Origin of the sequence: Actinomadura kijaniata, assembly GCF_014138665.1 — a bacterium.
Classification (GTDB): Bacteria; Actinomycetota; Actinomycetes; order Streptosporangiales; family Streptosporangiaceae; genus Spirillospora; species Spirillospora kijaniata.
In genome coordinates, this window is sequence record NZ_JACJIA010000002.1 from 731576 (window position 1) to 842488 (window position 110913).

The following is a 110913-nucleotide window of genomic DNA, read 5'->3' on the forward strand; positions in this document are numbered from 1 at the left end:
GTCTCCAGCGAGGCCGCCCGCTTCCCCGACACGCCCCTGGTCGACTACGCCGCCGCCAAGACCGCCCTGCTGTCGGTGTCCAAGACCCTGGCGGGCGAGTTCGGGCCGCACGGCATCCGCTCGAACGTCGTCGCGCCCGGCCCGACCCGCACCCGCCTGTGGGACGCCCCCGGCGGCCTCGCCGAACAGCTCGCCGCCCAGTACGACCTGCCGGTGGAGCGGGCGGTGGACCGCTTCGTGAAGCGGGAGCGCCGCCTGCCCACCGGCCGCCTCGGCACCCCCGAGGACGTGGCCCGGGTGATCGCCTACCTGCTGTCCCCGCTGGCGGCCCAGGTCACCGGGGCCGAGTGGGCGGTGGACGGCGGAGCGCTCCGCCAGCTGTGACCGTGACCGCCGGTCCCGGCCGTCAGCCCGGCACCCTGTCCAGGAACCCGTAGACCCTGCTGATCCGCCCGTCGCCGTCGAACACCGCGACGTCGGACCCGACCACCGGGGCCTCCCCGCCCTCGGGCCCGAGCTCCCAGGTGAACCGCGCCTGCCCGTGGTGCGCGTCCACCTCTCCCACGAGCCGGAACACCCATCCCGGGAACCGCTCCCGCACGGCCCCGATGGTCGCGTCCACGGCGTCCCGCCCCTCGGCGGCGCCGAGCGGGTCGACATAGCGGGCGTCCTCGGCCCACACCTCGTCGATCCCGGCCCGGCGGGCGGCGGCGTCGGTCTCGTTCCACAGCTCCAGGTACCGCTCGACGGCCTCGCGCGCGTCCCTCATGTCCTTCTCCGTTCTCTCGGCGCCCCCACGCCGCCGGGCCGCCGACATAAGATCGATTACGCGGGAGGTCAGGAACGCCGCCCGCCCGGACGACGCCGGACGGTGATGTCGCTTTTCCGCTAGTGAGCGCTGGTGAGCATCGGTGATGCTGGAGCCATGCATGAGGACGTGGAGCGTTGCGTCCGGGCCGTCCGGTCGAAGGACGCCCGGTTCGACGGGTGGTTCTTCACCGGGGTCGTGACGACCGGGATCTACTGCCGCCCGAGCTGCCCGGTGGTGCCGCCCAAACCCGAGAACATGCGCTTCTACCCGAGCGCCGCCGCCGCCCAGCAGGCCGGGTTCCGGGCGTGCAAGCGCTGCCGCCCCGACACCAGCCCCGGTTCGCCGGAGTGGAACCACCGCGCCGACGTCGTCGCCCGCGCCATGCGGCTCATCGCCGACGGCGTCGTGGACCGGGAGGGCGTCCCCGGCCTGGCGAGCCGCCTCGGCTACAGCACCCGCCAGATCGAACGCCAGCTCCGCGCCGAACTCGGCGCGGGCCCCCTCGCCCTGGCCCGCGCGCAGCGCGCCCAGACCGCGCGCCTGCTGATCGAGACGACGGCGCTGCCGATGGGCGACGTGGCGTTCGCGGCCGGGTTCGCCAGCATCCGCGCGTTCAACGACACCGTCCGCGAGGTCTTCGCGCTCACCCCGACCCAGCTGCGGGACCGCGTCGCCAGGGGGCACCCGGCCGCGACGTCGGGCTCGCTGTCGCTGCGGCTGCCGTTCCGCGAGCCGCTCTGCCCCGACAACCTGTTCGGCCACCTCGCGGCGACCGCCGTGCCCGGCGTGGAGGAGTGGCGCGACGGCGCGTTCCGCCGCGCGCTGCGGCTGCCGAACGGCCACGGCATCGCCGCGCTGAGCCCGCGCCCCGACCATGTGGCCTGCACGCTCACCCTCACCGACCTCCGCGACCTCACGATCGCGATCAGCCGGTGCCGGTGGATGCTGGACCTGGACGCCGACCCGGTCGCCGTGGACGACCTGCTGCGCGCCGACCCGGCCCTGGCCCCGCTGGTCGGCAAGGCCCCCGGACGGCGCGTGCCCAAGACCGCCGACGCCGAGGAGTTCGCCGTCCGGGCCGTGCTGGGCCAGCAGGTGTCGACGGCCGCCGCCCGCACCCATGCGGCCCGCCTCGTCACCGCCCACGGCGACCCGGTCGACGACCCGGCGGGCGGCCTGACGCACCTATTCCCGACGCCGGAGGCCCTGGCCGGCCTCGACCCCGACGCGCTCGCCATGCCCCGGACCCGTCGCACGACGCTCACCACCCTGATCGGCGCGCTGGCGTCCGGGGCCGTCGACCTCGGCGTCGGCGCCGACTGGGACCGGGCCCGCGCCGGGCTCGCCGCGCTCCCCGGCGTCGGCCCGTGGACGATCGAGACGATCGCCATGCGCGCCCTGGGCGACCCCGACGCGTTCCTGCCCACCGACCTCGGCGTCAAGGTCGCCGCGCGGGCGCTCGACCTGCCCGCCACCCCCGCCGCGCTGACCCGCCGCGCCGCCGCCTGGCGGCCCTGGCGGGCCTACGCCGTCCAGTACCTCTGGGCCACCGGCGACCACGCCATCAACCACCTGCCCGCCGCCTGAAAGGCCCCCGATGCCCCTCCACACCGTCATCGACAGTCCCTGCGGCCCGCTGACCCTCGTCGCCGAAGACGGGCGGCTGTCGGCGCTCTACATGGAAGACCAGCGCCACCGCCCCGCCGGCGAGACGTTCGGGGAGTACGCCGACCCGGCGACCGGGCCGTTCCCGGCGGTCGCCGAGCAGCTCGCCGCCTACTTCGCGGGGGAGCTCACCGAGTTCGACCTGCCGCTGGACCCGCGCGGCACCCCGTTCCGGCGCCGCGTCTGGGACGTCCTGCGGACCATCCCCTACGGCGAGACCGTCACCTACGGCCAGATCGCCGAGGAGCTGGGCAACCCCAACGCCTCCCGCGCCGTCGGCCTCGCCAACGGCCGCAACCCCATCGGCGTGATCATCCCCTGCCACCGCGTCATCGGCTCCACCGGGGGCCTCACCGGCTACGGCGGCGGCCTGGAGCGCAAGCGTTTCCTGCTCGACCTCGAACTCCGCCACCGGTTCGAACTCCGTTCCCAGCTCGCCTGACCCGGATGACCGCCGCCGGCCCCCGCCCGGCGGCGGTCACCTCCGCGCCCGGTGGAACCCGAACGCCGCCAGCCCGAACAGCACCCCGCCCGCCATGAACCACGGCTCGTACAGGAACGTCACGAACCGCTCGTTCCCGGTGAAGTCGCCCGTCGTCCTCGTCCCGGTCGCCAGCGCCGCCCAGTCCGGCACCGTCGGCAGCGCGTGCACGGTCATCAGCGCCGCCGCGCCCCACGCGCCCAGCGCCCGGAGCCGCGCCGGGACCCACCGCCCCCACGCGTTGACCAGCGACAGCGCCAGTGCCGTCGCCCCCAGCGACACCGGAACGGCGATGATGTCGATGACCAGCAGGGCCGTGTTGGAGAACAGGTCCATCCCCGCGGGCAGCCCCCACCGCCCGCCGAGCACCCAGTAGACGTGGACGGCCGCGAACAGCAGTCCCCACGCGGCGGCCCCGTAGGCCGCCCACCCCCGCACTCCCCGCCCGATTCCGTCGTGGAGGCGGGCCGTTCCAGTCGCGTTCATGAGTCAAGGCTCGCCCCCGGCACCCCCGCGGGCCTTCCCCCTCACGGGCTTTTCACCTCCCCCGGACGGGGGAGAACCCGGATGTCAGGTTCTGTCAGACCCGGCCCGTAATGTGCTCCTCGTGGCCGCCCCGCCCGCGCGGGGCGGTCGCGCGCCGAGCCTGGAGATGGGGGCAGTTCATGGAGTTCCGCGTCGAACGTCACGCGTTGGCCGACGCCGTCGCCTGGGCGGCGCGCACCCTTCCGTCGCGTCCGGCCCTGCCCGTCCTGGCGGGCATGCTCGTCGAGACGACCGCCGAGGGGGCCCTGACCCTGGCCGGGTTCGACTACGAGGTGTCCACCAAGGTCCGCACCGAGGCCGACGTCGCCGAGCCCGGCCGCGTGCTGGTCCCCGGCCGCCTCCTGTCGGAGATCGTGCGGAACCTGCCCGCCGAGCCCGTCGACGTCGCCCTCAAGGGCAGCGAGGTCGTCGTGCGCTGCGGCAGCGCCGAGTTCGGCCTCCAGGTGATGCCGGTCGAGGACTACCCGACCCTGCCCGACGTCCCCGACCGCGCCGGAACGGTCTCCGGTGACGTGTTCGCCGAGGCCGTCGGCCAGGTCACCCCCGCCGCCGGACGCGACGACACCCTCCCGATGCTGACCGGCGTGCGCGTCGACTTCGACGGCGACGTCCTGCGGATGGCCTGCACCGACCGCTACCGCATCGCCGCCCGCGAGCTGCCCTGGAGCCCCGACCAGGAGGGTTTCACCGCCGGGGTCGTCGTCCCCGCCCGCACCCTCGCCGACGTCGCCAAGGCGATCCGCCCCGGCGACGAGGTGTCGCTGTCGCTGACCGGCATCACCGACTCGCTGATCGGCATCTCCATGGGCGGCCGGAGCATGACGACCCGCCTGCTGGACGACCAGTTCATCAACTACCGCTCCCGCCTCACCGGCGACTGGACCTCCACCGCGAAGGTCCAGACCGCCCCGTTCGTCGAGGCGATCAAGCGCGTGGCCCTGGTCACCGAGCGCAGCACCCCGGTCCGGCTGGCGTTCGGCGGCGGCCAGGTGCAGATCCGCGCCGCCGCCGGGGACGCCGCCCGCGCCAACGAGACCATGCCCGCCGAGCTGGTCGGCCCGGAGATCGACATCGCGTTCAGCCCGCAGTACCTGCTGGACGGCCTGAACGGCGTCCACTCCCGGTACGCCCGGCTGGAGTGCACGGGCCCCACCAAGGCGGCCCTGCTGACCGGCATCCCCGACCCGGAGAACGAGGACGAGGCCCTCGACGAGAACGGCGACACCGGCTTCCGCTACCTGGCCATGCCCGTCCGCCTGAGCGGCTGAGCCCGAGCGGCGGGTCAGCTCTCGCGGGTCTGGACGGGGATGGTCCGCGCGTCGTCGGGCGCGCCCGCGCGGGTCACCTGGCGGGTGCCCACCAGCCAGGCGCCCGGCCCGGAGGCCGCCGACGCCAGCCACACCGCCGCCGTGCCGAACGGCTGCGGGGCCGCCATCGTCTCCCAGCGGCGGCCGTCGAAGCGGGCCAGCTCGCCCCGGCCGCCCGCCACCCAGACCTCCTCGGGGGACAGCGCGGTGACCGTGTTGGCGGCGGCCACCGGGGCCTTGACGCGCCGCCACCGGCGGCCGTCCCAGCGCAGCACGTGGTCGCGGCCCACCGCCCACGCCTCGCCCGAGGGGCACACCGCGACGTCGGTCAGCGGGAACCGCGTCGCCGGGCTCGCCGCGCGCCGCCACTCCGCCCCGTCGTACCGCAGGATCAGCCCGCTGCGGTCGTCGGCCCCGACCGCCCACACCTCGTCCGGGCCGTGCGCGGCGACCGCCAGCAGCTTCCCCTTGGCGATCTTCGGCAGCGGCGCGGGGCGCCAGTCGCCGTCCGCCCAGCGCAGCGCGACCGGACCGGCCGGCGTCCCCCACGGGAAGCCGTGCCCGACCGCCCACGCCTCGTCCGCGCCGACCGCCGTGACGTCCGTCAGCACGTAGCCGCTGTCGAGGCCGGGCCCGCCCCAGGAGCCCCACGCCGTCCACGCGCGCCCGTCCCAGTGCCGGATGATCGGCACCTCGGTCCCGGCGACCCGGTCGTAGCCGCCGCCGACCGCCACCGCGCGCGGACCGGCCGGCTCCGTCCCCGGCACCACCCGCAACGCGGGCCGCCGCGTCCGCTCCGCGCCGCCGTTGAACCGGTCGTCCCGGCCGTCCGCGGGGGAGGGGATAACCCGCAGACCGGGAGGAGGACCGGCAGGGGAGGTCGTGTCGGCGGACGGTGTTCCGGCGCCGGGCCGGGACGCGTCCGGCGCGGGCCGCGCGTCGCCGGGGAACAGCGTCACGCCCTGCAACCCCGCCCCCACCAGCGCCGGGTCCTCGGGGGGACCGGGCGGCAGGGTCCACGCCGAGCCGTCCCACCGCGCGGCGAGGGGCTGCTGGCCGACGTTGCCCACCACCCAGATCTCACCGGACGCCGCGACCGCGACCCCGGTCAGCAGGTGCGGGGACTCCACGACCGCGGCGGGGACCGCGTGCCACGCCGTGTCCGGGGACAGCGACATCACCGCGCCGGTGACCGCGGTCCGGCCCTGGCTGCGTGGTGCTCCGTTCACCGTTTCCGACCCCTCAGCTCGGCGACGAGTCTTGTCGGGGGATCATCGACGGTGACGGTGGGTCCTGACAAGCGTTCGCACGTCCGATCAGCGCATCGTTCAGAGTGGCTCCCCCCATAGTGGCCCGGCGAGCCCGGAATGCGTAGCTCAACGGTCCAGAACGGCCATGACGAACCGGAGTTCGCGATCGGTGTCGTTGCGGTAGGAGTGCGGCCGGTCCCCGGCGAACACCGCCGCCGTGCCCGGTCCGAGCCGGTCGCTGCGGCCGTCCACGCGCAGCGTGAGCTCGCCGGACTCCACATAGATGATCTCCTGGGTGCCGGGCTGGTGGGCGTCGCTCGCGCGCTCCTCGCCCGGCAGCAGGTCCCAGTGCCACATCTCCAGCGCCGGACGCGGATCCCCGCCCGCCAGCAGCGTTCCGGTCCCGCCGCGCTCGCCCCGCCACAGCACCACCTGCCGGTCCGGCGGGAAGACCCGCACCGCGGGCTGCTCCTCGACCTGCACCAGCCGGGTCAACGGCACGCGCAGGGCGTCGGCGATGCGGATGAGGGTGCCGAGGTTGGGATTGCCCCGGCCCTGCTCCAGGCCGACCAGGACGCCCTTGCTCACCCCGGCGCGCCCGGCCAGCTCGTCCAGGCTCCAGCCGTGCTCGGCGCGCAGCGCGCGCACGGTGTGGGCGACGGCCTCGCCGACGGCTTCCTGATCGTTCACGTCATCCTCCCGACGGCAAGGGTAGGCCAGTCGCCGTCGGTCGTTAAGATGCTATATACAGTTCACTTAAATGACCGCCGTCGGAGGAGAACCCCCAGATGCTCGACCAGGTCACCGTGACCGGGGCCGTGCGTGAGCTGCGCCCGGATTTCGCGGTGCTCGTCATCACCGCCGAGGGCCTGCCGAACGGCCCCAGCGACACCCGTTCCACCGACTGGCTCACCGCCGCCGCCGAGCGCGCCGACCCCGCCGACCCGCACGTCGCGGCCTGGCACGAGGCGTACCGGGCGTTCGGCGCCAAGCCCAAGCGCACCCGCCCCTCCGTGGACGCCCTGCTGCGCCGCGCCGGCTCCCTGCCCGCCATCAACCGGGTCGTGGACGCCTACAACGCCGTCAGCGTCGAGCACGCCCTCCCGGTCGGCGGCGAGGACCTCGACGCCTACGCCGGGCCCGCCCGCCTGGTGCGCGCGGCGGGCGACGAGCCGTTCGACATCACGGCCGGCGGCGAGCCCGCCGTCGAGCACCCCGACCCCGGCGAGGTCGTCTGGCGCGACGACAGGGGCGTCACCTGCCGCCGCTGGAACTGGCGGCAGTGCGTGCGCACCCGCATCACCGAGACCACCGAGAACCACCTGTTCCTGCTGGAACGCCTGGAGCCCTACCCCCTCGACCGCCTGCGCGCCGCCGGCGACGACCTGACCGGCCGCCTGCGCGCCCTCTCCCCGGACGTCCGGATCGGGTCCCGCCTGATCGGCGGCCCCGAATGGTGATCACCCTGGCGCTCGCGGCCGCGATGACCTACGGCGTCGCCGACTTCCTCGGCGGCGCGGCGGCCCGGCACGCCTCGGCCCTGAAGGCGCTGGTGTGGGCCGTCCCGGCGGGCATGGCGCTGATCCTGGCCAGCGCGCTGGCGGTCGGCGGCACGCCCGCCGCCCCCGCCCTGGCCTGGGGGGCCGGCGCGGGCCTGGCGGGCGGCGCCGGGCTCATCACGTTCTACCGGGCGCTGGCGCAGGGCCCGATGAGCGTCGTCGCGCCGGTGTCGGCGCTGGCGGCGTCCCTGCTGCCGATCGCGGTCGGCGTGGCGCGCGGCGAGCGCCTGGAACCCGGCGTCCTGGCCGGGGTCCTCCTCTGCCTGGTCGCGATCGTCCTGGTCAGCATGGAGGAGAACGAGGAGGCCGACGCCCCCGCCGGGCGCGGCCCGCTCGCCAACGGCCCCCTCATGGCCGGGGTCTCCGGCGTGCTGTTCGGGATCTTCTTCATCCTGCTCAAGCAGGCCGGGGACGGCGCGGGCCTGTGGCCCCTGGTCGGCGCCCGGCTGGGCAACCTCGCCGCCGTCGCCGCGGCCCTGCTCGCCCTGGCCCTGCTGCGCCCCGGCACGGCCGGCCCCCGCCTGCGGGGCCGCCTCCCGATCGGCCTGGCCCTGCTGTCGGGCGCCCTGGACGCGACCGCGAACATCCTGTACTTCCTGGCCGTCAACGCCGGGATGCTCAGCCTCGCCGCCGTCCTGACCTCGCTCTACCCGGCGATCACGGTCCTGCTGGCCCGGATCGCCTACAGCGAGCGGCTGCGCACCGTCCAGCGCCTCGGCCTGGTCGTCGCCGCCGCGGGGGTGACCCTCGTGACCGTCGGCTGAACCCGTCGCCCGGCGTCACGGGACCCGGGCGACACCGCACCACATGGAGACGTCCTCGACGCTGGGGCGGCGCCGCGCGCCGTCCGGCCGCCAGTCGAGGACCGAGGTGATCCCCGGCTCCAGCAGCTCCAGCCCCTCGAAGAAGCGCGCGAACTCCGCGCGCGAGCGGAGCCGGAACGGTACGCCGCTGCGTTCGTTGGCCTCGACGTTGGCGGCGTACCGCTCGGGGGTGAGATGGTCGCGGGCCGCGTGGGTGATCACCAGGTGGCTGCCGGGGGCGAGCCGCTCGCGCAGCCGCCGGACGATCTCGTACGGCCCCTCCTCGTCGGTGATGAAGTGCAGGATCGCCACCAGCAGCAGGGTGACCGGCCGGTCCAGGTCCAGGGTGCGCAGCAGGGCGGGATCATTCATGATCTTGTCGGGGTCGCGCAGGTCGGCGTCGATGTAGGCGAGCGAGTCCGGCCGGACGCCGGTCAGCAGCGCGCGTGCGTGCACCAGCACGACCGGGTCGTTGTCGACGTAGACGACCCGCGCCTCCGGCGCGATCTCCTGCACGATCTCATGCACGTTGCCCGCCGAGGGCAGGCCGGTGCCGATGTCGAGGAACTGCCGCATGCCGACGTCCCGGGCCAGGTACGTCACCGCCCGCTGCATGAAGCGGCGGTTCTCGATCGCCGACAGGTGCACGGTCGGGAAGGCCTCGGCGACCGTCGCGGCCGAGGCCCGGTCGGCCGCGAAGTTGTCCTTTCCGCCGAGCCAGTAGTTGTACCGGCGTGCTGGATGCGCCTGCGACGGGTCGATCCCGCGCGGAACCGGCTCAGTGTCCACGGCCACCTCGCAACCAATAGATCTTCGCCATTGTGCACCCCGGACGGCCCGGCCGCCTCTCCGACCGTCTCGAACAGACCATGGCGTATCACCGCGAAGCACGACATGATCACCGTGGTGCGGCAACCGACGATCCGGAGAGGCCTCCATGGACCTGCGTTACAGCCCCTTCGACCCCGGCATCCAGCGCGACCCCTACCCGGTCTACGCGCGGCTGCTGGAGGAGGCGCCGGTCTACCACAATCCCGACGACGACTTCTGGGCGCTGTCGCGGCACGCCGACGTGGTCGCCGCGCTGCGCGACTCCGACCGGTTCTCCAACGTCAACGGGCTCCGCCTCGAACCGGCCTTCTGGGGTCCGGACGCCGAGCGCTTCTTCTCCTTCGTCGCCATGGACCCGCCCAAGCACACCCGCATGCGCGGGCTGGTGTCGCGCGCCTTCACCCAGCACCGCGTCCAGGGCCTGGAGCCGCGGCTGCGCGAGATCGCCCGCGCCCACCTGCGGCCGCTGCTGGAGGGCGACGCGTTCGACATGATGCACTTCGCCGGCGCGTTCCCCACGGACGTGATCTCCGAGCTGGTCGGCGTCCCCGAGGCCGACCGCGCCCGGGTCCGCGAGCTCGGCAAGGCCGTCATGTACCGCCCCGACGACGACGCCGACCCCGCCGACCTGCCGCCGGAGGCGCTGCAGGCCATCGGCGCGCTGGTCGGCTACTACACCGAGCTGACGATCGAGCGGGCCCGCGAGCGCCGCGACGACCTGCTGTCGGGCCTGCTGGACGCCGCCGAGGGCGACGACCGGCTCACCCCCGAGGAGATCGTCGGGGTGCTGATCCTGCTGGTCGGCGCGGGCATCGAGACCACGATGCTGCTGCTGGGCAACGCCTGGTACGCCGCGTGGCGGCACCCGGACGAGCGGGCCGGGGCGTTCGGCGGGCGCGTCGACGACTGGGTGGCCGAGACGCTGCGGCACAGCCCGCCGACCCAGACCATCGCCCGCACCGCCACCCGTGACGTCGCGCTGCACGACACCGTCGTTCCCGCCGGGGCCCGCGTCGTGCTGCTGGCGGCGGCGGCCAACCGCGACCCGCGCGTGTTCCCCGACCCCGAGCGCTTCGACCTGGACCGCGACACCGGCGCGGCGATCACCTTCGGCAGCGGCCGCCACCACTGCCTGGGCGCGAACCTGGGACGGCTGGAGGCGCGCGTCGCGCTCCAGGAGCTCACCTCCGTGGTGGCCGACTACGAGATCGACGAGTCCGCGGCCCAGCGCATCCGCTCCTCCAACAACCACGGCTTCGCGACCCTCCCCACCAGGATCACGGCCCGCCGCTGACCCGCCGCCCGCGGGGACGGGCCCCGGCCACCACGCCACGAACATCCAGAAAAAGGCCTTCTGGGTCGGAATTAGTGCCCTGGTGCCTAAACAACGCAAGGGGCGCGCTTATACGCTGCCTGCCTTGCTCACCACGGGTGTGCGCCCCGCTGCACACCGGAGAGGGGTTCGATGATGTCGAGCACCAGGATCAGCGTGATCGCGGCGGCGTCGGCGACCGCGCTGGCGACGCTCACCGCCCCGGCGGCGGCCCAGGCGCCCGCCCCGGCGTCCGCGTCCGCCCAGGCGCCCCAGGTGGGCGCCAAGAAGGTCCACCGCGGGCACGGCAAGTGCATCAACTGGTCGTGGGGCGACGGGAACGTCAGCACCACGATCTACTTCAACAACCACTGCAAGCAGGCCAGGTGGCTCAAGGTCTGGCGCACCGGTCAGTACTGGCCCAAGTGCATCAAGGTCAACGGCAAGACCAAGGGCCGCAAGAAGCTCTGGGACTCCAAGCCCACCAAGATCCGCGAACTCTCCAAGTGCGTCCAGCAGCGCGGCTGACACCACCCCCGACGGAGAAGGGGCGCCGCGTCCGCGAGGCCGACGCACCGGGGCCCCGCGGTGGGCCTGGCCTCTTGGCGCTAATCCGGACGGACCAAATTGGTGCCAAGGGCACATGACGTCGCCTGTCCGAAATCGGCACCCTCGGTAGGGAAGCAGGTGCCGACGAAAGGAAAACGGGGATGTCGAAGGTGATCCGCACGGCGGCCGTACTCGGCATGGGGGCCGCGCTCGCGCTGCCCCTCGCGGGGACCGCGCAGGCCGCGCCGGTGGCGCGTCCCGCCGCCACGGGCGAGGCGAAGGTGCAGGCCAAGGCCTGCTACGTCTCCTTCTATGACAAGAAGAACTTCGGCGGCCGGGGGGTGTGCATGCCGGTGGGCGACTACATCAACCTGCGCCACTACAAGTGGCCGGGCACCAACATCCCGATGGACAACAAGTACAGCTCGGCCAAGATCGACAAGGTGTGCAAGGTGCAGCTCTTCCGCGACTTCAAGTACAAGGGCAAGTCCTCCACCTGGAAGCGCATCGGCGGCGTTCCGGGGAACCTGCGCAAGGTCCCCGACCTGAGCAAGGTGAAGGTCGGGGACAACAAGGTCACCTCGATGAAGATCTTCTGCGCCGCCGACGTCTGAGCCGACCCCGGCGCCTCCACGTCTTGACGGTCGACAAGACGCCCGACGGGGGCGCCGTGGGGCGGGGCGAACGGGACCGGGCCGGGTTCATGACGACGCGACCCGGTCCCGACCATCCGCCTCGCCTGCCCGGCAGGCTCGACGGCGAGGCCGTCACGACCGGCCGGTAATCCGTCCTCGACGTCGCCGGGGCGTGGGACCTGCAATCCATGCTGGAGATCACCGCCCCCGAAACAGGGCACCGTTGCGCACGGCACGACGACGGTCGACGAACCGCGTGGATGCTGCACGCGGGCGGGCGACATGGCACCAGGTGAGGTGGGTCTGCGGGAGATCTCCGGAACGCTGCCACGAACCTCCGCCGCTTCACCCGGCGTGAGTTCGGGGTCCGCCCTGGGTCCTCAGGCCCTGGGGAGGGGCAGCGGTGATCTCTAGGTTTGGTTCGTTCCAAGCCAAGCTGGGAGATACGGAATGCGCGGTCCCCGGACGGTCCGGGTCCTTTTGGGCGTGGTGGCCTTCCTCACCCTCATGGCGGCCGTTGAGGCGTGGCGTCTGGACGGGGGCGCCGCCGGTTTCGGGACGGCCCTCGTGCTCGCCGTACCGGCCGCCGCCGCCCTGCTGGCCGCCCGGTCGCTCGCCGTCCCTCGGGCCCGCACCTGGTGGCTGGTCGTGGCGCTCCAGGCGGGATACGTCCTCTGGCAGCTCGCACGGGTGGCCGACGGCGACCCGTGGGGGCTGGTCGGCCTGGCCCTCCCGCTGACGATCATCGTCCTGGCCGCCGGGCGCCTGCGGCCCGCCGCCCGTCCGGCGCCCGATCGGGGCGAGGGCGCGGTCGGGTACGCCGCGCTGCTCCTGCTCGTCGCGGCGATCGTGGCCGCGCTGCTGAGCACGGGACTGCCGGGGCAGGTCTCCGACCACGTGCAGGCGGCGGTGTGCCGGGTCACCGCCGATGAGGACTGCGGCGACGACCGCCCGGCGCCCGCCCGGCCGCTCGCGGAACCGGCCGAGGCCAGGCCCGCACCCGACGACGGCAACTGCGTCGACTGGCTCGACTGGGCCTGCGGCCTCACCGACGGCGTCCGCCGGGGCGTCGTGAGCGCCGTGACGGACGTCAAGGACGGCGTCGTCTTCGCCGTCTGCCTGGTGCCGGTGTGCGACAGCTCCGGCGACAACTGGAAGGGCCTTGAGCAGCTGGTCACCAATCCCGTCGACAGCGGCAAGGCGATGTGGGACGACGCGACCCAGCCGATTCGCGACGACTGGAACAACGGCCACAAGATGCGGGCCGTCGGCTTCGCCGTGCCGTCCTTCCTCGGCAGGATCTTCGGCTCGAAGGGCCTCGGCACTCTCGGCAAGCTGCCGAACAAGCCCAAGGCCCCCGACTTCGACCGCACGTCGTTCGCCGCCTTCACCGACGGCATCACCGGCCGCGTCTACCAGGGCGACGACGCCACCCTGCGCGGCGACATCCCCGCCGCCGAAGAGCACCTGCGCGCAGCGGAGAAAGACCTTGAGACGGCGCGCGAAGCCGCCAAGAAGGGCGACCTGCAGGAGGAGTCGCACCGCGTCATGAACGCCGAGTGGTTCGTACACCGCCTCAAGTCAGACATCTTGCTGCGCAAGGCCCTTCTCGACACCCCGGGCGGCAAGGAGGCCACGGACCTCCTCATCAAGCACAAGATCAGCTTGGAGGCGACCCACCTGCGCGACAACGCGGTGACCTACCAGGGCCCGTACAACGGCCTCGATCACCCTTACCTCCGGATCGACAACCACCACGGCCGCCAGGGCCCCCTCACCGAGGCCCGCGCCCGGCAGCTCGCCCCCGAGATCGTCCGTGTCCTCAAAGACCTGGACGAGCGTCGGGAACTTCCCGGTCAGGACTAGGGCGTGTTTCCAAGCCCTGGCCCACGGCGCTCGCCTGGCGGCTCGCACCTCACCAGGGCTTGGCGAGCGCGACATCGCTTCGCGATCTGACCTGCGGGCCCTCGCCTTCGGCGTCGGGCCCGCAGGTCAGGTAACGCGCTCGCGTGCGTGGCTGAGGCCCACTTTGAAACAGGCCCTAGCCGCCAGCCTCGGGTACCCGACCATGTCGACCAGCCGACGAGCGGCGGGCCAGACCCATGCGGACCGTGGCGCACCCCGTAGACCACCGCCTTCCCTACCAGGGCCACGGTCGCCAGCGAGCGGGGCAGCGCGATACCGCCGGTCTCCCAGACCGCCGCCAGCGGCATTGCCTCCTGAGCCGTGATCGTTGAATGATCTCGTCTCTCGCGTGCGGCCTCTTGGATGGCGCCGACGGCGTCCCACTCCCATCGGTGCCCGCGCGCGGCCACCGGCTCGGCCGCCTTCAGGTCGGGGCGATCCGCGTCCCGTGCCGCGACGGTGCCGCAATGATCACTAACGCAAAAGGGCCGCTGAGCTGTTTCCGCAGCTCAGTGGCCCTTTTCGGTGGCGGTGGTGGTGGGATTCGAACCCACGGAAGCTTGCACTTCACACGCTTTCGAGGCGTGCGCCCTCGTCCACTAGGCGACACCACCGCGAAAGAGCCTACCGGACTCTGCGAGTGCTGAAGAACTCGATTAGCGGGGCGGCGCACTCGTCGGCCATGACCTCGGCGACGACCTCGGGCCGGTGGTTCAGGCGGCGGTCCCGGACGACGTCCCACAGCGACCCCACCGCGCCGCCCTTCAGGTCGACCGCGCCGTACACGATGCGGTCGATCCGCGCCTGCACGGCCGCGCCCGCGCACATCGTGCACGGCTCCAGCGTCACCACCAGCGTGCAGCCCGAGAGCCGCCACTCGCCCCGGACGGCGGCGGCGGCGCGCATCGCGACGATCTCGGCGTGGCCGGTGGGGTCGCCGGTGCGCTCCCGGTCGTTGTGGCCGGCGCCGATGACCGTTCCGGCCTCGTCCAGCACCACCGCGCCCACCGGGACGTCCCCGGCCTCGCCCGCCGCCCGTGCCTCGGCCAGCGCCGCGCGCATCGCGTCGTGGTACGCCAGTGTGAGATCGGTCACCGTGTCAGTCACGCAGCCGGTCGAACTCCTCGCCGAAGCCCGCGATCTCGGCGAGCAGCAGCAGCGCGTCGCCGGGCAGCGCCTTGTCGGCCAGGTCCGTCATCTGCGGCGCGGGCACGCCCAGGTCCTCCAGCAGCCCGGGATCCCCGGCCGCGTCCCCTTCCGGCACGTCCCCGACCAGCTGGTGGAACAGTCCGCCCAGCCCGTCGTCGCGCACCGTGGACACGAACGCCCTCGGCTCGTCCTCGCCGTCCAGCCGCACCACGGCGAACCAGTCGTCGTCCTGCTCGATCAGCAGCACCACGGGGTCGCCGTAGGACTCGACGGCCGCCTCGCGCATCAGATCGGCGACATCGTCGACGTGCTCGGCCTCGGCGAGCACGGCCTCGGCGCCGACCCACCCCTGCGGAGTCCGCGCGAAGACGGCGGCGAAGTAGGACACCCGCTCATTGTTACTCACCAGACAGGCCCGGTCACACCCTCGGGAGGGTCCCAATCGGGGCCGCCCCCGGTCAGACGACGGCGTCCAGCGCGCGTTCGAACGCGGGCGCGAACCCGATCCGGGAGGCGACGCTCAGCAGCATCTCGTCCGGGTACAGCTCCAGGTCCCCGGAGATCGCGCCGAGCTCCATCTCGTCCAGCCCCAGGTCCGCGAAGATCGACATGTCGCCGACCGGCAGCACCTGGTCCAGCTCCTCGTCCTCGGGGACCGGGATGTCGAGGTACTCCAGCACCTGCTGGGCCAGCGGCCAGTCCACCGAGGCGGTGACGTCGGACAGGAAGACCATCTCCTCGTCGCCCAGCAGCCGGATCGCCACGAAGAAGTCGTCGCCGACCGACACCAGGCCGATGGTGCCGCCCAGGCTCGGCTGCTGACGCAACGCGTGGATCAATCCCGCCAGATCCTCGGTCAGCGCGACCGGAAGGACCTCCGCCTCCCAGCGGTCGTCTTCCCGGTACACCACGACGGCGAAATCCGTCGCGTCCATATCCGTCATTTCCACCCCACCGGCGCCGTTCCTGCCCTGGGCATGGTCGCAGATACGGCGCGTGTTCGCGTACCTCACCGCCGAAATGCACGCGCACTTCACGGCGGCGGCCCGGCCCGCCGCGGGCCCGGGACTCCTCGCGCGGAATCTACTGGATCCCCGCTCACAGGCTCCGGAACGTCCGGCGGCGCAGGGCGGCGTGGATGCGGGCCCGGCGCGAACGGTGCGGGGTGACGCGTTCCCGCAGTTCGCGGGCCTCGGCGAGTTCCCGCAGGAAGGCCGCGCGGCGGCGCAGCCGCTCGCGGATCTGCTCCGGCGTGAGGTCGGTCACCGCGTCGTCGTCCCGGCCGTCGTCCCGGCCGTCGTTCCGCCGCCCGGAGCCGGAGGCGGGCGGGTCGGGGGCGCTCTCCTGCACCCGTACGGCCCGGTGCCGCGTGTTGCCATGATCTCCGTTCATAACGGGATGGTGCCCAGCTCAGCGCCCCCCAATCGGAACGTCCCGCGCCCCTCCCCCGGGGGGACGACCCGAGGCGCCCGCGAAGGTACGGTGAGGCCATGCAGACCCTCGCCGTCGACCACCCGCTCGTCGCGCACAAGCTGACCACCCTGCGGGACGTGAACACCGACTCGCCCACGTTCCGCCGGCTGGCCGACGAACTGGTCACCCTCCTGGCCTACGAGGCCACCCGCGACGTCCGGGTGACCGACGTCACCGTGCGGACCCCGCTGACCGACGCCGACGGCGTGCAGCTCACCAGCCCCAAGCCGCTGGTCGTGCCGATCCTGCGGGCCGGGCTGGGCATGCTCGACGGCATGACCCGGCTGCTGCCGACCGCCGAGGTCGGCTTCCTCGGGATGATCCGCAACGAGGACTCGCTCCAGGCGCAGACCTACGCCACCCGCCTGCCGGACGACCTGTCGGGCCGCCAGTGCTACGTGCTGGACCCGATGCTGGCGACCGGCGGCACCCTGGCCGCCGCGACCAAGCTGCTGCTGGAGCGCGGCGCGACCGACGTCACCGCCGTGGTGCTGCTGGCCGCGCCGGAGGGCCTCAAGCACCTGGAGCAGGAGCTGACGGGCGCGCCGGTCCGCGTGGTCACCGCCGCGATCGACTCCCGCCTCAACGAGCAGGGCTTCATCATGCCGGGCCTCGGCGACGCCGGGGACCGCCTGTACGGCGTGGTCTGACCCCTCGGCTTGACCGCACGCGACCGATCTTGGGGGTTCGGCCCGACGTCACCGTGGGTAGGACACCGCTACGGAACGTCAGATCGTTCCCCTCCGTCACCCCGGCACAGGGGACGGTTCAGGACCGGGGCGACGCGAGCGAGTCCGAGGATGCGTGATGGCACACCCAGGGGACGGCGCAGCGCCGCGTGACGAAGCAGAAGCGGGTTACCGGGCGGTCGGTGAACGCCTCACCGCGGAGTTCTCGGGAGTGCACCCGCCGGAGACGGTCGCCCGCTGTGTCGCCGCCGCGCGGCACGGCGCGCAGGAGGTCGCCGGCGGGGCGCCCGCCGATCTGGTCGAGAAGATCGCCCGCCGCCATCTGCAGGTGCTGGCGATGGTGGCCGCCGAGAAACGCCGCCGCGCGCCCCGCACCACGTTGGGCAACACTCCCTAGGAACGCGCGGCGGCCGTTCCTTTGCCGGGCGTTGGGCCTGTGGGAAACTGGCCTGGGGTCTGTGGCTCAACGCGCTCCGGGAGGCTGTCGTGCCCGCCAAGAAGTACCTCACGTGGGCCGCTGTGGCCTTTGTGGCCTTCTATGTGTTCAACCAACCAGAGGGTGCGGCACGGTCGGTGCAGACCGCCGCCGACGGGCTGGCGTCCGCCGCCGACTCCCTGACCACCTTCGTCACCTCCCTCGGCTGAGGCGTCATGCGGCTGGTCACTCCCGGCGACTCCGCGCCGGCCTCGGTCAACAAGTACCTCCTCCCGCACGAGACCCAGGTGATCACGGTGCGGCGGCACCCGGCCGTGCTCATGGTGCCGGTCGGCCTGGTGCTCGGCGGGCTCATCGTCGCGGGGGTGCTGTCCAACACCCTGGCCGGCGACGCGGGCGCGGTGATCAGCTGGATCTGGTGGGGCTGGCTGGCGGTGCTCGCCTGGTTCGTGTGGCGGGTCGCCGAATGGTCGGTGGACTACTTCGTCATCACCAACCAGCGCATGCTGCTGACGACGGGACTGCTCACCCGCAACGTCGCGATGATGCCGCTGGCCAAGGTCACCGACATGAGCTTCAAGCGCTCGATCACCGGCCGCATGCTCGGCTACGGCGAGTTCGTGCTGGAGTCCGCCGGCCAGGACCAGGCGTTGTCCACGGTGGACTACCTGCCCTACCCCGAGCAGCTGTACCTTGAGGTCTGCGAGATGATCTTCCCGAACAAGAACCCCAGCGACGACTAGCGGCCGGGGCGGGCACCCCCCGTTCGGGGGTACCGCCCGAACTATTTTCGGTACCCGCCCGGATCCCCTGGCGAGCAGGGCTTTCGCCGACAAAAAGAGGATCTTGTCGGTTAACGCTTCGTTGCTCTCGATGTGTGTCAACCGTCGATGTGCAATTATGTCGGCACCCCAGCCGCCTGAATACTTCCGCTAAGTGAGTCCACATGCCGGGTCCAGGCAACGTCGGCGAACGTGTCCGCAACCTGCGCCTGACCAGACGCTTGTCGCAGGCACAACTCGCCGGCCACGACCTTTCAGACAGTTACATCTCGTTGATCGAGTCCGGGAAGCGCACGCCCACGCCGACCGTGCTGCGGATGCTGGCCGAGCGACTCGGCTGCACACCCGAGTACCTCGCCGAGGGCGTCGAACCGGAACAGCGCGCCCATCTGGAGGTGCGCGAGCGACATGCCCACCTGGCGCTGCTGGGCGGGGACGCGGCGGCCGCCGAGCGCGGCTTCGCGGAGGTGATCGCTCGTAGCGACGACGCCGAGCTGACCGCCCGCGCCCGCTGGGGCCGGGCCCGCGCCCTGGCGGAGACCGACCGCCTGGAGGAGGCCATCGCCCTCTTCGAGGACCTGCGTGAGCAGGCCGAGCGCGATCCGGGCCGGGCCAGCCGCCTGCCGTTCGTGATCGCGCTGGCGCGCTGCTACCACGCGGTCGGCGACCTCGGCCAGGCCGTCTCCCTCGGCGAACGCGCCCTGGACCGCCTGCGCGCCCTCGACCTCACCGTCGGTGAGGAGTACAGCGAGGCCGGACGGGTCCTCCTCCTCACCTACGTGGACCGCTCCGATCCGGCCCGCGCGCACGCCCTGGCCCGCGAGCTGCTGGCCGCCCGGGAGGCCGAGGGGGACGTCCCGCTCAGCGTCGCCTACCAGCGCGCCAGTCTCCGGGCGCTGGAGGAGGGCGCGATCGGCGACTCGCTGTACTTCGCCGACCAGGCCCTGACCGTCCGGTCCGCCGGGACGCCCGAACACGTGCGCGCCCGCCTGCACCTGGCCGCCGCCAAGGCGCTGCTGCGCGGCGTCCCGGCGCTGTCGGCGACGTCGGACGCCGCGCAGGAGGCCCTCGACCTGCTGGACGGGACCGACGGCCTGGGCGAGGCCGAGGTCGCCGAGGCCACCATCGAGCGGTCCCGCGCGCTGGTCCTGCTCGGCCGCGCCGACGAGGCGATCGCGCCGCTGGAGGACTTCCTGCAGACCGGCCTGGCACTGGCCGCCCCGGAGTCGGAGGACGGGCTCCGGGCCGCGCCGCTGCCGGACGAGGATCTCGCCGGACGCCTCCAGAAGACCGCACAGGCACGGTTGGTGCTGGCCCGGGCCCGGCTGGCGCGGAACGACCGCACGGCCGCCCTCGTCGTCCTGCGCGCCGCGCGGGGCCGGCTGGCCGATCTCCCGCCGGGCCGCCCGGCCGCCCACATCCTGCGGGAGCTGGGCGAACTGCTGGAACAGGCGGGAGAGGTCACCGAGGCCGCCGACGCCTACCGGCGGGCGCTGGAGGCGGCGGGCCTGCGCCCCGCGCGCCCCATGACCACGAGCTGCGACCTGGGCCGCGTCTGACGGGCACCGCGCCGCCGCCCGCCACCCGGCGGGCGGCGGCGCGATGCCCGGGGTGAGCACCATCACGTAACGGACGGAACAAAATCAGGCGATTCGTGGTCCTAACATGGAGACATGGGATGACTGGGTGATCCGCCCGGTCCTCCCCGCCGTGACCGACCTCGAAGGAGCACCGTGACGCTGCGCACCGCCCGCCGTTCGTCCCTGGTGGACCAGGTGATCGATCAGCTCAGGGGCGAGATCGCCGCGGGTGCCTGGCCGGTCGGCGGCAAGATCCCGCCGGAGCCGGTGCTGTCGGAGACGCTCGGCGTCGGCCGCAACACCGTGCGCGAGGCGGTGCGCGCCCTCACCCACGCGGGCCTGCTGGAGTCCCGCCAGGGCGACGGCACCTACGTGCTCGCCACCAGCGAGATGTCGGGGGCGGTCCGCCGCCGCCTGGAGACCGCCGAGCTCATCGAGATCCTGGAGGTGCGGCGCGGGCTGGAGGTGGAGGCCGCCCGGCTGGCCGCCGCCCGCCGCACCGAGGCCGACATCGCCGCCATCGGCGCGGCCCTGGCCGAGCGCGACGCCGCCTGGGCCGCCGGGGAGCACGCCCGGTTCGTCGAGGCCGACCTGGCGTTCCACACCGCCGTCGTGGAGGCGACCCACAACCAGGTCCTCACCGACCTGTACCGCGACTTCGCCGCCACGCTGCGCGCCAGCATCGGCGCCGCGGGGAACATGCTGGAGCACGCCGACGTCCCGCACGGGCCGATCGCGTCGGCGATCGAGGCCGGCGACGCGCCCGCCGCCGCGCTGGCCACGCACTCGTGTCTGGACCAGATCCTGCGCTCCACCGAGAAACGCGACGCCGCGCCCGTCTGACGCCGCCGCCCGGGCCCGTCCCGAACCCTTCCCGGAGCGCTCCGGCACCGTCGCTCCCACCCGACTTCCGCACCCCGCAGGACGTATCGCATGACGACCATGACCTCTTCCGCCCGCCGCACCCCGGCCGTCTCCCGCGCCACCGCGCTGTGGACGCTCGCCGGACTCATCCTGCTGACCGTCAACCTGCGCGCCGCGATCACCGGCGTCTCGCCGATCCTGGGCGACCTGAAGGAGCAGTTCGCGCTGACGGGCTTCGAGGTCAGCGTGCTCACCACGCTGCCCGTGCTGTGCCTGGGGATCTTCGCCTCGGCGGCCCCGGTCCTGGGCCGCCGGCTGGGCACCGAGACCGCGATCACCGCCGCCCTCGCCATGATCACCGTGGGCATCGTGCTGCGGATCGTGCCGTCCCCGCTCGCGCTGTTCGCCGGGACGGTCCTGGCCGGCGCGGGCATCGCGATGGGCAACGTCCTCACGCCCGCCGTCATCAAGCGGGTCTTCCCCGGCCGGGTCGGCTCGCTGACCGGCCTGTCGATGATGCTGATGGCGGCCAGCGGCGCGATCGCCGCCGGGCTGGCCGTTCCGCTGGACGACTCCGCCGGGTGGCGCGTGGCGCTGGCGGTGTGGGCCGTCCCGTCGCTGGTCGCCGTCCTGGTCTGGGGCCCGCTGGCGCTGCGCGGCCGCCGCTCGGCGCGGCCCGAGCGGGCCGAGACCCCGGCGAGCGGGCCGCAGGGGACGCTCCTGCGCTCCCCGCTGGCCTGGTACGTGGCGACGTTCATGGGCATGGCGTCGCTGATGTTCTACGTGCTGATGTCGTGGCTGCCGGAGATCATGCAGGACTCCGGGTTCGCGCCGGCCGAGGCCGGGATGATGGTCTCGGTGATGATGCTGATCGGCATCCCGCTGGGCTACCTGGTCCCGGTGTTCGCCGCCCGCCTGCGCGACCAGCGCCTCATGGTCGGCGCGGTCGGCGTGAGCATGGTGGCCGGCATCGGCGGCATGCTGTTCGCGCCCGCCCTCGGCTGGGTCTGGGTGTCGGTGCTCGGCCTCGCGACCGGCAGCGCGTTCCCGCTGGCCTACACGCTGCTGAACCTGCGTTCGCTGACCCCGGCCGTCGCGGCCCGCCTGTCGGGCATGGCGCAGACCGCGGGCTACCTGCTGGCGGGCTTCGGCCCCCTCGCCGTCGGCACCCTGCACAGCCTCACCGGCGGCTGGGACGTCTCCCTGTGGCTGCTGCTCGTCCTGGTGGTCCCGGAGATCGTGTTCGGGCTGCTGGCGGCCCGTCCCGGCCATGTCCGCCCGAGCGGCGAGCAGGAGGAGGGCCCGCTGGAGAAGCTGCTGGAGCCCGAGGAGGCCGTGGCGGTCACGTCCCGCTGACGGCGTCCAGGTCGAGCACCCGGGCGTGCAGCACGAGCCGCTGGTGCAGCGCGGCCCGCAGCGCCCGGTGCAGGCCGTCCTCCAGGTACATCTCGCCCTTCCAGAGCACCACGTGCGGGAACAGGTCCCCGTAGAACGTGGAGTCCTTGGCCAGCAGCGACTGCAGGTCCAGCTCCCGCTTGGTGCTGATGAGCTGGTCGAGCCGCACCTGGCGCGGGGGGATCTTGGCCCAGTCCCGGGACGACAGCCCGTGGTCGGGATAGGGCCGTCCGTCTCCCACCGCCTTGAAGATCACCCTTGCGAGTGTACGTTCTCAGATGGACCCGGAGAAGGTGTCGCACCTGTCCGGATCACCTGTCTGGAAGCCCGTGGTGAACCAGCGCCGCCGCTGCTCAGAGGTCCCGTGCGTGAATCCGTCGGGATCCACGGACCCCTGGGTGCGCCGCTGGATGCTGTCGTCCCCGACGGCCTCGGCCGCGCTCAGCGCCTGCCGGATGTCCGTCTCGGTCAATCGGGTGAGGAAGCCGGTGCCGACGGCGTGTTCGGCCCAGACCCCCGCATAGCAGTCGGCCTGGAGCTCCAGCCGCACGGCCCCGCTCTCGGCGCCCTTGGCGTCGCCCCTCACCCGTCCCATGGCGCCCAGCAGGTTCTGCACGTGGTGCCCGTACTCGTGCCCCACCACGTACGCCTGGGCGAACGGTCCGCCCTCGGCCCCGAACTGCCGCTGCAACTCCCCGAAGAAGGTCAGGTCGAGATAGACCTTGCGGTCCCCCGGGCAGTAGAACGGCCCCACGGCGGCCGTGGCGTGCCCGCAGGCGGTCTGCGTGGCCTGGCTGAACAGCTGGGTCCTGGCGGGCCGGTAGGTCAGCCCGCTCCGCCGGAACTCCTCGTCCCAGTACTTCTGGATGCTGTTGACCGTCCCGACGATGCGGCAGTCCTCCGACTGGTCGGCGTCGGCCCCGGTCCGGCACCGCTCGGAGAGGTTGGTCCCGCTGCCGACCCGCCCGGCCTCCCGCTGCGGCGACCCGTCGCCCCCGGTCAGGTCGAGCCCGAAGACCAGCGCCACGACCGTCGCCACCAGCCCGAGGACGCCCCCGCCCACGACCATCCTCCCGGGCCCTCTCCGTCCCCGGGCATCCTCGACCTGCGAGGAATCCAGTTGAGCGTCATCCCTGAAGTCCATCCGGCGCCTCCGACCAGCCCTCGATCTCGCCCCGGACCTTCCCCGAGATCCGCCGATGCAACGTCCCTTCCTCCCCCAATCCCGACATCCGGACGGTTGACCCGGGGCGGGCGGAAGGCGATCCTCGTTTAATTAGGTTTGCCTTACCTAAGCCGAGGAGACGTGGTGACCCGGACCAACATGAACGCGATCCGCGTGAAGCCCGAGGACAGCGAGCTGCTGGAGTTGCGGGTCGTGCGCCGCGAGCGCCTCTCTCCCCACTTCATGCGGGTCACGCTCGGCGGGGGAGACATCGGGCGCTTCGCGTTCATGGGTTACGACCAGTGGTTCCGGCTGTTCATCCCCGTCTCCGACGACTCGCTGTCGCGGCTGCCCAGGAAACTCAACGCCCTCGCCTACGCCAGGTACCTCGCCATCTCCAGGACCTCCCGGCCGATCCTGCGCAACTACTCCGTGCGCGCCTTCCGCGAGGACGTCCAGGAGATGGACGTGGACTTCGTGCTGCACGGCCCGGACGACGGGACCGCGGGCCCCGCCGCGTCGTGGGCGCGGACCTGCGAGGCCGGCGACCCGGTGGCCGTCCTGGACGAGGGGATCTCGTTCAGCCCTCCGCCGGACGTGCGCCACGCGCTGCTGGTGGCCGACGAGAGCGGCCTTCCCGCCGCGGCCGGGATCCTCGCCTCGCTGCCGCGCGACCACCGGGGCAGGGCGCTGCTGGAGATCCCCTCGCCCGAGGACAAGCAGGACCTCGACGTCCCGCCCGGGGTCGAGATCGACTGGATCACCCGCGACGACCCGCACGCCGTTCCCGGACGCGCCGCGCTGGCCGCGGCGACCGCGCTCGACCTGCCCGACGAGCCGTTCTTCGGGTGGACGGTGGGGGAGCAGGCCCTGCCCGTGGCCGTGCGCCGCCACTGGGTGAAGGCGGGGGCGCCCAAGGAACGCATCATGTTCTGCGGCTACTGGCGCCACACCCCCTGACCGGGAAAAACACCAAGGGCGGCATCCTGGGATGCCGCCCTCGTGGAGTGCGGAGGATACGAGATTCGAACTCGTGAGGGGTTGCCCCCAACACGCTTTCCAAGCGTGCGCCCTAGGCCACTAGGCGAATCCTCCGTGGGCTAGCCTACCGGGTCTCGGGCACTGGTCTGACCTCGATTACGGCCGAGGTGGGGATCGGGCCGTAGACGTGGGGGAACAGGTCGCCGTCGGCGGGTTCGTAGCGGACCGGGGCGTCGAGTTCGGACACGTCGATGACCAGCAGGGCCAGGGTCGCCGGGTCGGTTCCGGCGTAGAAGCGCGACAGGACGCCCCGCGCCTGGTCCAGGTCGGCGGAGCAGTGGATGAAGCCCTCCTCGTCCAGGGTGCGGCCCAACGTGGACATGGTGTACGACACACCCGTGGCGCGGGCCTCTTCCCAGCGGGCGATCTCGGCTATGTGCAGGAGAGTTTCGGACATCGTGAGCGAGCCTACGGCGGGAGGGTGCTCAGGTGGACCGCGGATGTCATAGACTCTGGGCAGACCCCTCGCACGGCGTCATCCTGTGAACCTCCCCAGGGCCGGAAGGCAGCAAGGATAAGCAGGCTCTGTCGGGTGTGCGGGGGGTCCTTTTCGCTTCTGACGCTCTGCTTCTTCCAGGAGGGCGGGCCCCATGAGTCTGGCTCTGTACCGCAAGTACCGGCCAGCGACGTTCGCCGAGCTCAAGGGGCAGGAGCACGTCGCCGAGCCGTTGCAGCAGGCCCTGCGCAACGGGCGCATCAACCACGCCTACCTGTTCAGCGGGCCGCGCGGCTGCGGCAAGACCTCCAGCGCCCGGATCCTGGCGAGGTCCCTCAACTGCGAGCAGGGGCCCACCCCCGAACCGTGCGGCAAGTGCGACTCGTGCGTCGCGCTGGGACCGACGGGGAACGGCCACATCGACGTCATCGAGATCGACGCCGCTTCGCACGGTGGTGTCGACGACGCCCGCGACCTGCGGGAACGGGCCTTCTTCGCCCCCGTCGCCGCGCGCTTCAAGGTGTACATCATCGACGAGGCGCACATGGTCACCCGCGAGGGTTTCAACGCGCTGCTCAAGCTCGTCGAGGAACCCCCGCCGCACCTGAAGTTCGTGTTCGCGACGACCGAGCCCGAGAAGGTCATCGGGACCATCCGGTCGCGGACCCACCACTACCCGTTCCGGCTGATCCCGCCCGGCGTGCTCACGCAGCTCGTCGAGGAGATCCTCCGGTCCGAGAACGTCCCCTACGAGGAGGCCGCGCTGCCGCTGGCGGTGCGGGCGGGCGCCGGGTCGGCGCGGGACACCCTGTCGATCCTGGACCAGCTGCTGGCCGGGTCGGACGAGAAGGGCATCACCTACGCGCGGGCCGTGTCGCTGCTGGGCTACACTGACTCGGCGCTGCTGGACGAGGTCGTCGAGGCGTTCGCGGCGCGGGACGGCGCGAAGGTGTTCGCGGCCGTCGACCGGGTCGTGGAGAGCGGGCAGGACCCGCGCCGGTTCGCCACCGACCTGCTGGAGCGCCTGCGCGACCTGGTCATCCTCGCGAACGTCCCCGAGGCCGGGGGCAGCGGCCTGCTCAACGTCCCCTCCGACGAGCTCGAACGCATGAAGCGGCAGGCCGCCGCGATGGGCCCCGGCGAGCTGACCCGCGCCGCCGACCTGCTGCACTCCGGCCTGACCGAGATGCGGGGCGCGACCTCGCCCCGGCTGCTGCTGGAGCTGATCGCGGCCCGCATCCTGCTGCCCGCCGCGTACGAGGACGAGGCGTCGCTGTTCGCGCGCCTGGACCGGCTGGAACGGCAGGCCCAGGGCGGCGGGTTCGCCTCCGCCCCGGCCCCGGCGGCCGCTCCCGCTCCGCCGCCCGCCCCGGCCCCGGCCCCGGTTCCGGCCGCGACCGTTCCGGCTCCGGCGCCCAGCCCCGAGCCGCCGCGCCCGGCCGCGCCGGCCCCGCCGCCGCCCGCGCAGCAGTCCCGGCCCGCGCCCCCGCCGCCTCCGGCCCCGGCCCCGCCGCCGGCCCCCGCCGCCGGTGGCGGTGACGTCGCGGCCGTGCAGCGCATGTGGCCCGACATCGTCGAGGCGGTCAAGCGCAAGAGCCGCGTCGCCTGGATGGTGATCATGTCGGGCGTGCAGCCGATCGCGCTCGACGGGAACCTGCTCACCCTCTCGTTCGACACCGAGGGCAAGCGCACCAACTTCACCCAGGGCGGCCGTGACGTCGTCCTGCGCGAGGTGCTGCGGGAACGCATGGGCGTCGAGTGGCGCGTCGACACCGTCATGGCGGGGCAGGCCCCGTCCGGCGGGCGGTCCGGCGGCTACGGCGCGCGGCCCGCCGCGCCGAGCCCGGCCCCGGCGAACGACGCCTTCAACGCCGCCCCCGCGCCGCGCCCCGCCCCGCCCCGGAACGACACGCCGCCGCCCCCGCCCGATCCCGGTCCCCCGCCGCCCGACGAGCCGCCGCCCCCGCCGGAGCCCGGCCCGATCGACGAACGCGAGGAGGTCGACCCCGAAGGCGACGCCGACGCCGACGGGACCGAGGCGGAGATGAGCGGAATGGCGCTGATCCAGCGGGAGCTGGGCGGTCAGGTCATCAGGGAGATCGACAACACCTGACCGCTCCCGGGCGCACCGCGCCGGGTGCGTACCGCATCCCGCCCGAAACCCGTAGTCTCGGGAAGGACGGACGTCCGGTGGCCCGTGGGCCCGGAGGAGTCAGGCCCTTACGGGGGCGGCGAGGAAACGGAGTACACCCCGTGGAACCCGGTGGTTTGAACATCCAGGAACTGCTCCAGCAGGCGCAGCGCATGCAGGAGCAGCTGGTCAGCGCCCAGCAGGAGCTGGCCGAGACGCAGGTGGAGGGCACCGCGGGCGGCGGTCTGGTGACCGTGAAGATCAATGGGCAGGGCGAGGTCGTCGATCTGCGGATCGACCCGAAGGCCATCGACCCGGGCGACCCGGCCGACACCGCCGAGACGGTGGCGGACCTGGTGCTGGCGGCGATCCGCGACGCGGGCCGCGCCATCCAGGAGCTGATGCAGCAGAAGATGGGCCCGCTCACCCAGGGCCTCGGCGACATCCCGGGGCTCGGCCAGGGAGGGATGCCCGGCCTGCCCGGCATGCCCGGCGGCCCCCCGCCCGGCCACTGACCCGTAGCGAACCGGGCGGACGGAACGCCTCCGTCCGCCCCTCCGACCCGAAAGGAAGCGACCGTTGTACGAAGGGGTCGTCCAGAACCTGATCGACGAGCTGGGCCGCCTGCCCGGCGTCGGCCCCAAGAGCGCGCAGCGGATCGCCTTCCACCTCCTGGCCGCCGACCCCGCCGACGTCGAACGGCTCGGCCGGGCGCTCAAGGAGGTCAAGGAGAAGGTCCGGTTCTGCGGGACGTGCGGGAACGTCGCGGAGGAGGAGGAGTGCCGGATCTGCCGGGACCCCCGCCGCGACCCGAGCGTGATCTGCGTGGTGGAGGAGTCCAAGGACGTCGTCGCGATCGAGAAGACGCGCGAGTTCCGGGGCCGGTACCACGTGCTGGGCGGCGCGATCAGCCCGATCGAGGGCGTCGGCCCCGAGGACCTGCGCATCCGTGAGCTGATGGCGCGGCTGGCCGACGGGACCGTCACCGAGCTGATCCTGGCGACCGACCCGAACCTGGAGGGCGAGGCCACCGCGACCTACCTCGCCCGGCTGGTGAAACCGATGGGACTGACCGTGACCCGCCTGGCCAGCGGCCTGCCGGTGGGCGGCGACCTCGAGTACGCCGACGAGGTGACGTTGGGCCGCGCGTTCGAAGGACGGAGACTCCTCGATGTCTGACACCAACAGTCCGCAGGACTGGAACACCCTGGCCGAACGTGTCGCCTGCCACGTCGAGAACTACCTCAGCGGTCTGGAGGCGGTCGCGCGCGGCGAGGGCGGGACGCACACGATCCCGCTGCTGCTCCTGGAGGTGTCGCAGGTCATCCTGGCCGGTGCGCAGCTGGGCGCCAGCGCCGACGTGATCCTCCCGGACAACTGGGAGCCGGAGATCGGCGACGATCCCGACCTGGACCACGTCCGGCAGGGGCTCGCCGAACGCCTGGTCACGGTCGACGAGTACGTCGAGGTGTTCGACCCGTACAAGGACACCGAGCCGACGTCGTACCGGCTGTCGGACGACCTGGTGGACGTGGCCAGCGACCTGGTCCACGGCCTGCGCCACTACCAGCAGGACCGCCCGCTGGAGGCCCTGTGGTGGTGGCAGTACTCCTACTTCAACCACTGGGGCAACCACGCCGGAGCGGCCCTGCGCGCCCTGCACGCGGTGATCGCGGGCGCCCGCCTCGACGTCGTCCAGGAGAGCGTCGCCGTCCAGTAGCGGCCGCCGGTCCCGTCCCCTAGCCTCGGGATCTCGTGAGATCACCGGGATGGGGGACGGATGCCGTTCAGCGAGGAGTTGCGGGCGCTGACCACCGGGGACATGCCGGAGACGGTGCTGCGGTTCCGGCGGCTCAACGCGGCACTGGCCGGCCGGGCGCTGCGCCGCGACCCGGAGGCGGGCGCGTTCTGGGTGGACGGGGACCGGCGGACGGCGAGCGTGCTGGGCACCCTCGCCGAGGACCACACCTTCCAGTGGACCTGGGCCGTCCGTGACCCCGGCGACCCGGTGTGCCTGCACGCCGGGCGCCTGCGTGCGCTGGGCGAGCGCCACGGCGTGCCGGAGCTGACCGCCCCGCTGGTGGACCTGGGCGGGTTCGCCGACCCCCGCGCGGCCGCCGACGTGCTGGCCGCCCGGGTGTCGGGGCTGCTCGGCTCCGGTCTGGTGATCAAGTATCCGCACGGCGGCCGGGCGCTGACCTACTACTTCGTCGAGATGCCCGAGGCGCCGCCCGCGCCGGACGAGGACCCCGCCGACGAGAGGCTCGACATCGTCGAGCTGGGCGTTCCCGCGCCGCTGCCCGGGGCCCTGATGGAGATCGCCGCGCCGGCGGTCGCCCGCACGCTCGACACCGGCCACGCCCTGGCCGCCGAGGTCGGCGGCTGGCGCACCGTCCCCGCGTGGGAACCCGCCACCGGGGTCCTCGACTTCGGGAACGGCCGGACGGTGGCCGCCGCCGAGGTCGGCCTGGTGCGCCCGGACGGCGTCTGGGAGTGGACCGGCGGGCCCGGAGCGGAACGCTTCCGCGCGGCCGCCCGCGAGCACGGCGCCGCCGAGCTGGCCGCCGACCGCGTCGACCTGTCCGGCCACCCGCGGGGCGCGCACGTCGTGGAGGTCCTGTCCCGCGCCGCCGCGCACCTGGGCGGCGCGAGCGGCCACTGGGCGGTGCCGGGCGACGGCGGCGTCCGGCACTTCGCGCTCACCGGAGCCGGCCTCGCGGAGATCGGCCTGTCCACCCTCGACCGGGCCCTGGACCAGGCCGCCGACATCGTCCAGCAGCTCACCGCGTACCCCGACCGCCCTCCGGTGATGCGGGAGATGGTGCGCGGGGCGCTCGCCCTGCACGGGTTCGGCGTCTGGCAGGACGGTCCGGACATGCTCTTCGGCAGCGTGGACGAGCTGGGCGGCGCCGGCATGGGCATCGGCACGCACCGGTACAACGTCACCTTCAGCCGGGACGCGACCATCATCCGCACCGAGTTCGGGCCGATGACCGACTTCCTCTGACGGCGGTCTATCTCACACTTCGGGAAGCTTGTCTCGCCGTGAGCTTTACCTGCCCGTAATTCGCGGACGTGACGTCGGTAGACTCGTCGCCGGTAGCCTGACCCCGAACCGAGGAGCGCCCACTCGTGGCCCTTATCGTGCAGAAGTACGGTGGCTCCTCCGTCGCCGACGCCGAGTGCGTCAAGCGGGTCGCCCAGCGCATCGTCGCGACGAAGAAGGCGGGCAACGACGTCGTCGTCGTGGTGTCCGCCATGGGCGACACGACGGATGACCTCATCGACATGGCCAAGCAGGTCTCCCCGCTGCCTCCGGGACGTGAGCTCGACATGCTGCTCACCGCCGGCGAGCGGATCTCGATGGCGCTGCTGGCCATGGCCATCGCCAACCTGGGCCACGAGGCCCGCTCGTTCACCGGCTCCCAGGCCGGTGTGATCACCGACGGCACCCACGGCAAAGCCAAGATCATCGATGTGACGCCGGGGCGGATCCGCACCGCGCTGGACGAGGGCTCGATCTGCATCGTGGCCGGGTTCCAGGGCGTGTCGCAGGACACCAAGGACATCACCACGCTCGGCCGGGGCGGCTCCGACACCACGGCGGTCGCCCTGGCCGCCGCGCTGGACGCCGACGTGTGCGAGATCTACACCGACGTGGACGGGGTGTTCACCGCCGACCCGCGGATCGTGTCCGCCGCGCGCCGCATCCCGCGCATCTCCTACGAGGAGATGCTGGAGATGGCCGCCAGCGGGGCCAAGATCCTGCACCTGCGCTGCGTCGAGTACGCGCGCCGCTACAACATCCCGATCCACGTCCGCTCCTCCTTCTCCCAGAAGGAAGGCACCTGGGTCGTGGACAGCAGCGAGATCGAAGGACAGGACATGGAGCAGGCGATCATCTCGGGCGTCGCGCACGACCGCAGCGAGGCCAAGATCACGGTGGTCGGGGTGCCCGACAAGGTCGGCGAGGCCGCCGCCATCTTCACGGCGCTGTCCGAGGCCGAGATCAACATCGACATGATCGTGCAGAACGTGTCGGCGGCCTCCACCGGCCGCACCGACATCTCGTTCACCCTGCCGAGCACCGACGGGCAGACCGGGCTGAGCACGCTGAACAAGCTCCGGGAGCGGATCGGCTTCGAGGCGCTGCGCTACGACGACCGCATCGGCAAGATCTCGCTGATCGGCGCGGGCATGCGCTCCAACCCGGGCGTCACCGCGACGTTCTTCGGCGCGCTCGCCGAGGCCGGGGTCAACATCGAGATGATCTCCACCTCGGAGATCCGCATCTCGGTGGTCGTCGCGCAGGACGACATCGACACCGCCGTCGCCGCCGCGCACCGGGCGTTCGACCTGGACGCCGACCAGGTGGAGGCGACCGTCTACGGCGGCACCGGCCGCTGACGACCGTCCCGGACGGGCCGTGCCGCATCCGGCGCGGCCCGTCCGGCGTCACCCCGAGGTGGCCCGCGCAACATGAGCGACTCGGGGTTCTGGGCCTTAGGGTGGCCTACGTGACCGAGACGAAGGCGGTGAAGTCCGAACAGACGCGGGCGCTGATCGTGGAGACGGCGCTGCGGCTGTTCCGCGAGCGCGGTTACGAGGCGACCACGATGCGGGCCATCGCGAAGGAGGCCGGTGTCTCGGTCGGCAACGCCTACTACTACTTCGGCTCCAAGGAGGAGCTGATCCAGGCGTACTACGACGAGCTCCAGGAGGAGCACGTCAAGGCGTGCCGGGCGGTGCTGGACTCCGAACGCGACTTCGCGCCGCGCCTGCTGGGCGTGCTGAAGGCGCGGGTGGACACGATGGTGCCCTACCACGAGTTCGCCGGGAAGTTCTTCAAGTTCGCCGCCGAGCCGACCAGCCCGCTCAACCCGTTCTCGGCCGAGTCCGGCCCGGCGCGGGAGGCCGCCGTCTCGATCTACCGCGAGGTCGTGGACGGCTCCGGCCTCAGGATCGACCCCGAGTTCCGCAAGGAGCTGCCCGAGCTGCTGTGGCTGTACTCGATGGGCGTCGTGCTGTACTGGGTGCACGACTCCTCGCCGGGCTGCCGCAAGACGTACCTGCTGGTCGAACGGACCGTTCCGCTCGTCAACCGGATGGTGTCGATGTCCCGGCTGCCCGGTTTCAAGGGTGTCACCCGCGAGCTGGTCGGCATCATCCGCGAGGTGCGCGACTAGGGGACCGTGATGTCCCAGTGGCCGGACTCGCGGGCGAACACGACCCCGCCCGGCGACCGGTACAGCTCCGCCCCGTCGCCGCGCTCGCCGACGTACCGGAACATCCGGGTGATGTACCGGTCGGCGCACCGGTCCGGCAGGATGTCGATCTTGTAGCCACGGCGGTGGCTGAGCGGGCCCGGCGCGTGCCCCCGCTCGGTGCCGCCCGACACCGTCAGCGGGCAGCCGCTCGCCCGCCGCAGGCGCGCGACCGTGGCGATCGTCCCCCAGCGGATGCCCTCGAACGACGTGCAGTCCACGCGGTCCCGGTCGGAGCACCCTCCGCTGGAACGCCACCGGACGTCGTGGGCGCGCAGTGCCCGCACCGCGAGGTGGTGGGGCAGCGGCGTCGAACGCGTCCAGGAGCGGTGGAACCACATGACGCCCATCAGCCGCCGCCAGGGCGGGGGCCGGTGGGCCGCGACCGGGTCCGCCGCGACCGGGGCGGACGGCTGCGCGGAGGCGGAGTGCCCCGCCGTGGCGCCCAGCAGGGAGAAGAGCATGGATCCGCAGGTCAGCATGGCCAGCAGCCGCGGTCGCGGCTCCCAGACGATCGGCACGACGCCCCCCGTTCGACGTTCTCACGCGGGGGGCGCCGGTCGTCCGGACCGGCCGACCGGGAAGATCCCCGATCGGTTGATCTTGTAAACGTCAGCCCGTCCCGAGGTGCCGCCGCGCGAAGTCGATCTCGGCCGCCATCTGCTTGATGCGCTCCTCGACGACCAGGGAGCCGTGCCCGGCGTCGTAGCGGTAGACGTCGTGCGGCTTGCCGAGCTCGGCGAGCCGGGCCAGGTAGTTGTCGATCTGCCGGATGGGGCAGCGCGGGTCGTTCTCCCCGGCCAGCACGAACACCGGGGCCGTCACCCGCTCCACGTAGGTGATCGGGGACGACTCGCGGTACCGGTCGGGCACCTCCTCGGGGGAGCCGCCGAACAGCGACCGGTCGAACGCCTGGAGCGCCTCCATCTCGTCCTCGTAGGCCGCCACGTAGTCGGCGACCGGCACCGACGCGACCGCCACCGACCAGTCGTCCGGCTGCGTGCCGATCCCCAGCAGTGTCAGGAACCCGCCCCACGACCCGCCGGTCAGCACGGTCCTCGCGGGGTCGGCGAGACCGGACTCCACGGCCCAGTCCCGGACGGCCTTGATGTCCTCCAGCTCGGTCAGCCCGACGCGTCCCTCGATGGCGTCGCGCCACGCCGACCCGTAGCCGGTGGAGCCCCGGTAGTTGACGCGGACGACCGCGAACCCGTGGTCCACCCACGCCGCCACGGTCGGCGCGAACGAGTCGTCGTCCTGCGCGGTCGGCCCGCCGTGGACGTCGAACACGACCGGGAACGGCGCGGTGCCCCCCTCCGGGCGGCTGACCAGCGCGTGGATCCGCCCGCCGGGCCCCTCCACCCACACGTCCTCCACCGGTACCGACGGCGGCGCGGGCGGGCCGGGCGGCGTCAGCACGACCGCCCCGGACGTCGAGCGGACCACCGGCGGTTCGGCCGCCGACGACCAGGCGAACTCCACGGTCCCGTCCGGCCGCGCCGTCGCGCCGCCGATCGTGCCGCGCGGGGTGTCGATGCGGGTGAGCGTCCCGGCGTCCAGGTCGTAGCGGTACAGCTCGTCGCGGCCCTCATGGGCGTGGTGGACCAGCAGCGCCGACCCGTCGGGGTACCAGTCGGCGCCGACCTCGCCGGGCAGGTCCAGCTCGATCTCCCGCTCGGTCCCGGCGACCGGGTCCCAGACCAGCATCTCGTCGCGGCCGCGCCGCTCGTGGTTGACCAGCAGCCGGGGGTCGCCGGCGACCGGCGCGAACCCGGCGCCGTACACGCCCTTGCCCGGCCCGTCCCACAGGTCGGCGACCGTGGAGCCGTCGGGCCGCACCACGCGCAGCGCCATGTGGCGGCTGTCGCCGTGCTCGCTGTGCCCGACCGCGATCAGCGTCTCGTCCCGCGACAGGCCCGCGACGTGCGCGTCCTCGGTGTGCTCGTACAGCACCTCGGGGTCCGCGCCGGGCCGCGCCAGGTGGATCGTGGAGCCGTTCCGGTGGGACCGGCCGACGACCGCCAGCCCGCTGGACCCGCGCGCCAGCCCCGAGGGGTAGGACGGCTCCAGCCCCGGGACGGCGGGTTCGGCCTCGCCGCCGCCGAACGGCACGCGCACCCAGGTCCCGAACTCGTCGCCGTCGGTGTCGTCGAACCACCACACCCACTCGCCGGTCGGGTCGACGCCGCCCATCCACGTCCCGTTGGGCCGGTCGGTCACCTGCCGCCGCTCGTCGGTCCGCCGGTCCCAGGCGTAGATCTCCCACGTCCCGGTGGCGTTGGACCGGTAGGTGCAGCGGTGCGGGGCTTCCCGCGCCCATCCGGGAAGGCTCACCCGCGCGGCGCGGAACCGCGCCTTCCAGCGCTCTTCGTCGACCATGCCCCCAGTATCGCCCAGCGCCGGGCGGTGATCGCCGGGACCGGCGGAACCGGTCCCGGCGACGCGGGCTCAGCCCTTGAAGTAGAAGATCGCGCTGTCGGAGGACGCGTCGTCCGCCGGCCGCAGCACGCCCGCGCCCACCACCGAACGGGTGCCGGGCATCAGCGCCACGTCCGCGGGGCCGCCGACGCGGCCGCGCGGCACGGTGACGTTCGCGCGGGTCCACTTGCCGGACGCCGAACGGTGCCAGATCTCGGCCCGGTCGTACGGGGACCCGGCCACGACCCACAGCCCGCCCCGGCCGTCCGGGACGATCTCACGCGGGGACTGCTTGGTGGGAACGGCGTACTTCTGCCAGCGCTTGCCGTTCCAGCGCAGCAGCAGGTTGGTGGTGGACGGCTTCGACGTGCCGCCGTAGCGCTGGGTGTGGGCCGGGAACCAGACCTCCTTGGCGGACCGCACCAGCGGTTCCCCGACGAAGGAGGAGACCTGCGGGGCGTTGTCGTCCTCGGGGTGCTGGTCGGCGGGCAGCACGCCCTTGGTCGAGACGGTCCTCCAGCGCTTGCCGTCGAACCGCACGACCGTCCTGGCGTCGCCGTTCAGGCCGCGCGCGTTGGCCCAGACGTTGGTGGCCGAGGAGGCGTCGGCCTCGCCGATCAGCGCGGGCGGGTTCTTCAGCTCGGTCCAGGAGTGGCCGTTGTAGTGCCAGGTGCCGACGCCCCTGTCCGCGCCGGGCGCGCCGAACACCCACACGTTCTTCGCGCTGAGCGCGAGGATGTCGGAGACGCGGCCGCGGGAGGCCGCGAACTTCTTGGCGACGGCCCACTTCTTGCCGTTCCAGCGCAGCACGTAGGCGCCGGGCGAGCCGCCCGCCTCGGAGTTGCCGCCGTAGGCCCACACGTTGGTCGCCGACGACGCCGAGCCGTCCCGGAGGTGCCCGGTCAGCCCGGCGGGCAGGGCGCTGGAACGCCAGGACTCGCCGTTCCAGTGGTAGGCGAGCGGCCGGTTGGAGTCGCCCTTCTTGCGGTCGCCGCCGCCGAACGCCCAGGCGTTGTTCTTGCTGAGCGCCAGCACGCCGCTGAAGCCGTCTACTTGCCGTTGTCGTAGGTCTTCACCACGCGCCACGTGGGCGCGGCGGCGTGGGCCGGGGCCGCGAGCACGCCCGCGGCGACCGCGCCCGCGACGGCCACGGCGGCCGCGCGGGCGGAGGAGGAGGAAGGCATGGATCTCCCGGGAAGCGGGGGAGGGGCGGCGGGGGAACTGGAGCATGGCAGGCAGGGCCGGGCCCGGCAACACGAAAAACAGGGCGCGCCCCGGCGGGACGCGCCCTGCGGGCGGAGACGGATCAGACGTTCGGCGGGACCGAGCCGTCGGAGGTCTCCCAGGTCGGGTTCGGGGTGCTCTGGAACGACTGGGAGCGCAGGCCCGGGTTGAGGTTGCGGTGCACGGCCGAGGCGACCCGCTCGATGGTCGTGACCGCGTAGCCCATCGACGGGGTGTCGCGCGTCAGCACGACGATCATGTAGTTCTCGCCCCGGCCGGTGAACGCGCCGATGCTGTGGACCCGCCAGTGCTTGCCGTGGCGCGGCAGCCAGCCGTTCTTGACGTGCCACTTCACGCCGGTCGGGCGGCCCGCCGGGGTGCCCCAGCGCTGCGCCGGGACCACGCTGTTCATCAGCGTGAGCTGGTAGTCGCGCGCCCGGTCCGTCAGGACCTTGTTGCCCTTGGTCAGCAGCGACAGCAGCTTGATCTGGTCGCCCGTGGTGATCTGGGTGAGGCCCCAGTAGCCGTCCGGACCGAGCTTGGTGCTCTTCATCCCGGCCATGTTCAGGAACTTCTGCATCCGGGTGCGGCCCAGCGAACGCCACAGCGACGACGCGGCCCCGTTGTCCGAACGCGTGATCATCTTGTGCGCCAGGGACTTCTCGTTCGCGGTGAGCCCGCGGCCCTTCTCGATGGCGCGGCGCAGCGTGGCGGCCAGGATGGTGGCCTTGACGACGCTCGCCGAGTCGTACCGGCGGGTTCCGCCGACCGAGCAGCTGATGCCCCGCTTGCGGTCGAGGACGGCGACCGACTCGGTGCCGGAACGCCCGCTCAGGGCCGAGCGGATCGCGTCGCTGATCCGCTGGGCCTGCTTGGGGTTGGCCTTCGAGACGCAGTGCTTGGGCGCGGCGGCCGCGGTCGCCGACGGCGCGGCGGCGTGCGCGGGCACCGCCCCGATCGTGGCGGATGCGGTCAGAACGGCACCGGCCAGCAGGGAACCGGCGGTGCGTGCGGGACGTGGGCGCATTCCCTCCACGTTAGTGATCGTCGTGACGGAAGCGCCGACGGTCGGGGTAACGAGTCGATCTCGGCGCGGCGGGGCCGGGCCCGCGCGCTCAGCCGTCCCCGGAGGCGGCCAGCCCGCCGAGCGTCCGGTCGAGCGCGGCGCGCACCTGCCGGTCCATGGCCCGTGCGAAGCCCGCCTCCACCGTCACCTGCGCGCCCGGCCGCAGCCGGTCCAGGGTCGCGGTGAGCGCGTCGAGGTCGCGCCCGTCGAGCCGCCCCACCACATGGTCGGCGATCAGCCGGACGAACATGGCCGCCAGCTCGTCCATGCTGTGCTGGAGCCTGCGGCTCACCGCCAGGACCTCGCCCAGCGGCACCCCGGCGCGCACCAGCGCGACCGTCGCCTCCAGCTGGCGGCGGCTCCAGTGGGTGACGCGGTCGCCGTCCACGGTCAGGTGGCCGAGCTCGACGGCCTCCGCGACGGCCGCGGCGTTCACCTGGCCGGGGAACAGCCCGGCCAGCTCCTCCAGCGTCATCGTCACCGGTTCCTCGGTGGACCAGGGCGCGGTGACGACCTTCTCCACGCCGAGCACCGCGCCGATGTCGCGGCCCTGCTCCCAGGCCGACAGCAGCTCGCGGATGCCCTCCAGGGTGTGGCCGCGCTCCAGGAGGTTCCCGATGACGCGCAGGCGGGCGAGGTGCTCCTCGGAGTACAGGCCGACGCGGCCGACCCGGCGCGGCGGCGGCAGCAGACGGCGTTCCTGGTAGTAGCGGAGTGTCCGCACCGGAAGCCCCGCGGCTTCGGCGAGTTCGCCGATCCGGTACTCCCGTGCCGCCCCGTTCGACCCCGCCGCATCGCTCACGTCGTCAGCATAGTTCGGGAGCATGTGGCCCCGTTCGCGGCGAAGCGGGAACGGATCGCCGGTTGGTCGCGTCCCATGGGGGTATCGCTGCTGATCAGAGTGTTCGGGCGCCGTTCGCACGAACCCGGATCCGTTCCTGGAAAGGCCGACATGAGAAAGACCCCCGTCACCGTCCTCGCCGCGGCCGTCATGGTCGCCACGCTCGGGCTGACCGGTTGCGGCTCCAAACGCCACTGCGAGCACGACGCCACCGACACGCGCGTCGCCAACAGCTACTGCGAGAAGAACACGCCGGGCTACGAGTGGGAGTCCGGCAGCAAGTCGAAGAAAAAGAAGAAGCGGCGCTGACGTCGTGACCGGCGCGCGGGTGGCGGTGGCCGGGGGATGACGGCGCCGCCGCCGACCCGCGCGTGACGCCGGTCGGGCGTTCCGGGGCGGCCGGACCCTCCCCGCGGCTCGTGACGCGGGAGGACCCCATCGCGCTCCGGAACGCCGTGCGGGACCTCGGCTAGGCGGAGTGCCGCAGCACCCGGACCTTCCGAGGTCTGCGTCTACGGCCGTCGCGCGGTTCCTGTGGCACATCGTCGGCCAGAAGCTCCACGAGGGTGCGCGGAACGGCGACGTTCTCGGCGAACGGCGAACGCATGAGGGTCTCCTTCCCAGCCGGGTCACACCGCTGCGGCGCAGCCCGAGTACACATCGGTCACGGTGCGCAGCGCCCAGCGCATGCGGGCGGCGTACGCCTCGGGGTGGTCCCCCGCCTCCTGGGCCACAAACGCGACACACGACGCGCGGTCGCCGCCGCACGCGCACAGCCGTTCGTCGATGGCGGCGCGGATCTGCTCGGACGTGGGACGCTCGGACGCCTGCAGCCGGGTGGCGAACAGCAGCTGCGCGAGTTCGGAGACGTTGAGCGAGGTGAGGGTCAGCGTGTTCGACATCGTCCCGCCTTCCTTCCTTCCGAGGGCCCCGGCCCCCTGTCACCTATTACGACTCTGGCGGCGTCCCGCACTCATCGCCATCGGTGAAAACCCCCAAAAGTGATGGGAGTGCCTCTCCAGAACCCGTAGGCATATCCCCCCTAAGGGGTGGGAAGGCGGCCCGGTTCCCGGTCGAGGGCGGCCACGGCCCGGTCGAGGGCACGGCGGCAGGCGCGGACCGCCGGGTGGTCCCCGCCGCCCCGCCGGACGGCGGTGAAGATCCACCGGCTGTTCACGTCCGCGGGCAGCGGCCGCAGCGCCACGCTCGGCGTCCGCCCCGCCCAGACCAGGTCCGGCAGGAACGCCGCCGCGTGCCCCTCCTCCACCAGCCGCGACTGGAGCAGCAGGTCGCTGGACTCGAACCGCACGTCCGGCTCGAACCCCGCGCTCCGGCACAGCGTCATCGCCCAGTGCCGCGACGCGGTCCCGGCGGGCTCCATCACCCACGGCAGGCCGGCCGCCGCCGCCAGGTCCTCGCCTCCCGGCGACGCCAGCCGCATCTCGTCGCGGAACAGCTCCTCCTGCTCGATCTCGGCGGGTTTCGGGTTGGGGTTGCCCGGATACTCCTCGGCGACGACCAGGTCGAAGTCGCGGGCCGACAGCGCGGGCAGCGCCGTCTCCGGCTCGGCCTGCGTGATCTCCACCCGCAGCCCCGGGTGCGCCTCGCGCAGCAGCGTCAGCGCGTCCGGCAGCAGCGCCATCGCCGCCGTCTGGAACACCGCGATCCGCACCGTCCCGATGAGCCCGTCCAGGGGACGCGGCCAGGTCGGCCTCGGCGCGTTCCAGGCGTTCCAGCACGGCCTCGGTGTGCGCCACGAGGATCTCCGCCTGCGGCGTCAGCCGCACCCGCCGCCCCGACGGCTCCAGCAGCGGCACGCCCACCTCGCGTTCCAGCACCGACAGTTGCTGGGAGACGGCGGAGGGGCTGTAGGACAGGGCGGCGGCGACGGCGGCGAGCGTTCCCCGGTGCTTCAGCTCACGCAGCAGCCGGAGTCGATGGAGGTCGAGCATCGGCGGACCCTTCAGTTTTCCTGACCATTACCGCTCGGAAAGTTCTGATGGACCGACGATAACGGTATGCGGCAGCGTGACCGTATGGCTGCTCCCGCTGCTCCCGCCCCGTCCGCCGACTCGTCCGCCGGGCCGTCCTCCCCCCTGTCCCGGTTCACCGACTCCTGGTTCGCGCACTCCTGGTTCACCCGGCCGCCCGCGCGGCTGTGGCGGTGCGATCCCGCGCCCGCCGACGTCGCCGGGTTCCACGCGATGCTGCCGGGGTACGCGCCGACCCCGCTGGTCGAGGTCCCGGCACTGGCGGCGGAGCTGGGCGCGGACCGGGTGTTCGTCAAGGACGAGTCGCGGCGGATGGGCCTGCCCGCGTTCAAGATCCTGGGGGCGGCGTGGGGGGTGCGCCGGGCGATCCGCGCCCACGGGCGCCCCGAACGCCTGGTCGCCGCCACCGACGGCAACCACGGCCGCGCCGTCGCCCGGATCGCCCGCCTGCTCGGCCTGCCCGCCCGGGTGCTGGTGCCCGAGCACGTCCCGGCCGCCGCCCGCGCCGCCATCGCGGCCGAGGACGCCGAGGTCGTCGTGGTGCGCGGCTCCTACGACGCGGCCGTGCGACGCGCCGCCGCCGAGCCGGGCCTGCTCGTCCAGGACACCGCCTGGCCCGGCTACGAGGAGATCCCCGGCTGGATCGTCGAGGGCTACTCCACCCTGTTCCGCGAGGTCGACGCGCAACTGGCCGCCGCCGGGGCCGCGCCCGCCGGGCTGGTCGCCGTCCCCATGGGCGTCGGGTCGCTGGCCCAGGCCGCCGTCGTCCACTACCGGTCCGGCGGGTCCGCCCCCACGCTGCTGGGCGTCGAGCCCGACACCGCCGCCAGCGTCCTGACCAGCCTGATCGCCGACCGGCTGACCACCGTCCCCGACGGCGACACGGTCATGGCGGGACTGAACTGCCCGACCCCGTCCACCCTGGCCTGGCCGGTGCTGCGCGCGGGCCTGGACGCGGCGGTGGCGGTGCCCGACGCGGCGGCGCTCCGCGCGGCGCGCGACCTGGCGGGCCACGGCGTCCCGGCGGGCCCGTGCGGGGCGGCGGCGCTGGCGGGCGTGCGCGCCGCGCTCACCCCGACCCGCCGCCCGTCGCTGTCCCCGGCGCACACCGGGACGGTCGTCCTGCTCAGCACCGAGGGCGTCACCGGACCGCCGGCTCGCGCGGAGCGGGGGCCTCGTCCGTCATCAGCCGGGTGATCGCGCGGGCCTCGGCGCACACGTCGCGGACGAAGGTCCGGCGCGTCATCCCGAGCTCCCGCAGCGCCCACCCGTGGTCGGCGACCACCACGGACGACACCGCCGCCACCGCGCACAGCCACAGCAGCGCCAGCGGGCGCGGCAGCGGGTTCAGGCGGGCGCAGTGGAACGGCACGTGCCGCCGCTCGTCGGCCAGCACGCGCGCCGCGACGTCCCGGGCCAGCGGGTCGGCGGCCCCGTCGCGCAGCGCCCGGTAGTACCGCAGCGCCACCACCTCGGCGATCATCAGCACGGCCAGCTCGGTGCGCAGCCCCAGCGCCCGCCGCAGCCGCACGAACAGCGCGTCGCTCCAGTGCGCGCCGATCGTGGGCTCGCCCGCCGCGCCGAGCAGCAGCGCCAGCATTCGCGCGTGGTTCTGCTCCTCGGCCACGAACAGCCGGGCCGCGGCGCCGTAGTCGCCGTCCCCGGCCTTGCGGATCAGGTTCGCGCCGTCGCCGTTCTCGCCGACCTGGAACCGCTGGAGGCTGCGCACCAGCTCGGGGGTCAGGCGCGCGCCGGCGCTCCAGTCGGGATCGGGGGTGGCGCGGCGGCGCTCCGCCTCGTCCTCGAAGTGCCGCCGCCACGCGGTCGCGTCGAATTCCATGGCCCGCTCCTTTCACCACCGCCTACCCAAGCGCCCCGGTATGGGGATATCCGCCGGGAAATGTGGCGGAAGTGTGCGGGTTTCAGGGGAGCGGGACGAACGCCTCCAGCAGGTAGGTCCGGTCGGGGCCCGGACCGTGGACGAGACGGCCGTCCGCCAGCAGCCGCGCCGCCGGCCCGCCCCGCAGCCCGATCGCCGAGAGCGCGCGGGCCAGCGCCTCACCGCGGTCCCGCGCGGCCCGCAGCCGTTCGCCGGTCGCGTCCGCCTCGGCCAGCCGCCCGCGCGCGAGCCACAGCTCCCGGTGCAGGAGGTTCAGCCATCCCAGCGCGAAGACGGTGAGCGCGGCGAACACATTGCGGGCGGCCAGCTCCACGACGTCCCCGGCCACGGCGTCGCGCACGAGGTCGCTCACCACGACGGCCCCGATCACCAGCACGGCCAGCGGAACGGCCGCGCGCGGCGCGACGGCCAGCGCCAGCATCCCGGCGAACAGCCCCGGCAGCGTCCCCCAAGGCCCGTCCACGAACACCGCCAGCGCGACCGCGCAGACGCCCGCCGCCGGCAGCGGCCAGGGCCGCCGCACCGACGGGCCGTGCTCGACGACGTCCCAGGCCACCCGCGCGTACGCGCCGAGGAACACCGCCACGCCCACCAGCCCGAACGCCAGGATCAGCGGACCCGTCAGACGCGACGCCGGCGCGGCGGACCGCTCGGCCAACTGGAGCCTCCTCGTGCCCGTCCGGCCGGGAAGGTCATCGTAAATGAGGATGTACGGCAGTGACGGAGCGTGCCGATGCGATTCCGGAGAAATTTCCTGGCGAGGATGTCGAGAACGGCCGCCCCGGCTTCGGACCCTGGGCGACAGTGTCTCCAGACCGCGAGGAGCCGGATATGAAGTACATGCTGCTGATGCAGTTCGCCGACGCCGACGCCGACAAGATCCCGCCGATGTCGGGCTGGAAACCCGAGGAGATCCAGGCGCACATCGCGTTCATGAACGGGTTCTGCGAGCGGCTCACCGCGTCCGGTGAGCTCGTGGAGGCGCAGGGCCTGGACGACCCGTCCCAGGCCCGGATCGTCCAGGCCGGTCCCGACGGCGCGCCGGTCGTCACCGACGGTCCGTTCCCCGAGACCAAGGAGTTCGTGGTCGGCTACTGGGTCGTCGACTGCGAGACCGAGGGGCGCGCCCTGGAGATCGCCGGCGAGGCGTCCACCGCGCCCGGTCCCGGCGGGGAGCCGCTGCGGATGCCGATCCAGATCCGCCGGATCATGGCCGAACCCCCCGTGGAGCCGTGACCGCACCCGCCCTCGACGACCTGCTGCGCGCCCTCGCGCCGCAGGTCGTCGGCATGCTCACCCGCCGGTACGGCGACTTCGACGCCGCCGAGGACGCCGTGCAGGAGGCGCTGGTGGCCGCCGCCCGCCAGTGGCGCGAGCATCCGCCGGGCAACCCGCGCGCCTGGCTGTACCAGGTCGCCCGCCGCCGCCTGATCGAGCTGTTCCGCAACGAGGAGGCGCGCCGCCGCCGCGAGGACCTCGTCGCCGCGCAGGAACCGCCGCGCCCCGGGCCCGGCGCCGACGACGCCCTGGACGCCGACCGCGACGACACCCTGACCACGCTGTTCCTGTGCTGCCACCCCGCGCTGTCCCCGGCGTCGGCGATCGCGCTGACGCTGCGTTCGGTGGGCGGCCTGACCACGGCCGAGATCGCCCGCGCGTTCCTGGTGCCCGAGGCGACGATGGCGCAGCGGATCAGCCGGGCCAAGCAGCGCGTCCGCGACTCGGGCGTGCCGTTCCGCATGCCGACGCCCGAGGAGCGCCCGCGGCGCCTGGCCGCGGTCCGGCACGTCCTCTACCTGATCTTCAACGAGGGCTACACCAGCAGCACCGGCCCCGACCTGCACCGCGCCGAGCTGGCCCGGGAGGCGATCCGGCTGACCCGGATGGCGCACGCGCTGCTGCCCGACGACGCCGAGGTGGCGGGGCTGCTGGCGCTGATGCTGCTCACCGACGCCCGCCGCCCGGCCCGCACCGACGCCTACGGCATGCCGGTCCCGCTCGCCGAGCAGGACCGCGCGCGCTGGGACCGGAAGATGATCGACGAGGGGGTCGCGCTGGTCTCGGCGGCCCTCGCCCGGGGCGCGGTCGGCCCCTACCAGGTGCAGGCCGCGATCGCCGCCCTCCACGACGAGGCCCCCACCGCCGCCGACACCGACTGGCCCCAGATCCTCGCCCTGTACGGCCTGCTGGAACGCATGACCGACAACCCGGTGGTGTCCCTCAACCGGGCCGTCGCCGCCGCCATGGTCCACGGCCCCGGGACGGGCCTGGCCCTGCTGGCCGACCTCGAACCGCGCCTGGACGGCCACCACCGCTTCCACGCCGCCCGCGCCCACCTGCACGAGATGGCCGGGCACGTCGCGGAGGCCGTCGCCGACTACCGCGCGGCCGCCGCCCGCACCGCCAGCGCCCCCGAACGCGTCCACCTCACGACCCGGGCGGCCCGCCTGGCCTCCGGCGGCTAGGGCTTGCGGCCGACGCCGCCGAACTCGTCGATCGGCTCGGTGCCCTCGTCCACCGGCCGCCACAGCGGGCACGACACGATGCCCGGCTCGACCAGCTCCAGCCCCGTGAAGAACTCGGCGATCTGGTCGGGCGTGCGCAGCACGTACGGCGGCTCGGCGGAGCGGTTCCAGATCTCGATCGCCTCGGCGGTCTCCGGGCGCAGGACGTTGGTGGCGTCGTAGACGGCCAGGTAGCTGCCCGACGGCAGCGCGTCGATCAGCCGCCGGACGATCGACACCGCCTCCCCGTCGTCGACGATGTGCCCGAGGATGCCCATGAGCATCAGCGCGATCGGCTGGTCGAAGTCCAGCGTCTTGCGCGCCTCCTCGATGATCTTCTCGGGCTGCCGCAGATCGGCGTCGATGTAGGTGGTCGTCCCCTCGGGGGAACTGGTCAGCAGCGCCCACGCGTGCGCCAGGACCAGCGGGTCGTTGTCCACATAGACGATCTTCGCGTCCGGGGCGACGGACTGCGCGACCTCGTGGGTGTTGTCCGCGGTCGGCAGCCCGGTGCCGATGTCGAGGAACTGCCGGACCCCGGCCTCCCCGGCCAGGTGGCGCACGGCCCGCACCAGGAACGCCCGCGTGGACCGCGCCATCTGCGCCATGTCGGGGATCACCTGGAGGATCTCGTCCCCCACCCGCCGGTCCACCTCGACGTGGTCCTTGCCGCCGAGCCAGTAGTTCCAGATCCGGGCGGTCTGCGGAACGGTGAAGTCGACTCCGGGAAACTGGGCGTCGCTCACGGCGCGAACCCCTTTATCGATAGGCTTTTGGAAAGGTCATCGGGCAACGACATATTTCCACACGAAGTTATCGTCCACCGGTGTTTCCGCGCAGCTCCCCGACGGGGCGCGGTTCACGAGCGGGAGGCGATGACCTCCAGCATCGCGCTCGTCGAGCGCGCCTCGGTGAGCCCGAACTCCCACGCCTCCGCGCCCAGCGCCTCGGCCCCCAGCCGCTTGGCCTCGGTGTGCGGGTCCCCGGCCGTGAACGCCAGCGCGGCCGGCTCCATCGGCGCGAGCAGGCCGACGTAGTCCCGCCAGCCCGCGGCGTCCGGCGGTCCCGAGATCACGAAGACGCCGGCCACCGAGCGCAGCGCCGCCATGACCTCGGCGCGTTCGGCGGCGGTGTTGACCGGACGGGTCGGCCCCTTCCAGGCCCGCACCCGCTCGTCGTCCTCGATCCCCACCACCACGGGGAGCCCGCGCGCGGCGACCTCCGCCAGGTAGCGGACGTGCCCGACGTGCAGCAGGTCGAACACCCCCGTGACGACCGCGGGCCGCCCGCTCGGTCGCGCCCCCGCCCAGGCGGCCGACAGCCGATGCTCCTCCAACGTGGCCCGCCCTTCGAACGTCCTTCCCCTGCTCCCCAGTCAACACGACCGGCCCGGCGTTCCCGACAACCACCCTGCGCCTTGGCGAACGGACCCGGCGTCCCGCCAGGTCAGCGGAGTCTTCCGGGCGGCGCCGCCACCCCGTGGTCGGGGGGCGCCACGTCGGAGCGGATCCAGTTGAGGGAACGCTCGACGGCGCTGCGCCAGTTGCGGTACTCGGCCCCGCGCCGGTGCGGGTCCATCGAGGGGACCCAGCGGGCCGCGCGGTGCCAGTTCCGGCGCAGGCCCTCCAGGTCGGCCCAGTACCCGACGGCCAGCCCGGCGGCGTAGGCCGCGCCCAGCGAGACCGTCTCGGCGACCATCGGGCGGGCGACGGGGACGTTGAGCACGTCGGCCACGAACTGCATCAGCAGGTTGTCGGCGGTCATGCCGCCGTCGACCTTGAGCTCGCCGATGCCGAGGCCCGAGTCGCGGTACATGGCGTCGACGACCTCGCGGGTCTGCCAGCCGGTCGCCTCCAGCACCGCCCGCGCCAGGTGCCCCTTGGTGATGTAGGAGGTCAGCCCGACCACGACGCCGCGCGCCTCGCCGCGCCAGTGCGGCGCGAACAGCCCGGAGAACGCCGGGACGACGTAGCAGCCGCCGTTGTCCTCCACCGAACGCGCCAGCGTCTCGATCTCCGGGGCGCTGCCGATCAGCCCGAGCCCGTCGCGGACCCACTGCACCAGCGCGCCCGTGACGGCGATCGACCCCTCCAGCGCGTACACGGCCGGATCGTCGCCGATCTTGTACCCGACGGTGGTGAGCAGGCCGTGCTCGGAGCTGACGGGTGTGGTGCCGGTGTTCATCAGCAGGAACGCGCCGGTGCCGTAGGTGCACTTGGTCTCCCCGGCCGAGAAGCACGTCTGCCCGAACAGCGCCGCCTGCTGGTCACCGAGCGCGGCGGCGATGCGCGTGCCCGGGAAGACCCGGCGGGCCGTGCCGTACACCTCGGCCGACGACCGGATCTCCGGCAGGATCGCGCGCGGCACGTCGAAGAACGCCAGCAGCTCGTCGTCCCAGGTGAGGGACCGCACGTCCATCAGCAGGGTGCGCCCGGCGTTGGTGGCGTCGGTGACGTGCACGCCGCCGTCGGGGCCGCCGGTGAGGTTCCAGATCAGCCAGCTCTCCATCGTGCCGACCAGGACCTCGCCGCGTTCGGCCCGGCCGCGCAGGCCCGGCGTGGCGTCGAGCATCCAGCGGATGCGCGGCGCGGAGAAGTAGGCGGCCAGGGGCAGGCCGGTGCGGTCGGGGACCAGGGAGGCGTCCGGGGCGCGCGACAGCTCCTCGACCAGGCCCTCGGTGCGGGTGTCCTGCCAGACCAGGGCCCGCCCGATCGGCGCGCCGGTGATCCGGTCCCACAGGACGGTGGTCTCGCGCTGGTTGGCGATGCCGACGGCCGCGATCTGCTCCGGGGACGCCCCGGCCTGGGCGAGGGCCTGCGGGGCGACGCGTTCGAGGTTGCGCCAGATCTCCATCGCGTCGTGCTCGACCCAGCCCGGCCGGGGGAAGTACTGGCGGTGCTCACGCTGCGCGACCGACACCAGCCGGCCGCTGTGGTCGAACAGGATGCACCGGGTCGAGGTGGTGCCCTGGTCGATGGACATCACGTAGCGCTCGGTCACGGTCGCGGCCTCCGCTCACCAGCGGGAGCCGCCGAACTCCCGCGACACCGCGCGGGCCGCGTCGCGCACGTAGCCCACCAGCCGCGCGTCGGGGACGCGGCGCGCGTCGCACAGGCGCTCCACCGCCCCGGAGATGCCGATCGCGCCGACCACGAGGCCGCCGTGTCCCCGGATGGGCGCGGCGATCGCGGCCTCGCCGATCGACAGCTCCTCGACCTCCGCCGCCCAGCCGTTCTCCCGGACGCGGGCGAGCGCGCGGGACAGCTCGCGGTGGTCGGTGACGGTGCGGCGGCAGAACGTCTCCAGCTCGGTCCCGCGCACCGCCGCGACGGCGTTCGCGTCGTGCGCCAGCAGCGCCTTGCCGAGGGCCGTGGCGTGCAGCGGCAGCAGCGCCCCGACGTCCAGGGTCTGGAGCGTGTCGTCGGGGCGGAAGACGTGGTGGACGACCAGGACGCGGCCCTCCAGCAGCGTGCCGATCCGCACCGCCTCGCCGCTGCGCGCCGCCAGCGCGTCCGCCCAGTTGAGGGCCCGCGAACGCAGCTCGTTGACGTCCAGGTAGCTGGAGCCCAGGTGCAGGAGGGCCGCGCCGAGCTGGTACTTGCCGGAGTCGCGGTCCTGCTCGACGAAGCCGACCCGCTCCAGGGTGCGCAGGATGCCGTGCGCGGTGCCCCGCGCCAGGCCGAGCGACGCGGCGATCTCGCCCACGCCGAGCCGGCCCGTCCCCGCCGCGAGCAGCCGCAGGATCGCGGCGGCCCGCTCGATCGACTGCACCGGTCCCGGCATGGTCGCGATGCTAGTTCCGCCGGAAGGTGTTCGACAATGTCGGCACCCTCCGGCATCGCCGTGGTAAGCCGGAGACGCTGCCCCAACGCTGTGATCCACTGCACACGGGCGAGGGTAACGGGCCGTCCCGCTCGGCAAAAGTGTTCGACAATGTCGGCACGCGTCCGTTGTTGCCGCTATGTGGCCGACTTATCGTCCTCGGCACCGACCGAGGAGGAAGCAATGGAGCGTAGAAGGGTCCCGGGCCTCACCGGCGAACTCGCGGCCGAGTTCGCCGGCACGATGATCATCATTCTGTTCGGCGTCGGCGTCGTCGCCCAGGTCGTCGCGGGCGGCATCGGCGACCACGACAGCATCGCCTGGGCCTGGGGCCTCGGCGTGACCCTCGCGGTCTACACCTCCGCCAAGATCAGCGGCGCGCATCTCAACCCGGCGGTCACCGTCGCGCTGGCGACGTTCCGCGAGTTCCCCTGGCGCAAGGTCGCCCCGTACGCGCTGGCGCAGACGCTCGGCGCGTTCGTCGGCGCGCTGCTGGTCCGCTGGAACTACAGCGAGGTGCTGGCCAAGGTCGACCCCGACCACACCATCAAGACGCAGGGCGTCTTCTCCACCCTGCCCGGCAACGGCACCCTGCCCGTCCACACCGGCGGCGCGCTGCGCGACCAGATCATCGGCACCGCGATCCTGCTCTTCCTCATCCTGGCCGTCACCGACCTGCGCAACTCCGGCCCCGCCGCCAACCTCGGTCCCGTGGTGGTCGGCCTGATCGTCGTGGCGATCGGCTTCGCGTGGGGCACCGACGCCGGGTACGCCATCAACCCCGCCCGCGACTTCGGGCCGAGGCTGGCCTCGTTCCTCACCGGCTACGACGGGGCGTGGCGCGACCAGTACGGCGACCTGTACTTCTGGGTGCCGATCGTCGGCCCGCTGGTCGGCGGCGTGCTCGGCGCCGGGCTCTACCGGCTCCTGATCGGCCGCTACCTGCCCGGCCCCGAGGACGTCACCCCGCCCGCCACCCAGCCCCAGACCGCGGCGGCCTGACCCGCCCCGATCCCCAGGAGACACAGCAGATGGCAGAGTTCGTCGGCGCGATCGACCAGGGCACCACCAGCACCCGGTTCATGATCTTCGACCACGGCGGCAACGAGATCGCCCGCCACCAGCTCGAACACGAGCAGATCCTCCCGCGGGCGGGCTGGGTGGAGCACGACCCGATCGAGATCTGGGAGCGCACCCGCGCCGTGCTCCAGTCCACCCTCAACAAGGCGAACCTCCAGGCGTCCGACCTGGCCGCGCTCGGCATCACCAACCAGCGCGAGACCACCGTCGTGTGGAACCGCCGCACCGGACGTCCCTACTACAACGCCATCGTGTGGCAGGACACCCGCACCGACCGGATCGCCTCGGCGCTGGACCGCGACGGACGCGGCGACGTCATCCGGCGGCGGACCGGACTGCCCCCGGCGACCTACTTCGCCGGCGGCAAGATCCAGTGGATCCTGGAGAACGTCGACGGCGTCCGCGAGGCCGCCGAGCGGGGCGAAGCGGTCTTCGGGACGACCGACTCGTGGCTGCTGTGGAACCTCACCGGCGGCCCCGGCGGCGGCGTGCACGTCACCGACGTCACCAACGCCAGCCGCACGATGCTGATGGACCTGGAGACCCTGGACTGGGACGACGAGCTCCTGTCGTTCTTCGGCATCCCCCGCGCGATGCTCCCGGAGATCAGGCCGTCCGCCTCGCCCGACCCCTACGGCGTGACCCGTCCCAACGGCCCGCTCGGCGGCGCGGTGCCGCTGACCGCCGCGCTCGGCGACCAGCAGGCCGCCACCGTCGGCCAGGTCTGCTTCGAGCCCGGCCAGGCCAAGAACACCTACGGCACCGGCAACTTCCTGCTGCTCAACACCGGGACGACGCCCGTCCGCTCGTCGCACGGCCTGCTCACCACCGTCTGCTACAAGTTCGGCGACCACGACCCCGTCTACGCCCTCGAAGGCTCCATCGCGGTGACCGGGTCGGCCGTGCAGTGGCTGCGCGACCAGCTCGGCATCATCTCCGGCGCGTCGCAGAGCGAGTCCCTCGCCCGCCAGGTCGAGGACAACGGCGGGGTGTACTTCGTGCCCGCGTTCTCCGGCCTGTTCGCCCCCCACTGGCGCTCGGACGCCCGCGGCGCGATCGTCGGGCTGTCCCGGTACAACACCAACGCCCACCTGGCCCGCGCCACCCTCGAATCGATCTGCTACCAGACCCGCGACGTCGTGGACGCCATGCAGAAGGACTCCGGCGTCTCCCTCGACGTCCTCAAGGTGGACGGCGGCGTCACCGCCAACGAGCTGTGCATGCAGATCCAGGCCGACATCCTCGGCGTCCCGGTCTCCCGCCCCGTGGTGGCCGAGACGACCGCCCTCGGCGCGGCCTACGGGGCGGGCCTGGCCGTCGGGTTCTGGAAGTCCACCGACGAGCTGACCGCCAACTGGAACGAGGACCGCCGCTGGGAACCCCGGTGGACCGTCGAGCAGCGCGAGAGCGGCCACGCCGGATGGCGCAAGGCCGTCACCCGGACCCTCGACTGGGTCGACGTCGACTGACGCCGGTCCCGCGGGCGGGGCGGTCCCACCCGCCCCGCCCGCACCGCAGAACCCACCACACAGACAGGAGACCCGACGTGATTTCCGTGGCCATGGGGCCGCACCACCGGGCGGCCACGCTGCGCGACCTCGCCGAGAACGAGTTCGACGTCCTAGTCGTCGGCGGCGGCATCGTCGGCGCGGGCACCGCGCTCGACGCGGTCTCCCGGGGGCTCAGCGTCGCCCTCGTCGAGGCCCGCGACTGGGCGGCCGGAACCTCCAGCCGCTCCTCCAAGCTGATCCACGGCGGCCTGCGCTACCTGGAGCAGCGCGACTTCGGACTCGTTCGCGAGGCCCTGCGCGAACGCAGCCTCCTGCTGACCACCCTCGCCCCGCACCTGGTGCGCCCGGTGCAGTTCCTCTACCCGCTGCGCAACCGCATCTGGGAACGCGCCTACGTCGGCGCGGGCGTGACCCTCTACGACACCATGGGCGGCTCGCGCGCCCTGCCCTGGCACCGCCAGCTCAGCCGCCGCGCCGCTCTGCGCATCGCCCCGGCCCTGCGCCACGACGCGTTCGTCGGGGCCGTGCAGTACTACGACGCCCAGGTGGACGACGCCCGCTACACGATGACGGTCGCCCGGACGGCGGCCCAGTACGGCGCCCGCGTCGCCACCGGCGCCGAGGTCACCGGCTTCCTGCGCGAGGGGGCCCGGGTGACCGGCGCGACGGTCCGCGACCACGGGACCGGCCGGGAGATCACCGTCCGGGCCCGCCGCGTCGTCAACACCACCGGCGTGTGGACCGACGACGCCCAGCGCATGGCCGAGACGCGCCCGGCGTTCACCGTCCAGGCGTCCAAGGGCGTGCACATCGTGGTGCCCCGCGACCGCATCCCCATGCGGACCGGCCTGATCACGCGCACGCCCAGGAGCGTCCTGTTCATCATCCCGTGGGGCCGCCACTGGATCATCGGCACCACCGACACCCCCTGGAACGACGCCCCGGACGCCCCCACCGCCGACCACGCCGACATCGACTACATCCTCGACCAGGCCAACGCCTGGCTGCGCGTCCCGCTGACCTCCGACGACATCGAGGGCGTCTACGCGGGCCTGCGCCCCCTCCTGCGCGGCGACACCGACGACACCACCCGCCTGTCCCGCGAGCACACGGTCGCCGAACCCGTTCCGGGCCTGGTCGTCGTGGCGGGCGGGAAGTTCACGACGTACCGGGTGATGGCCGAGGACGCCGTGGACGCCGCGGTCCGGGAGCTGGAGAAGGAGGTCCCCTCCTCGGCCACGGCCCGCCTGCCCCTGATCGGGGCGGTCGGCTACGAGGTCCTGTGGAACGACCGCCGCCGCATCGCCGCCGACGCGGACCTGCACGTGGCCCGCGTCGAGCACCTCCTGCGCCGCTACGGCTCCTGCGTCCACGAGGTCCTGGAACTGGTCAGGGCCGACCCGTCGCTGGGCGACCCGATCCCCGGCGCCGAGGACTACCTGAGGGCCGAGGCGGTCTACGCGGTCTCCCACGAGGGCGCGCGGACCCTGGAGGACGTCCTGACCCGCCGCACGAGGATCTCGATCGAGACCAGGGACGGCGGCCTGGCGGCGGCCGACCACGTGGCGGCGCTGATCGCCCCGTTCCTGAACTGGACCGACGCCCGGCGGACCGACGAGCTGACCCACTACAGGACCCACATCACCAAGGAGCGCCACGAGACCCCGAGCCTCCTCCCCGCCGCGTGACCCGGTCCGTGGTGTGTGCCCGGCGTATCGGGCGCACACCACGAAAAGGCCGTATCCGCCGACTTTGACGGTGGCCGCCGCTAGCTTGCTGATCATGACGGAAGACACCACCGCGCTGGTCAACGACGACCCCCGGCGGGTCCGCGACCGGACACCGGTCCACCAGGCCTCGTACGCCCTGCACCGGGACCTGGCCCCGTGGCGGCGCCGCCAGATCCTCGCGCTGGACGCGGCGCGCCTCGGAGACCGGGCGCTGTCCGCCCGGATCCTCGCGACGCCCGTCCCCGGCGAACCGGACGCCGAGTGGACGGTGGACTGGGCGACGGGCGCCCAGGTCGACCCCCGGTTGCGCGCGACGATCCCCGTCGGCCCGCACTCGGTGGAGGCGGCCACCCCGATCATGATCGAGGGGCGGCCCCACATCGTCAGCGGCGACCAGGGCGGAACGGCGTTCCTGTGGGACGCGACCACCGGCGAACGGGTCGGCGGGCCCATGAGGTGCGGCGACGACGAGACATGGGTGAAGGCCGTGGCGACGCTGGAGATCGACGGCCGCCCCCACGCCGTCACCGCCGGAACCGACGAGTTCGTGCGGGTCTGGGACCTCACCGCCTGCAAGAGGGTGGCCACGTACGAGTCCCCGTTCCGATGGGTCGAGTCCCTGGCCGCCGTCGCCGCCGGGGGACGCGCGTACGCCGTGGCCAGCTACACCAACGACGGCGCCACGAACGAGGGCCTGATCCGCTGCTGGGGCCTGCCCGCCGGCGCGACGCCGGACTGCCCCGACGACGAGGAACTCGCCGCCGTGGCCGCCGTGGTGATCGACGGCCGTCCGCATGCGGTCGCCGGTTTCCGGGACGGCGCCGTGCTGGTCTGGGACATGGCCACCGGCGCTCCGACCCGCCGGCGTCCGCGCGGCCACGACACGGCGGTGAACACGGTGACGCCCGTCGTCATCGACGACCGCCCCCACGCCATCACCACCGCCCGCGACGGAACGGCGTTCCTGTGGGACCTGACCACCGGCGACCAGGTCGGCGCGCCGCTGCTCGACCCGTCCGAACGCGCGTCCCGCATCGCCGCCGTGGACCTCGACGGCCGCGCGCACGCCCTCGTCCTGAGGCGCGACAACACCCTCGCCCTCCTCGATCTCGACACCCGCCGCGAGGTGATCGAGAGGCTGTCGCTCGGCCCCGCCGAGTCCGTGGCCGCCGCCGTGATCGACGGCCGCCCCCACGCGGTCGTCGGCCACTCCGACGGCACCGTCAGGATCTGGGCGCTGCGCCCGCTCCCCGCGGACGACCCCCGGATCCCCGGCCACCGGCAGATGATCGAGTCGATGGCCACGGTCGACCTCGACGGCCGCCCCCACATCGCCGCCGGCGCCTTCGACGGAAGCATCCGGATCTGGGACCCGGTCACCGGCGCCCCCGGCGCCACGCTGAAGACCGACGGGCTCTCCGCCGACATCACCCACGCCACGTTCCGGCTCGACGGCCGCCCCCACGCCGTCATCACCGAAGGCTCCTCCGGCACGGCGGCGGTGTGGGACCTGGCCAGCGGCGCCCGGGTCGGCGATCCGTTCACCACAGGGAGCGGCCACCGCACCAGCATCAGCGCGTTGGCCACGGTGACGATCGACGGCCGTCCCCACGCGGCCCTCTGCACCTTCAACGGAGGGCTGTACCTCTGGGACCTCGCCGCCCGCCGGTGGGTCGGCGAATCATCGGACAGCGACGAGTACTGGCAGCAAGCGGCCCCGGTGGAGATCGACGGACGGCCCCACCTGGTCACCGCCGCGCTGGGCGGCGCGCTGCGGCTCTGGGACCTGACCACCTGCGGCCCGGTGGGCGACCCGCTGACCGGCCACGACGCGTCCGTCAGCACCATCACCACCACAACGGTCGACGGCCGCCCCCACGCCGTCACGGGAAGCTCGGACCAGACCGTCCGCCTCTGGGACCTGACCACCGGCACCCAGGTCGGCGACCCCGTCACCGCCCACGAGTGGGAGGTGAACGCCGTGGCCGTGGGCACCCTCGGCGGCCGCCGGGTCATCGCGACCGGAGGCGACGACCACACGGTCCGCCTCTGGGACCTCGCCACCAGGGAACAGGTGGGCCGGGACCTGAACTTCACCTGGAAGGTCTTCGGTGTGGAGATCCTCCCGGACGACCGGATCGCCGTGGCCTTCGGCCAGGAGGTCGCCGTCCTGACCAGGACGGCATAGCCCCTGGGGGCCAGTCGGACCGGACAAGATGGGATCTCGGCTCCTTGTCCGGTCCGCGCGCGGTCGGCATGGTCGGTGGTCCCGGAAAGATCACCGACATCGAGGAGCAGCGATGCGAAGGATCGTCCACAGGACCCTGGCCATCGGCACGGCCGCCGCCGCGGGGGTGGCCGTGCTGGGCGCGACGGGAACGGCCCAGGCCGCCATCAAGCCCAGCGCCACGGTCAGCTGCACCAGCAAGCAGGGCGACAGGGGAACGCTGTACTTCTACAAGACCGACCTCTACGGCTACAAGGCCACCTACAAGATCAAGCTCAAGGGCCACGGCACCCGCACCGCCAACGACGTCGAGTTCTCGGACGACGGCCTCATCACCGGCACCGAGAAGCACGTCACCCGAAAGGCGAGGTCCGACAACAAGGTCCACACCCTGTTCGACCAGACCTACACCCGGACCCGCGGCTACATCAAGGTCAAGTTCATCTTCGACATCCCCAAGGTCAAGGACCACTGGTGCACCACGAAGAAGAAGTGGATCTGACACCGCCCCACCACCGGGCGGTCCCACCGAACCGGACCGTCCGGTCCCTTCCCTGACCGAGGAACCACAGACCGCCCACGAACGCGGAAGAGGCCCGTCTCTCACGAGAGACGGGCCTCTGACCTGCTGCTCAACCTGTCGGGGTGGCGGGATTTGAACCCACGACCTCTTCGTCCCGAACGAAGCGCGCTGCCAAGCTGCGCTACACCCCGGTTGGTGGCTGCCCGGGAGTCGATCGGTTCTCCCGGCGCCGAAGACAACTCTAGCGGATGTCGGGGAGTGCTGCGGACGCAATATTCGGGGCGTCGTGCAACCATTCGCCCGGTTCGACGCATCGAGGGGGCATGGAGCTGACCGGATGAGCCGCCGTGAGCGGGAGTTCACGGCCTACGCGGAGGAGCGGCTGCCGTGGTTGCGGCGGCTGGCCTACCTGCTGTGCGGGGACTGGCACCGCGCCGACGACCTCGCGCAGACGACCTTGATGCAGTTGTTCGTGAAGTGGCGGCAGGCCCGGGGCGCCGACAGCGTCGACGCCTACGTGCGGACCATGCTCGTGCGGGTCTACCTGGGAGAACGGCGGGGCGGCTGGGCCTCGCGGGTCTGGGTCGGCGGCCGGACGCCGGAGGAGGCCGGGCGGGAGGTCGACGTCGCCTCGGCGATGGACGTGCGGGACGCGCTGGCGCTGGTGCCGCCGAGGCAGCGGGCCGCGCTGGTGCTGCGCTTCTACTGTGACCTGACTCACGAACAGGCCGCTGAGGTGCTCGGATGCTCGGTCGGAACGGTGAAGAGCCAGACGGCGCGCGGGCTGGACGCGTTGCGCCGGGTGATGTCGGCGGTCGAAGGGGCGTGAGGGACGTGGACGTGCGACGGATCGTGGACGAGATGGCCCGGGAGCCGCAGCCTCCCGGCGGGATCGACCTCGGAGCGGCGGTGCGGGCGGGGAAGCGGCGGCTGCTGTGGCGGCGGGCCGTGGCCGGAGGCGGTGCGATGGCCGCGCTGGTCGCCGGGGTGATGGTGTGGCCCGCGGCGGAGGCGGAACGGATGACGCCCGCCGGGCCGAGCGCGCCCACGGGGTTCGACCCGATGGTGCGGCATCTGGAGTTCGGCTGGGTGCCGGACGGGCTGTCGGCCAGGGGCGTCGACAACGGCACCCGCCACGCGGCGATCACCGCCGGGCCCCGGCCGCGGGACGAGCGCGTGTTCGAGGCGCCGACGCTGGCGGTGGTGTTCGGGGCGCGGGGCGCCGCGATCGACGACGCCGGGCCGAGGATCGGGGTGCCGGGGGGCGACGGGCGCGGGAACTGCCCGATGAACGACAAGATCACCGAACCCGCCCCCCAGGTCGGCGGACGCCCGGCGGTCTGGCGCTCGCTCCAGGCCCCCATGACCGGCTGCCGGCCGGTCGTCAGGGAGCTGCGCTGGGAGTACGCGCCGGGAGCGTGGGCGGCGGTCCGGCTGGAGAGGACGCCTGAGGGAACCGACCGCAAGGACGCGATGATGCGGGTCGCCCGCTCGGTCCGGAGCGGCCTGAACGCGCCCCTGCGCCTTCCGTTCCGGCTGGCGGAGCCCCTCACCCCCGCCAGGCTCACGACCGGCCAGGCGAAGCCGAACTGGAACGTCCACGTCGAGTACAGCGGACAGCGGACCTGCTCGGTGGGGGCGCGGCCGAGCGCCTACCGCGACCGGCACGGCGAGGTCGGCCCCGCCGACACGACGTTCGACGGCCGGCCCGCCCGCCGGACCGGCCCCGAGCTGACCGTGTTCGGCATGAAGGGGCTGGACGTCAGCGTGGCCTGCGCGACGGACACCGACCGGACCATGCGTTCGATCAGCGTCCCGGAGCAGCGCTGGAAGGACTGGTCCGCCGGTTAGACGACCGGCTCGCGCGGGACCAGGGTCAGCAGGGAGGCCTCCGGGGGGCAGCAGAAGCGCATGGGCGCCGTGGGGGACGTGCCGAGGCCGGCGGAGACGTGCAGCCAGGCGCCCTTGTGCTTGTGCAGGCCCTTGACCCGCTTGCGGTCGATGCCGCTGTTGGTCGCCAGGGCCCCGTAGAACGGCACGCACACCTGCCCGCCGTGCGTGTGGCCCGCCAGCAGCAGGTCGTAGCCGTCGGCCACGAAGCGGTCCATGTTGCGCGGTTCCGGCGAGTGCATCACACCCAGGTGCACGTCGGCCTGCGGGTCCACCGGGCCGGCGATCTTGTCGTAGCGGTCGCGGCCGATGTGGGAGTCGTCGATGCCGCCGAACTCCACGTCCAGGCCGCCGACCTTCAGCCGCCCGATCCGGTTGTTCAGGTCCAGCCATCCGGCGGCCTGGAGCGAGGAGCCCAGGGCGCGGTAGGGCAGGTCCGGTTCGCGGCGGCGCTTCTTGTAGTCGGCCTGGCTGGTCCGCCAGATGTACCGCAGCGGGTTCTTGAAGACCGGCGAGTACAGGTCGTTGGAGCCGTAGACGAACACGCCGGGCCGGTCCAGCAGGGGGCCGAGGGCGTCCAGGAACGGCCCGATCGCGTCGGGGTGGCCGAGGGAGTCGCCGGTGTTGACGACCAGGTCCGGCTCCAGCGCGTCCAGCGAGCGCACCCAGTGGATCAGCCGGGAGCGGCCGGGCGTCAGGTGCGCGTCGGAGAGGTGCAGGATCCGCACCGGGGGCCGGCCCTCGGGCAGCACCGGCACCTCGAACCGGCGCAGCCGGAACCAGTTGCGTTCGAGCACCGAGGCGTATCCGAACGCGACGGCGCCGGTCCCCGCCAACGCCAGCGGCGCGGCGTACAGCTTTCGCACGGTTCATCCCTCCGGAGCGTTCCGTCCTCCCCCAATGCTCCCAGACGGGGCGCGCGCGTGCCCAATCGCGGCGGGCCGGCGTTAATCCTGGTGAGCACGGCGGGGCGGGACGGGCATGATGGACCCATGAGCACCCTGAAGGAGAAGCTGGAGAACGACCTCTCGACCGCCATGAAGGCCCGCGACCAGGTGCGCACCCGCACCCTGCGGATGGCCCTGACCGCGGTGAAGAACGAGGAGGTCGCCGGCAGGCAGGCCCGTGAGCTGAGCGACGACGACGTCGTCAAGGTGCTCACCCGGGAGGCCAAGAAGCGCCGCGAGGCCGCCACCGAGTTCGCCAAGGCGGGCCGTGAGGAGCAGGCGCAGGCCGAGCGGGACGAGGGCGCGGTGCTGGACGAGTACCTGCCGGCCCAGCTCACCGACGAGGAGCTGACCGCGCTGGTCGCCGACGCCATCGCCGAGACCGGGGCGGCGGGCCCGCGCGCGATGGGCCAGGTCATGAAGGTCGTGAACCCGAAGGCCGCGGGCCGCGCCGAGGGCGGCCGGGTCGCCGCCGAGGTGAAGCGCCAGCTCGCCTCCTGAGCGGGACGCGCGAGGGCCCGGCACCGCCAGGTGCCGGGCCCTCGCCGCGTCCGGGGCTACCGGGAGAAGCCGGTGGGCGGTTGGCCCCGGTCCTCACCTTCGCCCTTGTCGCCGTTGCTCAGGAACAGCGTCACGATGGCCCCGGACGAGGTCTCGTCCCCGGCGTCCGGCGAGGTCGAGGCCACGGTGCCCTTGGGCCGGTCGGACGGCACCGGCCGCGGCGAGACCTTGACCTCCAGCCCGGCGCCCTTCAGCTTGGCGGTCGCCGCGCCCGCCGACATGCCCCGCACGTCCGGGACGGCGACGGTGTCGCCGAAGTCCTCGGCGGAGGTGCTGAAGTTCAGGACGGGCTTGCCCGACAGCGCGCCGCGCATCCCCGACGCCCACATCGACAGCGGCTGGTCCGCGCCGTACACCCCGTAGACCTTGTACCGCCATGGGCCGCGGAAGTCCCAGTAGGCGGCGGCGCCGGCCAGGTTCGGGGTGTGCCCGGCGAACACCGCGCAGGTGTGCGCCTCGCACGTTCCGGTCTTGCCGGCCTGCGGGCGGCCGAGGCCGCCGCTTCCCCTGGCGGTGCCCTTGGTGAACACGCCGCGCAGGATCTCGTTGGTCTTGTCGGCGACGGCCTGGTCGACGACCTGCTGGCAGTCGGGCTTGGGCAGCTTCAGCTTGCGGCCCGCCGCGTCGGTGACGTCGGTGACGGAGACCGGCGCGCAGTACTTGCCGCGCGCGGCGATGCCGGCGTAGGCGGCGGCCAGGTGCACCATGTCGATGTCGTTCACGCCGAGGACCTGGGCGGGGTACTCCTGGAGCGGCGCGCCGTTGGCCTGCTTCATGCCGAACTTCTTGGCCATCTTGACCGCGTTGCACAGGCCGACGCGCTTCTCGAGCTGGGCGTAGAAGGTGTTGACCGACATCCAGGTGCCGGTCTTGAGGTTGTACGGCCCGGTCTCGGCGGGGTCGGAGTTGCGCGGGCTCCAGACGCCCTGGACCCTGCCCTTGCAGTCGGTCATGCCGGACACCGTGGTCTGGCTGCCCGTGGTGATCGACGAGCTGACCGGGATGCCCTGGTCGAGCGCCGCCAGCAGCGTGAACACCTTGAACGTCGATCCGGCCGACACGCCGCTGCCGCCGCCGTGCTGGGAGTCGGCGGCCAGGTTGATGGTCGTGCGGGTCTTGCTGGAGGCGCCGAACTTCTTGCTCTGCCCGACCGCCCGCACGTACCCGGTGCCGGGCTCGACCATCGCCATCGCGCCGACCTTGTTGTCGGCGGGGGAGACGACGTTGCGCACCGCGTTGTCCAGGGACCGCTGCGCCTGCGTGTCGAGGGTGGTGCGGATGACGTAGCCGCCGCGGTTCAGCTTGTTGACGACCCCCTGCTGCTCCTTCGGCTTCATCTGCCAGTACTTGCCGTCCGACAGGATGTTGAGCATGTCGTACTTGACGTACTCGCAGAAGAACGGGGCCTTGCTCTGCTCGCAGCCGCCGACCGGGTCGGTGCGGTTCAGCCGGATCGGCTTGGCGGCGGCGGCGTCGGCCTGCTGCTTGGTGATGTGCCCGAGCTGCGCCATCCGGTAGAGAACGGTGTCGCGGCGCTTGCGCGCGTCGTTCGGGTTGCGGATGGGGTCGAAGGCGGTCGGGTTCTGGGTGATGCCCGCCAGCAGCGCCGCCTCCTCCAGCTTGAGCTTGGCGGCGGGCTTGCTGAAGTAGCGCTTGGCGGCGGCCTGGACGCCGTAGGCGCCGGCGCCGAAGTAGGCGATGTTCAGGTAGCCCTCAAGGATCTTGTCCTTGCTCATCCGCTGCTCCACGTCGAGGGCGTAGCGCAGCTCGCGCAGCTTGCGGCCGACGGTGGGGGCGGTGGCCTGCTGGTACTCCTCCTGCGTGCGGGCGCTGTCCACCAGCAGGTTCTTGACGTACTGCTGGGTGAGCGTCGAACCGCCCTGGGTCTGCTCGGAGTTGGCGTTGGTCGCCATCGCCCGGATCGTGCCCTTCAGGTCCAGCGCGCCGTGCTGGTAGAACCGCGAGTCCTCGATGTCGACGATCGCCTGCCGCATGATGGGCGCGACCTGGTCGAGCCGGACCGACTCGCGGAACTTGTCGAAGAACCGGGCGATCTCCCGGCCCGAGGCGTCGTAGACGACGGTCTTCTCCGATGGCCGGTCGGTCTTGAGCCGGCTGTCCATCTGCTGGAAGTTGTTGGAGGCGTCCCGTGCCGTGAGTCCGGCGCTGCCCACCGCCGGCAGCGCGACGAACGCCAGCAGGACGCCCGCGACCGTCGCCGCGCACAGGAGTCTCAGCAGAGTGGAGAAGGGGTTGCCCCGACCTTCGTTCGCATCGTGCACGCGACAAGAGTACGCGGGACGACCAGTGCATACGGGACGGGTCGCCCGTCCCGGCGCGGCGTTTGCCCCCGACGGAACGATCTTTCACCTGGTCACGGATGACAACCCGGCGCCGTGTCCGGGCGTCAAGAAGAGGTAACTAGTCCGTTCCGGCGGTATGGCCCTGGTGGGCCATATCGAGAATGGGCCCATCGGGGACTGTTGATTCTCCCCTCGCTTCCGTAAGTTCTTCCCCACGGCTTTCGTTTGGCGGCCTGACGTCCGCGCCCGTCTGGCCATGGAGCGCAAATCGACACAGACCCTAGGGGAGTGGGGCCAAGATGTGGATCACGGATTGGACCGCCCGCGCCGCCTGCCGTAACGCGGATCCAGACGCCCTGTTCGTGCAGGGAGCGGCGCAGAACCGAGCCAAGCTCATCTGCCGCGGCTGCCCGGTGCGCACCGAGTGTCTCGCCGACGCCCTGGACAACCGCATCGAGTTCGGGGTGTGGGGCGGGATGACCGAGCGGGAGCGTCGCGCCCTGCTGCGGCGGCGTCCGGACGTGCGGTCGTGGCGCGATCTGCTGGAGACCGCGAAGGAAGAGTACGAGCGGTCGGCGGATGACAACGAGGAAGAGCTCGTCGCGAGCTGACGAGGGGGAGTCCGGCGGAACACGTTCCCGTGATTCCCGGGCCCGCCGGACACGAGGACCACGACAACGGCCATGGACGTGCGCTCACCGCGCCGCGTCCGTGGCCGTTGCGCATGGTGTCCCCGGTTTTTGGACTGCGTCTATTTCTGATTCATTCAAGACCGTTTGTGGTGCCGTCCGCATGCGGCCACGACAGTTCCGTTTAGCGCCAGGTGATCACGCCGACGCCACGACGGAGGCGAACACCATGGCCTGGAGCGTCGCCTGAGCCGTGACGAGCACCGGCCGCATTACGGCGGCGGCCCGCACGCGGCGCGGCAGCGCCACCGCGACGATTCCGGTCGCGGCACTGCCCCAGAACGCCCACCACGCGACCGGCAGCCAGGTGTCGGCCGCGGGGTCGCAGGTCTCGCCGTAGGTGAGGCAACGGCCGAACGTCTCGGTGCTCAGCACATAGATCCAGGCCAGCACCGTCACGGGCAGCAATGTGACGAGTCCGACGACGGCGCCCACGCGCCAGGGGTCCCGCCGTGTCCGGGTGGAGATCGTGCTCATACCTCCACCCAACCGCCGGGACGGGGTGGGGCGTATCCGTGGAAGTACTCAGCTGGAGATCCCCGGATACTCAGACCCGCGCGGGGCGCGCCGTCGTGGAGGAGGTCAGGCGGCCGGGGCGGACTTCCCGTTCGACAGGTCCTCGCCGACCTGCCGCAGGCCGTCGAGGTCGTGGACGTCCTCGGCCTGGGCGGGGACGGCGGTGACCGGAACGGCCGGGTGCGTGGAGCTGAAGTGGTCGCGCAGCCGTCCCTCCCGCGCCGCGAGCTGCATCCGGGCGGTGTGCAGCCGCAGCAGCTTGGCGGTGAGGTCGTGCTCCCCGCGCTCCTCCAGCGTCTCGGCGGCGGCCTGGGCGCGCGCGGCCGACAGGCAGTCGTCGCACTCGTGGACGCGGTTGACGATCAGTCCGGCGAGCGGCATGCGCTCCTCGGCGAGGCGCTCCACGAAGTAGGACGCCTCGCGCAGCGCGTCCGGCTCGGGCGCGGCGACCACCAGGAACGCGGTGCCCGGCGTCTGGAGCAGCCGGAACGTCTTCTCCGCCCGCTCCCGGAACCCGCCGAACATCGTGTCGAACGCCGCCACGAACGTCTGCACGTCCCGCAGCAGCTGCACGCCCAGCACCTTGTTGATCACGCCGGTGAACATCCCGAACCCGGCGCTGATCACCTTCACGCCGAGCCGCCCGCCGCTCTTGGCCGGGGCCGCCAGGATCCGCATGAAGCGGCCGTCCAGGAAGCGCCCCATCCGCTCGGGCGCGTCGAGGAAGTCCAGCGCGTTCCGCGACGGCGGCGTGTCCACGATGATCAGGTCCCACGCGCCGGACCGGTGCAGCTGCCCCAGCTTCTCCATCGCCATGTACTCCTGCGTGCCCGACAGGGACGACGACAGCGACTGGTAGAAGGGGTTGGCGAGGATCTGCCGGGCCCGGTCGGGGTCGGCGTGCGCCTCGACGATCTCGTCGAAGGTGCGCTTCATGTCGAGCATCATGGCGTGCAGCTCGCCGTCGCCGTCGATCTCGATCCGGCGCGGGTTGTTGTCGAGCTCCGACAGGCCCATCGACTGCGCGAGCCGCCGCGCCGGGTCCACGGTGAGCACCACCACGTCGCGGCCGCGTTCGGCGGCCCGCACGCCCAGCGCGGCGGCCGTGGTGGTCTTGCCGACGCCGCCGGACCCGCAGCACACGATGATCTTGGTGCGGGGGTCGTCGATCAGCGCGTCCACGTCCAGGACGGGCGCGTTCCTCCCGGTCATCAAGCGGCTCCCTGTTCCCGAAGTGCCCGCGCCAGGTCGTACAGCCCGGCCAGATCCACGCCGTCCGACAGCAGCGGCAGCGTGTAGCGCGGCTGCTCGATCCGTTCCAGGCGTTCCTTCTCCCGCCGTTGCAGCGCGGTGCGGCGGGCGTGCGCGACGGCCTCGGCGGCGAGGACGGCGGCGACGCGCTCGGCGTCGTCCTCCAGCCCGGCGGACTTCACGCCCCGGACGATCTCGTCCAGGTCGAGGCGCTCCCCGGCCGCGGCGGCCAGCTCGTCCTCGGCCAGCAGCGGCGGGTGCTCCATGTTGACGAACACACCGCCGACCGGAAGGCCGACCTCGCGGAGCTCGGTGATGCCGTCCATGGTCTCCTGGACCGGCATCTCCTCCAGCAGCGTCACGAAGTGGACGGCCGTCTCGGGGCTGCGCACGACGCGCATCACGGTGTCGGCGTGGTTGCGGACCGGGCCGACCTTGGCCAGGCCGGAGACCTCGTCGTTGACGTTGAGGAACTTGGTGATCCGGCCGGTCGGCGGGGCGTCCATGACGACCGCGTCGTAGACGAACGCGCCGTTCTTCTCCTTGCGGCGGACGGCCTCGCTGGTCTTGCCGGTGAGGATCACGTCGCGCAGGCCGGGCGCGATGGTGGTGACGAAGTCGACCACGCCGAGCTTCGTCATCGCCTTCCCGGCGCGCTTGAGGTTGTAGAACATCTCGAGGTACTCGATGAGCGCCTCTTCGGTGTCGATGGCGAGCGCGTACACCTCGCCACCGTCCGGGGCGACGGCGACCCTGCGCTCTTCGTAGGGCAGCGGCGGGACGTCGAAGAGCTGGGCGATGCCCTGCCTTCCCTCGACCTCGACCAGCAGCACCCTGCGCCCGCCGGCGGCCAGCGCCAGGGCGAGTGCGGCCGCGACGGTCGTCTTCCCGGTGCCGCCTTTACCGGTGACCACATGGAGGCGTACGCCGTCCCAGTCGGTGTCTTTCGCGCTCACCTGATCGACCATATCGTTCGCTCGGCAAGGACTTCAGAGGGTGCCCGGCCCCATGCAAGTGATTCCTGACACGATGCCCTCCGCGCCCGGATCCCCTGCCCGGACCATTGCTGACGCCGTGCCCACAGGGTTGGCTGGGAAACGTGGAACGGGGGCCCGGTTGGGGACGTCCCATCACCAGGGTCCACCGCTGGAACGGGGAAGGGTCCGGCCATGGAAATAGTTCTCTTCATCCTCCTGATCGGCCTGGTGTTCTTCGCGCTCGTGGGGGCGGCGTCGTCGATCAAGGTCGTGCAGCAGTACGAGCGCGGCATCGTGTTCCGCTTCGGCCAGGTGCGGCGCGGTGACCAGCTGCGGCCGGGCGCGGTGCGCGAACCCGGGCTGACGGCGATCATTCCGTTCGTCGAACGGATGCAGAAGGTCAACCAGCAGGTCATCACGATGAACGTGCCCGCGCAGGAGGGCATCACCCAGGACAACGTGTCGGTGCGCGTCGACGCCGTCGTCTACTTCCGGGTGATCGACCCGGTGAAGGCGATCGTCAACGTGCAGAACTACGGGGTGGCGGTCTCCCAGATCGGGCAGACCTCGCTGCGTTCGGTCATCGGCCAGACCGACATGCAGGAGCTCCTCGGCGAGCGCAAGAAGATCAACGACCGGCTGCGGACGATCATGGATGAGATCACCGACGCGCCGTGGGGCATCCGGATCGAGCGCGTCGAGATCAAGGACGTGTCGCTGCCGGAGGGCATGAAGCGCTCGATGGCGCGGCAGGCCGAGGCCGAACGGGAGCGCCGCGCCCGCATCATCACCGCCGACGGCGAGTTCCAGGCGTCCAAGCGGCTGGCCGCCGCCGCCGAGATCATGTCGCAGGACCCGGCGGCGCTCCAGCTCCGCCTGCTCCAGACGGTCGTCGAGGTGTCGGCGGAGAAGAACAGCACGCTCGTCATGCCGCTGCCGGTCGAGCTGCTGCGCTTCTTCGACAAGATGGGCGGTGGCCCGGTCTCCACCGGCGAGCGGGAGGAGGAGAAGCCGGGCCTGGCCGAACGCCTCGCCAAGGCCGAGGAGGAGCTGGCCAGGGCCGCCGAGAAGCCCACCGCGCTCGACCCGGCCTCCGACGTCCCGCCGGTGATCGGCCTGGAGGAGCCCGCCCGGGCGCCCGAGATCAGCGCGCCTCAGCCGGAGGGCGACGAACGCTGAGCGCGCGCACCCCCGGCACCGCGGCGGTCGCCAGGCAGGCCGCCGCGACCAGGACCGCCGCGACCGTCAACGGCACGCCCGGCCCCCACCGCGACGCCGCCCACGGGGCCAGCGAGTACCCGAGCGGCGCGGCGGCCAGCGACAGCAGCCAGTCGTAGGAGGTGACCCGGGCCAGCACCGGCCCGGGGATCGCCTCCTGGACGGCGGTCTCCCACAGCGGGTTCAGCACGCCGAGCCCGGTCATCGCGACCGCGTAGGAGGCGATCACCAGCGGCGCGGGCAGGGCGAGCGCGAGCAGCAGCATCGGCAGCGCCAGCGTCGCCAGCCCCAGGTTCGACACCAGCACCGGCCGCCGCGGGCGGACCCTCGCCGCGATCAGCGACCCGAGCACCAGCCCGACGGCGCCCGCCTGGACGGTGAGGATCCAGACCTTCTCGCCGCCGAGCCGGTCCACGGCGATCTTCGGGCCGAGCGTCAGCAGGACGGCGGCGGCCCCGTTCCACACCGAGTGCGCGACCAGGCTGGACCAGTACCAGTCCCGGGACCGCACCTCCCGCCAGCCCGCCACCAGGTCGGTGCGCAGCGACCGGCGCGGCGCGGGCACGCGCCGCACCCGCAGCAGGGCCAGCAGGGCGGCGCTCCCGGCGAACGCCGCGGCGTCCAGCGCGAACGTCCAGCCCGGCCCCACGGTGAGCACGAGCGTTCCGGCGAGGGCGGGCCCGGCGAGCTGGGCGGTCCCCCGGGCCGCGCCGAGCAGCGAGTTGGCGCGCTGCCGCCGTTCGGCGGGGACGGTCCCGGCGACCAGCGGCGACACGGTCGGCATGGCGAACGCCGAGGCGGCCCCGCCCACGGCCTGCGCGACGGCCAGATGCCACAGCCGGGGCTGCCCGCCGAGCAGCTCCACGGCCGCGAAGGCCTGCGCGCCCGCGGCGACCAGGTCGGCCGCGACGGCGACGCGCCGGGCCGCGAACCGGTCGGCCAGCACGCCGCCGACGGGCAGCAGCATCAGCCGGGGCACCATCGCGCAGGCCAGCACCAGCGCCAGCGCGCCGGAGGACCCGGTGGCGCGCAGCACGGCCAGCGCGAGCGCGGTGGGCACCGCGGCCTCGCCGACCATGACCAGCACCCGGGCGGTGAACAGCAGACGGAAGTCGAGGGGTCGCATCCCCGCAAGATAGTTCTTCGACGAACTATTCGTCAACGAAATATTCTCTGACGAAGTAGGATGCGGTCATGGAACCGCGCGACCGGGTGGACGACCATGTGGACCGCTGGCTGCCCGTCCTGCCCGACCTGGATCCCGACGTCGAGGGCGCGGTCACGCGCATGCAGCACCTGACGGCCCACCTGCGCCGCACGAAGGAGAGAACGCTCCAGGGGCTCGCGGTGCCGCCGCACGAGTTCGAGACGCTGCACGCGCTGGCGGGGCGAGGGGGCCGGGCGACCCCGTCCCAGCTGGCGTCCGACCTGGGGATGCCCGCGAACTCGGTGACCGGCCGCCTGGACGCCCTGTCCCGCCGCGACCACATCCGCCGCACCCCCTCCCCGGCGGACCGCCGCCGCGTGGACGTGGAGCTCACCGACGCGGGCCGCGAGACCTGGCGGAAGGCGATGAACGCCCTGGGCCACGAGGAGGAACGCCTGCTGGGGGCGTTGACGCCCGAGGAACGCCGCCAGCTCTCCGGCCTTCTCCGGCGGGTCCTCCTCCGCGCCGACGCCACCTGAGGCCGCCGCACCGCCTTGCGGCGTTCTGAGCCGAGAGGGTCAGGCGCCGAGGGTGGTACGGCGGGCGGCCAGCTCCGCCGGGTAGTCGCGCAGGTCGATGGAGGTGGCGGCGCGCGTGCTCAGCCTGTCCAGCAGCTTCAGCAGCGGACCCTTCGTCAGGGTCCGGTAGATGCGGGTGCGGCGGCGCAGGGCGCGTTCGCTCCTCGGGGCGAAGAAGCCTCCCACCCCGCCCGCCACCCGCTGGCACGCCTTCGTGAACTTCCGGATGCGCTCCTCGTAGGCCGGGAACGCGACCCGGTGGTCCCCGTTCGCGGCGGCCAGCTCGCCCGCCAGCACGTAGGCGCACACGATCGCCACGCCGCTGCCCATCCCGCCGCAGGTCGCGCCGTACCCGGCGTCGCCCAGCAACGCCACGCGGCCCCTCGTCCAGCCGTCCATCCGGACCATGCTGATCGAGTCCATGTAGAAGTACGGCGCGTCCCCCATGTCGCGCAGCAGGTCGGCGGTCCGCCAGCCCATGCCCTCCATCGTCGCGGCCAGCACCCGCTTCTGGCCTTCGACGTCCCGGCGGCCGACGTCCGGGCGCTCGCCCGCCCACACGCACATCACGTTGGCCCTGGCGGCGTCCTCCAGCGGGGCGGCCGAGACGGCGCGGCCCGGCTCGCTGTAGAGCAGCGCCGGGCCGGCCAGCCCGAGCCGGTTGGGCGCATCGAAGATCGCCACGTGGTAGCCGGTGTCGCGCACGTACCGCTCCTCGGGGCCGAACGCCAGCCGCCGCACGTTGGAGTGCAGCCCGTCCGCGCCCACCACCAGGTCGAACGTGCGGGGGGCCGACCGTTCGAAGGTCACCGCCACCCCGTCGGCGGTCTCGGTCAGCGAGGTGATCGAGTCGTCGAAGACGTACTCGGCGCGGTCCGCCGTGCGCCGGTACAGGATGTCCGCCAGGTCGCCGCGCCGGATCTCCACCGCGCCGCCCGCGAACGAGGCGGGCATGCTCACCAGCGTCCGCCCGGCCCCGTCGACCAGGTCGATCGCCCCGCCGTGCGTCTGGTGCTCCCGGATCTCCGCCAGGACGCCCATCCGCTCCAGCACCGACAGGTGGACCTCGCCCCGGAAGTCCACCGCCTGCCCGCCGGGCCGGATGCCGGGGGCCCGCTCGATAACCGTGACCTCGAACCCGTACCGCGTCAGCCAGTACGCCAGCGCCGGACCCGCGATGCTCGCCCCGGAGATCAGAACCTTCATGTGCGCTCCTCGAATGCCGTTCTCGATGCCCCGACACTCGACGACCCCGCTGACCGTCGGCGCACCGGCCGCTGACCGTCACGGCACCAGGACGATCCGCCCCCGCAGCCCGCCCTTCGCCAGCAGGGCGTGCGCCTCGGCGGCGCCCTCCAGCGGCAGCGTCCGCGCCACCCGCGGCGTCAGCCTCCCCGCGTCCACCAGCGCCGACAGCTCCCCGAGCTGGGCGGCGTCACCGGCGGCCCACACGTTGTGGACGCGGGTGCCGCGCAGCGGCGACGGGACGACGGGCCCGCCGTTGACCGCGACGAACGCGCCCCGGTTCCGGACCGCGTCGAGCGTCCTCGCGCCGAGCAGCGCCGCGTCCAGCGCGCCGTCCACCCCGCCCGGCACCAGCGCGCGGACGGCGTCGCCGACATGCTCCCCGCGCGGCACGAAGAGCTCCGCGCCCATCCCGCGCACCAGCTCCTCGTCGGCGGCGCCCGCCTGCGCCACCACCCGCAGCCCCCGCTGCGCGGCCAGCTCGACCGCGTACCCGCCGACCGCCCCGGCGGCCCCGGTGACCAGCAGCGTCGCCCCGGCGGGCAGGTCGAGCAGGTCCAGCGCCTGCCACGCGGTCAGCCCGTTCAGCGGCAGCGTCGCCGCGTGCGCCGCGTCCACGCCGCGCGGGGCGGCCGCCACCGCGCCGGCGTCGAGCACCACGGCCTCGGCGTAGGCGCCCAGCGCCGTGTCGATCCGGTCCCGCACCCCGATGACCCGGTCGCCGACCGCGAACCGGGTGACGCCCTCGCCGACCGCGTCCACGGTCCCCGCCGCGTCCCAGCCGATCCCGTACGCCGGACGCGAGCCCGCCGCCAGCTCCCCGAACTCGGTCATCAGCCCGGAGCGGGTGAGCGCGTCCACCGGGTTGACCGCCGCGGCGGCCACCCTGATCCGCACCTGGCCCGGCCCCGGAACGGGCTCGGGCACCTCCGCGACCTCCAGCGCCTCCGGGCCACCGAACGACCGCACGACAACAGCACGCATGACAGAACTCCTGGTGAGAGGGGTTGTACGGGGGGATCGCCCCGCAGGTCCCACCTTCGCCGGAAGATCGCGGGGGCGGAAGGGGTTACCTTCGAGTGCGTTCGATACCCCGAGGGGAGTCCGCAGTTGACGACGATGACGGCCGCGCAGCGCCGCGCCCGCGCCAAGACCGAGTTCGAGGCGTACATGGCGGCCTGCCCCACCCAACAGCTCATGACCACGCTCGGCAACAAGTGGTCCACGATGCTCCTGCTCGCCCTCGCGCCGGGGCCGCGCCGCTACGCCGACCTCGCCCGCGAGATGCCCGGCGTCAGCGCCAAGATGCTCACCCAGACCCTCCGCCTCCTCGAACGCGACGGGTTCGTGGCGCGCACCGTCACCCCGGCGGTCCCCGTCCAGGTCGACTACTCCCTCACCGGGCTGGGCGAACGCGCGATCCCGCTCGTGGAGCAGGTCCGCGACTGGGCCGAGGCGAACATCTCCGACGTCCACGCCGCCCGCGCCCGCCACGACGCCGAAGCCCAGGTCGCCGGTCGATAGGCTGACCGCCATGAAGAAGTGGGAGTACGCGACCGTTCCGCTGCTGGTCCACGCGACCAAGCAGATCCTCGACAACTGGGGCCAGGACGGGTGGGAGCTCGTCACCGTCCTCCCGGGTCCCAACCCGGAGAACCTGGTGGCCTACTTCAAGCGCGAAGTGGAGCAGTGACCGTGGCCACTCCGGAAGAGCGCCTGGCCGACCTCGGGCTGGAGCTGCCCGAGGTCGTCAAGCCGCTGGCCGCCTACGTGCCGACCTCCCGCACCGGGAACCTGGTCTACACGGCCGGGCAGCTGCCCATGGTCAAGGGCGAGCTGCCGGTCACCGGCAAGGTCGGCGCCGAGGTGACCCCCGAGGTCGGCCACGAGCAGGCCAGGATCTGCGCGCTGAACGCCATCGCCGCCATCCGGGCCGAGATCGGTGACCTGAGCCGGGTGCGGCGGATCGTCAAGGTGGTCGGGTTCGTCGCCTCCGCCCCGGACTTCTACGGCCAGCCCAAGGTCGTCAACGGGGCCAGCGACCTGCTCGGCGAGGTCTTCGGCGAGGCCGGCGTCCACGCCCGCAGCGCCGTCGGCGTCTCGGCCCTGCCACTGAACGCGCCCGTCGAGGTGGAACTGGTCGTCGAAGTCGCCTGACGCGAGGATCTCCGCCAGGCGCTCCTGGCGGGGCCGGAGGGGCGTTCCCGGCCCCGCCACGGCGATGGAACGGCTGGTCGGGGCCCGTCACGTGACCGCGGCGGGCCCCGCCGCTCTTGACGGAACGGTATGCCTTGTGTCCGAATTGACCGCCATGAGGATCACATCTGGGGCCGCCCGGTGGTGAACGGGCTGCGGCTGCCCGACGAGTTCCGGCAGCGTATCGAGGACATCGACGCCGGACGGGTCCAGCCTCCGGCGGCGCGCCACGCCGCCACCGTGGTCGTGCTGCGCGACCATCCCGAGCACGGGCTGCAGGCGTTCCTGCTGCGCCGGGTGTCGTCGATGGCGTTCGCGCCGGGCGCGTACGTGTTCCCCGGCGGATCGGTGGACCCGCGCGACGCCGACCCCGTGGCCTGGGCCGGTCCGTCACCGGCCGAGTGGGGGCGGGCGTTCGCCGCCGACGAGGCCCTGGCCCGCGAGCTGGTCTGCGCGGCGGTGCGCGAGACGTTCGAGGAGAGCCTGGTCCTGCTGGCCGGGCCGACCGGCGAGTCCGTCGTGGGCGACACGCGCGGCGAGGACTGGGAGGCCGACCGGCAGGCGTTGTTGGATCGTTCCCTGTCGTTCCGCGAGTTCCTGGACCGGCGCGGCCTGGTGCTCCGCTCGGACCTGATGCGTCCCTGGGCGCACTGGATCACCCCGGCGATCGAGACCAAGCGCTATGACACGCGGTTCTTCGTCGCGGCCATTCCCGCCGGCCAGCGCGCCCGCGACGTGAGCACCGAGGCCGACCGCGTGGCCTGGGTGAAGCCCGCCGAGGCCGCGGCGAGGGCCCGGGCGGGGGAGTGGGCCATGCTCCCGCCCACGCTGGCGACGCTGACGGAGCTGTCCCGCTTCGAGAAGGTCGCCGACGTCCTGGCCGCGCCCCGCCGGATCGTCGTCCAGGAGCCCCGGGGCGAGATCATCGACGGGGAGCCCTACCTGGTCCTCCCCGAGGAGGCCACGCACGACTACGCGCAGGGGTGATGAGGCTGTGGTCCGGACGCCATACCCGCGCGTTGCTGCTGCGGCTCGCGGGGACCTCGGCGCTGCGGCACCTGGACCAGATCCCCGGGCACCCGCTCCGGCATCCTGATCGCCGGTCGGGGAGGATGGGCGACATGAGCGAGATCGACGGGATGCGAACGGACCGGGCGCTCTGCGTGCTCGCGCCGAATCCGTCCATGATGACGCTGGACGGCACCAACACCTGGATCGTCGCCGAGCCCGACGCCGGCGAGGCCGTCGTCATCGACCCCGGACCCGACGACCGGAAGCACCTGCGGCGGGTCCTGGACCTCGTCGCCGAGCGGGGCCGCCGCGTCGCGCTCGTGCTGATCACCCACCGGCACCCCGACCACACCGAGGGCGCGGGGACGTTCGCCGAGCTCGCGGGCGGCGTTCCGGTGCGCGCCGCCGACCCGGCGCACCGGCTGGGCGACGAGGGCCTGGCCGAGGGCGACGTGATCACCACGGGCGGGCTGGAGCTGCGCACCCTCGCCGTCCCCGGCCACACCGACGACTCGGTGGCGTTCTGGCTGCCCGCCGACCGCGCGATCTTCACCGGCGACACCGTCCTCGGCCACGGCACGACCGTCCTGGACGGGAGGCTCGGCGACTACCTGGACAGCCTCGACCGGCTGCGCGCGTTCGCCGAGGACAACGCCGTCACCACGCTCCTGCCCGGCCACGGCCCGAGGATCGACGACCCGCTGGGCGTCCTCGACCAGTACATCGCCCACCGCCAGGAGCGGCTGGCCCAGGTCGAGGCGGCCCTGGCCACCGGGGCCCGCACCGCCCGCGAGGTCGTCGAGACCGTCTACGCGGACGTCGATCCCAAGCTGTGGCCCGTCGCCGAGTGGTCGGTCCAGGCCCAGCTCGACTATCTGGCCGAACGCGGCCACTGAACGGATCGGGGGCGGCGCCCGCCGGGCACCGCCCCCGATCCGTACATCCGTACGGGACCCGCGGCTACTTCGAGCGCTTGCGCAGCCGCTCGATGTCCAGGATGACCACGGCACGGGCCTCGATCCGCAGCCAGTTGCGCTGCGCGAAGTCGGCCAGCGCCTTGTTGACGGTCTCCCGGGACGCGCCGACCAGCTGGGCCAGCTCCTCCTGGGTGAGGTCGTGGTGGACGTGCAGCCCGGTCTCCGACGGCTGGCCGAAACGCTCGGCCAGGTCCAGCAGCGCCTTGGCGACACGGCCGGGGACGTCGGTGAACACCAGGTCGGCCATCACGTCGTTGGTCTTGCGCAGCCGCTGGGCGAGGGCGCGCAGCAGCTGCACCGCCACCTCGGGGTGCCCGGTCAGCCACGGCCGCAGATCGTCGTGGCCGAGGCCGGCCAGCCGGCACTCGGTCACCGCCACGGCGGAGGCGGTGCGCGGGCGCGGGTCGAACAGCGACAGCTCGCCGAACATCTCCGACGGGCCGAGCACGCTCAGCAGGTTCTCCCGGCCGTCGGGCGCGGTCCGGGTCAGCTTGATCTTTCCTTCGAGGACGACGTACAGGCGGTCCCCGGTCTCCCCCTCGTTGAACAGCGTCTGACCGCGGGCGAGCCGCACCTCGGTCACGTTGGCGCGCAGCGCCTTGGCGCCCTGCTCGTCCAGGGCCTCGAACAGCGGGGCTCTGCCCAGTACGTCCACGTCGCGGTCGGTCACGCTTCTCCTCCTCAAACACCTACATGCATAGTGTGACGTACGTCCCACCGCGTACGTGAAGGCAGGGCCGCAGTGCGTCGGTGCACCGCGCGGCGCGTCACGTCGTCGGTACCCGCACGACGCCGATCCACCCGGTGCGCGACACGATCCTGTACCCCCAGTGTACGGATCATTGGTTGAATGTAGTCACAAGCAGGTCAGAACGGGTATGAGAGACCCCGCTAGGCTGGGTTCGGACGTCCGTCCGCCGGGGTGATCACGAGGTCGGAAAGCGAAACGTGCCGCGACGACAGCTGGGCCAGCTGGAGGCCGAGGTCCTGGCCGCGCTGGCCGCCGCCGACGGTTTCGTCACCACCGCGCGGCTTCGCGACCGCCTGTCGGGCGACCCCGCCTACACCACGGTCAACACGATCCTGTTCCGCCTGCACGACAAGGGCCTGGTCGTGCGGGAACGCTCGGGCCGCCGGTTCCGGTACCGCCTGGTCGTGGACGAGTCGAAGCTGGTCGCGGGGCGGATGCGCGACCAGCTCCGGGTCGCCAGCGACCCGGCGGGGGTGCTGGCGCAGTTCGTGCGGACGCTCAACGCCGACGAGACCGCCGCCCTGCGCGAGCTGCTGGACGGGCCATGACGTCCTCGGTCCTGCCCGGCGTGCTCACCCTCGCGGTCGCCCTGGCGCTGGGCCGGGGCGCGGTGCCGCTGCATCCGTCCTGGTCGGCCCGGCTGCTGGCGACGACCGCCACCACGACCCTGCTCGCCGTGCCGGGGACGCTGCTGTTCCTCGCGGTGAACTACGGCGCGACGCTCGCCCCGCACCTGGCCGCGCACGTTCCCGAGTGGGCGCTGTTCGGCGACGACCGGCCCGTTCCCGACTGGGTCGGCGCTCCCGCGGCGGTCCTGACGGCCGCCGGTGGAGCGGCGGCCGTCAGGGCGTTCGCGCGCTGGTCGCGCCAGCTGCGGGCGGCGCGCGCCGTGTTCCCCGGAGTGCTGGAGACCGACGAGCCCATCGCCGTCGCCGTGCCCGGCCGGGACGGCGGCGTCCTGGTCTCGCGCGGCCTGCTGACCGGCCTGGCGCCCCGCGAGCTGGAGGCCGTCTTCCAGCACGAACGCTCCCACCTCCGCCACGCCCACCACCGCTACCTGGCGGTCGGCGAGCTGGCCGCCGCCGTCCTGCCGCCGCTGCGGCCGCTCGCCGTGCGCCTGCGGTTCGCCGTCGAACGCTGGGCCGACGAGGAGGCCGCCGAGGCGGTGGGCGACCGGCGGCTGGTCGCCCGCACGATCGCGAAGGTGGCGCTGGGCCGCGCCGGGGAGGCGGACGCCGGGCCGCTCCCGGCGTTCACCGGCTCCGAGGTGGTGCGGCGGGTCCGGGCTCTGCTCGGCGCGCCGCCGGCCAAGAACACCGTGACCGGCCCGGTGGCCCTCGCCCTGTCCGGCTCGGCCACCGGGGCGCTCGCCGCGCTGGCCTGCCAGCTCGACCACGCGCTGGCCTCCACGTTCCTGTGAGCCGCCTTCAGGCCCGGCCCGCCGCGACGCCCGCCGCCGCGCCGCCGACCCAGAACGTCCCCAGCACGCGCTTGAAGACCATGGTCCCCCTTCACATAGGTGATCTTGCCGCGAACTGCTATTACACATGTAATAGTTGGGGTCGGCCGCGGACCGTTCCCCGCCGGTCCCGCCCGGCGGGCCCGGACGACGCCTTACCCTGGCGGCATGGCGACGGAGGCGGTTCCGGGATCCGCGCGGCGGTCCCGCAAGTGGGCGAACGAGACCCGGCTGGGCATGGTCCGCCGGGCCCGGAAGATCAACAGGATGCTGGCCGAGACCTATCCCGACGCCCACACCGAGCTGGACTTCGACGGGCCGTTCCAGCTCCTGGTCGCCACCGTCCTGTCGGCGCAGACCACCGACGTGCGGGTGAACCTGACGACGCCCGCGCTGTTCGCCCGCTACCCGACGCCCGAGGACCTGGCCGCCGCCGACCCCGAGGAGCTGGAGCGGCTCATCAGGCCGACCGGCTTCTACCGGGCCAAGGCCAAGTCCCTGCTCGGCCTGGCGAAGGCGCTGGTCGAACGCTTCGACGGCGAGGTCCCGCGCAGGCTGGAGGACCTGGTCACGCTGCCCGGCGTCGGCCGCAAGACCGCCAACGTCGTGCTCGGCAACGCGTTCGACGTCCCCGGCATCACCGTCGACACCCACTTCGGCCGCCTCGTCCGCCGCTTCGGCTGGACCACCGAGACCGACCCGGTGAAGGTCGAGCACGAGATCGCCGAGATCTTCCCGCCCAAGGAGTGGACGATCCTGTCGCACCGGCTGATCTGGCACGGCCGCCGCATCTGCCACGCCCGCAAGCCCGCCTGCGGCGCCTGCCCGGTGGCGGCCCTGTGCCCGTCGTTCGGAACCGGCCCGGTCGACGCGGCGGTGGCCGCCAAACTGGTCAAGACCGGACCGCCTTCGTGAGGAGGGCCCCGCGCCCCCGTCTCCGCGCGACCGGTGGTCGCGTTCCGCACAGGGCCCGCGCGGGAGGTACGCCGGGCGCCGCCTGGGAAGCAAGCCGGTGAGCCGATCGTTGGGAGTGACGTGACCGATAACCCCCCTGCCTCCTGCCCCGACTGGCTGCGCCCGCTGCTGGCCGAGGTCCCCCGGATGACGCTGCCGCCGTTCCTGAGCCCGCCCGCCGACGCCCGCCCCGCCGCCGTGCTGATCCTGTTCGGGGAGGGCCCGTACGGTCCCGACGTCCTGCTGACCCAGCGCGCCGCGACCCTCAACGCGCACGCCGGGCAGCCCGCGTTCCCCGGCGGGCGCATCGACCCCGAGGACGACGGCCCGGTCGGCGCGGCGCTGCGCGAGGCGTGGGAGGAGGCCGGGGTCGAGCCCTCCGGCGTGGACGTCCTGGCGACCCTGCCCGACCTGCACCTGTCGCACAGCGGGTACCGCGTCACGCCCGTCGTCGGCTGGTGGCGCGAGCCGTCGGACATCGCCCCCGGTCACCCCGGCGAGGTCGCGAGCGTCGCCCGCGTCCCGCTCGCCGAGCTCACCGACCCCGCCAACCGCCTGGTGGTCCGCCACCCGTCCGGCATCGCGACGGGCCCGGCGTTCCGCGTCGGCGGCATGCTCGTGTGGGGCTTCACCGCGATGCTTCTCACGCGGATTCTGGAGGCGGGCGGCTGGGACCGCCCCTGGGACACCGGGCACGTGGAGGATCTGCCCCAAGACGTGCTTGACCTGGCCTCCCGCGGCTGACCCCCGCATCCTTCCGGAGCGGGGCGCCGGGGCGCATCACCCCCCACGGCTACCCGGACGGACGGAATCTGGTCCGACGAGGGGACGTGGACAGGGCCGCTCTCGCTATACGGTGAAGCGGTGCTGGGTGACCATCTTCTCGACCTCATCCTGCTCGTGCTCGTCGCGCTGTTCGCGGTCTCGGGGTACCGGCAGGGCTTCATCGTGAGCCTGCTGAGCTTCGTCGGCTTCCTGGGCGGCGGCGTCGTGGGCGTGTTGATCGCTCCTCCCATCGCCTCCTCGGTGGTGGACGGAACGGCCCAGCAGGCGCTGCTGGCCATCGTGATCGCGTTCCTGGCGGCGACCCTCGGCCAGCTGGTCGCGTCGTCGGCGGGCGCCGTGGTGCGCAACCGCGTGACCGACATCAACGCCCGCGCCGTGGACGCGGCGGGCGGCGCGGTGGTCAGCGCCGTGTCGCTGCTGCTGGTCGCCTGGTTCTTCGGCAGCCTGCTGCACAACTCCGACTTCAAGCCGCTGCGCACCCAGGTCAACGGCTCCACCATCCTCGGCGGCATCGACGACGTGATGCCGGACGCGGCGCAGACGTGGTTCGCCTCGTTCCGGCAGTTCGTCCGCAACAGCGAGTTCCCGCAGGTCTTCAACGGGCTCGGCGGCGAGTCGGTGGCCGAGGTGCCGCCGCCCGACGACGCCATCCTCAAGACCGAGGTGCTGCGCAACGCCCGCAACAGCATCGTCAAGATCACCAGCACCGCGCCGCAGTGCGGTCGCAAGATCGAGGGCACCGGCTTCGTGTACGCCCCCGACCGCGTGATGACCAACGCGCACGTCGTCGCCGGGGCGCAGGGCCGGTCCCGCGTCCAGTTCCTCAACGGCACCACGCTGTCGGGCCGCGTCGTCCTCTACGACCCCCGCCGCGACATCGCCGTGCTGCACGTCCCGGGCGTCCGGACGGAGCCGCTGAAGTTCGCCGGTCCCGCGCGGGTCCGCGACGACGCGATCATCGCCGGGTTCCCGAAGAACAGCCCGTTCACCGCGCGCGCCGCCCGCATCCGCGCCCAGCAGACCGCCAAGGGCCCGGACATCTACCACTCCAGCCAGGTGCACCGCGAGATCTACGCGATCCGCGGCAAGGTCGAGCCGGGCAACTCCGGCGGCCCGCTGCTGACCTCCGACGGCCGCGTCTACGGCGTGATCTTCGCGGCGGCGCTGGACACCTCGGCCCCCACCGGCTACGCGCTGACCGCCGAGGAGGTCGCCCCCGACGCCCGGGCCGGCGCCGAGGCGACCGTCCCGGTGGACACCGGAAGCTGCTCGGACTGACGGGGGCCCGGGGCGAGCGTCCGGCCCGTCACCGCAGGGACAGGCGGACCGGTGTGGCGGGCGGCAGGTCCTCGGCCGCGAGCAGGGCGTTCACGGCCGCGGCGACGCCCGCGACGTCGACGCCGTGCGGCGGGTCGGCCGCGAACGGGGCCAGACCGGCGACGGCGCGGCCCAGCAGCGCCCGCGCGCCCCTCGGGTTGCCCCGGCGGACGTGCGTGATCCCCACGGCCACCTGGGCGAGGGACCGCCACAGCTCGCGCTCCCCGTCCGGGGCCCGCTTCCACGCCGCCTCCAGCACCTCGTGGGCGTGGAACGGCCGGTCGGCGTCCAGCAGCCGCTGCGCCTCGGCCAGCGCCTCCGCCGGGGGGAGGTCCAGGTCTTCGGGCATCGTGGGGACGCCGTCCGCCCCGTACGGCAACGGGCGGCCGTAGGCGTCCCGAGGGCGGGCGTTCCGCGCCCGGCCCTCGTCGTCGCGGTCCCGCATCAGCGCTCCGGCTCGGGGTCGGTCAGCCACCCGACGAGCTGGGTGTCGAACGCGCGCGGCCGTTCCTGGTGCGGGAAGTGCCCCGCCCCCTCGATCAGCTTCCACCGGTAGGGGGCCGCCACGTAACGTCCCGACCCCTGCGCGCTGACGGGCAGGACGCAGGAGTCCAGCGCGCCGTGCAACTGGAGCGTGGGCACCTGGATCGGGGTCCGCATCCGCCGGATGTACCGCAGCCCGTCGGGACGGAACTGCGAACGGATCAGCCAGCGGTGGTACTCCATCGCCGAGTGCGCGACACCGGGGATCTGCGCGGCCCGGCGGACCAGGCGTTCGGTGCTCTCGTCCGGCCAGCCGGGCGCCGACCACTGGTGCAGCAGACGTCCGACGAACGCGGCGTCGTCGCGCAGCAGGCGGCGTTCCGGCCACATCGGGACCTGGAAGCCGAACGTGTGCCGCGTCGCCCAGCCCTGGTGGCGCGGGTCGCCGCGGACCGCCTGGCGCAGCCGCAGCGGGTGCGGCGCGCCGACCACCGCCAGGCGCTGCACGACCTTCGGGTGGTACACCGCCATCGTCCAGGCCAGCAGGCCGCCCCAGTCGTGGCCGACGATGATGGCGTTCGCCTCGCCGAGAGACCGCACCAGCCCGGCGGCGTCCTCCGCCAGCGTGATCAGGTCGTAGCCGCGCGGCGGCTTGTCGCTGCCGCCGTACCCGCGCAGGTCCACCGCCGCGGCGCGGAACCCGGCCGCCGCCAGCGACACCAGCTGGTTGTGCCACGACCACCAGAACTCGGGGAACCCGTGCAGCAGCAGCACCAGCGGCCCGTCGCCGTTCTCGGCGACGTGGAAGCGGGTGCCGCCCGCGCTGACGGCGCGGTGCGTCCAGGGGCCCTCGACCTCGATGTCGGACGCGTCATAGCCGGGCATGGCCGGATCAGTCCGTCAACGCGGGCTTGTCGCCGTCGCCGCGCTTGCGCAGCATGGCCAGGTCGTCCCTCAGCGTCTTGCGGGTCCGCTTCGCCCCGTCGATCTTGCGGATCCGCAGATAGCCGAAGCCGATCAGCGCGGCGGCCAGCAGCAGGTAGACGCCCGCCACGATCAGGAACGCCGCCCAGTGCCACACGCCCAGCGCGACCAGCCCGTACGCCGCCGCGATCGACAGCAGGATGACGATCAGCCCGCCGATCATCCCGGCGATGGCGAACATCACGCTGCCGTAGGCGGCCTTCTTGGCGTCGTCCTTCAGTTCCAGCTTGGCCAGGTCCATCTCGGCCCGGATCAGGCTGGACACGTTGCTCGACGCAAGGGCGACCAGTTCGCCGAGGGACTTGTCCTCGATGCGCTCGCCCGGCAGTGCCTCGGACATATCGCTCTCTCCTTCCAAGGGCTCCGGCCGCCCTGCGGACCGGTAGCGCCGCTCCCCAGCCTGTCAGCCGGACCGCGGCGCGGGCCACCCGGCGGTGGCTCAGCCGGCCGCCGCCTCGCGCCGCCGCACCCGGACGCGGCGCCGGAACACGGCGGTGGCGGCGGCCGAGGCGACCACGCTGGCGACCAGGACCGCCGTCGTCACTCTCTCGGATTGTGCCGGGTCGTCATAGGCCAAACCGCCGATCAGCAGCGAAACGGTGAAGCCGACACCGGCCAGCATCGCCACCCCCGCCAGTTCCCGCCAGTGGACGTCCTCGCCGAGGGTCGCCAGACCCAGCCGGACGGCCACCCACGTTCCGCCGAGAACGCCCACGAACTTACCGACCACCAGGCCGAGGATCACGCCCAGGGCCACCCGGTCGGTGAACACCTGTCCCAGCGCGTCCCCGCCCAGCGTCACCCCCGCCGACAGGAACGCGAACACCGGCACGCACACCCCCGCCGAGAACGGCCGCAGCGCGTGGTCGGCGCTCTCGGCGTTGGTGGGCCGCTCGTCGGGCGTCTCCCGCGAGGAGGTCAGCATGCCCAGCGCCACCGCCGCCACCGTCGCGTGGACGCCGCTGCGCTGCGTGAAGTACCAGGCCAGAAGGGCGAGCGGCACGTACACCCACGGCGTCCGCACCCCCCTGGACTGGAGCAGGCCGTAGACCGCGACGCACCCGGCGCCGAGCAGCAGCGGCCACAGCGACAGCTCGTCGGTGTAGAACACCGCGATGATCGTGATGGCGATCAGGTCGTCCACCACCGCCAGCGTCAGCAGGAACGCGCGCAGCGGCGCCGGGCAGGCCGAGAACGTCACCGCCAGCACCGCCAGCGCGAACGCGATGTCGGTGGCGGTCGGGATCGCCCAGCCGCGCGCCGCGCCCTCCACTCCCTTGCTGACCAGCAGGAAGATGACCGCCGGCAGCACCACGCCCGCCACCGCGGCGATCACCGGCAGCGCCGCGTCGCGCGGGTCGCGCAGCTCGCCGTGCGCGAGCTCCTCGCGCAGCTCCAGCCCGGCGAGGAAGAAGAAGACCGCGAGCAGCCCGCCGGACGCCCAGTGCGCCAGGTCCAGATGCCCCAGCCCGAGCCAGGACGGGCTGACCTCGAAGTGCCGCAGCGCCTCGTAGGAGGACGCCCACGGCGTGTTCGCCCAGATCAGGGCCACGACGGTGGCCAGCAGCATGATGACGCCGCCGACCGTCTCGGTCCGCAGGGCCTCGGCCAGGTTCCGGCGGTAGCGGTCCGACGGACGGAACGGCCAGATGGTGACACGACGCTGCATGGATCCCCCGGAAGCGGTGGACGGACAGGGATACGGGCACGGCCCGTCCCGCCGTCAACCGGGAAGGGCCGTCCCCACGCCGACCAGACTTCCCGGCACACCTGCGCCTGACCTTACCCGGATGATCGCCGCCTACTCGTACGCGACCGCCCTGCCGGGCACGTTCCGGACACGCGGGTGGCCCGCCCGCGCGAACGCGGACGGGCCACCCCCGGCGGATCCGGTCAGTCCTCCGTCTTGGCGCTCGGCAGCTTCTGCGAGATCAGGTCCATCACCGTGCTGTCGGCCAGCGTGGTGACGTCGCCGATGCTGCGGTTCTCGGCCACGTCCTTCAGCAGCCGCCGCATGATCTTGCCGGAGCGGGTCTTGGGCAGCTCCGGAACGATCATGATCTGGCGGGGTTTGGCGATCGGGCCGAGCGAGCGCGCCACGTGGTCGCGCAGCTCCCCGGCGAACTCGTCGCCCTCGACCTCCTCGCCGGCGCTGCCGCGCGGGATGACGAACGCCACGATCGCCTGCCCGGTCACCGGGTCGGTCGCGCCCACGACCGCCGCCTCGGCGACCTTCGGGTGCGACACCAGCGCCGACTCCACCTCGGTGGTGGAGATGTTGTGGCCCGACACCAGCATGACGTCGTCGACCCGGCCCAGCAGCCAGATGTCGCCGTCGTCGTCCTTCTTGGCGCCGTCCCCGGCGAAGTACATGTCCTCGAACCGCGACCAGTAGGTCTTGACGAACCGCTCGTCGTCGCCCCAGATCGTGCGGAGCATCGACGGCCACGGCTCCTTCAGCACGAGGAAGCCGCCGCCGCCGTCCGGAACGGGGTTCCCCTGGTCGTCCACCACGTCGGCGACGATCCCCGGCAACGGCCGCATCGCCGCGCCCGGCTTGCCCGCCGTCACGCCCGGCAGCGGGCTGATCATGACCGCGCCGGTCTCGGTCTGCCACCATGTGTCCACCACCGGGCAGTGCCCGCCGCCGATGTTCTCGCGGTACCAGACGTAGGCCTCGGGGTTGATCGGCTCGCCGACCGACCCCAGCACCCGCAGCGACGACAGGTCGTACTGCGCCGGGATGTCGTCGCCCCACTTCATGAACGTCCGGATCGCCGTCGGCGCCGTGTAGAAGATCGTCACCTTGTACTTCTGGATGATCTCCCACCAGCGGCCCTTGTGCGGGGTGTCCGGCGTCCCCTCGTACATCACGCTGGTCGCGCCGTTGGCCAGCGGCCCGTACACGATGTAGGAGTGCCCGGTCACCCAGCCGATGTCGGCCGAGCACCAGTACACGTCGCTCCCCGGCTTCAGGTCGAACACCGCGTGGTGGGTGTAGGACACCTGCGTCAGGTAGCCGCCGGTGGTGTGCAGGATGCCCTTCGGCTTCCCGGTCGTCCCGGACGTGTACAGGATGTACAGCGGGTGCTCGGCGTCGTGCGCCTCGGCGTCGTGCTGGTCGCTCTGGCGGTCCACCAGGTCGTGCCACCACACGTCGCGCCCGTTCTGCACGACGTCCTCGCCGGTACGGCGCACCACCAGCACGTGCTCGACGGACTTGGTCGCCTCGACGGCCTCGTCCACGGTCGGCTTCAGCGCCGAGGGCTTGCCGCGCCGGTACCCGCCGTCCGCGGTGATCACCAGCTTGGCCTGCGCGTCGTCGATGCGGGTGCGCAGCGCGTCGGCGGAGAAACCGCCGAACACCACCGAGTGGGTCGCGCCGATCCGCGCGCACGCCAGCATCGAGACCGGCAGCTCGGGGATCATCGGAAGGTAGATCGCCACCCGGTCGCCCTTGCGCACGCCCAGCTCCAGCAGGGCGTTGGCGGCCTTGTTGACCTCGCGCTGCAGGTCGGCGTAGGTGAGGGTGCGGGTGTCGCCGGGCTCGCCCTCCCAGTGGAAGGCGACCTTCGCGCCGCGTCCGGCCTCCACGTGCCGGTCGACGCAGTTGTAGGCGACGTTCAGCTCGCCCCCGACGAACCACTTGGCGAACGGCGGGTTGCTCCAGTCGAGCACCTGGTCCCACTCCCGGGACCAGGAGAGGCGGCGGGCCTGCTTCTCCCAGAAGGCGAGCCGGTCGGCGGCGGCCTCGTCGTAGGCGTCGGCGGTGACGTTCGCGTTCTCGGCGAGCTCGGCCGGCGGGGGGAAGCGTCGCGTCTCCTGCAGGAGGTTCGACAGGGTCTCTTGGCTCTCGCTCACGCGTGCTCCTTGCTCAAAACGACAGAGGGGGCTCCCGGGTGAGCCCACTTCACCAGGGGATCCGCTGGTTGGGCAAGCGGCCCCTGACAGCCGGCCCGGGGGCGCGGGAGGTTCCCCGCTCCGCTCGGATGCTGTGTGATGCCTGACACAGCAGCTCTTCCCAGGTCCGCGGCCTCGGAATCAAGGTCGGGCGAACACGCGAACCCGGGGTCCGGCCGGTCCGCGCGACCGCATAAGGTCGGGCCCGTGACCGATGCTCTCACCCCAGTCGCCAGCCTCCCCGGCGTCGAGGACGCCGTCGCCGACGCGCGCAAGGCCGTGGACCGCCTGCTCGGCCACCGCATCCTGCGGCGGCGCAGCGCGGAGGTGTCCACCGAGTCCGCGCTGCGCGGGGCCCGCGCCTCGGCCGTGCTGGAGGGCGCGACGGTCACCCTGGACGAGCTGCGCTCCACCGAGAACCCCACCGACCCGATCGTGCAGGGCGCGCTGCGGGTCTCGGCCGAGCTGGGGGCGCTCACCGAGACCTGGCGGCAGGCCCCCCGCCAGGTCCTCGCCCGGCTGCACGTGCTGGCCGCCGCCGACGCCGTCGACCGGGAGCTGCTGGGCCGCCCGCGGGCGGAGGGCGCCGAGGTCGCCGATCCGCTGAAGCTGGGGGAGGCCCCGTCGCCCGCCGAGGTGGCCGCCCGGCTGGACATGCTCAGCGGCCTGCTGACCACGCCGACCAAGGCCCCCGCGCTGGTCGTCGCGGCGATCGTGCACGGCGAGCTGGCGACGCTGCGGCCGTTCGGCCGGGGCGACGGCCTGGTGGCCCGCGCCGCCCAGCGCCTCACCCTGGTCGCCCGCGGCCTCGACCCCAAGTCCCTGGCCGCCCCCGAGGTCGGCCACCTGGAGCTGTCGGCCGACTACGCGGACGCCCTGCGCGCCTACGCCTCCGGGACGCCCGAGGGCCTCGCGACCTGGATCCGGCACTGCGCCGCCGCGACGGCCGCCGCCGCCCGCGACTCCCAGGCGATCTGCGAGGCGCTGATGCGCGGCTGACGTTCGGCCGCCGTTCTGTCGGAGGCCGCCGTTACGGTCGGGGGATGGCCGACCGCGTCGGCGGCAGGCCCGCCGCACCCACCGAGACCACCGTCACCGGCGCCGACTGGGACTCGCGCGACCTGTCCGGCGAACGGCACGAGGCCGTGCTGTTCGTGGACGTGGACATGACCGAGGCGTCCGGGAAGGGCGCGGTCTTCGACGGCTGCACGTTCCGGGGCGTGCGGTTCAACGCCGCCGCGTTCACCGAGTCGGCCTTCCTGAACTGCACGTTCGTCCGCAGCGGCTTCTTCGACGCGACGCTGCGCGGCTGCAAGGTGCTGGGCGGGCTGTTCGACGGCTGCACCCACGATTTGATGAGGGTGGAGGGCGGCGACTGGTCGTTCACCGGTCTGCCGGGGGCGGACCTGCGGCGCGCGTCGTTCACGGGGGTGCGGATGCGCGAGGCCGACCTCACCGGCGCGCGCTGCGGCGCGCTGCGCGAGGTGGACCTGTCGGGGGCGATGCTGCACCGGGCCGACCTCTCGGATTGCGACCTGCGAGGTAGTGAAATTTCCTCCATCGACCCGCTGACAGTCCGCTTGGTAGGCGCGGTGATAGATCCGCGTCAGGCCGTCGTGCTGGCGACCGCGCTCGGTCTGGAGGTGCGCGCCGGCTGAGGCCCCGGAAACAGAGCGGCGGCGCCCTGATCGCTCAGGGCGCCGCCGCCAGTCACGTCACACCGGGTTACCAAGCGTGCACCTGTATTCGTCGGAGCGGGTCAAGCCCGTCTCGACGCGCCTCCCGCGGCTGGTCGCGCGTGGGTACCCGGCTGCCGTGCTCGGACACTTCGTCCGTACAACCTGTGTACGCCTCATTTGCGCTGATGGCAAGCCCTCGATTGGTAAAGGAAGTCCCTTAAGGGGAGGCTGGGACGGGAACGCGCGGTGTGCGGGAGACGCTACGCGGAGTCGGAAACATCGCATTCCGGGCGCCTTGCCCCATCGCCGTTTTGATCACTCACTGTGATCGTTTCTTTTTCGTGACGATCCCGGAGAGATCTTTGGCGGGCCGGTGCGCTCACTGTCCGTGCCGTTGCAGGTCGCTCCCTCTCGGAGCGGGAGTGCAACTTCGTAACCAGGTGAGAAAAAACAACACCTGGCGAGCCTCTTTCCCGCTCGACGGAACTCTCGGTGGTCGGGCAGCATATGTTGCATCTGCCTACACTGGAGACGGCGACTTTGCCCCCTCTATAGATCAATCTGGCATGGCCGCTTAGTGCGTTCCGCCCCGAGGCTTTCTTGGGAAAACGGGCCGGCTCTACCCCCCCGGAGCCGGACCGTCCGGCGACCCCCGCTCTCCCCCCCGGCGGGGGTCGCCCTGGCGTTGGGAAAGGGTGGCGGCCATCGCACCGATGGCCGCCACCCGCCGAAGTTATCCACAGGCTGGGGAAACCCCTTCCGCCGTCGCTCGCCGGACCCGCATCGTGGAACTCCGACTTCCCCCGGAGGCCCCCATGACCTGCGCGGCGACCATCGTGACCGGCGACGCCGGACTCGCCGACGACCTCCTGCGCCTGGCGGCCGCGGCCGCCGCCCGCGCCGACGTCGCCCACAGGGCGGCCCAGGCCCGGACCGCCTGGCACCGCTGCCCGCTGATCCTGGTCGGAGCGGACCTGGCCGAGGCGGTCGCCGCCGAACGCCTGCCCCGCCGCTCCGGCATCGTCCTGGTGACCCGGGCCGACGACCTCGACGACGCCTACCGGCGCGCCCTGCGCGTCGGAGCCCAGGACCTCGCGGTCCTGCCCGACGAGGAGGACTGGCTGATCGAGGCGCTGGCGGCCGCGGCCGACCCCACCGCCGCCCGGGCGACGACGGTGTGCGTCCGCGGGGCGCGCGGCGGCGCCGGCACCAGCGTCCTCGCCGCCGCCCTGGCCCTGACCGCCGCCGAGACCGGCCGGCGCACCCTGCTCGTCGACGGCGACCCCCACGGCGGCGGGATCGACCTGCTCCTCGGCCTGGAGGACACCGAGGGGGCGCGCTGGCCCGACCTGGCGACCCGCCGGGGCAGGCTGAGCCCGGCCCTCCTCCGCGAGGCCCTGCCGCGCCTAGGAGACCTGTCGGTCCTGTCCTGGCGCGACACGGGCGTCCCCGTCCAACCGGAAGCGGTCCACGCGGTCCTGGGCGCGGCGACGCGAGCGTTCGCCCTCGTGGTCGTGGACGTCCCCAAACACCCGAGCGACATCGGCGCCGCCGCCCTGGCCCTGGCCGAGGTGGGCCTCCTCCTGGTCCCCACCGAGGTCCGCGCGGCCCTGGCCGCCGCGACCCTGCGCGGCGCCCCCGCCGACCTCCGCCTGGTCACCACCGGCCCGTCCCCCGGCGGCCTGACCCCCGAGCTGGTGGCCCAGTCCCTGGACCTCCCCCTGGCCGGAGCCCTGGAGAGGGACCGCCGGACCTCCCGGGCGGCCGAGGACGGAGACCTGCCGCGGATCCTGCGCCGTGGCCCCCTGCCCACCCTGTGCGCCCACCTGCTCACCACCCTGACGCAGACCCCCGCCCGCCAGGCCGCCTAGCGGCGGGCCCGGCCACCCGACACGGGAGACGACCATGGAGAAGCACCTGTCCGAAGCGGTCCGCGACCACCTCGCCACCACCGGCGCGGAACCGACCACCGGGAGGCTGGCCGCCGCGATCCGCGCCGAACAGCGCCTCCTGGGCGACAGCGAGGTGCTGGAGCTGTCGGCCGCGTTACGAGCCGAGTTCACCGGCGCGGGCCCCCTGGAGCTGCTGCTCCACGACCCGGACGTCACCGACGTCCTGGTGAACGGCCCCGCCGAGGTCTGGGTGGACGCGGGCCACGGCCTGGTCCGCACGGCCATCCGCTTCCCCGACGAGCAGACCCTCCGCCGCCTGGCCCAGCGCCTGATCGCCACCGCGGGCCGCCGCCTGGACGACGCGGCCCCCTACGCCGACGCCCGCCTCTCCGGGGGCGCCCGCCTGCACGCGGTCCTCCCGCCCATCGCCCCCAACGGAACCTGCCTCTCCCTGCGCCTCCCCCGCCGCCGCGCGTTCACCCTGGCCGAGCTGGTGGACAAGGGGGCGATCCCGCCCGCCGCGGCCGAGATCCTCGCCGCCCTGGTGAGGTCCAGGGCGGCGTTCCTCATCACCGGCGGCACCGGGACGGGCAAGACGACCCTGCTGAGCACCCTGCTCGGCCTCGCGTCCCCCGCCGAACGCCTCCTCCTGGTCGAGGACTCGGCCGAGCTGCGCCCCGACCATCCCCACGTGGTCCGCCTGGAGGCCCGCCCGCCGAACGTGGAGGGCGCGGGCGGAGTGACGCTGGACGACCTCGTCCGCCAGGCCCTCCGCATGCGCCCCGACCGCCTCGTGGTGGGCGAGGTGCGTGGCCGCGAGGTGACGACCATGCTGAACGCGTTGAACACGGGTCACGAGGGCGGCTGCGGGACCCTCCACGCCAACCGCGCGGCCGACGTCCCCGCCCGCCTGGAAGCGCTGGCCTGCGCCGCCGGCCTGACCCGCGAAGCGGTCCACAGCCAGCTGGCCGCCGCCCTGGACGTGATCGTCCACCTGACCCGGACCCCCGAGGGCCACCGCCGGGTGGCGGAGATCCGCCTCCTCCGGCGGGCCCCCGACGGCCTGGTGGAGGCGCTCCCCGCGATCACGTTCACCCCGACCGGCGACCTGGTCACGGCCCCCGGGGCCGAAGCCCTGGCCACCCGCCTGTCCACCCGCGACGGAGACACCCCATGACCCCCTCACCGGACGGCTCCGGGCCCTCCCGCGCCGCTCGCCAGCTCCCGGGCGTGACGCTCCTCGGCCCGGACCAGGAGGCGCCATGAAAGTGCTCGTCGCCACCCGCCCGCGCGGCGGGCCCTGGCCCTGTGACGCCAGGTCCTCCCTCATGGGTGCCGAGACCGCTCGCAAGCTCCCGATCTCGGCACTGCTCAATCCGGACCAGGCGGCACCATGACCTGGGCGACCCTCCTGGCGACATGCTGCGCGGCGGCAGCGGCGTGGCTGCTCACCGGCACTCCCCGGGCGGCCCGCAGACTGTCCCGCCTGCAAGCCGGTCCCCAGGCCCACCCACTGCCGGCCAGGCTCCACCAGGCCCTGACCGCCCACCTGAGCCTGCTCAGGGAACGCCGCCACCGCCCCCAACGATGGCGGACAGCCGTCATAGAACTGTGCGACGGCATGGCCGCCGACCTGACAGCAGGCCGAACTCCGGAAGAGGCCTTCAAGGCGACCGCCAGGATCCTCCCGCGAGAGATCTCGACCTTCCTTCTGACCCCCACGCCCCAAAGCGGTTTTCAAAGCGGCTCAACTCCATGGGACGCCCTCGCACCCCGATACGACACCGTGCACCCGGACCACTCCACCCCCTGGGGCAACACCCCCACACCACAACCCAACGCCCCACTGCGATCCGGCCCCGCGCCCCGGAATGCCCCCGCCCCACAGAAAGTCCTGCCACTCGCCAAGCGAGCGGGTGCCGCACATTCAGCGGCCCCCCTCACACAAAGCACCCGCGGAGACCAAGCCAGAAGACTGCTCTCGCCGTTCGGGCCGGCAGCGAACGAGCCCTCACCAGAGGACTTCGCCGCCCTGCCCTCCCTCGAAAGGCTCGAAGCGCTGGCGGCGGTCGTGCCGGGAGCGGAAGGGCTGCGCCTCCTGGCGGCCTGCTGGCGCATCGGAGCCGAACGCGGCGGGACCCTCGCCACCGTCCTGGACGGCCTGGCCGCCGCGCTCCGCGACGAGGAGGCCCAGCGCCAGGAGATCGCCACCCAGCTCGCGGGGCCCCGCACCACCGCCCGGATGGTGGCCTTCCTCCCGCTCCTCGGCCTGGGCATGGCGGCGATGCTGGGAGCGAGGCCCCTGGAGTTCCTTCTCGGCACCCTCCCGGGCGCGGCCTGCCTCATCCTCGGCGTGGCCCTCGACCTGGCCGGACTGCGCTGGACGCGCCGACTCGCCCAAGCGGCGGAGGGTCCCCGATGATGGCCGAGGCCGCGACCGTCCTGGCCATGACCGCGGCCGCCTACCTCTGGACCGGCACCCCCAACGCCGCCGAGCGACGCCTGACCCGCCCTCTCCCCACCCCCGCGTCCCAACGCGAAGCGAACAGCGGCGACACCCCACCAGCGACCAGGACAAAGGCCGGCGACCAGCGCGAGACGATGCTGCGCTGGGCGGCGGTGGCCGGCGTCGCGGTGGGCTGCGTGGTGGTGCTGGGCGTCCTGTTCGGCGGAGTGGCGGCGATCATCCTGGGCGCCCTCCTCCACCGCTCCTTCGAACGGCTCGAACGGGCGGAGCAGCGCGCCCGCCGGGCCCGCCTGATCGCGGACCTGCCCATCGCGGTGGACCTCCTCGCCGCCTGCCTGCGCGGCGGCACCCCGTGGAACGCGGCGGTGGACGCCGTGGCGGAGGCGGTCGGCGGGCCGGTCGGCGAGGAGTTGCAAGCGTTGGGGATCAGGATCGGACTGGGCGTCGACCCGGAAGAAGCCTGGCTCGACCTGGCCCGGGACCCGGTCCTCGCCCCGCTGGCCCGAACGGCCGCCCGCGCGGCCGACAGCGGAGCGGCTCCGGCCGCGGCACTGTCCCGCCTGGCCCGCGACCAACGCCGCGCGGCCCACGCGGCGGCCACGGCCCGCGCCCGAGCGGCAGGCGTCCGAGCCCTGCTCCCGCTGGGCCTGTGCTTCCTGCCGGCCTTCGTGTGCATCGGCATAGTCCCCGCGGTAGCGGGCCTGGCAGCTCCCCTGACCTTTCCCTGAATCCCAGAAGGACCTTCCGTTCCGCCCCCAAGGCGGCCAACGCCCCCGTGCACACCCACAACTTCGCGGTGCCATTCCCCAACCGAAGAACAACGCCACCTGCAAGAGCCACAGCATGACTTGCGAAAACACCAAAAACAGTACGCGCCAAACACCCGTCACCAAAGACGAGGAAATTCAAGAGATGAAACGCAACAGATCGGCCGCCAATAACAGCTTGACCGGCCACCCTGGGGCGAAAACCCCTCGCCTCTCCCGATGGATCCCCGTTGAACTCAGTCCAACCACAGCAACGCTGTGACCTGGTCTTTCGTTGTCCTCACTCTTCAATCGAATATCACCTTCACCCTGTGGCCAGAAGTGAAAGCGAGACAACCGTGGTCCCACCCGTCGCCAGAGGACCCGAACCCGCCTGACCGCTGCCGCCTCAGCCGTTCACCTCCGCCATTTCGAGCAGCAGCATCGCGTCGTGGTCGGGGGTGCCCGGCTCCGCCTGGTAGACCACCAGCCGGTGCCCCTCGCTGCGCGCGACGGTCAGCACCTCGTAGGACAGGGTCATGGGGCCGACGGCGGGATGCTGGAAGCACTTGCGGCCGTTGGTGCGCTTGCGCACGTCGTACCGCTCCCACAGGGTGGCGAACTCCCGGCTCTTGACGACCAGCTCTCCCACCAGGCCGACCACGTCGGGCGCGTCGGGGTAGGTCCCGGCGACGGCGCGCAGATGGGCCACCGTGGCCGCGGCCACCTCGTCCCAGTTGCCGTAGACGCGTTTCCCCTGCGGATGCAGGAACGTGTAGCGGGCGGTGTTCCGCAGCGCCAAGGGCCATTCCTCGATCCCCGGCAGCAGCCTCATCCCCGCCTCGTTGGCGGCCAGCAGGTCGTTGGCCCGGCCCAGCGCATAGGCGGGGTACGGACGGACGATCTCCAGCAGCCGCCGCACCTCCGCCCTGATCTGCTGGGGCGGCCGGGCGGCGGCGTTCGGCTTGACCGCGGGAGCGTTGGCCAGCTCGAACAGGTGCCCGCGTTCGTCCTCGTCCAGCCGCAGCACCTCGGCGATCGCCTCCAGCACCGGCGGGCTGGGGTTGCTCTGCTTCCCCTGCTCCAGCCGGGTGTAGTACTCGATGCTCACCCCGGCCAGCATCGCGACCTCTTCGCGGCGCAGTCCGGGCGTACGGCGGCGTCCGGTGGTCGCGGGCAGCCCCGCCTCCTGGGGCGAGATCCTGGACCGCCGGACCTTCAGGAACTCTCCCAAATCCGCCTTCGTCGCCACCGCTCGAGTATGTCGCGCCGCCGGCGAACCAAGGGATGCCCTCCCAGGGCCCCCCTTGGATGGGCCTGCCTCGTCACCGGCCAGGCCGAGCACCGTGGTGCCACAAGCCGATCAGGCGCTGACCAGGGAGGGAACGATGGCGGTTGTGGCGATCGTCGGAGTCGGCATCATGGGCCGGGGCATGGCGGTCAACCTGGTCCGCGGCGGGCACGACGTGATCCTGTGGAACCGCGGCCCGCTGAGCCCGGAAACGCTCTCCTCGATCCCGGAGACCACGCTGGTAGCCTCCACGCCGGCCGATGCGGCTCGCCAGGCCGACGTGGTCTTCGAGGTGACCGCCGACGACGAGTCCTCACGCGCGGTCTGGCTGGGCCCCGAAGGCATCCTGGCCGGTGCCCGCCCCGGCACGATCCTGATCTCCTCGGCCACCCTGTCGGCCGACTGGATCGCCCAGCTCGCGGACGCCTGCGCGGAGCGGGCGCTCACCTTCTACGACATGCCGCTGACCGGCGGGGCGGAGGGCGCCCGGACCGGCAACCTGACGATGCTGGTCGGCGGCGACCCGGCACGGCTGCCCGGACTCGACCCGGTGCTGAGGGCCATCTCCCGGGAGGTCCGGCACTTCGGCCCGGTCGGTTCCGGTACCCGCTTCAAGCTGGTGCTCAACGCGCTCCAGGCCGCGCACATGACCGCGTTCGGCGAGGCCATGAAGCTCGCCGCGGCGGCGGGTCTGGACCTGGACCAGGTGGGCGCGGCACTGCGGGAGCGGCCGGGCGGCGTCATCACCAGGATGGCGCACGACAACCTGGTCACCCCGCCCGAGCCGATCAACTTCTCCGCCGAATGGGCGCGCAAGGACCTGGACTACGCCGCCCGCCTGGCCGGACCGACCGGCTACCCGCTCCTCGACGCCACCCTGTCGGTCTTCACCCAAGCGGTGGCCGATGGCCACGGCCGAGAGGACTGGAGCGTCGTCAACCGCCTCACCCCTTGACCGACCCCATCCGCATGAACACCAGCCGGACGGACCGACGGCCAGACGACAGGACGGGTCCACCCGTCACGGGCTGACCGCCGGCCGCCGACACCAAGGGCGCAGCAGACATCCAGAGGATGCACCGAAACAGCCCCCCAACGCCCAACCTTGCGGCGCGGACCCGGACGATGAGCCAAAGGCGGCACCGTCGGGCCAGGCACCACATTCCGCACTTTCCACCCAACGGCCCAGAGGATTCGCGCAGCGACCGTGCGCGGCGACTGCGCCCCTAAGACCCAGCCAAACCGTTTGCGCACCGTGACGCCGACGAACCCGGGGCGCACCCCACCCCGTTCCACGTTGAGCCAGGACGACCACCATCCCGTCCAGCCCCACGAACTCCACAAGGGGGCATGACCATCCGCAGCAATGACGCACTCCTGATCGGGATCGGCCAGGGCGCGAGCGCACCAGCCACCCCCGGCCCTGCCCAGCTACTCCAAGGCGTCCGGCGCGACCTCCCAGCCGATGAGCTCATGGAGGTCCGCCGAGGCGGCAGAGCATCAACATGAGGACCCAGTAGCGAGACAGCAGCTACAACCACACGTCGACAGCCGCAACAAGAACGGCAACCTCGTAACGGGTGGCGATCCCACGCCCGGCCGGGGTGGCTGAAACAACGCTGATCCACGTTGCGGCACCGCTGGATCCATCCGGTCAGAGCCGCAAGGCCGATTCACCCATGCACCGCGCCGATCACCGGCCGCCCCACCCGGTCACCTGCCCGCATAGCGCGCACGCCACAGAGACGGAGCCGGTGAGGGCTGTGCCCCCACCAAGGAACGACTGGCCAAGGACGACCACAACGCCACTGTGAACCTTCTGATCATTGCCCGCACGTCACGGTCGACGCCCGCGAAAGAAGTTATCCACAGGTCGCCGCAGAGGCTGGAGACGATCAGTCCATGCCCCGCACTCTGGGAACGCGGGCGCACCGAGCGTCCCGAGCGATGGAAGGAGTTCCCGATGAGAACGATGAGGGCGCGGCTGGCCAGGGCACTGCGGGTGCTGAAGCGGCGCTGGAGGGGAACCCGGGATCGAGGCGCGGCGACGGCCGAGTACGCGGTCGTCCTGGTCGCCGCCACGGCGTTCGGCACCGCCCTCTTCAAGATCGTAACCAGCCAGGAAGTCCGCAACCTGCTCTTAACGATCTTGAAAAAGGGTCTCCATCTGAGCAGCTGACAACTGCCCGACAGCGCTGGCGGTCACACGACTCCCACATGCGTTCACCGCAAGCCCCACAAGCGCGCATAGCCCTACGCAAGCAGCACCGCACGCAACCTCACGCCCACCCCGGCGTGTGCAGCCCGTGACGTGCGACAACACGGACCCGCGCGAATCCACGTGCGGCTCCCGTACGTGCGGGCGCTGTACGCGACACGCGACCTTGCGCCCAGCTCCGACGCGCAGCCCACCCAGCCTTCGCGTACAGCCCTGCACGTACAAACCTGTCCACGCGCCCCCACGCCGGGCTCTGCACGCAAACTCGCACATGACCTCGCACGCCGTGCCCATGCGCGGCTCCTGCGAGAGCAAGCCGCAATACGCGCGATGACATTGGAGGTGAGACCTGAGAACGTTCGTGCGCCAAGCGCCAGGAACATCCGCCGAGGGCGGCAGCACGGTGACCGGGAACCAGCAACGCTCCAGCCAGAAGCGATGCCTGCGATTCCCTAACCTCCTCCGCCGTCCCCAAGGCTGGTCACCATGCGCGCGGAGTGAAGCGCCAATCGTTTCTGAAACCAGCCAGCAAACGTTCCAGATTCTCGCCTCCCAAGCCGACGCAGGCTGTCGCACGTAAGCGCGGACCAGCGCATATGCAAGCTCGCACGTGACCCAGACGCAAGCCCACACGGCCTACGCGGATCTGCGCCTCGTTTTCCACCACATGCCAAAACGCTGTCCGCACGTGGCGCTGTCCGCACGTGGCGCTGTCCGCACGTGGCGCTGTCCGCACGTGGCGCTGTCCGCACGTGGCGCTGTCCGCACGTGGCGCTGCCGGTGGGGCGCTGTCCGTACGAGTGGTGTTTGCGCGGGTGGTGCTGACCTGAGGTGGCATTAGCGGGTGGAGAAGCGCTCCTGAAGCCACGCTCACGGGGTGGCGGTTGACGAGGCAGCGCACGTTCGAGGCAGCGCACGTCTGCGGGGGTGTGTGCATGAAGTGGTGCGTCTGTGTGGGGGCGGGTTGTGAGCGAGGTTCGTTGGGATGCGCGACGAGGGGCTCAGGGTCTGGGAACTGAGCGCATCAGCAGAGGAGGGCTAGGCATGTACGTGCGAGGAGATTTGCGAAACAGAGAGGTGCGAACCAGACGCGCCCCGGCGGAAGGGATGCCAGTGAGTGGCTTTCGTGTGGAGGAGGCGGCGAAGAGAAGAAGGTGGGCAGCGCTCGTACGAGTAGATGGTGTGCGAGCCGAGAGCGCGCGGGTGAGATCGGTGAGAGCTGGGCCCCTGCGGGATCGGGGGGCGGTTACGGCGGAGGTCGCCTTGGTGTTGCCCACGCTGGTGCTGGTCACAGCGGTTGCGTTGTGGGGGATTCGGGTGGCGTCGGTTCATCTGGCCTGCGCGGACGCGGCTCGTAGCGGGGCCCGTGCGGCTGCGAGGGGAGAAGCCCTCCCTGCGGTTCGGGATTTCGTGGCCCGTGCGATTCCGCGTGGTGCGGCGATCGATATCCGTCGTGATGCCGCGACCACCCGGGTTTCCATCACCGCCAAGATTCCGGCCCCGGCTGCGGCCAGGCTTCCGCCTCTCACCGTTCAGGCTCATGTCATCGCGGCCACCGAGCCCGGTACGGCTGGCCCTGCTGAGGCTGGTCCTGCCAAGCGCGGTCCGATTGAGCTCGGGGACGTTGGAGCTGATGCGCATTCGCCCCGAGACCGCTGATTGGGCTTGGAGCGTGCTGGGCGCGCGGGGTCGTTCAGCGCAGGGCTCTCGGGCCGGACAGCCGTCGGGGCCGAAGTGCGGTGAGTTCCTGATGCCGGTGCAGTGGCCGTCGTGGCTGGGCTTTGGCGCGTTCTGGTCGGTGGGTTTGGAGCCGTGGGGCCTGGGACGGAGGGGAGCACGCTGGGCGGCGAGGAATCCACGCGGTGACGGGTGGAGTGATGGGCCTGGCTGGTCCGTGTGCCGTGGCTCCTGCGCCGGCGGGTCAGATCGCGAAGCGGTGTCGCGCTCACCGAGAGCTGGTGAGGCGCGAGCCCCAGGGGAGCGCCGTGGGCCAGGGTGTTTGAAGCACGGGCTGGAAGCTCGGTGGGTGATGAGGGGGTGAGGGGCTTATGGGCGGGGTTAGTCGTTTGTGGGATGGAGGGGGAGGAGGGAGGCCGACTGAGGAAGGGAGTGTGGCTCGGGGTTCTTGGAAGCGGCGCGGGCTGTGGAGGTGTGAGGGCGCGCGGGAGCGGGGAGCCGGGGCGGTCTGGGTGCTCGCGTTCATGGCTGTCGTCTGGCTCGTCGGGGCCGCGGTCGTTGTGGGAGGTGGTGTGCGGATCGCTCGGCAGCGCGGGGAGGTCGCGGCTGACCTTGCGGCGTTGGCGGGGGCCGCGCGTGTCGGGGAGGGGGAGCGGAGCGCCTGTCGGGTGGCCGGACGGATCGCGAACGGTTCCGGCGGACGCCTGGCGGTGTGTTCGGTGCGGGGTGCGATCGTCGAGGTCGAGGTGGTCGTCGGCGTCCGTGTGCCGGTCGGGGGCGGTGGGCTCCGGATCGTTTCCCGGGCCAGGGCTGGCCCTGTCGGGCCGTAGGGCGTAACCTGACGCCCCCGTGGATCGTTGCACCCGGTGTCAATAGGTGCCCGGAGGTGGGTGTTGGCGACGATGGAGTCGCTTTGTCACCTTCCTGTGACTTCTGTTACTGGGTAGTACGTTACGCTTCCGTAAGCCCGTAGTTATCACTCGACACAGCGGCCACTCACCCCCGAAGGCCGAAGACCCCCGCAGGGCTCGGTGTCCGGGCGTGAGCAGAACGCTGTCGGCAGATCATCCGATGAAGGGATTGAGGCCGTGACCAGGATTCGCAGGTTCGGTGCAGTCGCTCTCGCCGCACCCCTTGCGATGGCTTTCCCGGTTCTCGCCGCGACCCCGGCCCAGGCTGCGGGGACGGGTGTCACCTCTCCCGCGAACGGCGCTGTGATCACTAGCGGCTCCGTGGCGACCGTCCGCGCCAACATCGGCACCTGGCCTCCGTTCGCGAAGCTCTGGGTGGACGTCCCCGGCGTGGGTGACACCTATCTCACCTCGCGTACCGGCCGTGGGTCCATGTCGGGCACCGTCTCGGTGCGCCGCAACGGCCGTTACAAGGTCACGGTCAGAGGCTCCATCTTCAACGACACCTACGCCACCAGCACCTTCACCGTGCGCATCCCCCCGGCGCGTCCCAGCGGGTTGTCCACCAGCGTGTCCGGGCGCAACGTCACCGTCCGCTGGAACCTCGGGCTTGAGGACGACCTGACCGGCTACACGGTCAGCGGCAACGGCGTCACCCCCGCCAGCGGTGGTGTCGGCAGGTTCTGCTCCGGTACGAGCTGCTCGGCCACGTTGAAGGCCGGCGGGAACGTGAGCACGGCGTCGATCAGCGTGCGGGCCCAGCGGCCGAGCGGCACGGGCGGTTCGGTCGCTTCGGGCGCGAGCATCGCCAAGGCGACGTTCAGCAACGGTGACAACGGGGGCAGCACTCCTCCGCCGTCCTCCAACGTGCCGTCGACGCCGCCCGGCACCACGCCGCCGAGCCAGACGCCGCTCACGCCGTTCAACAACCAGTCGCCGGTCACCCTGCCGTCGGTGCAGCCGCCGGGCAGCACCCCCGGCTTCACCTACCCGGCCCCGCAGGTCCTCGGGACGAGCGCGCCGAAGGCCACGAACGCCGCGGCGACCGACAGTCTGCAGTGGGGCAAGAGCATAGGCATCGCCCTGATCCTGCTGGTCATCGCCGCCCACCTGGGCACCTGGACGCGGCGGCTGCGGGTCGCGCAGGCCGGGGTCAGCGACAAGGGCATGGCCGCGCGCATGGCCCGCGCCGGGGTCGGCCGCAAGCGCGTCGCCCGGCAGCGCGAGCAGATCGCCCGCGCGGAGGCGCTGGCGAAGACCGTCGGGACCTCCGCCAAGCCCGGCCGGTCCACCAAGGCCGCGGTGAAGGACGCCAAGGCCCCCGGCGCCACCAGGACCGCGGCCCTCGCGGTGAAGGCGGGCGACACCAAGACCGTGTCGGCGGCGGCCAAGGCTCCGGCCGCCAAGCCCGCCCGGCGGCGCCCGGCGACGCTGGGCAGGCGCCAGAGCGGCGTCGAGGTGCGGATCGCCGGCAAGGACGGCGCCCAGCCCGCCGGGGGGCACCGCGCCAGGAAGCACCGCAAGAGCGCCAAGTAGGCGAGCACCCGTACGGGACGGCCGCCGGCTCCGGAAGGGGCCCGGCGGCCGTTTCCGTCATCGGCCACCGCGCCGTTCGCTCCCGTGGACCTGTCCCCGGACGGGTGCGGTGTCGGTCAGGGACGGCCCTGGAGGAGTTCGCCGAGCATCAGCAGGGCTCCCTGCTTGTCCAGCGGGTCGTTGCCGTTGCCGCACTTGGGGGACTGGATGCACGACGGGCAGCCCGACTCGCACTCGCACGCCGCTATCGCGTCGCGGGTCGCCGTCAGCCACTCGGCCGCGTCGCGGTAGCCGCGTTCGGCGAAGCCCGCCCCGCCCTCGTGGCCGTCGTAGACGAACACCGTCAGCAGGCCGGTGTCGGGGTGCAGGGCGGTCGACACGCCGCCGATGTCCCAGCGGTCGCAGGTCGCGAACAGCGGCAGCAGGCCGATCGAGGCGTGCTCGGCGGCGTGGGCCGCGCCCGCCACGTCCATGTCGCCCAGCGCCTCGATCTGGTCGGGTGACAGCGTCCACCACACCGCGCGCGTGCGCAGCGTGCGGGGCGGCAGGTCGAGGGGTTTCTCTCCGAGCATCTCGCCGGTCTGGAGGCGGCGCATCTGGTAGGCGACGACCTGGTTGGTGACGTCGACCGTGCCGAAGTTCAGGGTCGCCTCGCCCCACCTGGTCGAACGCAGCCGTTCCACGATGGTGATGTCGGTGACGTCGCGGGCCGTGGTCGAGTAGTCGGGGTCGGCGGGCTCCACCAGGGCGACCGCGTCGTCCAGGTCGAGGGTCTGCACGACGAACGACTCGCCCTGGTGCAGGTAGACCGCGCCCTCGTGGACGTGCGAGTGGGACGACGCCTCGTCCACCGTGCCCAGCAGGCGGCCGGTGCCCAGCTCGACCACCTGCACGGGGACGCCGCCGGCGCCCCGGATGTCGGCCATGTCGCAGGCGCGGTCGCGGCGGGTCCAGTACCAGCCGGCGGCGCGGCGGCGCAGCATGCCCCGCCGGACCATGTCGGGCAGCAGGTCCGCCGTCGTGGGGCCGAACAGCTCGGCGTCGGCCTCGGTCAGCGGGATCTCGGACGCCGCCGCGCACAGGTGGGGTTCGAGGACGTAGGGGTTGTCGGGGTCCAGGACCGTCGCCTCGACGGGCGTGCCGAAGATCGCCTCCGGGTGGTGGACGAGGAACGTGTCCAGCGGGTCGTCCCGCGCCACCAGCACCGCCAGCGCCTGCTGGCCCGACCGCCCGGCGCGCCCGGCCTGCTGCCACAGGGAGGCGCGGGTGCCGGGCCACCCGCAGATCACCACGGCGTCCAGCCCGGACACGTCCACGCCCAGCTCCAGCGCGTTGGTGCTGGCCAGGCCCACGATCTCGCGGGCGCGCAGGGACGCCTCCAGCGCGCGGCGCTCCTCGGGCAGGTAGCCCGCGCGGTAGGCCGCCACATGGTCGACCAGTGGGGGGGCCGCTTCGGAGAGGGCGCGCTTGGCGCCCAGCGCGACGGCCTCGGCCCCCCGGCGGGAGCGCACGAACGCGAGCGTCTGCACGTCCTCCACCACGAGGTCGGCGAGCAGGTCGGACGCCTCGGCCGTCGCGGTGCGGCGCACCGGCGCGCCGTGCTCCCCGCGCAGGTCCGTCAGCGGCGGCTCCCACAGCGCGAACGTCGCGGGCCCGCGCGGCGAGGCGTCGTCGTCCACCGCCACCACGTCCAGCCCGGTGAGGCGGGACGCGGCCGCGGCGGGTTCGGAGGTCGTCGCGGACGCCAGCACGAACGTGGGCGAGGCGTGGTAGCGGGCGCAGATCCGCCGCAGCCGCCGCAGGATCTGCGCCACGTGCGAGCCGAACACGCCCCGGTACCCGTGCGCCTCGTCGATCACGACGTAGCGCAGGCGGCGCAGGAAGCCGCTCCACCGGGCGTGCGCGGGCAGTATGGCGCGGTGCAGCATGTCGGGGTTGGTCAGCACGTAGTTGGCGTGCTGGCGGATCCAGGAGCGCTCGTCGTAGGGCGTGTCGCCGTCGTAGGCGGCGGCGCGGACCCGCGTCAGCCGCAGGCGCCGCAGGGCGCGCAGCTGGTCGGCGGCCAGCGCCTTGGTGGGCGACAGGTACAGCACGGTGCCCGCGTCGCGTTCGTTCTCGGCGTAGAGGGAGGCGACGGCGGGCAGCAGGTAGGCCAGGGACTTCCCGGACGCGGTGCCGGTGGCGACGATCACAGACCGGCCCGCGTGGGCGTGTTCGGCGGCTGTGACCTGATGCTCCCAGGGCGCCTCGATCCCGGCGGCTGTGAGCCGTCGCACCAGCACCTCGGGTGCCCACTCCGGCCACTCCACATGACGGCCTTGACGTGCGGAAACATTCTCCACATGGGTGATGCGGCCGCGGCGGGAGGGGTCCGCCAGCAGCCGGTCCAGGGGAGAAGAGGATCTTTGGTCGCCCATCAGGTTTTCAGTCTGCCAGCATGGGCAAAACTACGGGAACGCCCCGGCGCCGGTGGTCCCGTTCCCCCTGCCACGACCGGCAGATCAGCAGGTCAGACGGGATGGCGCGAAGTTTCGCCCAGTCGGGCGATAACCTGCCTGCACACGGCCGGAGCGTGGTTGAATTTCGACGGAGTTCCGTCGCCCCGGCCGTCCGACCCGGATGTCCGGGCGTCGGAAATCGGATGTGCTGTACGGCGCTGGAGGACCTGTGGACCTGAAGGTGAACGACTACACCACCGACGACGGCCTGACCGTCATCACGGTGGAAGGCGAGATCGACGTCTACACGGCGCCGAAGCTTCGCGAGAAGCTCATCGATCTGGTCAACAAGGGCAAGTTCCACCTGCTGGTGGACATGGAGAAGGTGGAGTTCCTGGACTCGACGGGACTGGGCGTCCTGGTCGGCGGGCTCAAGCGGGTCCGCGCCCACGACGGCTCGCTGGAGCTGGTCTGCACCCAGGAGCGCATTCTGAAGATCTTCCGCATCACGGGCCTGACCAAGGTCTTCGGCATCCACGACTCGATCGCCGATGCCGAGGAGAAGCGCAAGGGCGCCAAGTAGGCGGCCACCGCTGAGATGGCGACCGTTGAGCTCTCATTCAGTGCGCTGCCCGTCCACGTCCGCACGGCCCGTCTGATCGTCACCGCCGTCGCCCGGCGCAGTGGCATCGACGAGGACCTGCTGGACGAGGTGCGGCTGGCGGTCGGCGAGGCGTGTTCGCGGGCCGTGGAGGCGCACCGTCTGCACTGCCCCGATGAGCCGGTGCGGATGGAGATGACCGCCGCCGAACGGCGGTTCGAGGTCATCGTGAACGACTCGGTTCCCGGCGACGACTCCTCCGGGACCGGAAGGCCCACCACCCCTGCTGACCTGCCCAAGGTGACCGGACCGGACGATCTGGAGTTCGCGTTGGGCGACGGCGCGGCCGACCTCGGTCTGGCCGTGATCGCGGGACTGGCCGACGACGTGGACATTTCCACCACCCCCAAAGGCGTCCAGATCCGCATGAGCTGGCCGGTCGAGGCGGCTCCCACCACCTGAGGACGCCCGAGACGCCGATGAAGGCCCCGCACTCCCGTGCGGGGCCTTCGTCACGTTCGGGCCGGACGGCGGCGGGCTTCCCGCCTGGCCACGAATTCCTGAAGTTCACCCCCTCCACACGCTTCGTCGCTTACAGTGACGAAGGTGTCGCATGTCGTCCTGCCGGCGGACGTGCGGCGCGGGTGAGGAGGTCGGTGGATGACGGGACCACCGCGCCATGTGGCGTGCGTGATGGACGGGAACGGCCGGTGGGCCGCGCGGCGGGCGCTGCCCCGGACGGCGGGACACGCGGCGGCCGAGGCCGCGGTGATCGACACCATCGAGGCCGCGCACGCCGCCGGGGTCGAGTGGCTGAGCCTGTACGCCTTCTCCACCGAGAACTGGCGCCGCCCCGCGACCGAGGTGGACTTCCTCATGCGGCTGGTGCGGCGGACCGTCCGCAAGCACGCGTTGACGCTGCACGCCCGGGGCGTACGGTGCCGGTTCCTGGGCGCCGCCGACCCCAGGGTCCCGCCGCCGCTCGCCCGTGACATCGCCGACCTCATGGAGCTGACCCGCGACAACCGGCGGCTGACGTTGACGGTCGCGTTCGACCACGGGGGACGCCGCGACATCGTGGCGGCCGCGCGGGCGCTCATCCGCGACGGGGTGCCCGCCGAACAGGTCACCGAGGAGAGCTTCGCGCGCCACCTGCCCCACCCGGACATGCCGGACGTGGACCTGGTCATCCGCACCTCCGGAGAGCAGCGGATCTCCAACTTCCTGCTCTGGCAGGTGGCGTACGCCGAATGGATGTTCCCCAGGGTGCTGTGGCCCGACTTCCGGGCCGGACATTTCTGGGAATGCCTGGACGCCTACCGGCGGCGCGAGCGCCGGTTCGGCGCGGTCCCGGCACCGGCCACGACGGAAGAGAGAACGCGATGAGCGACACCATGCCGACCACGCCCGCCCCCGGCGCGCCCGACCCCGCGACCCTGCTCGGGCCGGACTCGTTGCTGTACGGCTTCTGCGACGACGCCCGCTGGGGCCTGGCGGTGATGCGGGCGACGGCCCTGGAGGCCGCCCACCCCCAGATCGGCGCCGCGCTGCTGGAGAACTCCACGTTCGTGGCGCACCCGTGGCGGCGGCTGCGCAACACGCTGGTCAGCACGCGACGCGTTCTCAGCGGCGACCCCGCCGTCCGCGACCGGGAGGTGGCCCGGCTCAACCGGCTCCACGGGCGCCTCGCCGGCACCGACGAGCGGGATCGCCCGTACAGCGGGCTGGACCCCGAGGCGCGCGCCTGGGTGGTGGCGACGCTGTTCGACTCGACGGTCACGATGTGCCGGATGAGCGGCGAGTCCCTCGACGGACCCACCATGGAGCGGCTGTACGCCGAGTTCCGGGCGTTCCTGGCGCTGCTGGAGGGCCGGTACTCCGATCACCTCCCGCCCACGGTGCGCGAGTTCTGGCCCTACTACAACGAGGTGCTGGAACGGGGCCTGGAGAACAACGAGGCGTTGCGGATCATCCTGTTCCGGCTGTTCGCGCACGTGCCCCCGCCGCCGCTGCTGCGCGGGCGGCCCGCCGTGTGGGCGGTCGGCCGGGCCGTGGCCGGGCCGGTGGCGGCGGCGGTCGTCGCGGCGTCGCTGCCCGAGGCGTTCCGGCGGCAGATGGGCGTGGGCGACCTGCCGGGCGCACAGACGCTGACGCGGGGCGTCCACGTCGGCACCGGTGTGGCGACGCGGCTGCTGCCGGAGGCGTGGACGCGGACCGAGACGGTCATGAGCCTGCTGGACCCCGACCAGGCCACCGGACCCGGCGCCGACGCGTTGGCGGCGCTGCGCCGTCGGGCGGGCCGCGCCGGGGCACTGTTCCGGCTGCTCACGCCCGCTCCCGACGACGGCGGCGCGGACGGGACCGCACAGCGTCCGGCCGACCGCTTCTTCGCCGAGGTGCTGGACCAGACCGGTGACGGGTACCTGGAATGGCCCGACCTCGCCGCCATGGCACGGGAGATCGCCACCCGGCTCGACCTGGACGCGGACGGCGAGGAACGGCTGTACGAGGCGTTCGCGGCCTGGTGGCGCGAACTGGTGGCCGTCCTGGACGCCGACGGCGACGGGCGCGTCACCCGGCAGGAGTACGCCGCGTCCGCCGGGTCCCTGGCCGGGCCCGCGCTGATCAGGGTCGCCGAGACGCTGTTCGAGGCCGCCGACGCCGACGGGGACGGGACGATCAGCGCCGAGGAGCACCGCACGCTGTTCCGTTCCGCGTTCGCCCGCGAGCTGGTCGACCCGGACACCGGCGGCCGGTACTCGCGCAGCGCGTTCGTGCGGGAGTTCGTGGCGTTCATGGCGGGCCGCAGGAACTCGACCGCCTACGACGGGCTGCTCGCCCACGGCTGACCGCGGGGGAGTGTTCCCTTTCCGGGAACGGCGTCGCCGGTGGCCCGTATGTGGCAATATAAGATCGTTTTCCGGTCGCGGGAGTCGGGGCTTTTCCGGACAGTTCCACTTCGGCTTTTCTGTAGGACCGGATGTGGCGCGTGGGGCGGGCGTGGCAGAAAACGGCCACTGGTGCCGCTGGTTCAAGAGACACGTGATGAGCTGCTGAAACGCGGACAGAGAACATGTCTTTGTCAAAACTCAAGCCCGCCTTTGTTGCGCTTCGGCGTCGTTTTCGTTCAGTGAGGCGCGTTCTTCCTGTCGTCCAAGGGTCTGCGCTGGCGCCCGGTGTTCGTGTTCACCGTGGGAAGTGTTCCAACCCGTCACCCGCGGGGTACTCGATAAAGATCGTCCCTAGGGGCGATTCCATCGCCACGCTCCCTTGAGGAGGACGGATGTCTGGGCTTCCCCTGTCGAGCCCGGCCGGCGCGCAAGTGGATCTCGGTGGCGGCGACCTGACCCTGGTCGTCATCGTCGCGGTGGTCGCCCTGCTGGCGCTCGCCGTCGCCGCCGCCCTGGTCCGCGAGGTACTGGCCGCCGGTCAGGGCACCGAGAAGATGCAGAACATCGCGCGCGCGGTGCAGGACGGCGCGCTCGCCTACCTGAAACGCCAGTTCCGCACCGTCGCGATCTTCGTGGTGCTGATCCCGCTGGTGCTGTTGCTGCTGCCCGCCGACTCCATGGGGGAACGGATCGGCCGGTCGGTGTTCTTCGTCGTCGGAGCGGCGTTCTCGGCGGTCACCGGGTTCACCGGCATGTGGCTGGCGGTGCGCGGGAACGTGCGCGTCGCCGCCGCCGCGCGCGAGCAGGACGGCGAGCGCAAGGCGATGCGGATCGCGTTCCGCACCGGCGGCGTGGCCGGGATGTTCACCGTGGGCCTGGGCCTGTTCGGGGCCGCGGTGGTGGTGCTGGCCTACCAGGGCGACGCGCCGAAGGTGCTGGAGGGCTTCGGCTTCGGAGCGGCGCTGCTGGCGATGTTCATGCGGGTCGGCGGCGGCATCTTCACCAAGGCCGCCGACGTCGGCGCCGACCTCGTCGGCAAGATCGAGAAGGGCATCCCCGAGGACGACCCGCGCAACCCCGCCACCATCGCCGACAACGTCGGCGACAACGTCGGCGACTGCGCCGGGATGGCCGCCGACCTGTTCGAGTCCTACGCGGTGATGCTGGTCGCCGCGCTGATCCTGGGCACCGCGGCGTTCGGAACCGAGGGCCTGGTGTTCCCGCTGATCGTCCCGATGATCGGTGTGATCACGGCGGTGATCGGGATCTTCGCGGTCGCGCCGCGCGCCAAGGACCGCTCCGGCATGTCGGCGATCAACCGGGGCTTCTTCCTGTCGGCGCTCATCTCCGCCGTGCTCGTCGCGGTCGCGGCGCTGCTGTACCTGCCGTCGTCGTTCGCCCGGCTCACCGGAGTCACCGACCCGGCGATCCGCGACCTGGACGCCGACCCGCGCTGGGTGGCGTTCGGCGCGGTGCTGATCGGCATCGTGCTGGCCAGCGCGATCCAGCTGCTCACCGGCTACTTCACCGAGACCAGCCGCAAGCCCGTCAAGGAGGTCACCGGCAGCGCCCGCACCGGCCCCGCCACCGTCATCCTGTCGGGCATCTCGCTCGGCCTGGAGTCGGCGGTCTACACGGCGCTGGTGATCGCCGGTGCGGTGTACGGGGCGTTCCTGCTGGGCTTCGGGAACACCACGGTCGCGCTGTTCGCGGTCGCGATGGCCGGGACCGGGCTGCTCACCACCGTCGGCGTGATCGTGTCGATGGACACCTTCGGCCCGGTGTCGGACAACGCGCAGGGCATCGCCGAGATGTCCGGCGACGTGCAGGGCGAGGCCGCCGCCGTGCTGGAACGCCTCGACGCGGTCGGCAACACCACCAAGGCGATCACCAAGGGCATCGCGATCGCCACGGCGGTGCTGGCGGCGACCGCGCTGTTCGGGTCGTTCCGGACGACGGTGGTGAGCGCGCTGCAGAACGCCGACCAGGAGGCCAGGGACGCCCTCGGGACGTTCGGGAACTTCAGCCTGTCGATCGACAACCCGAACGTGCTGATCGGCCTGATCGTCGGCGCGTCGGTGGTGTTCCTGTTCTCCGGCCTGGCGATCATGGCGGTCGGCCGGGCGGCGGGCCGGGTCGTGGTGGAGGTGCGCGAGCAGTTCCGCAGCAAGCCCGGGATCATGGACTACAGCCAGCAGCCCGACTACTCGCGCGTGGTGGACATCTGCACCCGCGACGCGCAGCGCGAGCTGGCCACCCCCGGGCTCCTGGCGATCATGACGCCGCTGGCGGTCGGGTTCGCGCTCGGGTACGCGCCGCTGGGGGCGTTCCTGGGCGGCGCGATCGCGGCCGGGGTGCTGATGGCGGTGTTCCTCGCCAACTCCGGCGGCGCCTGGGACAACGCCAAGAAGCTCGTCGAGGAGGGGCAGCTCGGCGGCAAGGGCAGCGAGGCGCACTCCGCCACAGTGATCGGGGACACGGTCGGCGACCCGTTCAAGGACACCGCCGGACCCGCGATCAACCCGCTGATCAAGGTGATGAACCTGGTCGCACTGCTGATCGCCGACGCCGTGGTGACCTACGCGGGCAACCTGTGGCTGCGCGTGGCCGTCGCGGTCGCCGCGGTCGCCGTGGTGGTCGCGGCCATCGTGGTGTCCAAGCGCCGCGCCGACCCGATCGGCGGCTCCACCCCGGCCGCCGAGGGCGCGCCCGCGCCCGCCGCCGTCGGCGCGCCGGACGCGACCCCGGGCGCGGCGCCCGAGGAGCCGCTCCCGGCGGAGAACGGCCGCACCGCCAAGCCCGAACGGGAGGCCCCGCCCGAGACCCGCTGAGTTCACCCACGACCGGTGTCCCGACCTCGGGGCACCGGTCGTACGCTGTACGAGGTGCGGATGTCTCCACGCCCGCGTACAGACCTGTGGGGGAAAGCGACGATGACCGGAGAGAAGAAGACGGTGTCCGGGGCCAAGGGCTTCGCGATCATCCTGATCGCGATGATCGCCATCTTCGTGGCGCTGATGCTCCTGGGGTACGCGGCGTCCCCCAAGAACTAGACCGTGTTCCAAAGCCCCGGCCCACGGCGCTCGCCCGGGGGCTCGCACCTCACCAGGTCACGCGCTCGCGTGCGTGGCGGGGTCCACTTCGAAACAGGCCCTGACCGGTTCTGGCTAGGGTGGCGGGCATGCCGACGCTCATCGTGCTGCGCCACGCCAAGGCCGTCACGGGCCTCGGGCTGCCCGACTCCGACCGCACCCTGGCCGACCGGGGCCGCCGCGACGCGGCCGCGACCGGCGACTGGCTGCGCGCCCACGACCTGGTCCCCGACCGCGCCCTGGTCTCGACGGCGGCCCGCACCCGCGAGACGTTCGCGCTGCTGGACCTGAAGACCCCCGTGTCGTACGAGCCGACCCTCTACGACAACGACCCGGACGTCGTCCTGGACCTGGCCCGCCAGGCCGACGACGCGGTGGGGACGCTGCTGGTGGTGGGCCACAACCCGTCCATGCACCAGGTGGTCCACGACCTCACGGCCGAGGCCCCGCAGGAGTTCCCGACCTGCGCCCTGGCGGTCATCGACCTCCCGGCCCCGTGGACGGGCCTCCGCCAGGGCGCGGGAACCCTGAAGACCTACCGCACCCCCAAGTCCGCCTGACCTCGTCGGGTCACCGGCCCGCGGGGGCCCGGGGGGAGCGGGTGGCGGTATCGATCATTTCTTCGGTGTCGCGGCGCAGGGCGCGGACCGCGTAGCGCGTTCCCGAGACCTGGAGCAGCGCGTGGCGCAGCGGCGTGAACTCGTCGGTGCCCACGCCCGCCGCCACCTCCGCGCGGCGGCGCTTGGCCAGCGAGGACAGGTGGTCGTCCAGGTCGGCGAACTCCTCGTCCAGGCGTTCGGCCGGGGTCGGGGCCTCGGGGGCGCCCCTCAGGTCCCCGGACTCCTCGATCTCGTCGGCCGCCTCCTCCAGGCGGTCGGCGATGCGGTCCAGGATCTCCGGGATCGGGCCCGCGTCGACCGACTGCTCGCGCGCCATCCGGCCCACCGCGATCAGGTGGTCGCGGACGCGGTGGGCGGCGGCCACCGTCGACCGCAGGCGGGAGATCCGCTCGGTGTCGGGGACGCGTTCGTCGGCCAGGCGGGTGCGGGTCTCCGACACCGTCTCGGCCGCCTGCTCGGCGGCGACCAGCCGGTCGTGGGGCAGGGTCTCGCGTTCGCCCTCCACGACCTCGGCCGCCGAACGCGCCAGGTCCGCGTGGGCCGTCAGCATCCTGCCGAGCTGGACGGGCAGGCGCTCGGCGTGGCCCGTCGGCCACAGGAGGCGGACCGCCAGGAACGCCAGCGCGCCGCCCGCCAGCGTCAGGGCGATCCGCTCCCCGGCCGCCGTCCAGTCCGAGGGCGTCGAGAAGTCCAGCAGCATCATCGCGAGCGGAGTGCCGAACAGCGCCCAGTAGGCGAAGTTCACCGGCCGCATCGTGAAGCCCAGCAGGGCGAAGCCGAACAGGATCAACGTGGCCGTCGTCTGGTTCGGGGCCAGCGCCAGCAGCACCGCGGCGACGATCGACCCCACGGCCGTGCCGACGATCCGCTGCGTCAGGCGCGTCACGGTCTCGCCGTAGGTGCCGCGCAGGCACATCATCACCGTCAGCGACATCCAGTGGCCGTGCGGCAGCCTCAGCGCGGCGGCCAGCGCCATCGCCACCGCGACCGTCAGCCCCACCCGCGTGACCTGCCGGAAGCCGGGGGAACGGGTCCGCACCGCCCGTCCCATCCGGTCCCACGCCGACACCGGGTGCGGGGCGGGCAGCCGGCGGGGCGGGCCGACGCCGATGCGGACGCCGCCCGCGACGATCCGGCGGGCCGCGTCCACCGAGCCCGCGATCCGGTCGATGGACCGCCGGACCTGCCCGATCAGCGCGGCCGCCACCAGGTCCTCGTCCCCGGCCAGCCCGGCGCGGCGGATCTTCTCGGACTGGCGGGCCAGCCGCCGCACCGCCATCGACTCCATCGAGCCCAGCGGCGCGTCGCCGGGGCGGGCGACCGCCCCGGCCAGCAGCCGGACGCGGGCGGCGAGCGCGGCCACGGCGACCCGCGCCTCCATCTCCCACTCGCGGTCCGGCGGGCGGCGGCCCGCCGCCTCGACCAGCGTCCGCAGCGCCACCGTCTCGTGCATGACCCGCGCCAGGGCGTCGATGAGGCGTTCGGGGCGGGACGGCTCCTCCCGGTTGCGGCCCGCGCGGTAGAAGCCCACGGTGGTGCGGGCCGCCCCGATCGCCCGCGACGCGGCGCGCCGCCGTTCCTCCCAGACCGGCACGCGGGCCACCGCCGCCAGGTCGGGGTCGGTGATGTCCACGGCGTCCAGCGCGGAGGTGTCGGACGTCCCGATCTCCTGGGCGACCGCGTCCAGGGCCTCGGCGACGGCGTCGGCCGCCTCCGCCAGCGCCGCCCGCAGGGGCCGCAGCCGCCGCGCGGGCCACGGCGCGAGCAGCAGCAGACTGGCCAGCAGCCCGCCGAACAGCTCCAGGAAGCCGTTGTAGACGACGTCGTGGGTGGGCGGCCGGACGGCCGTCAGCAGCACCGCCAGCGCCGCCGTGGGACCGATCCAAGTGATCATGCTGCCGAGCGCCACGATCGGCGGCACCACCAGCACCGCCAGCCAGGTGTGCCCGGCCAGGTGCCCGCCGACCGTCGCCCCGGCGGCGACGACGAGCACGGCGCTGGCCAGGTTGCGGGCGCGGTGCCCGTAGGGGCCCTCGGGGGCGCGCAGCGCCACCAGGTACGCCCCCAGCGCGATCATCGCCCCCTGGGCGGCGTGTCCGGTGGCGGCCCCGGCCAGCAGCGGGACGGCCATCGCGAGCGCGGCGGCCAGCCCGTAGAACGGGGCGGCCCGCCCCTCGATCCGGGCCAGACTCTCCCGGAACCCCTCGAACGCCACGTCTCCCCCCTTACCCCGCGATCAGCCGGAACGATCACATCGGGGCGCGGGCGGCATCAGTCGGCGGGCGTGCCCGGGTCGGCGGCGTCGGCCGCCTCGATGTCCTCCCGGGAGATCCCCAGCAGGAACAGGATCGTGTCGAGGTAGGGGACGTTCACGGCGGTGTCGGCGGCCTGCCGGACGACGGGCTTGGCGTTGTAGGCGATGCCGAGCCCGGCGGCCTGGAGCATGTCCAGGTCGTTGGCGCCGTCGCCAATCGCGACGGTCTGGTTGACCGGGATGCCCGCCTCGCGGGCGAACCGCTCCAGCGCGGTGGCCTTCCCGGCGCGGTCGATCACGGGCCCGACGACGCGGCCGGTGAGCTTGCCGTTCGCGATCTCCAGCGTGTTGGCGGCCGAGTAGTCGATCCCCAGGTCCTCCACCAGCGCGTCGGTGACCTGCGTGAACCCGCCGCTGACGATCGCGAACTTGTAGTCCAGCCGCTTGAGCGTCCGCACCATCGTGCGCGCCCCGGACGCCAGGCGCACCTTCCGGCGGACGTCGTCGATCGCGGCGGCGTCGAGCCCGGCCAGCAGGGCGACGCGCTCGCGCAGCGACCCCTCGAAGTCGAGCTCGCCGCGCATGGCGGCCTCGGTGACCTTGGCGACCTCGTCCAGGCACCCGGCGTGCTCGGCGAGCAGCTCGATGACCTCGCCCTGGATCAGGGTCGAGTCGACGTCCATCACGATCAGGCGCTTGGCGCGGCGGTGCAGCCCGCCCGGCTGGACGGCCACGTCCACCTGCCGCTCGGCGGCCTCCACGGCGAGCGCGGCCCGCAGCCCCTCGGGGTCGGCGCCCGACACGTCCATCTCGATGCAGGTGACGGGGTAGTGCGCGAGGCGCTCGATGCGGTCGATGTTGGCGCCGTTGGCGGCGATCCGGCCCGCGATCCCGGCCATGGCGGCGGGCCTCAGCGGCGCGCCGAGCACGGTGACGTGCAGGCGTCCCCGGCGGCGCGGCACCGACTTGTCGCGGCCGGTGGACAGCTCGACCTCCATGTCGAGGTCGGTGGCGACGCGTTCGGCGGCCTGCCACACCTGCCCGATGTCGGCGCCGCCGTCGTAGGCGACCAGGACGCCGAGGACGAGGCGGCCGCGGATGACGACCTGCTCGACGTCGACGACGGTCAGCGGGAACTCGGCCAGCGTGGTGAACAGACGCGACGTCACTCCGGGGCGGTCGCGGCCGGTGAGCGTGATGAGCAGCGTGCGCTGTGGTGAGCCGTCCATGCTGCTCACCACGGTACCGGTCCGGCGGCGGCGGCGTGTGTGACGTCCACCATCCGGGACGCCCTCACGGCAGGAGCAGGTTCAGGTCCCCGAACTCGTGCCAGAGGTAGCCCTCGGCGAGCGCCGCCGCGTACACGTCGGAGAGCAGGTCCGATCCGGCGATCGCCGACAGCATCATCAGGTGCGACGACCTCGGCTCGTGCAGGCCGGTGAGCAGCCCGTCCACGGTGTGGACGCCGTGCTCGGGGGTGACGACGTGCTCGGTCCAGCCGCGCGAGGCCCGCACGCGTTCGCCGTCGAACGCCGTCTCCAGCGCCCGCACGACGGTGGTCCCG

At 72.8% G+C, this 110913-nt stretch carries 113 protein-coding genes, 3 tRNA genes, 1 other RNA gene and 1 pseudogene (2 of these 118 only partly in view); 68 read left to right on the forward strand and 50 right to left on the reverse strand.

The features are described from left to right. Positions 1-384, forward strand: partial view of an SDR family NAD(P)-dependent oxidoreductase gene (locus tag HNR61_RS10725; protein ID WP_182842944.1) — the end only. It extends 396 nt beyond the left edge of the window; only the last 384 of its 780 coding nucleotides appear in the window; its start codon lies beyond the left edge, outside the window; its stop codon occupies positions 382-384. Between the two features lie 22 nt (positions 385-406). Here HNR61_RS10725 and HNR61_RS10730 read toward each other — a convergent pair whose 3' ends face one another. Continuing rightward, positions 407-769, reverse strand: coding sequence for a nuclear transport factor 2 family protein (locus tag HNR61_RS10730; protein ID WP_182842945.1), 363 nt, complete (start codon positions 767-769; stop codon positions 407-409). Positions 770-925: 156 nt separating this feature from the next. Here HNR61_RS10730 and HNR61_RS10735 point away from each other — a divergent pair, with 156 nt between their 5' ends. Both HNR61_RS10735 and HNR61_RS10740 read left to right on the forward strand, forming a co-directional pair. Beyond that, positions 926-2398, forward strand: coding sequence for an AlkA N-terminal domain-containing protein (locus HNR61_RS10735; protein ID WP_182842946.1), 1473 nt, complete (start codon positions 926-928; stop codon positions 2396-2398). Positions 2399-2408: 10 nt separating this feature from the next. Continuing rightward, positions 2409-2918 carry a methylated-DNA--[protein]-cysteine S-methyltransferase gene (locus tag HNR61_RS10740; protein ID WP_182842947.1) on the forward strand — a complete coding sequence of 170 codons (510 nt, stop codon included), beginning with the start codon at positions 2409-2411 and terminating at the stop codon, positions 2916-2918. 36 nt (positions 2919-2954) lie between these two features. On the opposite strand, the gene HNR61_RS10745 is transcribed toward HNR61_RS10740, so the two are convergent. Beyond that, complete coding sequence (locus tag HNR61_RS10745; RefSeq protein WP_182842948.1) at positions 2955-3443, reverse strand: DUF3995 domain-containing protein; 489 nt, start codon at positions 3441-3443, stop codon at positions 2955-2957. Positions 3444-3622: 179 nt separating this feature from the next. On the opposite strand from HNR61_RS10745, the gene dnaN reads away from it, so the two are divergent. Further along, positions 3623-4771: a DNA polymerase III subunit beta gene (gene dnaN / locus HNR61_RS10750; RefSeq protein WP_182842949.1), complete on the forward strand. Its 1149-nt coding sequence runs from the start codon at positions 3623-3625 to the stop codon at positions 4769-4771. Positions 4772-4785: 14 nt separating this feature from the next. On the opposite strand, the gene HNR61_RS10755 is transcribed toward dnaN, so the two are convergent. Further along, entirely contained in the window at positions 4786-6039 is a 1254-nt protein-coding gene (locus HNR61_RS10755; protein WP_182842950.1) for a beta propeller repeat protein, read from the reverse strand. 147 nt (positions 6040-6186) lie between these two features. Then, entirely contained in the window at positions 6187-6750 is a 564-nt protein-coding gene (locus HNR61_RS10760; protein WP_182842951.1) for a helix-turn-helix domain-containing protein, read from the reverse strand. A gap of 98 nt (positions 6751-6848) precedes the next feature. On the opposite strand from HNR61_RS10760, the gene HNR61_RS10765 reads away from it, so the two are divergent. Both HNR61_RS10765 and HNR61_RS10770 read left to right on the forward strand, forming a co-directional pair. Then, a complete protein-coding gene (locus tag HNR61_RS10765) occupies positions 6849-7520 on the forward strand; it encodes a B3/B4 domain-containing protein (RefSeq protein ID WP_182842952.1) in 672 nt (223 codons plus the stop codon). Beyond that, positions 7514-8383 (forward strand): EamA family transporter, encoded by an 870-nt coding sequence (locus HNR61_RS10770; protein ID WP_182842953.1) that lies wholly within the window; start codon positions 7514-7516, stop codon positions 8381-8383. The genes HNR61_RS10765 and HNR61_RS10770 overlap by 7 nt, the downstream gene beginning before the upstream one ends. A gap of 15 nt (positions 8384-8398) precedes the next feature. On the opposite strand, the gene HNR61_RS10775 is transcribed toward HNR61_RS10770, so the two are convergent. Further along, entirely contained in the window at positions 8399-9211 is an 813-nt protein-coding gene (locus tag HNR61_RS10775) for an SAM-dependent methyltransferase (protein ID WP_312897840.1), read from the reverse strand. 148 nt (positions 9212-9359) lie between these two features. Between HNR61_RS10775 and HNR61_RS10780 the strand changes: the two genes are divergently transcribed. The 4 genes from HNR61_RS10780 to HNR61_RS10795 all read left to right on the forward strand — a co-directional run bounded on the left by HNR61_RS10780 (position 9360) and on the right by HNR61_RS10795 (position 13615). Next, positions 9360-10547 (forward strand): cytochrome P450, encoded by a 1188-nt coding sequence (locus tag HNR61_RS10780; protein WP_182842955.1) that lies wholly within the window; start codon positions 9360-9362, stop codon positions 10545-10547. Positions 10548-10721: 174 nt separating this feature from the next. After that, on the forward strand, positions 10722-11093 hold the full coding sequence (locus HNR61_RS10785; protein ID WP_182842956.1) for a hypothetical protein: 372 nt from the start codon (positions 10722-10724) through the stop codon (positions 11091-11093). A gap of 182 nt (positions 11094-11275) precedes the next feature. Beyond that, positions 11276-11728: a beta/gamma crystallin domain-containing protein gene (locus HNR61_RS10790; protein WP_182842957.1), complete on the forward strand. Its 453-nt coding sequence runs from the start codon at positions 11276-11278 to the stop codon at positions 11726-11728. A 471-nt stretch (positions 11729-12199) separates the two neighbouring features. Next, on the forward strand, positions 12200-13615 hold the full coding sequence (locus tag HNR61_RS10795) for a hypothetical protein (protein ID WP_182842958.1): 1416 nt from the start codon (positions 12200-12202) through the stop codon (positions 13613-13615). A 565-nt stretch (positions 13616-14180) separates the two neighbouring features. Here the strand turns inward: HNR61_RS10795 and HNR61_RS10800 are convergent. From HNR61_RS10800 to HNR61_RS10820, 5 genes are all read right to left on the reverse strand, one after another. Continuing rightward, positions 14181-14268 (reverse strand) — tRNA-Ser (locus HNR61_RS10800). 10 nt (positions 14269-14278) lie between these two features. Then, complete coding sequence (tadA, locus tag HNR61_RS10805; RefSeq protein WP_182843213.1) at positions 14279-14716, reverse strand: tRNA adenosine(34) deaminase TadA; 438 nt, start codon at positions 14714-14716, stop codon at positions 14279-14281. 37 nt (positions 14717-14753) lie between these two features. Continuing rightward, entirely contained in the window at positions 14754-15209 is a 456-nt protein-coding gene (locus HNR61_RS10810; protein ID WP_312897841.1) for a tRNA adenosine deaminase-associated protein, read from the reverse strand. 52 nt (positions 15210-15261) lie between these two features. After that, complete coding sequence (locus HNR61_RS10815; RefSeq protein ID WP_182842959.1) at positions 15262-15747, reverse strand: tRNA adenosine deaminase-associated protein; 486 nt, start codon at positions 15745-15747, stop codon at positions 15262-15264. A 154-nt stretch (positions 15748-15901) separates the two neighbouring features. Continuing rightward, positions 15902-16195, reverse strand: coding sequence for a hypothetical protein (locus HNR61_RS10820; protein WP_182843241.1), 294 nt, complete (start codon positions 16193-16195; stop codon positions 15902-15904). Positions 16196-16293: 98 nt separating this feature from the next. Between HNR61_RS10820 and upp the strand changes: the two genes are divergently transcribed. The 7 genes from upp to HNR61_RS10855 all read left to right on the forward strand — a co-directional run bounded on the left by upp (position 16294) and on the right by HNR61_RS10855 (position 21983). Next, a complete protein-coding gene (upp, locus tag HNR61_RS10825) occupies positions 16294-16926 on the forward strand; it encodes a uracil phosphoribosyltransferase (protein ID WP_182842960.1) in 633 nt (210 codons plus the stop codon). Positions 16927-17083: 157 nt separating this feature from the next. Further along, on the forward strand, positions 17084-17362 hold the full coding sequence (locus tag HNR61_RS10830) for a three-helix bundle dimerization domain-containing protein (RefSeq protein WP_067821206.1): 279 nt from the start codon (positions 17084-17086) through the stop codon (positions 17360-17362). An 89-nt stretch (positions 17363-17451) separates the two neighbouring features. Beyond that, positions 17452-17610, forward strand: coding sequence for a hypothetical protein (locus HNR61_RS10835; protein ID WP_174567406.1), 159 nt, complete (start codon positions 17452-17454; stop codon positions 17608-17610). Between the two features lie 6 nt (positions 17611-17616). Next, positions 17617-18144 (forward strand): PH domain-containing protein, encoded by a 528-nt coding sequence (locus HNR61_RS10840; protein WP_182842961.1) that lies wholly within the window; start codon positions 17617-17619, stop codon positions 18142-18144. A 203-nt stretch (positions 18145-18347) separates the two neighbouring features. Further along, a complete protein-coding gene (locus HNR61_RS10845) occupies positions 18348-19742 on the forward strand; it encodes a transcriptional regulator (RefSeq protein ID WP_182842962.1) in 1395 nt (464 codons plus the stop codon). 174 nt (positions 19743-19916) lie between these two features. Continuing rightward, positions 19917-20606 (forward strand): FadR/GntR family transcriptional regulator, encoded by a 690-nt coding sequence (locus HNR61_RS10850; protein ID WP_182842963.1) that lies wholly within the window; start codon positions 19917-19919, stop codon positions 20604-20606. Positions 20607-20705: 99 nt separating this feature from the next. Next, positions 20706-21983 carry a CynX/NimT family MFS transporter gene (locus HNR61_RS10855; protein ID WP_182842964.1) on the forward strand — a complete coding sequence of 426 codons (1278 nt, stop codon included), beginning with the start codon at positions 20706-20708 and terminating at the stop codon, positions 21981-21983. Here the strand turns inward: HNR61_RS10855 and HNR61_RS10860 are convergent. Together HNR61_RS10860 and ypfJ are read right to left on the reverse strand one after the other, a co-directional pair. Next, the gene (locus HNR61_RS10860; protein WP_067833542.1) at positions 21970-22278 is read right to left on the reverse strand and encodes a type II toxin-antitoxin system VapB family antitoxin; all 309 of its coding nucleotides are present in this window, start codon (positions 22276-22278) and stop codon (positions 21970-21972) included. The two genes, HNR61_RS10855 and HNR61_RS10860, sit on opposite strands and share 14 nt — an antisense overlap. Positions 22279-22296: 18 nt before the next feature. Beyond that, positions 22297-23166, reverse strand: coding sequence for a KPN_02809 family neutral zinc metallopeptidase (ypfJ, locus tag HNR61_RS10865; protein WP_182842965.1), 870 nt, complete (start codon positions 23164-23166; stop codon positions 22297-22299). Positions 23167-23331: 165 nt separating this feature from the next. Here ypfJ and HNR61_RS10870 point away from each other — a divergent pair, with 165 nt between their 5' ends. After that, positions 23332-24147 (forward strand): siderophore-interacting protein, encoded by an 816-nt coding sequence (locus HNR61_RS10870; protein ID WP_312897842.1) that lies wholly within the window; start codon positions 23332-23334, stop codon positions 24145-24147. A gap of 50 nt (positions 24148-24197) precedes the next feature. Here HNR61_RS10870 and HNR61_RS10875 read toward each other — a convergent pair. Together HNR61_RS10875 and HNR61_RS10880 are read right to left on the reverse strand one after the other, a co-directional pair. Further along, positions 24198-24282 (reverse strand) — tRNA-Ser (locus HNR61_RS10875). A 10-nt stretch (positions 24283-24292) separates the two neighbouring features. Continuing rightward, a complete protein-coding gene (locus tag HNR61_RS10880; protein ID WP_182842966.1) occupies positions 24293-24625 on the reverse strand; it encodes a DUF952 domain-containing protein in 333 nt (110 codons plus the stop codon). Positions 24626-24684: 59 nt separating this feature from the next. On the opposite strand from HNR61_RS10880, the gene ffs reads away from it, so the two are divergent. From ffs to HNR61_RS10920, 8 genes are all read left to right on the forward strand, one after another. Further along, positions 24685-24780: signal recognition particle sRNA small type (ffs, locus tag HNR61_RS10885), an RNA gene on the forward strand. A gap of 38 nt (positions 24781-24818) precedes the next feature. After that, positions 24819-26777, forward strand: a complete 1959-nt coding sequence (locus HNR61_RS10890; protein WP_182842967.1) for a DNA polymerase III subunit gamma and tau — start codon at positions 24819-24821, stop codon at positions 26775-26777. A gap of 155 nt (positions 26778-26932) precedes the next feature. Continuing rightward, positions 26933-27310, forward strand: coding sequence for a YbaB/EbfC family nucleoid-associated protein (locus HNR61_RS10895; RefSeq protein WP_067832469.1), 378 nt, complete (start codon positions 26933-26935; stop codon positions 27308-27310). A 64-nt stretch (positions 27311-27374) separates the two neighbouring features. Then, positions 27375-27974, forward strand: a complete 600-nt coding sequence (gene recR / locus HNR61_RS10900) for a recombination mediator RecR (RefSeq protein WP_182842968.1) — start codon at positions 27375-27377, stop codon at positions 27972-27974. After that, positions 27967-28515 (forward strand): DUF5063 domain-containing protein, encoded by a 549-nt coding sequence (locus HNR61_RS10905; RefSeq protein WP_067832471.1) that lies wholly within the window; start codon positions 27967-27969, stop codon positions 28513-28515. The genes recR and HNR61_RS10905 overlap by 8 nt, the downstream gene beginning before the upstream one ends. 60 nt (positions 28516-28575) lie before the next feature. Continuing rightward, positions 28576-29802 (forward strand): DUF6882 domain-containing protein, encoded by a 1227-nt coding sequence (locus HNR61_RS10910; RefSeq protein WP_182842969.1) that lies wholly within the window; start codon positions 28576-28578, stop codon positions 29800-29802. A gap of 125 nt (positions 29803-29927) precedes the next feature. Next, a complete protein-coding gene (locus tag HNR61_RS10915; RefSeq protein WP_182842970.1) occupies positions 29928-31202 on the forward strand; it encodes an aspartate kinase in 1275 nt (424 codons plus the stop codon). Positions 31203-31312: 110 nt separating this feature from the next. Next, positions 31313-31981: a TetR/AcrR family transcriptional regulator gene (locus HNR61_RS10920; protein WP_182842971.1), complete on the forward strand. Its 669-nt coding sequence runs from the start codon at positions 31313-31315 to the stop codon at positions 31979-31981. On the opposite strand, the gene HNR61_RS46765 is transcribed toward HNR61_RS10920, so the two are convergent. The 6 genes from HNR61_RS46765 to HNR61_RS10945 all read right to left on the reverse strand — a co-directional run bounded on the left by HNR61_RS46765 (position 31978) and on the right by HNR61_RS10945 (position 37569). Then, positions 31978-32580 (reverse strand): hypothetical protein, encoded by a 603-nt coding sequence (locus tag HNR61_RS46765; RefSeq protein ID WP_220509161.1) that lies wholly within the window; start codon positions 32578-32580, stop codon positions 31978-31980. The genes HNR61_RS10920 and HNR61_RS46765 overlap by 4 nt on opposite strands. A gap of 91 nt (positions 32581-32671) precedes the next feature. Next, the gene (locus tag HNR61_RS10930) at positions 32672-34438 is read right to left on the reverse strand and encodes a S9 family peptidase (protein WP_182842972.1); all 1767 of its coding nucleotides are present in this window, start codon (positions 34436-34438) and stop codon (positions 32672-32674) included. 69 nt (positions 34439-34507) lie between these two features. Next, positions 34508-35512: a hypothetical protein gene (locus HNR61_RS10935; protein WP_182842973.1), complete on the reverse strand. Its 1005-nt coding sequence runs from the start codon at positions 35510-35512 to the stop codon at positions 34508-34510. A 14-nt stretch (positions 35513-35526) separates the two neighbouring features. Next, positions 35527-35661, reverse strand: a complete 135-nt coding sequence (locus HNR61_RS49120; RefSeq protein WP_281400375.1) for a hypothetical protein — start codon at positions 35659-35661, stop codon at positions 35527-35529. Positions 35662-35783: 122 nt separating this feature from the next. After that, the gene (locus HNR61_RS10940; RefSeq protein WP_182842974.1) at positions 35784-36728 is read right to left on the reverse strand and encodes a serine hydrolase; all 945 of its coding nucleotides are present in this window, start codon (positions 36726-36728) and stop codon (positions 35784-35786) included. Between the two features lie 88 nt (positions 36729-36816). Next, on the reverse strand, positions 36817-37569 hold the full coding sequence (locus HNR61_RS10945; protein ID WP_245682057.1) for a MerR family transcriptional regulator: 753 nt from the start codon (positions 37567-37569) through the stop codon (positions 36817-36819). A 150-nt stretch (positions 37570-37719) separates the two neighbouring features. On the opposite strand from HNR61_RS10945, the gene HNR61_RS10950 reads away from it, so the two are divergent. Then, entirely contained in the window at positions 37720-37917 is a 198-nt protein-coding gene (locus tag HNR61_RS10950; RefSeq protein ID WP_182842975.1) for a hypothetical protein, read from the forward strand. A gap of 160 nt (positions 37918-38077) precedes the next feature. Here HNR61_RS10950 and HNR61_RS10955 read toward each other — a convergent pair whose 3' ends face one another. From HNR61_RS10955 to HNR61_RS47545, 4 genes and pseudogenes are all read right to left on the reverse strand, one after another. Further along, positions 38078-38215, reverse strand: a complete 138-nt coding sequence (locus HNR61_RS10955) for a hypothetical protein (RefSeq protein WP_182842976.1) — start codon at positions 38213-38215, stop codon at positions 38078-38080. 22 nt (positions 38216-38237) lie between these two features. Next, a complete protein-coding gene (locus tag HNR61_RS10960; RefSeq protein WP_182842977.1) occupies positions 38238-38510 on the reverse strand; it encodes a hypothetical protein in 273 nt (90 codons plus the stop codon). Positions 38511-38650: 140 nt separating this feature from the next. Further along, positions 38651-39280, reverse strand: coding sequence for a LysR substrate-binding domain-containing protein (locus HNR61_RS10965; protein WP_312897843.1), 630 nt, complete (start codon positions 39278-39280; stop codon positions 38651-38653). 151 nt (positions 39281-39431) lie between these two features. Further along, positions 39432-39560, reverse strand: a pseudogene (locus HNR61_RS47545) (LysR family transcriptional regulator); the annotation flags it as partial. 84 nt (positions 39561-39644) lie between these two features. Between HNR61_RS47545 and HNR61_RS10970 the strand changes: the two are divergent. Beyond that, positions 39645-40796 (forward strand): pyridoxal-phosphate dependent enzyme, encoded by a 1152-nt coding sequence (locus HNR61_RS10970; protein ID WP_182842978.1) that lies wholly within the window; start codon positions 39645-39647, stop codon positions 40794-40796. On the opposite strand, the gene HNR61_RS10975 is transcribed toward HNR61_RS10970, so the two are convergent. Together HNR61_RS10975 and HNR61_RS10980 are read right to left on the reverse strand one after the other, a co-directional pair. Beyond that, positions 40741-41439, reverse strand: a complete 699-nt coding sequence (locus HNR61_RS10975) for a ferritin-like domain-containing protein (RefSeq protein WP_182842979.1) — start codon at positions 41437-41439, stop codon at positions 40741-40743. The two genes, HNR61_RS10970 and HNR61_RS10975, sit on opposite strands and share 56 nt — an antisense overlap. Positions 41440-41521: 82 nt before the next feature. Further along, positions 41522-42157, reverse strand: a complete 636-nt coding sequence (locus HNR61_RS10980) for a hypothetical protein (protein ID WP_182842980.1) — start codon at positions 42155-42157, stop codon at positions 41522-41524. Positions 42158-42330: 173 nt separating this feature from the next. Here HNR61_RS10980 and HNR61_RS10985 point away from each other — a divergent pair, with 173 nt between their 5' ends. Both HNR61_RS10985 and HNR61_RS10990 read left to right on the forward strand, forming a co-directional pair. Further along, positions 42331-42735, forward strand: coding sequence for a YciI family protein (locus tag HNR61_RS10985; RefSeq protein WP_182842981.1), 405 nt, complete (start codon positions 42331-42333; stop codon positions 42733-42735). Further along, a complete protein-coding gene (locus tag HNR61_RS10990) occupies positions 42732-43964 on the forward strand; it encodes an RNA polymerase sigma factor (protein ID WP_182842982.1) in 1233 nt (410 codons plus the stop codon). The genes HNR61_RS10985 and HNR61_RS10990 overlap by 4 nt, the downstream gene beginning before the upstream one ends. On the opposite strand, the gene HNR61_RS10995 is transcribed toward HNR61_RS10990, so the two are convergent. The 4 genes from HNR61_RS10995 to HNR61_RS11010 form a co-directional block, all read right to left on the reverse strand. Beyond that, the gene (locus HNR61_RS10995) at positions 43961-44749 is read right to left on the reverse strand and encodes an SAM-dependent methyltransferase (RefSeq protein WP_182842983.1); all 789 of its coding nucleotides are present in this window, start codon (positions 44747-44749) and stop codon (positions 43961-43963) included. The two genes, HNR61_RS10990 and HNR61_RS10995, sit on opposite strands and share 4 nt — an antisense overlap. 113 nt (positions 44750-44862) lie before the next feature. Then, a complete protein-coding gene (locus HNR61_RS11000; RefSeq protein ID WP_182842984.1) occupies positions 44863-45339 on the reverse strand; it encodes an adenylyltransferase/cytidyltransferase family protein in 477 nt (158 codons plus the stop codon). Positions 45340-45449: 110 nt separating this feature from the next. Then, complete coding sequence (gene glpK, locus HNR61_RS11005; protein ID WP_182842985.1) at positions 45450-47003, reverse strand: glycerol kinase GlpK; 1554 nt, start codon at positions 47001-47003, stop codon at positions 45450-45452. A 15-nt stretch (positions 47004-47018) separates the two neighbouring features. Then, positions 47019-47786 (reverse strand): IclR family transcriptional regulator, encoded by a 768-nt coding sequence (locus tag HNR61_RS11010; protein WP_067825548.1) that lies wholly within the window; start codon positions 47784-47786, stop codon positions 47019-47021. A gap of 222 nt (positions 47787-48008) precedes the next feature. Between HNR61_RS11010 and HNR61_RS11015 the strand changes: the two genes are divergently transcribed. From HNR61_RS11015 to HNR61_RS11035, 5 genes are all read left to right on the forward strand, one after another. Further along, positions 48009-48827, forward strand: a complete 819-nt coding sequence (locus tag HNR61_RS11015) for an MIP/aquaporin family protein (RefSeq protein WP_182842986.1) — start codon at positions 48009-48011, stop codon at positions 48825-48827. Between the two features lie 29 nt (positions 48828-48856). Beyond that, entirely contained in the window at positions 48857-50374 is a 1518-nt protein-coding gene (gene glpK / locus HNR61_RS11020) for a glycerol kinase GlpK (protein ID WP_182842987.1), read from the forward strand. Between the two features lie 92 nt (positions 50375-50466). Next, positions 50467-52104, forward strand: coding sequence for a glycerol-3-phosphate dehydrogenase/oxidase (locus HNR61_RS11025; RefSeq protein WP_182843217.1), 1638 nt, complete (start codon positions 50467-50469; stop codon positions 52102-52104). A gap of 94 nt (positions 52105-52198) precedes the next feature. After that, complete coding sequence (locus tag HNR61_RS11030; protein ID WP_182842988.1) at positions 52199-54334, forward strand: WD40 repeat domain-containing protein; 2136 nt, start codon at positions 52199-52201, stop codon at positions 54332-54334. Between the two features lie 112 nt (positions 54335-54446). After that, the gene (locus HNR61_RS11035) at positions 54447-54875 is read left to right on the forward strand and encodes a hypothetical protein (protein ID WP_182842989.1); all 429 of its coding nucleotides are present in this window, start codon (positions 54447-54449) and stop codon (positions 54873-54875) included. A 138-nt stretch (positions 54876-55013) separates the two neighbouring features. Here HNR61_RS11035 and HNR61_RS11040 read toward each other — a convergent pair. Next, positions 55014-55087, reverse strand: a tRNA-Pro gene (locus tag HNR61_RS11040). A gap of 146 nt (positions 55088-55233) precedes the next feature. On the opposite strand from HNR61_RS11040, the gene HNR61_RS11045 reads away from it, so the two are divergent. Further along, positions 55234-55725: a SigE family RNA polymerase sigma factor gene (locus tag HNR61_RS11045; protein WP_182842990.1), complete on the forward strand. Its 492-nt coding sequence runs from the start codon at positions 55234-55236 to the stop codon at positions 55723-55725. 5 nt (positions 55726-55730) lie between these two features. Next, entirely contained in the window at positions 55731-56747 is a 1017-nt protein-coding gene (locus HNR61_RS11050; RefSeq protein WP_182842991.1) for a hypothetical protein, read from the forward strand. Here HNR61_RS11050 and HNR61_RS11055 read toward each other — a convergent pair. Further along, positions 56744-57652: a metallophosphoesterase gene (locus tag HNR61_RS11055; RefSeq protein WP_182842992.1), complete on the reverse strand. Its 909-nt coding sequence runs from the start codon at positions 57650-57652 to the stop codon at positions 56744-56746. The two genes, HNR61_RS11050 and HNR61_RS11055, sit on opposite strands and share 4 nt — an antisense overlap. 126 nt (positions 57653-57778) lie before the next feature. On the opposite strand from HNR61_RS11055, the gene HNR61_RS11060 reads away from it, so the two are divergent. Continuing rightward, positions 57779-58234 (forward strand): GatB/YqeY domain-containing protein, encoded by a 456-nt coding sequence (locus HNR61_RS11060; RefSeq protein ID WP_182842993.1) that lies wholly within the window; start codon positions 57779-57781, stop codon positions 58232-58234. A gap of 56 nt (positions 58235-58290) precedes the next feature. On the opposite strand, the gene HNR61_RS11065 is transcribed toward HNR61_RS11060, so the two are convergent. Further along, positions 58291-60576 (reverse strand): penicillin-binding protein, encoded by a 2286-nt coding sequence (locus HNR61_RS11065; protein WP_182842994.1) that lies wholly within the window; start codon positions 60574-60576, stop codon positions 58291-58293. A 320-nt stretch (positions 60577-60896) separates the two neighbouring features. Between HNR61_RS11065 and HNR61_RS11070 the strand changes: the two genes are divergently transcribed. Continuing rightward, entirely contained in the window at positions 60897-61208 is a 312-nt protein-coding gene (locus HNR61_RS11070) for a WhiB family transcriptional regulator (protein WP_067825583.1), read from the forward strand. A gap of 216 nt (positions 61209-61424) precedes the next feature. Here the strand turns inward: HNR61_RS11070 and HNR61_RS11075 are convergent, their stop codons facing one another. From HNR61_RS11075 to bagA, 3 genes are all read right to left on the reverse strand, one after another. Then, positions 61425-61763, reverse strand: a complete 339-nt coding sequence (locus HNR61_RS11075) for a hypothetical protein (RefSeq protein ID WP_182842995.1) — start codon at positions 61761-61763, stop codon at positions 61425-61427. 105 nt (positions 61764-61868) lie between these two features. Beyond that, positions 61869-63014 (reverse strand): ATPase BagB, encoded by a 1146-nt coding sequence (bagB, locus tag HNR61_RS11080; protein WP_182842996.1) that lies wholly within the window; start codon positions 63012-63014, stop codon positions 61869-61871. Continuing rightward, the gene (bagA, locus tag HNR61_RS11085) at positions 63014-64009 is read right to left on the reverse strand and encodes an ATPase BagA (protein ID WP_312897844.1); all 996 of its coding nucleotides are present in this window, start codon (positions 64007-64009) and stop codon (positions 63014-63016) included. The genes bagB and bagA overlap by 1 nt, the downstream gene beginning before the upstream one ends. A 213-nt stretch (positions 64010-64222) precedes the next feature. On the opposite strand from bagA, the gene HNR61_RS11090 reads away from it, so the two are divergent. Next, positions 64223-65209, forward strand: a complete 987-nt coding sequence (locus HNR61_RS11090) for a slipin family protein (RefSeq protein WP_182842998.1) — start codon at positions 64223-64225, stop codon at positions 65207-65209. On the opposite strand, the gene HNR61_RS11095 is transcribed toward HNR61_RS11090, so the two are convergent. After that, positions 65175-66374, reverse strand: a complete 1200-nt coding sequence (locus HNR61_RS11095; RefSeq protein WP_182842999.1) for an MFS transporter — start codon at positions 66372-66374, stop codon at positions 65175-65177. The genes HNR61_RS11090 and HNR61_RS11095 overlap by 35 nt on opposite strands. Positions 66375-66442: 68 nt before the next feature. Here HNR61_RS11095 and HNR61_RS11100 point away from each other — a divergent pair, with 68 nt between their 5' ends. Further along, positions 66443-66934 (forward strand): MarR family winged helix-turn-helix transcriptional regulator, encoded by a 492-nt coding sequence (locus tag HNR61_RS11100; RefSeq protein WP_182843000.1) that lies wholly within the window; start codon positions 66443-66445, stop codon positions 66932-66934. A 39-nt stretch (positions 66935-66973) separates the two neighbouring features. On the opposite strand, the gene HNR61_RS11105 is transcribed toward HNR61_RS11100, so the two are convergent. Both HNR61_RS11105 and HNR61_RS11110 read right to left on the reverse strand, forming a co-directional pair. Then, positions 66974-68179 (reverse strand): FAD-dependent monooxygenase, encoded by a 1206-nt coding sequence (locus HNR61_RS11105; RefSeq protein ID WP_182843001.1) that lies wholly within the window; start codon positions 68177-68179, stop codon positions 66974-66976. A gap of 78 nt (positions 68180-68257) precedes the next feature. After that, positions 68258-69202 (reverse strand): NADP-dependent oxidoreductase, encoded by a 945-nt coding sequence (locus tag HNR61_RS11110; RefSeq protein WP_182843002.1) that lies wholly within the window; start codon positions 69200-69202, stop codon positions 68258-68260. A gap of 135 nt (positions 69203-69337) precedes the next feature. On the opposite strand from HNR61_RS11110, the gene HNR61_RS11115 reads away from it, so the two are divergent. The 5 genes from HNR61_RS11115 to HNR61_RS11135 all read left to right on the forward strand — a co-directional run bounded on the left by HNR61_RS11115 (position 69338) and on the right by HNR61_RS11135 (position 72321). Next, positions 69338-69742 carry a winged helix-turn-helix transcriptional regulator gene (locus HNR61_RS11115; protein WP_246442579.1) on the forward strand — a complete coding sequence of 135 codons (405 nt, stop codon included), beginning with the start codon at positions 69338-69340 and terminating at the stop codon, positions 69740-69742. A 10-nt stretch (positions 69743-69752) separates the two neighbouring features. Next, positions 69753-69911 carry a Sp36 family protein gene (gene sp36 / locus HNR61_RS11120; protein WP_157420262.1) on the forward strand — a complete coding sequence of 53 codons (159 nt, stop codon included), beginning with the start codon at positions 69753-69755 and terminating at the stop codon, positions 69909-69911. Between the two features lie 2 nt (positions 69912-69913). Next, the gene (locus HNR61_RS11125; RefSeq protein ID WP_182843004.1) at positions 69914-70375 is read left to right on the forward strand and encodes a RidA family protein; all 462 of its coding nucleotides are present in this window, start codon (positions 69914-69916) and stop codon (positions 70373-70375) included. A 183-nt stretch (positions 70376-70558) separates the two neighbouring features. Then, on the forward strand, positions 70559-71401 hold the full coding sequence (locus HNR61_RS11130; RefSeq protein ID WP_312897865.1) for an NUDIX hydrolase: 843 nt from the start codon (positions 70559-70561) through the stop codon (positions 71399-71401). A 134-nt stretch (positions 71402-71535) separates the two neighbouring features. Further along, on the forward strand, positions 71536-72321 hold the full coding sequence (locus HNR61_RS11135) for an MBL fold metallo-hydrolase (RefSeq protein ID WP_246442413.1): 786 nt from the start codon (positions 71536-71538) through the stop codon (positions 72319-72321). Positions 72322-72385: 64 nt separating this feature from the next. Here the strand turns inward: HNR61_RS11135 and HNR61_RS11140 are convergent, their stop codons facing one another. Continuing rightward, complete coding sequence (locus tag HNR61_RS11140; protein WP_067825603.1) at positions 72386-73072, reverse strand: Crp/Fnr family transcriptional regulator; 687 nt, start codon at positions 73070-73072, stop codon at positions 72386-72388. 278 nt (positions 73073-73350) lie between these two features. Here HNR61_RS11140 and HNR61_RS11145 point away from each other — a divergent pair, with 278 nt between their 5' ends. From HNR61_RS11145 to HNR61_RS11165, 5 genes are all read left to right on the forward strand, one after another. Further along, positions 73351-73701, forward strand: a complete 351-nt coding sequence (locus HNR61_RS11145; protein ID WP_182843006.1) for a BlaI/MecI/CopY family transcriptional regulator — start codon at positions 73351-73353, stop codon at positions 73699-73701. Next, the gene (locus HNR61_RS11150) at positions 73698-74573 is read left to right on the forward strand and encodes a M56 family metallopeptidase (protein WP_182843007.1); all 876 of its coding nucleotides are present in this window, start codon (positions 73698-73700) and stop codon (positions 74571-74573) included. The genes HNR61_RS11145 and HNR61_RS11150 overlap by 4 nt, the downstream gene beginning before the upstream one ends. 207 nt (positions 74574-74780) lie before the next feature. Then, positions 74781-75527: an endonuclease III gene (nth, locus tag HNR61_RS11155; RefSeq protein WP_182843008.1), complete on the forward strand. Its 747-nt coding sequence runs from the start codon at positions 74781-74783 to the stop codon at positions 75525-75527. Between the two features lie 120 nt (positions 75528-75647). Continuing rightward, the gene (locus HNR61_RS11160; protein ID WP_312897845.1) at positions 75648-76310 is read left to right on the forward strand and encodes an NUDIX hydrolase; all 663 of its coding nucleotides are present in this window, start codon (positions 75648-75650) and stop codon (positions 76308-76310) included. 120 nt (positions 76311-76430) lie between these two features. Further along, a complete protein-coding gene (locus HNR61_RS11165) occupies positions 76431-77630 on the forward strand; it encodes a MarP family serine protease (RefSeq protein ID WP_182843009.1) in 1200 nt (399 codons plus the stop codon). Positions 77631-77658: 28 nt separating this feature from the next. Here HNR61_RS11165 and HNR61_RS11170 read toward each other — a convergent pair whose 3' ends face one another. The 5 genes from HNR61_RS11170 to acs all read right to left on the reverse strand — a co-directional run bounded on the left by HNR61_RS11170 (position 77659) and on the right by acs (position 82997). Then, the gene (locus tag HNR61_RS11170) at positions 77659-78114 is read right to left on the reverse strand and encodes a DUF309 domain-containing protein (RefSeq protein ID WP_182843010.1); all 456 of its coding nucleotides are present in this window, start codon (positions 78112-78114) and stop codon (positions 77659-77661) included. Continuing rightward, complete coding sequence (locus HNR61_RS11175) at positions 78114-79037, reverse strand: alpha/beta fold hydrolase (protein WP_182843011.1); 924 nt, start codon at positions 79035-79037, stop codon at positions 78114-78116. Before HNR61_RS11175 ends, HNR61_RS11170 begins: the two co-directional genes overlap by 1 nt. A 7-nt stretch (positions 79038-79044) precedes the next feature. Beyond that, entirely contained in the window at positions 79045-79476 is a 432-nt protein-coding gene (locus tag HNR61_RS11180) for a phage holin family protein (protein WP_182843012.1), read from the reverse strand. A gap of 99 nt (positions 79477-79575) precedes the next feature. After that, positions 79576-80805 carry a Na+/H+ antiporter NhaA gene (gene nhaA / locus HNR61_RS11185; RefSeq protein ID WP_182843013.1) on the reverse strand — a complete coding sequence of 410 codons (1230 nt, stop codon included), beginning with the start codon at positions 80803-80805 and terminating at the stop codon, positions 79576-79578. A gap of 224 nt (positions 80806-81029) precedes the next feature. Next, the gene (acs, locus tag HNR61_RS11190) at positions 81030-82997 is read right to left on the reverse strand and encodes an acetate--CoA ligase (RefSeq protein ID WP_182843014.1); all 1968 of its coding nucleotides are present in this window, start codon (positions 82995-82997) and stop codon (positions 81030-81032) included. A gap of 246 nt (positions 82998-83243) precedes the next feature. Here acs and HNR61_RS11195 point away from each other — a divergent pair, with 246 nt between their 5' ends. The 6 genes from HNR61_RS11195 to HNR61_RS11220 all read left to right on the forward strand — a co-directional run bounded on the left by HNR61_RS11195 (position 83244) and on the right by HNR61_RS11220 (position 89802). After that, on the forward strand, positions 83244-84035 hold the full coding sequence (locus HNR61_RS11195) for a Fic family protein (protein ID WP_182843015.1): 792 nt from the start codon (positions 83244-83246) through the stop codon (positions 84033-84035). A gap of 44 nt (positions 84036-84079) precedes the next feature. After that, complete coding sequence (locus HNR61_RS11200; RefSeq protein ID WP_182843016.1) at positions 84080-84694, forward strand: pentapeptide repeat-containing protein; 615 nt, start codon at positions 84080-84082, stop codon at positions 84692-84694. Positions 84695-85530: 836 nt separating this feature from the next. Next, on the forward strand, positions 85531-86586 hold the full coding sequence (gene ssd / locus HNR61_RS11205) for a septum site-determining protein Ssd (protein WP_182843017.1): 1056 nt from the start codon (positions 85531-85533) through the stop codon (positions 86584-86586). A 34-nt stretch (positions 86587-86620) separates the two neighbouring features. After that, complete coding sequence (locus HNR61_RS11210; protein WP_182843018.1) at positions 86621-87784, forward strand: TadA family conjugal transfer-associated ATPase; 1164 nt, start codon at positions 86621-86623, stop codon at positions 87782-87784. Positions 87785-88678: 894 nt separating this feature from the next. Next, on the forward strand, positions 88679-89029 hold the full coding sequence (locus HNR61_RS49875) for a type II secretion system F family protein (RefSeq protein WP_312897846.1): 351 nt from the start codon (positions 88679-88681) through the stop codon (positions 89027-89029). After that, a complete protein-coding gene (locus HNR61_RS11220) occupies positions 89026-89802 on the forward strand; it encodes a type II secretion system F family protein (RefSeq protein ID WP_246442415.1) in 777 nt (258 codons plus the stop codon). Before HNR61_RS49875 ends, HNR61_RS11220 begins: the two co-directional genes overlap by 4 nt. A gap of 427 nt (positions 89803-90229) precedes the next feature. Here the strand turns inward: HNR61_RS11220 and HNR61_RS11225 are convergent, their stop codons facing one another. Further along, positions 90230-91072, reverse strand: a complete 843-nt coding sequence (locus HNR61_RS11225) for a helix-turn-helix transcriptional regulator (protein ID WP_182843020.1) — start codon at positions 91070-91072, stop codon at positions 90230-90232. A gap of 136 nt (positions 91073-91208) precedes the next feature. Here HNR61_RS11225 and HNR61_RS11230 point away from each other — a divergent pair, with 136 nt between their 5' ends. The 5 genes from HNR61_RS11230 to HNR61_RS11250 all read left to right on the forward strand — a co-directional run bounded on the left by HNR61_RS11230 (position 91209) and on the right by HNR61_RS11250 (position 97453). Then, positions 91209-92066, forward strand: a complete 858-nt coding sequence (locus HNR61_RS11230) for an NAD(P)-dependent oxidoreductase (protein WP_182843021.1) — start codon at positions 91209-91211, stop codon at positions 92064-92066. Positions 92067-93074: 1008 nt separating this feature from the next. Further along, on the forward strand, positions 93075-93290 hold the full coding sequence (locus HNR61_RS11235; RefSeq protein WP_246442417.1) for a DUF4244 domain-containing protein: 216 nt from the start codon (positions 93075-93077) through the stop codon (positions 93288-93290). A gap of 1146 nt (positions 93291-94436) precedes the next feature. Further along, positions 94437-94988, forward strand: coding sequence for a TadE family type IV pilus minor pilin (locus HNR61_RS11240; protein ID WP_182843222.1), 552 nt, complete (start codon positions 94437-94439; stop codon positions 94986-94988). Positions 94989-95377: 389 nt separating this feature from the next. Continuing rightward, positions 95378-95836 (forward strand): Rv3654c family TadE-like protein, encoded by a 459-nt coding sequence (locus HNR61_RS11245; protein ID WP_182843022.1) that lies wholly within the window; start codon positions 95378-95380, stop codon positions 95834-95836. Between the two features lie 402 nt (positions 95837-96238). Continuing rightward, on the forward strand, positions 96239-97453 hold the full coding sequence (locus HNR61_RS11250) for a hypothetical protein (RefSeq protein WP_182843023.1): 1215 nt from the start codon (positions 96239-96241) through the stop codon (positions 97451-97453). 116 nt (positions 97454-97569) lie between these two features. Here the strand turns inward: HNR61_RS11250 and HNR61_RS11255 are convergent, their stop codons facing one another. Beyond that, positions 97570-99870 carry a DNA 3'-5' helicase SftH gene (locus HNR61_RS11255; protein WP_182843024.1) on the reverse strand — a complete coding sequence of 767 codons (2301 nt, stop codon included), beginning with the start codon at positions 99868-99870 and terminating at the stop codon, positions 97570-97572. 250 nt (positions 99871-100120) lie between these two features. Here HNR61_RS11255 and HNR61_RS11260 point away from each other — a divergent pair, with 250 nt between their 5' ends. The 6 genes from HNR61_RS11260 to HNR61_RS11285 all read left to right on the forward strand — a co-directional run bounded on the left by HNR61_RS11260 (position 100121) and on the right by HNR61_RS11285 (position 107035). Beyond that, complete coding sequence (locus tag HNR61_RS11260; RefSeq protein WP_067483866.1) at positions 100121-100474, forward strand: STAS domain-containing protein; 354 nt, start codon at positions 100121-100123, stop codon at positions 100472-100474. A 15-nt stretch (positions 100475-100489) separates the two neighbouring features. Next, positions 100490-100954 carry an ATP-binding protein gene (locus HNR61_RS11265; RefSeq protein ID WP_067814072.1) on the forward strand — a complete coding sequence of 155 codons (465 nt, stop codon included), beginning with the start codon at positions 100490-100492 and terminating at the stop codon, positions 100952-100954. Between the two features lie 198 nt (positions 100955-101152). Beyond that, positions 101153-101878, forward strand: coding sequence for a polyprenyl diphosphate synthase (uppS, locus tag HNR61_RS11270; RefSeq protein WP_182843025.1), 726 nt, complete (start codon positions 101153-101155; stop codon positions 101876-101878). After that, positions 101875-103341, forward strand: a complete 1467-nt coding sequence (locus HNR61_RS11275) for an oxygenase MpaB family protein (RefSeq protein ID WP_246442421.1) — start codon at positions 101875-101877, stop codon at positions 103339-103341. The genes uppS and HNR61_RS11275 overlap by 4 nt, the downstream gene beginning before the upstream one ends. A gap of 434 nt (positions 103342-103775) precedes the next feature. Continuing rightward, entirely contained in the window at positions 103776-106214 is a 2439-nt protein-coding gene (locus tag HNR61_RS11280; RefSeq protein ID WP_182843026.1) for a sodium-translocating pyrophosphatase, read from the forward strand. A 350-nt stretch (positions 106215-106564) separates the two neighbouring features. Further along, the gene (locus HNR61_RS11285; RefSeq protein WP_182843027.1) at positions 106565-107035 is read left to right on the forward strand and encodes a SixA phosphatase family protein; all 471 of its coding nucleotides are present in this window, start codon (positions 106565-106567) and stop codon (positions 107033-107035) included. A 10-nt stretch (positions 107036-107045) separates the two neighbouring features. Here HNR61_RS11285 and HNR61_RS49880 read toward each other — a convergent pair whose 3' ends face one another. The 3 genes from HNR61_RS49880 to HNR61_RS11300 form a co-directional block, all read right to left on the reverse strand. Next, on the reverse strand, positions 107046-109310 hold the full coding sequence (locus HNR61_RS49880) for an FUSC family protein (protein ID WP_182843028.1): 2265 nt from the start codon (positions 109308-109310) through the stop codon (positions 107046-107048). 56 nt (positions 109311-109366) lie between these two features. Beyond that, complete coding sequence (serB, locus tag HNR61_RS11295; RefSeq protein WP_182843029.1) at positions 109367-110578, reverse strand: phosphoserine phosphatase SerB; 1212 nt, start codon at positions 110576-110578, stop codon at positions 109367-109369. A gap of 64 nt (positions 110579-110642) precedes the next feature. Continuing rightward, positions 110643-110913: the 3' end of an S-adenosylmethionine:tRNA ribosyltransferase-isomerase gene (locus tag HNR61_RS11300; RefSeq protein WP_182843030.1), read on the reverse strand. The gene runs 752 nt beyond the window's last position; 271 of the gene's 1023 nt are visible here — the last part of the coding sequence; its start codon lies beyond the right edge, outside the window; it ends in the stop codon at positions 110643-110645.

Excerpts from the sequence above, each read along its gene's own strand:
- HNR61_RS10730 (WP_182842945.1), bottom strand. The coding sequence starts at position 769 with ATGAGGGACGCGCGCGAGGCCGTCGAGCGGTACCTGGAGCTGTGGAAC.
- HNR61_RS10735 (WP_182842946.1), top strand. The coding sequence starts at position 926 with ATGCATGAGGACGTGGAGCGTTGCGTCCGGGCCGTCCGGTCGAAGGAC.
- HNR61_RS10740 (WP_182842947.1), top strand. The coding sequence starts at position 2,409 with ATGCCCCTCCACACCGTCATCGACAGTCCCTGCGGCCCGCTGACCCTC.
- HNR61_RS10745 (WP_182842948.1), bottom strand. The coding sequence starts at position 3,443 with ATGAACGCGACTGGAACGGCCCGCCTCCACGACGGAATCGGGCGGGGA.
- dnaN (WP_182842949.1), top strand. The coding sequence starts at position 3,623 with ATGGAGTTCCGCGTCGAACGTCACGCGTTGGCCGACGCCGTCGCCTGG.
- HNR61_RS10765 (WP_182842952.1), top strand. The coding sequence starts at position 6,849 with ATGCTCGACCAGGTCACCGTGACCGGGGCCGTGCGTGAGCTGCGCCCG.
- HNR61_RS10770 (WP_182842953.1), top strand. The coding sequence starts at position 7,514 with ATGGTGATCACCCTGGCGCTCGCGGCCGCGATGACCTACGGCGTCGCC.
- HNR61_RS10780 (WP_182842955.1), top strand. The coding sequence starts at position 9,360 with ATGGACCTGCGTTACAGCCCCTTCGACCCCGGCATCCAGCGCGACCCC.
- HNR61_RS10785 (WP_182842956.1), top strand. The coding sequence starts at position 10,722 with ATGTCGAGCACCAGGATCAGCGTGATCGCGGCGGCGTCGGCGACCGCG.
- HNR61_RS10790 (WP_182842957.1), top strand. The coding sequence starts at position 11,276 with ATGTCGAAGGTGATCCGCACGGCGGCCGTACTCGGCATGGGGGCCGCG.
- HNR61_RS10795 (WP_182842958.1), top strand. The coding sequence starts at position 12,200 with ATGCGCGGTCCCCGGACGGTCCGGGTCCTTTTGGGCGTGGTGGCCTTC.
- tadA (WP_182843213.1), bottom strand. The coding sequence starts at position 14,716 with ATGCGCGCGGCGCTGGCCGAGGCACGGGCGGCGGGCGAGGCCGGGGAC.
- HNR61_RS10815 (WP_182842959.1), bottom strand. The coding sequence starts at position 15,747 with ATGACGGATATGGACGCGACGGATTTCGCCGTCGTGGTGTACCGGGAA.
- HNR61_RS10820 (WP_182843241.1), bottom strand. The coding sequence starts at position 16,195 with ATGAACGGAGATCATGGCAACACGCGGCACCGGGCCGTACGGGTGCAG.
- upp (WP_182842960.1), top strand. The coding sequence starts at position 16,294 with ATGCAGACCCTCGCCGTCGACCACCCGCTCGTCGCGCACAAGCTGACC.
- HNR61_RS10830 (WP_067821206.1), top strand. The coding sequence starts at position 17,084 with ATGGCACACCCAGGGGACGGCGCAGCGCCGCGTGACGAAGCAGAAGCG.
- HNR61_RS10840 (WP_182842961.1), top strand. The coding sequence starts at position 17,617 with ATGCGGCTGGTCACTCCCGGCGACTCCGCGCCGGCCTCGGTCAACAAG.
- HNR61_RS10845 (WP_182842962.1), top strand. The coding sequence starts at position 18,348 with ATGCCGGGTCCAGGCAACGTCGGCGAACGTGTCCGCAACCTGCGCCTG.
- HNR61_RS10855 (WP_182842964.1), top strand. The coding sequence starts at position 20,706 with ATGACCTCTTCCGCCCGCCGCACCCCGGCCGTCTCCCGCGCCACCGCG.
- ypfJ (WP_182842965.1), bottom strand. The coding sequence starts at position 23,166 with ATGGACTTCAGGGATGACGCTCAACTGGATTCCTCGCAGGTCGAGGAT.
- HNR61_RS10880 (WP_182842966.1), bottom strand. The coding sequence starts at position 24,625 with ATGTCCGAAACTCTCCTGCACATAGCCGAGATCGCCCGCTGGGAAGAG.
- HNR61_RS10890 (WP_182842967.1), top strand. The coding sequence starts at position 24,819 with ATGAGTCTGGCTCTGTACCGCAAGTACCGGCCAGCGACGTTCGCCGAG.
- HNR61_RS10905 (WP_067832471.1), top strand. The coding sequence starts at position 27,967 with ATGTCTGACACCAACAGTCCGCAGGACTGGAACACCCTGGCCGAACGT.
- HNR61_RS10910 (WP_182842969.1), top strand. The coding sequence starts at position 28,576 with ATGCCGTTCAGCGAGGAGTTGCGGGCGCTGACCACCGGGGACATGCCG.
- HNR61_RS10930 (WP_182842972.1), bottom strand. The coding sequence starts at position 34,438 with ATGGTCGACGAAGAGCGCTGGAAGGCGCGGTTCCGCGCCGCGCGGGTG.
- HNR61_RS49120 (WP_281400375.1), bottom strand. The coding sequence starts at position 35,661 with ATGCCTTCCTCCTCCTCCGCCCGCGCGGCCGCCGTGGCCGTCGCGGGC.
- HNR61_RS10940 (WP_182842974.1), bottom strand. The coding sequence starts at position 36,728 with ATGCGCCCACGTCCCGCACGCACCGCCGGTTCCCTGCTGGCCGGTGCC.
- HNR61_RS10950 (WP_182842975.1), top strand. The coding sequence starts at position 37,720 with ATGAGAAAGACCCCCGTCACCGTCCTCGCCGCGGCCGTCATGGTCGCC.
- HNR61_RS10955 (WP_182842976.1), bottom strand. The coding sequence starts at position 38,215 with ATGCGTTCGCCGTTCGCCGAGAACGTCGCCGTTCCGCGCACCCTCGTG.
- HNR61_RS10960 (WP_182842977.1), bottom strand. The coding sequence starts at position 38,510 with ATGTCGAACACGCTGACCCTCACCTCGCTCAACGTCTCCGAACTCGCG.
- HNR61_RS10970 (WP_182842978.1), top strand. The coding sequence starts at position 39,645 with ATGGCTGCTCCCGCTGCTCCCGCCCCGTCCGCCGACTCGTCCGCCGGG.
- HNR61_RS10975 (WP_182842979.1), bottom strand. The coding sequence starts at position 41,439 with ATGGAATTCGACGCGACCGCGTGGCGGCGGCACTTCGAGGACGAGGCG.
- HNR61_RS10985 (WP_182842981.1), top strand. The coding sequence starts at position 42,331 with ATGAAGTACATGCTGCTGATGCAGTTCGCCGACGCCGACGCCGACAAG.
- HNR61_RS11010 (WP_067825548.1), bottom strand. The coding sequence starts at position 47,786 with ATGCCGGGACCGGTGCAGTCGATCGAGCGGGCCGCCGCGATCCTGCGG.
- HNR61_RS11015 (WP_182842986.1), top strand. The coding sequence starts at position 48,009 with ATGGAGCGTAGAAGGGTCCCGGGCCTCACCGGCGAACTCGCGGCCGAG.
- glpK (WP_182842987.1), top strand. The coding sequence starts at position 48,857 with ATGGCAGAGTTCGTCGGCGCGATCGACCAGGGCACCACCAGCACCCGG.
- HNR61_RS11025 (WP_182843217.1), top strand. The coding sequence starts at position 50,467 with ATGGGGCCGCACCACCGGGCGGCCACGCTGCGCGACCTCGCCGAGAAC.
- HNR61_RS11030 (WP_182842988.1), top strand. The coding sequence starts at position 52,199 with ATGACGGAAGACACCACCGCGCTGGTCAACGACGACCCCCGGCGGGTC.
- HNR61_RS11035 (WP_182842989.1), top strand. The coding sequence starts at position 54,447 with ATGCGAAGGATCGTCCACAGGACCCTGGCCATCGGCACGGCCGCCGCC.
- HNR61_RS11045 (WP_182842990.1), top strand. The coding sequence starts at position 55,234 with ATGAGCCGCCGTGAGCGGGAGTTCACGGCCTACGCGGAGGAGCGGCTG.
- HNR61_RS11060 (WP_182842993.1), top strand. The coding sequence starts at position 57,779 with ATGAGCACCCTGAAGGAGAAGCTGGAGAACGACCTCTCGACCGCCATG.
- HNR61_RS11070 (WP_067825583.1), top strand. The coding sequence starts at position 60,897 with ATGTGGATCACGGATTGGACCGCCCGCGCCGCCTGCCGTAACGCGGAT.
- HNR61_RS11075 (WP_182842995.1), bottom strand. The coding sequence starts at position 61,763 with ATGAGCACGATCTCCACCCGGACACGGCGGGACCCCTGGCGCGTGGGC.
- bagB (WP_182842996.1), bottom strand. The coding sequence starts at position 63,014 with ATGACCGGGAGGAACGCGCCCGTCCTGGACGTGGACGCGCTGATCGAC.
- HNR61_RS11090 (WP_182842998.1), top strand. The coding sequence starts at position 64,223 with ATGGAAATAGTTCTCTTCATCCTCCTGATCGGCCTGGTGTTCTTCGCG.
- HNR61_RS11095 (WP_182842999.1), bottom strand. The coding sequence starts at position 66,374 with ATGCGACCCCTCGACTTCCGTCTGCTGTTCACCGCCCGGGTGCTGGTC.
- HNR61_RS11100 (WP_182843000.1), top strand. The coding sequence starts at position 66,443 with ATGGAACCGCGCGACCGGGTGGACGACCATGTGGACCGCTGGCTGCCC.
- HNR61_RS11105 (WP_182843001.1), bottom strand. The coding sequence starts at position 68,179 with ATGAAGGTTCTGATCTCCGGGGCGAGCATCGCGGGTCCGGCGCTGGCG.
- HNR61_RS11110 (WP_182843002.1), bottom strand. The coding sequence starts at position 69,202 with ATGCGTGCTGTTGTCGTGCGGTCGTTCGGTGGCCCGGAGGCGCTGGAG.
- HNR61_RS11115 (WP_246442579.1), top strand. The coding sequence starts at position 69,338 with ATGACGGCCGCGCAGCGCCGCGCCCGCGCCAAGACCGAGTTCGAGGCG.
- sp36 (WP_157420262.1), top strand. The coding sequence starts at position 69,753 with ATGAAGAAGTGGGAGTACGCGACCGTTCCGCTGCTGGTCCACGCGACC.
- HNR61_RS11135 (WP_246442413.1), top strand. The coding sequence starts at position 71,536 with ATGAGCGAGATCGACGGGATGCGAACGGACCGGGCGCTCTGCGTGCTC.
- HNR61_RS11150 (WP_182843007.1), top strand. The coding sequence starts at position 73,698 with ATGACGTCCTCGGTCCTGCCCGGCGTGCTCACCCTCGCGGTCGCCCTG.
- nth (WP_182843008.1), top strand. The coding sequence starts at position 74,781 with ATGGCGACGGAGGCGGTTCCGGGATCCGCGCGGCGGTCCCGCAAGTGG.
- HNR61_RS11170 (WP_182843010.1), bottom strand. The coding sequence starts at position 78,114 with ATGCGGGACCGCGACGACGAGGGCCGGGCGCGGAACGCCCGCCCTCGG.
- HNR61_RS11175 (WP_182843011.1), bottom strand. The coding sequence starts at position 79,037 with ATGCCCGGCTATGACGCGTCCGACATCGAGGTCGAGGGCCCCTGGACG.
- HNR61_RS11180 (WP_182843012.1), bottom strand. The coding sequence starts at position 79,476 with ATGTCCGAGGCACTGCCGGGCGAGCGCATCGAGGACAAGTCCCTCGGC.
- nhaA (WP_182843013.1), bottom strand. The coding sequence starts at position 80,805 with ATGCAGCGTCGTGTCACCATCTGGCCGTTCCGTCCGTCGGACCGCTAC.
- HNR61_RS11200 (WP_182843016.1), top strand. The coding sequence starts at position 84,080 with ATGGCCGACCGCGTCGGCGGCAGGCCCGCCGCACCCACCGAGACCACC.
- ssd (WP_182843017.1), top strand. The coding sequence starts at position 85,531 with ATGACCTGCGCGGCGACCATCGTGACCGGCGACGCCGGACTCGCCGAC.
- HNR61_RS11210 (WP_182843018.1), top strand. The coding sequence starts at position 86,621 with ATGGAGAAGCACCTGTCCGAAGCGGTCCGCGACCACCTCGCCACCACC.
- HNR61_RS11220 (WP_246442415.1), top strand. The coding sequence starts at position 89,026 with ATGATGGCCGAGGCCGCGACCGTCCTGGCCATGACCGCGGCCGCCTAC.
- HNR61_RS11230 (WP_182843021.1), top strand. The coding sequence starts at position 91,209 with ATGGCGGTTGTGGCGATCGTCGGAGTCGGCATCATGGGCCGGGGCATG.
- HNR61_RS11235 (WP_246442417.1), top strand. The coding sequence starts at position 93,075 with ATGAGAACGATGAGGGCGCGGCTGGCCAGGGCACTGCGGGTGCTGAAG.
- HNR61_RS11240 (WP_182843222.1), top strand. The coding sequence starts at position 94,437 with ATGCCAGTGAGTGGCTTTCGTGTGGAGGAGGCGGCGAAGAGAAGAAGG.
- HNR61_RS11245 (WP_182843022.1), top strand. The coding sequence starts at position 95,378 with ATGGGCGGGGTTAGTCGTTTGTGGGATGGAGGGGGAGGAGGGAGGCCG.
- HNR61_RS11255 (WP_182843024.1), bottom strand. The coding sequence starts at position 99,870 with ATGGGCGACCAAAGATCCTCTTCTCCCCTGGACCGGCTGCTGGCGGAC.
- HNR61_RS11265 (WP_067814072.1), top strand. The coding sequence starts at position 100,490 with ATGGCGACCGTTGAGCTCTCATTCAGTGCGCTGCCCGTCCACGTCCGC.
- uppS (WP_182843025.1), top strand. The coding sequence starts at position 101,153 with ATGACGGGACCACCGCGCCATGTGGCGTGCGTGATGGACGGGAACGGC.
- HNR61_RS11275 (WP_246442421.1), top strand. The coding sequence starts at position 101,875 with ATGAGCGACACCATGCCGACCACGCCCGCCCCCGGCGCGCCCGACCCC.
- HNR61_RS11280 (WP_182843026.1), top strand. The coding sequence starts at position 103,776 with ATGTCTGGGCTTCCCCTGTCGAGCCCGGCCGGCGCGCAAGTGGATCTC.
- HNR61_RS11285 (WP_182843027.1), top strand. The coding sequence starts at position 106,565 with ATGCCGACGCTCATCGTGCTGCGCCACGCCAAGGCCGTCACGGGCCTC.
- serB (WP_182843029.1), bottom strand. The coding sequence starts at position 110,578 with ATGGACGGCTCACCACAGCGCACGCTGCTCATCACGCTCACCGGCCGC.